We start from the raw sequence: 115,343 nt of genomic DNA, 5'->3' as shown, positions 1-115,343 counted from the left end.
GCTAGATCAGTGCCCATCCCGCCGAAAGTGGTCGATCTATCTGGACCATTTGGGTGATGGACCCAAACGGCTGATGACATCGGCAGGGCCTGACTGTCGAGGTCATGGTGCTGCTGGAGATACTCCGCGGATCACCTATCATGATCTTCCATGACATACGGTCATAAGATGCAGCAACCGCCAAGGCGACCGACACTGCGCACCGTGTTGATCATCGTCGGCGTGGTCGTCGTGCTGTGCTGCGGCGGCCTCGGGGTCGGTAGCTATTTCCTGATCAAGTCGGTAAAGAACGCAACGGAGCCGGCGAGGCAGGCGGCCGAGGCGTTCGTAGTCGACCTGGAGCGCGCAGATGTCGACGGGGCGTACGGGCTGCTTTGCAGCGACACGCAGGGCACGTACACGCGCGAGACATTCGCCGACTGGGTGACCAAACAGCCGAAGATCCGCAACCACGCGGTACGCGGCGTCAACGTGAAGAGTCACAACGGCCAGACCAAGGCCATCGTGAACATGGCCCTCACGCGCGACAGCGGCTCCACCGACCAGCACGCATTCTTGTTGGTCCAGGAGGACGGCGCCTGGAAAATATGCGGCCAGCCCTATTAGGCTGAGACTGGCAAGCACCTATCCGCAGGCAAGATGCAGAGCGGGTACAAGCGCATCGAGCGGCCGTTTTGACGCGCACTCGGGACCTCGGCGGTGTCCCGGCCCTGCGCAGCCGGACCATCGACCGCATCCGGGGTGTCTAAGCACTGCCACCTGTTCAGAGAGTGCCAAGGTCCTCCGTGGAAAGAGCGTTCAGGTATGCCAGCCGCCAGGCGCCGGTCCGCCGGTTGACGTAGAGATGTCGGGCGTAGGCCCATGGCTGGGTGCCGTGCCAGTGTTTCCCGTTCGGGGTGATCTGCACGATCAGTTGATCCACGGTCGCCTGCTGACTCGGCCGAGACAGCAGGTCGGCGGCCATTCGCTCGGCCATCGCCCGGTTGACCGGCCCGTGCGGATGCTCGCGGTATGCGAACAGCCGCTCGATGAAGGCGGCCAACCGGAGGGTCCGAACCTGGGTGCCGCGTGCCGCCTGAGTGCCGGCCGCTCGCAGCGCCGTCAGCGTGTCGTCTCGACCGCTGGCGATGAGCGTGACGGCGTAGTCCTCCACGATGCTGCAGCAGTACTCGGCCTTGGGACAGTCCAGTCGGTCAGCGGCGGCGACCAGCAGAGGTAGCCCGGCGGGCTCATGCAGGAGGAGGTCCTCATCCTGTGAATCCAGCTCAGCGTCGAGGTCCATGGCCCAGTCCCAGAACGCTGCTTCGTCGGCGAACGGCCAGCGTGACCATCCCATGCCATTGATAATGGCTCATCAGATCCCACCGGTCATGGGCGAACAGGCGGCCTTCGGCAGGATCCGTCCGCCCTCGATCGCGCGGGTGGATGGCTGGCGTCCGCACCGCGCCAGCGGCGAGCAACGCCCGGGCGCGGGAGGCTACGGCGCCTCAATCCAGCCTCGCCGATAAGCATGCCCCGCTGCCGGGGATGTGTTGCAGGGCGTGGACAGGCATTCAGCGGACGAACATGCCGTCTGTTCCCGAGATGGTGTCGCGGTCGGCGCTGCGGAGTTTGGTGAACTTGTCGGGTGCGGCGATCAGCACGTCGTTCCAGTTGTGGTGGAAGGCGTCGGTGAACTTGCTCAGCCCGTTGACGAGTTCCTGGTTCTGGGTGTCGAGGGTTTTGGTGAGCAGGTTGATGGCGTTCTGCATGCCGGTGATGATCGGTGGGACGGTGCGGCCACCGATGTCGACCTTCTTCTCCTGTAGCGGTTTGGAGTTGCTCCAGATTGTGGCGAGGCTTTGCCAGCCTTCGACGCTGACGGCGGCGGCCAGCGCGGCCGTGCCGGCGCCGGCGGTCGCGCCGGCGAAGATCACCGCGGCGATCGCTCCGCCGATGGTCAGCAGGGCTGAAGCCTTGGAGGCGTTGCCGCCGGGGCACCAGGCGTCGAGTCCGTCGAGGGCCTTGTAGGTCTTCTGGCCGATCTCCCAGATGTCAGTGTTGACCCGGCGGTTGATCTCGAGCTGCGCTTCCAGGGACAGGGCCAGCGACAGGGTGACCTCGCGTTGCAGGACGGCGGCGCGCGCGTTGACGTCGAGGTAGTGCTCGAAGGAGTTGGCGGCGTTGCCGATCCACTCCTTGAGGTGCAGCTTGGCCGCGTCGACAATGTCGGCGACGTGGGCGGTGCCGGGCAGCGGGGCGACCGCGTCGGGTGCGGCCACTGAGCTGTTGCGCGAGGTCATGGTCAGGTCGACCTTCACGGTCGCTGCGACCGCGTAGAGCGCGTCCAGCATGGGCCGGCAGTCGTCGGGGTTCGGCAGGGCGAACGAGGCGAACATCGCCGGGATGCCCGCGTACGCCTGGGCGACGTAGGCCAGGAGGTTGCCTTCGTCGTCCGGGCGCCCGCCGGCCGGTGTGGTGTAGCCCGGCACCTGGGTGACCTGCCCGGTGTCCGATCGGGTCGCGTCGTTGACGGCGGCCTGCTGGGCGGCCGCGTACGAGGCGGCCTGGTCCATCGTCACGCTGATGGCCTTGTCGCGGATCTTCTCGCCGAGCTGTTGCAGCTGGTCCGGGCCGTGATAGGTGAATGCCATGGTGTCCCCCGGTGCCGGTCGATTCAGTCGTCGGTCTTGAGGACCACGGGTGGTAGCACCTCGCGGGTGAACCTCTCCTCGGCCTCCAGCAGCCCGGGCGTCTGCCCGCCGGCCCACGCGGCCTCCAGGCTGCTCGCCGCGGCGGCGTCGGCCGCGGCGTACGTGTCCACGATGTGCTCGAGGACGACACCGGCGTCGAGCATGTTCGTCGCGGTCCGGCCGAGGATGTTCTGCAGGTCATCCCGCAACGACGACCACAGGCCGTGGGCGGGCGCGACGCCGCCGCCCGGCGCGGCGAAAGCGCCGCCCTCCTGACCGGCGGTGCGGTCCACCGCCTGGTTCATCGACGCGTACGCGTGGCTCAGCGCCGGAAGGTCCACCCGCGAGACGACGCGCAGCTGGGACAACTCGGCGGCGAACTGCCAACCCTCCATGGCTGCCTCCTCCTGGGTCGCGGCGGTCAGGAACCGTCGCAGGCGACGCCCGCGGCCGGTGGCGTCGCGGTCCGCGGCCGCTGCGGCGCGTAGATCGTGGTGTGCGCCAGGTCGGCGCCGGGTACCGGGGGCACGGAGAACGACGGCGTCGGCCTGCTGGCCTCGGAGGTCGTCTCGGCCTGGGTGTAGAGAATCTTGTCGCCGGTGTCCCGCATGATCAGCACGAACTCGGCGATGCACACCGGCACACCCGGCTGCGTCGACCGCAGCAGTCCGGTGATGTCCGTGAACCCCTGCGCGCCGGGCTTGCTCTGGGCCAGACTGACCACCTCCGGCTGCGTCCATCCGGAGAAGTCCCCCGGCGGGTAGGCGCCGTAGCCGGTGACCGTGACCTGAATCCCCGAGACCTTCGCCTTGGTGGGGTTCTGCAGCTCACCCGCGGCCGCCAGCTCACCGCCCGGGAACAACACCCCGCCGGAGGCCGTGCCCTCGGTGACCCCGCCGATCGGGTTGCTGTCGGCGTCCAACGCCGTGACCCGGAACTTCAGCTCACGAACCACCTGATCGCAGCGGCTGCGGTAGACGAACCCGTACGCGACACCGGCCGCGTCGATTCCGGTCGCGGTGACCTGCGGTTCGCAGTCCGCCCGAGGCGGCGTCGACGTGCCGGCCGTCGCGGACGGCGTGTCCCCTGGATCCGCCGCGGTCGGATCGGCATCACCGCGGCGCAGCACCACGAAAGCGGCCACGCCCACGAGCAGGACAACGATGCCGATCAGCAGCCAATGCCCCGGTTGCAGGCGCCGGCCGCCTGCTCCAGCCTCGGTCGTCATGCCACTCCCTGTCGTCCGGCCCGCATCTCTCGCGGCAACCCGATGTCATACACCGCATCCGTCAGCACGATCACCTGCGCGTCATAGTCGGCGAGCAGCGCACCGATCACACTGTCGAGCTCCGCCAAGAACTCCCGCTCGGACAGCGACCCGGCCGGCTCACCGGCGATCGACACCTGCCACCAGACCAGCGCCCGGCTCCTCACCGTCAGCCAGCCCCGCACCGACCTGGCCTCCACCGTCAGTTCGTCCAGCTGGCGCTGAAACCGCCGGTCCTCATCGCTCGGCTCGAGTTCCTCGCCGTGCCCCCGCCCAGTCAGCGACAATGTCCAGATATCGCCTGCGGTACGCGGCCCACAGCAACGTGGCCAACGCCTCCAACTGCCGCGCAAGGGCGTCCGCCTGGTAGCGACGATAGGAGTCGACGGCGAAGGACACCTGCACGTCGTGACGACCCCGGACTGCGGCGCTCAACCCGCCGTCAGGCGAACGCGCCTGCACGCTGAGCAGACTCAACCGCTCAGCCAGCTCGCCCACGACATCCCTCCCGAAGCTCACCGATGCTATCCAGCCAGGCTGAACCCATAGGGGCAGCCCGACCCTGCACTACGAACACGAGCAAGACCCCGACAACGGTTCGACATCGGCCCTGCCACATATCCGACCCACCTGCCCGGCGACGACGTCTGAACCGCACACACGACGCGCGGCGTCTGACGGCTGCGTTTCGGTGTTCCCGTCGACTCAACCGTCGACCGTCCAGGAGAGCGTGAAGATGCTGGTCATCATCGCATCGACATACGCGCGGATGCGCCAGGCCGTAGCGGTGATGATGCCCAACCGGGCTTCCATCACGTCCCGGGAACTGGCGGTCGGGGAATCGACGATCCAGAGGATCACCCGGGCGAACAAGTCACCGATGATGCCGCGGATGATGTCGCGCGTCAGCAGGATCACGTCATTGGCGCACCTCATGACGACCGCCATAGCGACGGCAAGCTCGGCGAACCCCGCCAACGCGTTGACGTTGTGGGCCATCAGCGCCAGATAGGACCGCACGTCCAGCCGGTCCCGTCGAGGTAGGTCCTGGTCGAGACATTCCCGCAACAAGACGCTGATCTGGTGCAGGTCGGCGCCGACGGTTCCCCAGACGGCCACGTGCGCGGCCGCCATGTCCGGTATCCCGGCGAGATCGTCGAGCAGTTGCCGTAGCGGGCCGATGTGGGTCGTCGCGTAGTGCAGTCCACCAGCGCGCAATACCGCGTGCCGCTGGTCGACCGGCGTCGCGAACTCCGCCACTGGTGCGGCGCCGGCCAGCTGAGGCTCGACCCACTCCCTGTCCTGTGCCCTGGCGATCGCACTATCGGTGCATCCGGTCGGCGAGAGCGTGGGCTCGTCGATGAGTGGCGTGCCGTCGAGGGTTTTGGATCGTCCTCGCGGCGGATCAGATCTTTGAGCTCCTGGGTGCCGTCCGCGACACGCAGGAGACCGTCGACCATCAGTTGCAGGCTTTCCTCGACGTAGGCGATCAGGTCTTCCTGCCGGGCGTACCTGTCGCCCAGGCCGGTCAGGCTCCACCCACGGGAGGTCCCGAACGCCGACCACTCGTGACTGATCCGCTGGACGGTGACCCGCACCTCGGCCAGCTGCTCTCTCAGGACATCGAGATTCTTCGCATGCGCGAGGAACTGGCCGGGGTCAACAGGACCCCGAGTAACCTCGGCCGTCACCGCGACAACTGCTCCTGATCGGCCACCACGCAGGGCACCGTAGCGGTCCGAGCACGCCTTCTTCAGTACGCAGTTGCGAACGAATCAGGGATGGCCGGATCCAACGTCCGGCATCGATGACAGACGCCTTGGACGACGTCGTGGCAGGGCGAATGTCCCGGAGGGCAGCCGCCTGGCGTTGGGCTAGACCCACATCGACGGACATCCTGACCGTGAGCCTGGTCGGCTCCATGAGGATGCCCAAGGACTCGCCGTCATGGTCGGGCAGTGCGGGGGATGTTCGCGCGGATCCGGGCGAGCAGGTCAGCGACCCGGGGATCGCCCATGGCGCCGGGGCGGTGGATCGCGTGAAAGGTGACTCGGGGCAGGTCAGTGATGCGGCGGCCCACCAGACCTTCGGGGGGTTGGACGCAGCCGGCAACGACGGCCAGCCCGACACCGAGAGCGGCGAAGTCGAGGGTCATCGGCAGGCCCTCGGCCTCCACGGCGACGGTCCAGCCGACGCCGGCGTCGGTCAGGGCCCGCTCGAGGTTGATCCGGTGCGGGCGAGTCGGGGGACCGACGATCAGTTCGGCGTCGGCCAGGTCGCGCAGGCGCAGACTGCGTTTACGGGCGAGCCGGTGGTCTTCGGGCATGAGCAGCATCTGCGGGAAGGTCGCGATAGGCACGGTTGTCAGGTCGTCGGGCAGCACATGGAGGCTGAAGACGCCGAGGTGGGCACGACCGGTCAACACCGCGGCATGCATCTGCCGGCGGTTGGTGTGCAGAGGACGCAGGCTTCCGGGGCGCTCGGTGAGCATGCCGCGGATGGTGGCACCGAGCAGATACAGGTAGGCGGTATGCCCAGAAGCGATGACCAGAGGCCGGGTGGGCGGGGTGCCGCGGAGCTCGTCGAGGAACTGCGCCAGACGTTCCTCGTGGTCCCGGGCGAACCGTGCCACCCGTTCCCCGTCCGGGGTGAGCCGGAGCCGGTTACCGACCCGCTGGTACAGCGGGCGGCCAAGCTGCCGGGCTAGGGTGGCCAGCTTCGAGTGCAACGACGGCTGGCTGATGTGCAGCTCTTGGGCCGCACGGGTCAGGTTGAGGTGCCCGGCGAAGACCACGAACGCGGCCAGCGCATCGGATGACACCCGCACCTCGGCCATAGAACAACCCTATAACCCGCGGCCTAACGATTAGTTCCCTCGAAGATCCGTAACGTCGATCATCAATATATGACGACAACAGATGCGAACCACGCTCGAGTATCCGCAGCGCAGCTGCGGGTGATGCCACTGCACGCGATCACCGAGGTCTACGGCGAGCCGGGATTACGCCGCCGGCTGACGCTCGAACTCGAGCGACTGCCGGACCCGCACCGCCGCGTCATCGACGACGCCGCCGGCTGGGCGACGGACCTGCACGCCGGGCAGCGCCGCACCCGCGAGCCATACGTGAACCATCCGCTGCGGGTGACCCTGCGGATGCTGTGCCACTACCGGGTCACCGACGCCGATGTGCTGGCCGCCGGCCTGCTCCACGACGTGGTCGAGGACCAGCCGTGGGCGGTCACCGGCATCACCAGACACGGACCTCCACCGACCGCGCAGGCCCTCACAGCGATCGCGGAGCGATACAACCCGCGGGTAGCGCGCCTGGTAGCGGCGCTCACGACACCCCCACGACCGGACAGCGTCGACCGGATCCGCCACTACACCGATCACCTCGCCGCGGCCCTGGACGCGCAGCCGTGGGCCAGAGTGATCAAGCTGTCCGACTTCACCGACAACGGCGCCGGCATCATCCACGCCATCGGACCCAAGCTCGCCCGGTCCGCCCACAAATACGACACTGCCGTTCCGGTGCTCCGCGAACTGCTCGATCGGCCGGACACTCCCTTGAGCGAGGACGTGAAGGACCACATCCACCGGCAGCTCAACCTCGCCCGGCAGCGGTTCGCCGCCATCCTCGCCGCCTAACTTGTACTGCAAAGCCTGCTGCAGCTCGCGGGTCATTGTGTCTTTGGCCGGTTTTCGTCCCGGATCTGTTGTCGGAGACATTCGCGTACGTGGGCGATCTCCTCGCGGTCGATTCGCGGGCGGGAGAGGTGGTCTGCTGGATTGGCAGTCATTTCGTTGCCAGGACGGAGATGCAGTGCGGCCGGCGGGGTCGGGGTCGGCCGGGAGCAAGTCGGCGTTTTGCTAGCACCTCCCAGGTCGTCTTGTTGGCCAGGCCAGCAGTCGAGACCCCGCGCGCACGGACGACACGGCAATCCAGTGGGACGTCGGCGCGGTCCGCGCGAAAGATCCCCGCGCGTGCGGGGACGAGCTGGGCGGCTCGCTTGGTTCAGGGGGTGACGGGGATCCCTGCGCGCGGGGACGACGGGGGTCAGGTCTTACCTGACCCCCGCCGGAGGGGAGATCCCCGCGCGTGCGGGGACGACCTGAGGCACGAGAAAGGCCGGACCCTAGTGCGGGGGAGATCCCCGCGCGTGCAGGGACGACGTCAAGCCAACATGTGCGCAAGGCGGCAGCTCACGGAGATCCCCGCGCGTGCGGGGACGACCACACAGGCACAACACCCGCACGCGCCAGTAGGGGGAGTCCCCGGGCGTGCGGGGACGACAGAGAACGGCGAAGCCGCCGGCGAGATCACCCGGGGAGATCCCGCGAGTGCGGGGACGACCCGGCCGACAGAACGGCGCTGTGATCGAAAAGCGGAGATCCCCGCGCGTGCGGGGACGACCACATCCGGACCATCAACTGCAACGCCGAGCAGGGGAGATCCCCGCGCGTGCGGGGACGACGCGGCGGTCAGGCCCTGACCGACGCCCTGCGGGGGGAGATCGCCGCGCGTGCGGGGACGACGTCTTGGCCTTGATGTCGCGGACGAGGTAGACCGGAAGATCCCCGCGCGTGCGGGGACGACATGCTGTCCGACCTGCGGACCTCGATCGCTGAGGGGGGATCCCCGCGCGTGCGGGGACAACTACGCCTCAGCGAAGTCGAGCCGCGTCGCCCGAGGGAGATCCCCGCGCGTGCGGGGACGACGGTCACCCATACGGTTGGATCGAGGACGCGGCGGGGAGATCCCCGCGCGTGCGGGGACGACAGTACTTACGACCGGAAGGGTTGGCAGGCACAGGGGAGATCCCCGCGCGTGCGGGGACAACTACGCCTCAGCGAAGTCGAGCCGCGTCGCCCGAGGGAGATCCCCGCGCGTGCGGGGACGACCGCGGACGTGAGGATGCCGCCGCCGTTCGGGTCGGGAGATCCCCGCGCGTGCGGGGACGACGGCACCTGGCCGATGTTGCGCTGCAGCCGCTTCGGGAGATCCCCGCGCGTGCGGGGACGACGGGCAATTTCTGGCCCAAAGGCGCGAGACGAACGGGAGATCCCCGCACGTGCGGGGACGACATCCCGATCGTGCTCTTCCTCTACCGCACCGTCGGGAGATCCCCGCGCGTGCGGGGACGACCGCATCATGTGCGGCTCGCTTTCGGCGGACATCGGGAGATCCCCGCGCGTGCGGGGACGACAGCATGTAACAGAGGGCCGGCCCGACGCTAAGCGGGAGATCCCCGCGCGTGCGGGGACGACGAGACCGGCTTCAACCGGTCCACCCTGAACAGAGGGAGATCCCCGCGCGTGCGGGGACGACACCCCGGCACCTCGTGGTCGGGTTCGGCGAGTTGGGAGATCCCCGCGCGTGCGGGGACGACTTCCAGCCGATCAACGGAGTGCAGCTATGACCAGGGAGATCCCCGCGCGTGCGGGGACGACGGAAGTGTGACGCCGGCGAGGCCGAGCGGGACAGGGAGATCCCCGCGCGTGCGGGGACGACCAGGCCCCGGGCTTGCCTTCGGGTTCCCGGGGCGGGAGATCCCCGCGCGTGCGGGGACGACATCACCGAACTGCGCGACCCCGGCCAGCTGCAGGGGAGATCCCCGCGCGTGCGGGGACGACCCGGTGCGCGGGTGCTGGCGGGCGTGGTGGAACGGGAGATCCCCGCGCGTGCGGGGACGACCGCAGCGACTGCGCCGCGTCGACGGTCGCGGAGGGGAGATCCCCGCGCGTGCGGGGACGACTCGATCTCGGCGGTGGTGGTGGCGCCCGTGTCCGGGAGATCCCCGCGCGTGCGGGGACGACGGCTGGTCTTCCCGCTCGGACGCCGACGGGTGAGGGAGATCCCCGCGCGTGCGGGGACGACCGTTTCCCAACGACGCGCACAACAGCCGCGCGGGGGAGATCCCCGCGCGTGCGGGGACGACCGGTGGCGGCTCATCCCGGGTCGCCCCGGTCGCGGGAGATCCCCGCGCGTGCGGGGACGACTTCCGCACCGTTCGGAACATCCGGCGAACCGCCGGGAGATCCCCGCGCGTGCGGGGACGACGCAGCAGGTCGGCGACGTCCACGACGGTGACGTGGGAGATCCCCGCGCGTGCGGGGACGACAGGTGGTCGGAGTGCTGAACCAGGCCGGTGCAGGGGAGATCCCCGCGCGTGCGGGGACGACACTCCCGGCTGGCCGAGGACGAAGATGCCCGGGGGGAGATCCCCGCGCGTGCGGGGACGACGTCCTGCAATCTCTCTCCATCGGCGCAACCCACGGGAGATCCCCGCGCGTGCGGGGACGACGGCGTCAGCGCCGGGTTCACCTACAGCAACATCGGGAGATCCCCGCGCGTGCGGGGACGACGTGACCCACGCCGGCATGGCCTGTAGCCACGTCGGGAGATCCCCGCGCGTGCGGGGACGACATCTCGAAGCTGACGCCGAAACCGGCCTCGTACGGGAGATCCCCGCGCGTGCGGGGACGACGTTGACCTTGCCGCACAGGTGTTCCGGGTCGTCGGGAGATCCCCGCGCGTGCGGGGACGACTGTGCAAGCCGAGCATGAACACCCGGACGATCGGGGAGATCCCCGCGCGTGCGGGGACGACAGCGACGGGTCCGCAGAGATCGAGCTGGCCACCGGGAGATCCCCGCGCGTGCGGGGACGACATCTTGGCCGCCACCAGATCGGCGCGATGAAGGGGGAGATCCCCGCGCGTGCGGGGACGACACCGCCAGCCAGACGACGATCGGCGCGGACACCGGGAGATCCCCGCGCGTGCGGGGACGACGTCACCGTCTGGTAGCAGACCGGCAGGCACGCGGGGAGATCCCCGCGCGTGCGGGGACGACTTGCCGGTGACCCTGATCGCGACGACGACGTCCGGGAGATCCCCGCGCGTGCGGGGACGACGTTGGTCTCGATGGCCAGGGCGTCGGTCTTCTGGGGAGATCCCCGCGCGTGCGGGGACGACACTTGTTGAGCTGCGGTTTTATTGGCGTGGTCGGGCGGAAAGTATCAGTCCGTTCAGGTCCACGGGATGCCAACGTCCTCGGCCGATGGTGCGTGGGACCATCCTTGTTTGTTGAGGGCTGGTTCGGCCGCGACCTGTCCGCGGCCTCTTCGTGTAGTTGGGAGTGTTCAAAGGCGAGTCTCGTACTCGTGTGCTGGTTCGTTGATGAGGTGGCTGTAGGTGGTTCGTTCGATGTCGACGTGGCCTGCGCCGCTGGCGGCGGGCGCTGCCGAGGAATCCTGGTGCCTCGCGTGATTGCCCAAGCCGGCGTCCTTGGATCTTGGTTGCGGCGGCTCTTGAATAGCAGCCAACCTTAACCCGGGTCGAATTGATGCGAAATGCGAAGCCGCATCATTAGGACTATATCTAACCCGTTCGGGTACTTGACCTGATTGTTTTGCAGTGTTTGGCGCATCCATTCCCGGTCGCTAGGCCGAAAGTGTCGGTGGACATCTTTATGGTGTCGGCCATGTATCCGTCGTTGGATCCGGTCGTGGGTGTGTTTTGGGGAAAGTCCAAGGCTGGGCCAGCTGGCTCCTCACGACCGAACCTGTTGATTCAGCATCTGTTGGACACGGCTGCTGTAGCCGAGTTGTTGTGGGACCGGTGGTTCTCGGCCGGCGTACGGACTTGGTGCGACGACTTCACCGGCGGGCAAGGCAGGGCGATATTTTCGCTTTTGTGCGGTTTGCATGATGTCGGCAAGGCCAGCCCGGCCTTTCAAAGCAAGGTGCCCGAGTTGGCGGCGCGGGTTCAGGCCGCGGGTCTGATGTGGGGGGCGCTGGACGGACGGTCGCGAGCGTGGCATCACACGCTGGCTGGTGCGGTGATCGTGGACCGGGTGCTGGACCGGGCAGGTTGGAGCCGCGCGTCCGTGCGGTGGGTGGCACCCTTGATCGCGGGTCATCACGGGGTGGTGCCGGGCAAGGGGAAGTACTCCGGCGGTGCTCCTGGAAGAGGCGACGCGCAGGGGATCGGGCCGCGGTGGATGGCGGCTCAGGATGCCGTGGTTGCTGCCGTGGTGGAGGCGTTGGGCCTGGACTTGGGCGACCTGCGGCCGAGGTCGGTTCCACGTCGTGCTGAGCAGTTGGCGTTCTCTGGGGCGATCATCATGGCGGACTGGATTGCGAGCGGTTCGCAGTTCGCCGGTGTCGACGAGGTCGGGCTGGTGTCGATGGCTGCGGCGCGGGACCGGGCGGAGTCGGCGTGGCGTGACCTTGACCTACACGGGGGTTGGGCCGCCGAGCCTTATGTGCCTGTTTCGGACTTGACGGCGTTGCGGTTCGGGCGGGAGTGCCGCCCGGTGCAGCGTGCTGCGGTGGCGGTGGCGGAGCAGATGCCGACGGCGGGTTTGATGATGATCGAGGCGCCGATGGGGGAGGGCAAGACGGAGGCGGCGTTGGCCGCTGCTGAGGTGTTGGCCCGTCGCTTCGGGGCGAACGGCGTGTTCGTGGGAATGCCGACGCAGGCCACCAGCGATCCGATGTTCAGCCGGGTGCTGGAATGGGCGCAGCGGGTGCAGCCGGGGACGCCGGTCGGTCTGTTGCACGGCAAGCGACAGTTCAACAAGCAGTGGCGCGAGCTGCGTGAGATGCGTTTCCTGAGTGTCGGGGAAGGCGGCACCGATGAGTTCGGCTGCAGCGACGAGTACGGTCTCGGCGGCACCGCCGTGCGGCGGGCGGCCGAGGCTCCGTCGGAGTGGTTCCTTGCCGCGAAGCGGGGACTGTTGATGCCGATGACGGTCGGGACCGTCGACCAGCTGCTGCACGCGGCCACCCGGACGCGGCATGTGATGTTGCGGCATGCGGGTCTGGCCGGCCGTGTGGTGATCCTGGACGAGGTTCACGCGTACGACGTCTACATGGAGCAGTTCCTGTGTGAGGTGTTGCGGTGGCTCGCCGATGCCGGAGTGCCGGTGATCTTGTTGTCGGCGACGCTGCCGCCGCCGCTGCGTGAACGCCTGGCCGTCGCCTACCTTCAGGGCTCGAGCGGGCGCCGCGACATCGAGGCTCCGGCAGCGTTGGTCGCCGACGGCGGCTATCCGGTCGTGCGGTCGGGTTGGCTGGACGCGGATGGGCCCGGCCTGCATGTGGTTGCCGCGCCGGCGTGGCGTGACTCCGTGCCGGTCCGCGTCGAGGTACTGCCCGAAGGGCAACCCGACGGCCCCGACGCGATGGTCGCGATGCTGCAGGAAGACCTGGCGGACGGCGGCTGCGCACTGATCGTCCGCAACACCGTGGGCCGCGCCCAGCACGCCTATCGAGCGGTGAGGGCGGCCTTCGGCGACGATGAGGTGGTGCTGCTCCACTCGCGGCTGACCGTGGGCGAGCGGGCCGACCGCAGTGCGCGGATCTTGGATCTGCTCGGGCCACCGGGCCGGCCGGCCGGGGCAGACCGGCCACGACGGTTGATCGTGGTAGCCACCCAGCTGGCCGAGCAGTCCTTCGACATCGACGTCGACCTCCTGGTCACAGACGTGGCGCCGATCGATCTGCTGCTGCAGCGTGCAGGACGCCTGCATCGGCACGCTCGCCGCCCCGGTGATCGACCCTCGCGGGTGTCGGCGCCACGTGTGGTGGTCACGGGCATGCGCCCACGTCCCGGTCAGGCCCCAATATTCGTGCCGGGCAGTACCACGGTGTACGGCGATTACCTGTTGCTGCACGCGGCGCACCTGGTCCTCGAGGCCGCGAACGGTCCAGGCTGGCATATCCCGCGTGACGTTCCGGCGCTGGTCCGCCGTGGGTACGCCGACTCCCAGACCGTCCCCGACGGCTGGTCGGACGCTGTCGCCGATGCCAAGGCGCGGTGGCAGATTTGCCAGCAGAAGCGAGCCTCGAAAGCTGGCGCCTTCCTGCTGGCCGGCGAGGACGCGCTGGGTCTGAAAGATCTCGCCGGGCTGCACGAGATCGCGACTGCGGACCTGGGCGACGACGATGCTGTGGCCGCCGTCGTGCGCGACGGACCCGAATCCGTCGAGGTCATCCTCGTGCGACACGACGAGCGCGGGTTCCAGACCCTTCAGGGCAGGGCGCTCGGGACCACCGGTGCGGCGCTATACGATCAGGAACTTGTCGAAGCGGTGCTGAACACCGCCGTTCGCATGCCCCCTTACGACCGGCTCACCGTTGCGGCGAAGGCCGAGCTGCGCCCGTTGCCCGAGTGCGGCGACGACCCTTGGCTACGCCGCACGCGTGCACTAATCCTCGATGGGCAGCGCTCCGCTGTCCTGGGCGGGTACCCGGTCGTCTACGACGACGAGCTCGGCTTGCTCGTCGAGCCGGCACCCGCCCAGATGAGATAGCCCCAGCTCTTGCTGGGACAACACTCCGACCTGGCACAACATGAAATACCCGGCGCATGCCCCGGACGGCCCCGGCGCACCGACCCCGATCTCCAGATCCGTCCTGACATGACACAACAGTTGGAGCATCGATCTTGAACGCTACCGTTCGTGCCAGACCAAGCAGAGCTTCCACTGGTCGTTCGAGTGACGATCGAGTTCGCTCAGCCGCGTCCGACTCCCGCAGAGGAACGAGGGGCGAACGTCCCGTCGGGCCGGATCCAGCCGATGCCGCTGGCGCAGCTTCGGCACTGGGTTCTAACGCACCGTCCCGCGCTGATCGAGGTCCGGCTGGTGATCGTCGGCTTCGGGCTTCCGCTCGTGGTGACGTGGTTGCAGCAGGGCTGGTGAGCGCATGTCGACGGTGACGTCTGCGCCGGCGTTCGATGTGGCGCTCGGACCGTGGATTCCGGTGCTGGTCGACGGTTCGAGGCGCCTTCTGTCGTTGCGGGAGTGCCTGGTCGAATCGCATCGCATCGATGGCCTGGCTGTTGACACCCCGTTGGAGACCGTCGCGGTGTTCCGGCAGGTGCTGCTGCCGGCGTACCTGGATGCGATGTTCGGCGGGCCGCAAGGGCTGCCTCCTCCGGCCGACGAGGACGAGTGGCATCTGCTGTGGAACAAGGGCCGCCTCGACGCCGCTCGGATCGGCGACTACCTCGAGCGCTACGCCGACCGCTTCCAGCTGTTTGGCCCGCGCCCGTTTGCCCAGGTCGCTGGGCTTGCGACGGCCGGAGGTGACACCAAGCCTGTGTCGCTGCTGATCGCCGCGGCAGCGTCGGGTAACAACGTGCCGTTGTTCTCCGCGCGTACCGAAGCGGATCCGCCGTCGCTCACACCGGCCGAAGCGTTACGGGCGTTGCTGGCGACGCAGTGTTTCGACACGGCGGGCATCAAGTCAGGGGCAGTCGGTGACCCGGCGGTGAAGGCGGGCAAGACGACCGGCAACGTGACCGGGCCGCTGGGGTCGCTCGGCGTGGTCGTGCCATGGGGCCAGACCCTGTTCGAGACGTTGATGCTGCACACCCCGATCCAGCCACAGCCGTTCCGGGCCACGGACCGGCCACAGTGGCGGACATCGGAGCATGACAGCGACGACCCGGCCGGGCCGGCGTGGCGATCACGGCCCGCCCAGGGATTGCTGGATCTGCTGACCTGGCAGGCCCGCCGGATCCGGCTGCTCCCCGAACGTGACGGCGACAGGGTGGTTATCCGGCGTGTGGTGGTCGCCGCAGGTGATCGGCTGTCGCCGTTCCCGCAGGATGTCGAGCCGCACACGGCCTGGAAGCCCTCGACGACCTCGGCCGGTCAGGTGCCCGTCCGGCACGTCGCCGGGCGGGCCGCATGGCGCGGCCTGCAGGCACTCCTCGCGGTCGGGGACGACCCCGGATCGTCGGTGACCGCCGCGCGGGTGCTGCGCCAGATCGCCGACCTGCGTGCCGAGCGCTGCCTCCCGGCCGATCTGCCCGTGCAGGTCATGACCGTGGGCGTCCAGTACGGCACCCAATCCGCAGTCGTCGAAGAGGTCATCGTCGACCATCTGCCGCTGCCGCTGGCCGCGCTCGACCCTCACGGGCCGGTGGCCGCACTGCTGGGCCAGGTGGTGGCGCACGCCGACGACCTGCGTGTCGCGGCGAACCGGTTCGGTGACGAACTGCGTGAAGCCGCCGGCGGCGACAAACTCGCCTGGAACCAGGGGCAGCGCATCGGTGACACCCTCGTGCACCGGTTCACCCCGGTCGTGCACCGGCTGCTGACCGGACTGCAGCACCAACCACAACGAGCGGCAGAGGCCGAGGCGGCCTGGCGGACCACCGCCCGCCGGTACGCCCTCGAAGTCATCGACCCGGCCGTCAGCAGCGCCCCGCCGACAGCATTCCTCGGCCGCGACGCCAACGGCCATCCCCGGCGCACCAGCACCGCGGAGGCCCGCTATCGCTCCGCCATCAACACCATCATCGGGACGGTCTCGAGTACGCCGATACCGGCGGGAGGGTGAACATGACCGACTACACCCCATCTGGTGGGCTGTTCTGGCAGCGATACAGCGACGGCGAAGGCCGATGGCGGTCCACCGAACCCAGCGGAGCGCATCTGGCCGCTCTGCGTCGCGGGCTGGGCCGGCAGGCAGGCGACGTTCCCGAAATGTGGCCCTTCTACAGCCAGCTGCGCCCCGACGGTTCACTGAGCTACGCCCTCAACGCTGAGCACGTGACGCTCAGCCTGTTCGCCCTGCACCAGCAGGGCAAGGCACGTCCGATGCACGCCAACGGCATCGGCCTGGGAACCGCGATGCTGCGCGCCCGGGACAGTGGCCTGTACAGCAGCGACGGCATCGACCGGAGGTTCAGCGCTGCCGCGACCGCCAGCGGCCTGACCGAACTCACCGGACATCTACGCGGACTGATCACCCAACTGCGCAACGTCGAGGCGGCCGGCAAGCGCGGGCAACCCCTGGACTACACCCAGCTGTACCGCGACCTACGCAACTGGCAATACCCCGACCGGGTCACCGACGTCCGCCGCCGCTGGGGCAGCCAATACTTCGCCACCCGGCAATCCACACCTGCCGAAGACCCGCCGCCCCCGGCAACCGCCTGACACTCGCTGCAAACTCGCCCACCGACGTCCCAAGGAGCATCATGAGCCCGCGCACATATGTCGACGTCCACATCCTGCAGACCGTGCCACCGTCGAACCTCAACCGCGACGACGCCGGCACCCCGAAGCAGGCCGTCTACGGCGGTGTCCGCCGCGCCCGAGTCTCGTCACAAGCATGGAAACGCGCCACCCGCACCGCGTTCGCCGACCAGTTGCACCTGCCCGCACACGAGCGCGGTGTACGCACCAAGCGCATCTCAGCCCTGCTCGCCGACCGTTTGGGCGTCCGTACCGGCCTCGACACGGCCCAGTCGGCCCGGCTGAGCACCTACCTGCTCAAGGACCTCGGTATCACCCCCGCGAAACCGAGGACCAGTAAGGCGAAATCCACCAAGCCCGCCGACGACACCAGCACCACCCAGACGGCCGCTGAGACTTCCTACCTGCTGTTCTTCGGTAACCAGCAGATCGACACCATCGTCGACCTGGTCGCCGCCGATGCCACCACCCTGGCCGCCCTGACCGACGATGCCCTCCAAGCCGCGGTCGACCGGCTCCCCGTGCGCGAACAGCTGCAGAAGGGCCACCCGATCGACGTAGCCCTGTTCGGTCGGATGGTCGCCGATCTGTCCATGCTCAACGTCGACGCCGCCGCCCAGGTCGCGCACGCTCTGTCGACGCACGCCGTCGACGTGGAGTTCGACTACTTCACCGCCGTCGACGACGCCAAGTCCCGCGACGAGGACGCCGGCGCCGCGATGATCGGCACCGTCGAGTTCACCTCCGCAACCCTTTACAGGTACGCCACCGTCGGCGTCAAGTCGAACCCCGCCTCGATTAGGTACGCCACGAAGGAGTGCCGCAGATCGTGAAACCGCGGCCGCTGATGAAGCCGTGTCGGACAACCACACGTCGAAACCGCCAGCGACTTGACCTGATCCAACTCCGACCCGTTGCCGACCTTCCGAGTGATCGGCGGGTGCTCCGCGCACCGCTGGGCTCGCGCCACGACATACCGCCACTCCCGGTTGCGGAAGTTGTTCGCGTCCCACGGCCTTCCGGACGGCGACGTGAAGACGAAGTCGTTGGCGTTCTTGCCGGCCACCAGCCGCCGCAACACCTCGACCACACGAGGAGCCAACGGAATCGGGCGCCGAGATTTGCGCGACTTCGGAGCAGTCAGCCCGCCGGTGCGGCTGAGCGTCTTCACGACGAAGACCGCTGGGTTCTTGCCGCTCAGCGACACCGCCTTGACCCGAAGACCCAGCAACTCGCTCAACCGCATGCCTGTACCCAGGGCCACGATGACGTGATCCCTGATGGCTGGCGGACACGCCGCCAGCAGAATCTCTGATTCCTTCACCGTGAGGAAGTACGCGTCGTAGTGCTCGATGGTCGGCAGCCCGTTGGTGCGCTGGCCCGCCGGACGATCGAACGGATTGTCCAGCCGGAAACGGGGCGTGGCGGACCGCGCCACCATGCTCATGACCGCCCAGTGCTTGCGCACACCCGCCGGCATCAACGTCTCCGACATGCCAGCCTTCCAAGGATCCAGATGCGCAGCCCGGCCAAGATCACTGATCCGCATCTTCGTCAGCGCAGGCGCATCACCCACCGGCTGCGTGACCCACCTCCCGTGCAGGATGCGCGCGTACTCCCTCTTGGTGCTCTTGGCGACGTCGACCTTGGCTTCGAGCCACTCCTCGATGAGGTCACCGATCAACGGCGTCGGCGTCTCCTCGTCTCCCTCTGCCTGGTCTGTGTCTAGGGCCAAGACGATCGCATAGACCTCAGTGTCAGAAATGTTGTGCTTGTGCGCGTTCGCCAGGTTCTCGGCTTCCTGCGCCTGTTTTTCGTCGTCAAACGTGCACGTCTGCCACTTTCCAGACCGGCCGACTCGCCAGCGGACGATCCAGGAGTTCCCCCGTGGGTTCATCTTTGCCATGCAGCCGAAGGTAGCGAAATCCGTGATCGCATGCGAACACGGAACGTGCACTTCGGTGCTTGCTGAGCGCTGCAGACGACGCTTCAAAACCTGCTCACCTGCGTTTATAGATAAACGTGCAGGTCACGCTGGGTGTATGAAGCGCACTGGCAGTGTGGGGGTCGGCAAGCGTTGAAGGTCGCTATGCCGCTGATTCAACGGAGCCCGGCGGTTGCTGTTTTGCCTTTCCATTCTGAATAGAGGGGAGGGTGGAATGCAAACACTTGACTGCATCCGTTAACCCAGGTTCCTATGATGCTCAATGATATGTGCCACGTACCGTATTTGCGGGGATAGCCACCGGGGGCAAGACTTGGGCAGTGGACGGTGTTTCGGCCACGGCTCGCCGCATTGGTATGCCGCGGGTGGTCGCTGATCGAGGGTGCGGAGAGCGGTCTGGTCGCCGTGGGGAGGCGGTGGCCGTAGATGTCGAAGGTGGTCTTTATCCAGGCGGGGCCCAGCCTGAGCTGGATGGGGTGAGCAGTTTCGCGGCAATCGCCTTCTGCCAGGACAACCTCTGATTGCCGCCGTGGTGCTGCAGGTGAGAGATGCGTAACACGCTAAACCGGCGCCTCACCCGGCCGATAGAGCACACAAGGCCCGTCGGGCCGGGAGAGGTCGGGCTGATGCACTCCGTCCACGCACCGGCTTCACCGGTCACCGACGCCACGATCGGCGCGATCCTGGCCGGGCGACTCGTGCGACCGTTGTTCCAGCCGATCGTGGACCTGTCCACCCGTACGGTGATGGGGTTGGAAGCGCTCGCGCGCGGCCCGGTCGGCAGTGCTCTGGAGTTCCCGGACCGGTTGTTCGCCGCGGCCAGCGTCGCGGGCCGGCTCCGCGAGTTGGACATTCTCTGCTCCGAACGGGCTCTGGAATGTGCGCTGGCGGTACCTGTGCCGCCGCCGCTGTTGTTCCTCAACGCCGAGCCGGCGGTGATGGATCAGCCGCCGTCGCCGCGACTGGTTGAGCTGGTCAGCAACGGACCGCCGTTCCGGGCGATCCTCGAATACACCGAACGTGCGCTGCCGGCCGTGCCCGGGAGCATGCTGCGGGTGGCCGGGCGGGCCCAGCAGCGGGGCCTCGGTATCGCCTTCGATGACGTGGGCGTGGATCCGATGTCGCTGGCCTTCCTCCCGATCCTCGAACCCGAGGTCATCAAGCTCGACATGAGCCTGATCCGCAACCCGCACACCGCACACACCCGCACGGTATGTGCCCTGGTACGCGCGGAGGCGCAACGCACCGGCGCCGTGGTGATCGCCGAGGGCATCGAGACCGAGGCCGACCTGCACGTCGCCCGTGAGCTCGGGGCGACCTGGGGGCAGGGCTGGCTGTTCGGCCGCCCGGCACCGATCGACCAGACCGGCCACCGCTACGACCCGGACGCAGCGAGCCTTCTGCGGATGCCGCGGCCGGGCTTCCACCAACCCACCGGCACGCCGTTCGAGGTCGCCGTTCGACACCTGCCGGCCGAACCCGTCCCGGCCGAGGCCGTCGCGGCGGCGCTGGCCCGGATACGTGACACCGCCGCAACCGACGATGCCTCGATCGTCGTGGCGTCCTGCCCCGAGGCCGGCCTGCCCGGGATCACCATCTCGTTGCAGGAACTTGCCGGCGGGGCCCGGTCGGTCATCCTGCTCGACCGTCCCGTACCGGACGAGTTCGCCGCGGCGGTGATCGGGCCCGAATTCGGGTACGCGGTGTGTGTTCGTGCGGGACATACCGTCGAACTGGTGACCCTCGATCACCTGCCCACGGTGGCGGCCGTCATCCGTGTTCTGCTGAACCGGCAGGGATAGTTGTTCGCCCGGGAGACCCATGAGGCCCGCGCGCATCCGGAGGGGAGCTCGACCAATACCTCTGGGGCATTCGGCCGCAGCACCAGGACTGCGACGCGGATTCAGCAAGCTCCGCGGCTTCCCGGTCGGTAGCGTGGGACCCTGAGGCAGACCGGACCTGTTACGCGCTGGGAGCCGCGACCAGACCGGCGGCGCCGAGTCTTTTCGACCTCGGCCCGGACGCGAGGTCACCGCTGGGACCAACGGTACGCGAGAGGCTGACGGGATTCTCTCTCGTCACTGCGCCGCCGCGCCGTATCCGGGGTTGGACCGGGTGTGCCGCGGGAGCAGACACCCAGCGTTAGGCAGCTGGTCCAGGGGGCTGCGATGAGGAAATGGCTGTGGCGGCGCGACCGTGGTTCGCACACATTCGGGTGGCGGCGCGCCTGGGTTGTGGTGGCCTCGGTGCTATTGGTCATCGCCTGCGGTGTCGCGGACCTCGCAACACCGCCGCAGTTGATGCTGTTCGGGGTGGTCGTGGTCGGGCCGATGCTGGCGGCGGCGTCGGCACGCCCCTGGTCGGTGGCCGCCATCGGTGCCTTCGCCCTGGTGGTGGCGTGGGCCACGTCGTCGTGGCAGGGGTTGTCGGGAACCACCGACCAGGTGTTGCGGCTGTGGGTGATCGCCGGGTTGAGTGTGCTCAGCGTGGCCGTCGCCCGCAATCAGCAGGTCTTGGAACGCCGCGCCTTCCAGACGGCCGAGAACAAGTCGACGCTCGCCGCGATCGTGGACTGGTCGGAGGACGCGATCATCACCAGCACCCTGGACGGCACGATCACCACCTGGAACGACAGCGCGACGCGCCTCTACGGCTGGACCGCACAGGAGGCGGTCGGACGGAGCGTCACCATGCTGATGCCGCCGGAGAAGGCGGCGAAGGTGCCGGGCATCCTGGCCGGGCTCGTCGAGGGTCAGGGCGTCGGTCTGCTGGAGACTCAGCGGATCTGCAGGGACGGCACCGTCATCGATATCTCGTCGAGCGTCTCACCGGTGCGCGATGAGCACGGCACCGTGGTCGGTGTGGCCGGGATCGATCGCGACATCACCGCCCGCAGACGCGCCGAGGAGCAGCGCCGGCAGATCCTCGAACGCTCGGCCCGCGCGGAGCGGTTGGAGAGTCTCGGCCAGCTCGCCGGGGGTATCGCGCACGACTTCAACAACCTGCTCGCGATCAACCTCAACTATCTCGACTTCGCCCTCGAGCAGATCACCGACCCGGACGTGCGCGACGATCTCCTGCGTGTCCGCGGCAGCGCCGAACGCGCCCGGGACCTGACGCGGCAGCTGCTGCTGTTCGCCCGCCAGGAACCCGCCAACGCTGAACTCATCGACCTCAATACGGTGATCGCCGAGACCCGTACCCTGCTCGGGCGCAGCATCGGCACGCACATCGAACTGGTCGCGCACCTGGCCGAGGAGCCCGTCACCGTCAAGGCCGACCGCAGCCGCATCGAACAGATCCTGCTCAACCTCGTCATCAACGCCCGCGACGCGATGCCCGACGGCGGCGTCATCGCCATGGAGGCCAACCCGGTCGACGTCCCCGACGACCCGACCCGCCAGCCTCCGCTGCCCGCCGGGGCCTACGTGCGGCTCCGGGTCACCGACACCGGCACCGGCATCCCCCCGGAGGTCGCCGAACACATCTTCGAACCGTTCTTCACCACCAAGGCCGAACAACACGGCACCGGACTCGGGCTGGCCACCGTGTACGGCATCGTCACCGACGCGGGCGGCACCATCACCGTGAGCTCCGAACCCGGCGCCGGCACCACCTTCCAGATCCTGCTGCCCCTGGCCATCGCGGACGAGCCCTCGCAGCCCTGGACCCCTGCGCCGGCGCCCCGCGGCGACGGCCGGCGCGTCCTGGTGGTGGAGGACGACAGCGAGGTAGGCGAGATCGCCGGCCGCATCCTCGAACGCCACGGCTACCAGGTCGTGATCGTCGGACACGGCCGCGAGGCTCTCGATCAACTCCACCTCAGGGCGTTCGACCTACTGCTCACCGACGTCATCATGCCCGGCATGTCCGGCCCGCAGCTCATCGACGTGGTCCGCCGGGAGTACCCGACGATGCCGGTACTGCTGATCTCCGGCTACACCGAGGACATCGCCAACGTGCACCGGCTACGCGCCGCCGGCATCCCGATGATCCACAAGCCGTTCACGGCCGAGGAACTGCTGCATGCTGTCTACCGGGCGGCCACCGACGCCGAACCCATCCGCCCCACCACCGAGTGGGAAGGGCGAGCGAATGCTCGTCCAGCTGGTTCGGCTAGGCAGGCTCCGGGGTGTAGGGCCCCGTAGCGGCGGTCCTCGGCGCAGCTGTGATCGCCGTGTAACTCGACCTGCTGTACCCGGGCTCGGGTAGTAGACCCTTAAAGCCGTCGTTGTCGCCGTACAGCGTGCCGTTGAGGGCGGTGACCACTGCCTCTGCAGCGCCGGGTACCGGCGGGGCGTCTCACGCAGGACCGCGGGCAGCAGGCTGTACAACGCCGAACCGACGAAACCGACCCGCACTGTGGCCAGCTCGCCCCGGGCTACCCGCACCGTCGTCGACCGCCCGGTGCGCCTCACCCAGCAGCCGCCGGGCACCGGCCAACAGCACCTCCCCCGCCGGGGTCAGCCGCACCCCACGCCGGTTGCGTGCCAGCACCTGGTACCCGAGGGCGTTCACGAGGGCCTTGACCCGGTAGCTCAGCCCCGGCTGGCTTAGGTGCAGCCGGATCGCCGCACGGCCGAAGTGCAGCTCTTCCGCCACCACGACGAACAGCCGCAGGTCGCCCAGATCAACCGCTGGGGCGCCGGCGCCGGTCATCGGCAGCGCCATCCGACACTCCTTTCTCCGCCATCGTCGCGGCGATGCGACGGCGCCACAGTAGCCGCCGACGATGTGAAGAACAGATGCGAGCACTGCGTGGCCGGTGTCAAGGTTCCGGCCGCTATTTAGAGGTGCTCGAGGCCGGAGGTCGCCAGCAGTTTGCTGATCCGCTCGCGAGACTCGGCGGGCACGGCGGCGGGCAGCGCCCGCAATAGCTGTCCGGCGTCGTGCAGGCCGGCCACCCGTTCGTTGACCTGGTCGAGGTCGGCGAATTCCAGCCGGGTTCGCTCGATCCGGCCGTGCCGCAGGGCGGCGTCGACCCGGCGCGGGCACCGGCAGGCCGCGCTTTCGGTGACCAGGCCGCAGTGCGCGCTCAGATGGTCGCGGACGCGCTGCCGAGCACGGGACAGCCGTTTGCGGTAGGTGGCTGCCGGCACGTCGCAGATATAGGCGCCGTCGTCGGAGTTGACGCCGAGGATCTCCCCGAGGATGTATGCGATGCGGTGTTCGCGGTCCAGGCAGGTCAGCAGGGCGTGAGTGCAGGCGAGTTGGACCTCCCGTTCGAGCAGGGCGGCGTCCGGGGCGGCGCTGGGCCCAGCCGACAGCCCGTCGAGCAGGTCGGCGGCGAACCGGTCGAAGGTCATCTCCATCCGTTCGACGCAGCTTTTGGAGCGGTCCATCAGGTAGTTGACCGCGACGCGGTGCACCCAGGTGGTGAACGCCGCGTCGCCGCGGTAGGTGGACAGCCGGGTGATGACGCGGATCAGGATCTCCTGGGTGGCGTCCTGCGCGTCCGGCGGCCGTGCGGTCATGCGCAGCGCGAGCCGGTAGACCCGGTCGTGGACGGCGCGGACGAGCCGCTCCAGCGCCCGGCTGTCACCGTGGTTCGCGGCGGCGGCGAGCAGCTCGAGCGACTCGTCCTCGTCGTGCTGGTCGACCGGTCTCATGTGGTGGTGACGGTACCGCGAGGCTGGTCGATCAGGATCAGCCACGACCCGTCATCCTGGCGGCGCAGCACGTCGGCGCTCACCCCACCATCGCGGTGGCTGCCGCCGTCCGGCAGGGGCGCGGCCATGGTCCACGTGTTCGACACCAGGGCGATGTCATCGACGATGACGCAGCCGCCCGCGCCGATGTATTCGATCCTGGGCCGCATCGCGGCGAACCCGTCGAGCGCGGCACGGATCTGTTCCGGGCCCCGCAGCGAGGTGCCTGGTTGCGGCTCGAACACGGCGTCCGGTTCGTACAGGGCCAGCAGCCCGTCGACGTCGCCGGCGGCGGCCCGTTCGGCGAACAGCGACATCAGGTGCTGCGGGCTTGACGCGGTGGTGGTCATGGTGGCCTCTCCCGTCAGGTTGTCCTCACCTGGGTTGGACGACCGGCTTGCATGATTGTGACCGCCGGACCACGCCGACTTTCCGTCTCCGCGTCACGGGCTGCGTCACCGCGTCGCGAACAGCACCGCGATCGTCGACACGACGGCCGCGGCCGTGAGTGCGAGGATCACGGCGGCGGCGGGTCCGCGGCGGTCGACCGGGAGCCGGCCGAACAGCCGGGACATCCGGCCGAGCACCGCGAGGGGTGGCGCGGCGAGCCACACGTCGCGTTCGACTCGGCGGCCGGCGAACCGCACGATGCCGGGTAGGTGCCCGACAGCGCGCATCAGCGGCCCGACCATGGCGCGGCTGCGTCCACGCGCCGGGACACGACCGGCGGTCAGGTCGGTCAGCGCGGTGCGCAGGGAGTGCTCGTCGTTGGCCCAGTGGGCCCGGTGCCGGATGACGCCGGACGGGTCGATGAGGTAGGCCGAGTTGGGTTTCGGGCTCATCGCCCGGTGCAGCCGCCCGTCGATGTCGTCCACGGCAATCTCAAAATCGATGCCGTGGTGGTCGCGCAACTCCGCGGCGTGGACGCGTTTCTCGGCGAACGTCTGCGGCTGGCCGAAGACGTCGCCGGGGTGCGCCTCGCGGGTGTTGACGAGCACGAACCGGACCCGGGCGCCGAACAGCGCGTGCAGCCGGCGCAGAACCGGGCCGGCGCTCTCGGTGACCGGGCAGGTGCGGGAGCCGAACACCATCAGCACCGGCAGCGGGCCGAGTTCGGTGTCACGGTACCGGCCGCCGTCGAGGGTGACGAGGTCGAACGCCGGCACCCGGTCACCAGGGCCCGGAGCGTCCCGGTCGAACGTCAGGTCGTCGAGGAGCAGCGCCGAGCCGAAGCGCGTGAACCGGTAGGCGTCAGCGGCGCGGGCGTCCGCGCGAACGGTTGGTGCGATCATGGAAGATCCTTCCGAGTTGACTGATCGGTCAAATGTTGGGCCATGAGAAGGGCCGTCGACACGGCCCGCGGGTTCAGCGGGGAGCGGCGAGCAGCTGCCGGAAGTCCTTCTTGGCTTGCAGGACGAGGCGCGGGTCGTCGTAGGCCTTGGCCAGCAGGGCCAGCCCTTGCAAATGGGCGAGCAGGCGCGTCGCGGCGGGACCCGTCTCGACCGCCGGGTCGACGTCGCCACGGCCTTTCGCCTCGCTGATGGCGTCGGTGAAGTACTGGGTCCAGGCGTGCAGGATTCGGGCCGCGTGGGTGCGGGGCTCGTCGCCGTGGCCGGCGAGCTCTCCGACGAGACCGCCGAGCGGGCAGCCGGGGGTGACCCCGCCCATCGCGTCGCGCATCAAGCTCAGCCGCTCCGCGAAGCTGTCGACGAACCGGTCGATCCGCGCCAGCGGCGGCACGTCGTCGACGAACGCCTCGTCCAGCACCGCGCTCATCAATGCCCAGTTCCGCTCCAGCACGGCCATGCCGAGCGCCTCCTTGGAGGGGAAGAAGTGATACAGGCTCCCCTTGTGCACCCCGGCCGCGCGGCAGACGTCCTCGGTGCTGACCTGCGCCAGGGACGCACCGTGCACTAGATCGCGCGCGGTCGCGACGATGCGTTCACGGGTGTCTTTCGCCATCACCACCTCCGTTGTTGACCGTGCAGTCAAAATTAGCCGCACTTGACCGTTCAGTCAACAATGGTTCGGCGACCTCCTACCGCGCGGGCCGGGCAATGAAGGTTTGCCGGCGAGGTGTTGCTGCGGACTTCCGCCGGTGGAGTGGAGCGGTACCGGCTGGCCGTGGTGGCGGGTGAAGGGCGCAGGAGAAGGCGAACGCCGAGCGGTATCCGACCGCGCTGCTCGGTGTCCGACCCGAATGGGAAGGCGTCGCGGAAGAACCCGGAGATGTCGACCCCGGCTTGGAGCCGACGATGCGGCGCACGTAGTTTCGGTCCTCGGGCTCGTGCACGCGCTGAACGGCGGCTTCGTGCCCCGCAGCGGCGAGCCGGACGGGCCGGCGGGCCCTCGAACTTGGCGAACTGGCCCCTGGCACGGCGGCGCTGCTACCGGCCATGCTCACCAGCATCGCCATCGGCATCAACGTCGCGGCCCGGGCCGGCGCCACCGCCACTGAACTCGACACGATCGTCGTCGGCGGGGACCGAGTCCTCAACCTCGCCCACGAACCCGACCGCATAGCCAAGGCCATTTCCGAAGTCGATCCCCGTTCGGCGAACCCGTCCTGCGGGCTAATACCTCAGCCGGTGGACCGGGAATCAGGAGCCGGTCGCGTGCCAGGAGGTGTCGGTGTCGGACCAGCGCACCACAGCGGCTCAGTGTTGATCCGCTCGTTGGTCACCGGTCTGCTGCGCGGCACCGGCGGTTCGGCTGGCCCGGCCGGCGCGGACGGCGCCCGCAACTACGGTGCCGAGCAGGAGCAGGCCGAAGAGCACCGCGATCCACACCGCACCGGACCCTTCGACCACCTGCACCAGTGAGCGTTGCAGGCTCTGCGCGGCGGCGATGATGGGGTCGTCGACGTTGCCGCGCAGTTCGTACCAGCCGTAGTAGGCGACGTAGCCGCCGGCGAGTAGCAGCACCACCCCGGCGAGGCGGGACATCGCCGGGCCGAACCTGCGCAGCCGGGTGACGGCCGCCGGGCGGGCCAGCGCCACGGCGAGCGCGGCCGCACCGACGAGAAGTCCCATGCCAGCGGCGTAGGCGACGAACAGCGAGGCACCGGCTACCACTGATCCGGCGCGGAAGCTGGAGACGACGATCGCCAGGAACGGCGCGATCGTGCACGACAACGACGCCAGCGCGTACCCGGCGCCGAACAGCACCATCGACCCGGTCGACCGGCGGACCTTCGGTCCGCGCGCCGGGCGCAGCCCGAAAGACGGCAGCGTCCGGCCGGCGATCAGCCATCCGGCGAGGAGCACCAGCAGGAGCCCGAACCCGACGGTGAACCACGGCAGATACCGGTACAGCAGATTCGCGACCGGTGAGATGACGAGCCCCACGGTGCCGAACACGGCGACGAACCCGGCCGTCATCGCGGCGGTTGCGCCGAGCGCCCGCCGCACCGCGAGGCTCCGGCTCGGGCGGTCGTCACTGACGATCAGTAGCGACAAGTACACCGGTAGCAACGCGAACCCGCACGGATTGATCGCCGCGACAAGCCCGGCCGCGAGAGCGAGCCCGAGGTCGCCCATCAGGTCAGCGCACTGGCGCGGCCGAGCAGATCGTCGCCGTTGAGGACACCCTTGTGCACCACCGCTCCGCGGCTGTCCAGCAGCACAAACGTGCTCTGCGACGTCACCGCAAACTTCCTCCAGACCGCACCTGCCTCGTCCGACAGGTGCGGTACCCCGTCGAGCTTCCACTCGCCGATGAACCGCCGCATCGCCGACTCGTCGTCCAGACCCCCGACACCCACCACGTTGACCTTCCCGGCCAACTGCTCGGCGGTGGCCTTGACGCCCTTGGCCTGACCGGCGCACGTCGGGCACCACGGCGCCCAGAACCACAACACCGTCGGCCGCCCCGCAAGGGTGGCACCGTCGAACTCCGCACCGGACACGGTCCTCGCGGTGAACGCCAGCGTGGACGGCACGGCCCCGGTCGCGGAGGGTGCGGTGCCCGTCGCGGCCGGGCCGGTGGTGGACGACCTCGCAGCATCAACCGTCGCGGGCGGCGCGGCGGGCGGCGCGGGATCGTCGACGCACCCGGCCAGCAGCGCTACTGCGGCAGACACGGCGACGAGCGGCAGAACGAGACGGCGGATGACCACCACCAGACCCTACAAGCGGCCACGGCCGTCAAATCTTACGAACCGGTGTCGTTGCCGACGCGGCGATGCTCGACCTGTCCAGCCGGTCAAAAGCGGGCAGCCCTGCTGCAGGGCCCGCCAGACATCGTCCGGTGCTCGATAGTGCGGCTCGGATCGGTATGCCTCAGCGATTGCGGTGGCCAGATCCAGTTAGCGGGCGGCCGAGGCCAGGGTGCCGGCCGGGATCGGCGGGTCGGGCGCCTGGCAAGGTGCTGATGACGGGCCGGCGTGTGTCTACTTCCGCCACCGGACCTTCCTGGTGACGGTCTGCCGCGTTCACCCAGCTCGAGGCGGCCGTTGCCGCGCCGTCGACACGAGCCGGTGGCCGACGGTCCGTGGATAGTGGATACCAGTCGACGGTGGTCGCCGCGGCCGGTCCAGGCGTCGCTCCCGCGCCTACGGCACGTACTGGGCGCGGCTGGTCGAATGGTGGGCGAGTGCGGGGCGGACGGCATCCGGCCAGCGATATCGAGGCGCGTAGCTCGGCTGTGCGGTCCGTCTCGTTGTTGGGAGCGCCACTACCGTGGCGGCGGTGTGGCGGTGAGAACGCCAACTCCGCGTCCCGGGTCTTCTCTCACGCTGTCCGCAAGGACCTCGGGGGTTCCTCAGAAATCCCGCAGCCCGTGCCCACGACTTCCTCAAGCATCGAGTACGTGAAGGTCTCGATACTCGACCCAACGCCGCGAACGGGGGACCCGCTCGGGTGTGACCACCAGGAAGCAACCACTGACGAATGGACTCTGCAATGCTGAAGATCATCGACCGTAGGCGTATGTCCCGCGGTCTCGCGCTGGTCGCCGCCACCGGAATCACGGCCAGCTCCCTGCTCATGGGGGCGGCCCCCGCCAACGCCGCGAGTCTGCAGAGGGCGACGTTCGCGGACCGTGTCGAGTTCCTCGGCAACGAGAACAACAGCGACGTCTCGGGCCAGGTGAAGTTCACGGTCCGGCCTAACGGCGACTGGAACATCTACTCGGACACTCGCAACGGCCGTCCTGCCCTTCGCAACGTCCAATGGACGTGCGACCTCCGCGTGGGCTCCGCCACGATCCGTACCCAGACCAACACTGTCAAGATCAAGAGGAAGAGTAACCACACGTTCGACACGACGGGCAACGACGTCACCGTGGCCGCCCTGTACGACACCATCGCTACCTCTGGTGCGACCGACTGCGACATCCACTTCGGTCAGTGAGTTTGAGGTAGCACACAAGGGGTCGCCTGCGGCGCGGGCGGCCCCTTGTGCCGCATCAGCGCACCACCGGACGGGTGGCCGCCGTCCGCAAGGGCGTCATCGACGGTGGTGAGGAACTCCGGCCGGCGCCGTTGTCCGGTACGTACCGGACAACGGCGTGTTCCGTATACCCTCCAGGTCTTGCGTCGCCTCGCGACGTAGTGCGTCGGCTCGCCGGGATGGCTCCCGTCCGTAATTTCAGCCACAAAGCCTCTGTATGGCGTTCAGTGCGCGTTTTTCCTCCGCGTCTCGCCGCAGGATGATGGCCTCATGACCAACGTCCGTCCCATTCGTCAGCTGGTTATCGCCGACGGCGAACCGGCGTCACGACCGCGAGTCGGCCGCCTACTCGCGCTGCTCTTCCCGGCTACGGCGGCCATGTACGCGCTGTTCAACGGCATCTCGTTGGTCATCCTCCCGGCCCAGGTGGAGGAGGTGGACCCGGCGTCGAAGGTCGGCAACCTCGCCCTGCTCACCACACTTGCGGCCGTCGCGTCGATGGTCGCCATCCCCGCCGGGGGCGCGATCTCCGACCGTACCCGCTCCCGCTACGGGCGCCGGACGCCGTGGATCGCCGCGGCCGCGGTGGTCTCGGCCGTCGCCTGCATCCTCATGGGGTTGGCCAACAACCTGCCAGGACTGATCGCGACCACCGTGGTGCTGTGGTTCGCGGCGAACTTCTACTCGGGCGCGATCACGGCGATCCTGCCCGACCGCATTCCGCAGAACCGTCGTGGCCTGGCGTCGGCGGTCATCGGGATGGGCACCCCGGTCGGCGTCGTCTTCGGAGTCCAGGTGGCAAGCCGGGTGGGCCAACTGGCCGCCTACGCCGTGATCGCCGCGGTTCTGCTGGTCACCACCGCGCTGCTGCTGGTCGGTGCCCGGGAGGGCTCGGCGCGCGACCTGCCGGCCGCTGTGCGGAGTCGGGGAAGGCTGGGGGAGTCGTTCCGGTCCTTCTTCGCCGCGTTCGCCACCCGGGACTTCCGGTTGGCCTTCGTCAGCCGGTTCATGCTCTTCGCGTCGTACTTCGTGGTCAGCGGCTACGCCTACTACACGCTGCAGGACTACATCGGCGCCGGCAATGTGCCCGACGGCGACGTCGCGGCGGCGGTGAGCACCATGCTGACGCTGAGCATTGTGGTCTGGGTGGTCGTTGCCACTCTCGCGGGCTGGATCGCCGACAGGGTGGACCGTCGCAAGCTGTTCGTCGGGGTGAGCGCCCTCGGCGTCGCCGCGTCGATGACGATCCCGCTCGTCATGCCGACCTGGACCGGGATGCTGATCTACTCCGCGTGCCTGGGGGCCTCGATCGGCACCTACTTCGCCATCGACCTGGCGGTCATGTCCCTGGTGCTGCCCGACGCCGACAGCGAGGGCCGCGACCTGGGCATCCTGCAGGTGGCCACCGGCCTGCCCCAGCTGCTCGCCGGCGCGGTGGCCGGCGCGGTGATCACCTGGGGCGGCGGCTACCCCACGCTGTTCGTCTTCGGCGCCCTCTGCGCGGCGGCATCGGGCGTGCTGATGCTCCGCATCCGCAGCATCCGGTGACCCGTTACCCGCCCCGCCGAACATCCCCGCGCCCGGATGCAGGTCATGACCGCACTGCGGCTTCCCTGAACGCATCCTGACCACCGCGGACAGGATCTCCGTGGCCGACGCCATGCAGGCGACCCGGTGCTCCGCCGGTCCTGCTCGTACAGGGACGGACGCCAAGCCGGTCGGCCGGCAGCCGGGGTTCTATTGGCGGCTCGCCGACGCTGGCTTGCGCGTCATGCGGTTCGACAACCGGGACAGCGGCCGCTCCGAGCGCTTCCCCGGGCGGCCACACCCTCACTGAGATGGCCGACGATCTCGAATTGGCTCAACCAGCCTCCTTCTCGCGCAGCGCTCGACGGTCTCCGTTGGCACCGTCGGCGTCGTCGACCGCACTGCGGCCTTTGACGAGCTTGAGTGGTAGCGTCCGCATCGTGGGTGGAGCTCCGTACCGTTTCGACGGATTCGAGCTTGATACCTCCTGCTACGAACTCCGACTCGCGGGCGACCGCATCCCGCTCGAGCCTCGGGCGTTCGATGTCCTCCATTACCTGATCTCGCATCGCGACCGGGTCGTGTCCAAGGAGGAGCTTCTCGACACGGTGTGGGGCGATCGCTTCGTGAGCGAGGCGGCGGTCACCACGGTGCTCCGGACCATCCGCCTGGCGATCGGTGATGCCGGCAAGGAACAGCGACTGATCCGCACCGTCTATCGCCGCGGCTACCAGTTCATCGGGACGGTCATACAGACGACGGCCGGGGCCGGGCCGGAGTCAGAACGTGACATCGCCCTACCTGCTCGGCTGGCGGCGTCCTCGGGTCTGGGGTTCTCCGGCCGAGAGCGCGAGCGCGCGGTGCTCGCGGACGTGTGGAAGGAGGTCATCGCCTCGGGACAGCGCCGGACGGTATTGGTGAACGGAGAGGCCGGGATCGGCAAAACGACGCTGTGTTCGGTGTTCGCGGCTACGGCGCAGCGCCAGGCGGTGGTGCTGTACGGGCGTTGTGATGAGGAGTTGTCGATTCCGTATCAGCCCTGGCGGGAGGTGCTGACCAGTCTCGACCACGTCGTCCCCGACGTCCTCGCCGGTCGCCACGAGGCACTCGCACCGCTGCTGGGTGGTGCGGGCGCGGTGGACCTGGAATCGGACTCGGCCCGTTTCGCGCTCTACAGCTCGGTCATCGACGTATTCGACGCCGTAGCGGTACGTGGAAAGCCGGCACTCGTCGTGCTCGACGATCTGCATTGGGCGGACGTGCAGACGCTCGCACTCTTACGCCACCTTGTCGCGCAGGCCCTGGCGACACCGGTGCTGGTGATCGCGACGTTCCGGGATTCCGATATCGACGCCTCGCATCCGCTGACCGCGTTGTTGGCCGCGACCCATCGCGAACCGGGCACCACCCGGTTGGCCTTGCGTGGCCTCGACGACAGCGAGGTGCTCGGCCTCCTGGAAACAGTCGCGGGCCACGAGATGGACCACGACGGCCTCGCGCTCCGGGACGTGTTGCGGGCCGAGACGGAAGGCAATCCGTTCTTCGTCACCGAGATCCTCCGGCATCTCACCGAGACCGGAGCCATCAGCCAACAAGACAACGGCCGCTGGGCGGCTCCGGCCCACCTGCAGACCCGAGGGCTGCCCGTCAGCGTCCGCGAAGTCGTGGGCCGCCGCGTCCAGCGCCTCGGACCCGAAACTCGTAGGGCACTCGACACCGCATCGGTCATCGGTCGGGATTTCGAGCTCGGCCTGCTCGCCGAGCTGCTCGGCGAAGACCCCGCCCGAACGTTCGAGCGCCTCGCGCCGGCCGTGGACAATGCGCTCGTCACCGACACCGTCGGGCAGTTCGCCTTCACCCACGCCATCGTCGCCCACACCCTGTACGCGGAGCTGAAACCCACCGCGCGGGCGTTCGGCCACCAGGCGGTCGCGGTAGCGCTGGAGCGACGTTGCGGCCACGACGCGGGCGAACGGGCCGGCGAGATCGCCCACCACTGGCTCCACGCCATCGCCCCCCAAAACCGCGTCAAGGCCGCCGAGTACGCCCAGCGAGCGGGCGACTACGCGCTGGCCCACCTCGCACCCGACGAAGCGCTCACCTGGTATCGCCAAACCCTCGGCCTCCTCCCGGCCGGCCCCACGACGCAGCACTGCGAAACCCTCGTCGGCCTCGGAACCGCCCAACGCCAAACCGGCGACCCCGCACACCGCGACACGCTCCTGCAGGCCGGCCGCCTCGCCATCGACCTGCACCACGACGACCTCCTCGTCCGTGCCGCGCTCGCCAACAACCGCGGCGAGGTCAGCCGGTTCGGGACGATCGACGACGAACGGATCCAGATCCTGCAACGCGCGATCACAGTGCGGCCCAGCGGGCCCGACGGCGCGCACCTCCAGGCGATTCTCGCCATCGAGATCCACGGCGTGTCCGACGAACAAGCCGAAACGGCTGCCTCGCGCGCGCTGACGCTCGCCCGCGAGGCCGCCGACGACCGCACCATCGCACACGTCACGCGCCTCGCCGAAAGCGCGCTGCGTACCCCGGACGCCCTCGAACGCCGCGAGCAGCTGCTACACGAAGGCATCGCCGCCGCGGAACGCACCGGCGACCCGCAGCTGCGCGGCATGCTCTCGATGTCCCACCACGAAATCGCACTCGAACGCGGCGACCGGGACGCCATGAACCGGGAGAAACACATCCGGGACGCGTTCGCCAGGCGCAGCCCGGAACCATACGTCCGCTGGACCAACCTGCAAACACAGTCGATGCACCAGTTCCTGGACGGCGACCTGAACGCAGCCGAAGCCACCGCCCATGCGGCATTCGAGCTCGGCGTCGCCACCGGACAACCCGAGGCGTTCTTCGGCTACGCCGGCCAGATCTTCCAGATCCGCCGCGCCCAGGACCGCCTCGCCGACGTGGCCGAGGCCCTCGAGCAGGTCCTCGAAGAGAACCCCACGCTGCAGGTCTTCCGAGCCGGTCTCGCCTACACGTGGTACGAGCTCGGCCGCGAACCCGATGCCCGAACACTCACCGACTCCCTCGACGTCACGGCCGGCAGCGCACCCCAGTTCTGGTCGACGACCCTGATGCTGTGGGCCGAGCTCTGCCACAGGCTCGCCCTCCCCGCACCCGCATCCCAACTCGTGCCGATCCTCAATGGCTGGCGAAACCAGATCGCCAGCACCGGCGCCACCACCGAGGGTTCCATCGCCCACGGACTCGGTCTTACGCTCGCCACCCTCGGCCGCACCGATGAAGCAGCCGCCGCCTACGACCTCGCCCTCACCGTCAACCGCCGCCTGCGAGCACCCCTGTTCGTCGCCCGTACCCAACTCGCCTATGCCGAACTGCTCGCCGGGGCCGAACCCGACCGGGCACGCACTCTCGCCACCGACGCGAGGGCGATCACCGACCAATTCGGCTTCGCCCGCATCAACCGACACACCGAGCAACTCCTCGAACGCCTCCCCTGACACAAGAGACTCGATAGGAAGTACCGGTGGCGAACCTCGGGGCGGGAACCGAGGGCACCTCATGTTCGACCTTCCGTGGGTCCGTACGTCCGTTGAGCAGGTGTCGCCGAGATCCTGCTCGGCGGCCCACCGAACCGGACCTGCCCGATTTCCGTGGCATCTGGTTTCAATCGGGAGGCGGTTGCGGGGCTACGCCGAGTGGCGACCCCGATGCCGTGATGGTGACATCGAGTACGTTCGATCATCGGGGAGCGTATGCCCACTGCGGATGGATCAGCGGCGCGGTCACCGCATCCGCCTGCGGTGGAACAGGCCCGCGCTGGTGTCCGCGCCTGGGTTCGTGAGGCCCGCCGGCGCACCGGCGCCGGGATCCGTACCGCCACGCCGTACGGAATTCTGGCGTTTCTCACCGCTTCGGCGGTGGTTCCGGTGGTCGGTGCCGGTCGGGGTTCGTCCGAGGCGGTCGGGGCCGCGCTCAACCAGCTGGGCGGCATGGGTGGCAACTTCCTGTCCGACACGCTGAGCGGGGTGGCGAACCGGCTCCGGGAGCGCGATACCCCGCCCTCGCCGGGTGAGGGGCGAGACGCCGTGGCGCAGGCGCTGCTGGCCGCCGATGGGAACGGGCCGAGGGGTTGTGCGCGGACGTGGGCCGGCTGCTGCGCGAGGTGGACGCGGTCCAGATCGCGCTGTTGGCCTCCGTTGAGGCCTGCAGGACGCGCTGGCCGGGGCGTTCCAGGCCCTCGGCTCCGGCGCGGTATCAAGGCCACGATCTCCGAGCCCGTGGACCAGGCGGGGCATCGGCTACGCCGCGCTGTGGCGGGTGGCCGGCCACCCGCTTTCGATCGCGAGATCTACAAGCAGAGGTCCGCGGCAGAGTGCGGTATCACCCACCTGAAGCGACCCCGTGCCATGGCTACCCGCTCCAACAGGCTAGCGGTGCGCAATCTCGCGACCGTCCGTGTCGCTGCGATCGGCGAGTGGCTCCGCTGACTTTCCAAACACCCTAGCCGTCAATTGACGCTCGGCTCGGGCCGGCGCCACACCTGGTAGAGATCGGCGCCGGTGCCGGTGCCGAAGACCCGCAGGACCCGGTCGGCCCGGACGTAGCTCGAGATCTCGGCGGTGACGTCCTGCAGGACGGCCGCTGCGGTGACGACCACCGGCAGGCGGCCGGCGTCGAGGAACAGATCGAGGGCGGCCTGCCAGTGGCTCGCCGCGCCGCGGTGCCGGACGTGCATCGCGACCACGTCGTGCCGGGGCAGCCGGCCGCGCAATCCCGTGATCATGTGGTGTTGCGCCGGGTAGGCGCCGGCGGCCACGCCGAAGACCACCAGCAGTTCGTCGGCGACGGCGAGCCGGGCCAGGCTGGCCAGCACCGAATCGTCGGCGGCGTCGCGGTCCTCCAGCACCGCGACGGTCGTCGTCGCGCCGCCGGAGGCCCAGCCGTCGAGGTCGGCCTGCACCCGCCACCACGCCGCCTCGGGTTCGCGTACGACCATCGGCGCCGTGCGCGTCGCCTGCACCTGGCATTCCTTGCGGCTCCCCGGGATCCGCCGGGTGGCCGGCCTGCCGTCGCCGCGAGATACCGCCGGCGACCGGCGCTGAGAGATTCGTTGCCAGATCACGATGCCACCTTTGTGTAGTCACCACGGCGCGTTCTACGCACGGTGACCAAGCCTGCACGTTGGATTCCATTGCCGCCAGACCCAAGCTTGTCCGCACACATGTGGCGTCGTTGCACCCGGCACCGATCGTGGATGACCTGGACAGAGGCCCTTTCGGACATTTGTGTCCGGCCTCTGCCCGGGGTCTTGTACACCCCTGAGGTGACGGGGCCACGCCGGACGGTCCCACGGGCGTGCAGGCGCCTCATGACGGATCGACCGGGTGGGGCGGCTCCATGTACGCATTGTGCCAGCGGGGACAACAGCGAGCGCAGTCAACCCGGATAACCTCGGACAGCTCTGTACAAAGATGGCGGGCGCGCCCCGGAGGCCGCAGCAGACCAGGGTGAGCAACGTACGGTCGGTCGCGACGGCGGCGATGACACGGCCGCGGCGTCAGCGATCCGGGCCCGGTTGGACACCAGCCAGCCGTGGCTGGGATCTTCTGCGCGGCTTCGATCATCAGGGCAGAGCCCCTGCGTCGTCTCCTGGCGTGTTGCCCGGCTCCCGCTGCGCTCGGTTCCTGGATTGGGTCGGTCCAAGCTGTGGTCTGCGCTCGGCGACGCCGCAGCGCGGAAGTGGAGGATTCACGCCGCGAGCCTCAACGGCGTGGCCGGGTCGGGTCCGTACGCTTGGCGGGGCGGCTGCTGGGCCGCATCGCGCGATCCGCAATGCGGGATACTCGGTGGGCCGTGTGCCCGGCGCCATCGGCCGCGGCCATCCACCAACCATGTGAGACGGCCATCGGCACCCGCCGCTCGTCCAGCAGCCGCCACAACTTGACGCCGCAATCTGCGCACCGGCCGTGCTGGACAAGAACACCGCACGGGTGAGTCGACTCGCTGACCACGACCACCGGGCCGCCGCACCACACACATACGACACCTCGAGCCGCGTCCACCAGCCGACCGTAGGCGTTGTCTGCTCGTCCGGCGGGGTGTCGTGACCGTGACGTCGGGGAACCCGCCTAGCGCGGCATCGAACGCGGCGGCGTCGAGGGCGGCGATGACGTGCCGGCGGGCTCCGTCGGTCAGGGCCTTGACCCCAGCCCAGATTGGAGCCGTTGCGGATGGGTGGATTCGGGCAGGCTCGTACCGCTGGGCCGGCGAAGGGGCTGGCCCGCTACCGGATCTCGTACTGTTGGATCTCGATCTGCCTGACTCGGATGGGCGTGCCGTCCTGCGGTATCTGAGTGACCATCCGTCGTTCGCCGGCATACCTGTCGTCGTTCTCGCCCGCGGGTCTGATGAGGAAGCTCGGTTGCGGGCGCAGCGGCGCGGGGTCATGCGGGGTATGAGTTCGCACCCGGCCACTGGCCTTCGCCTCCGTGCTGAATGCTCTTGTGGAGGCGGCGGGAGAGGCGTCTGATGCGGAGTGGCAGCGGCGGTGGGAGCAACTGTGTGTCGCCGACGGCGATGAACCGCGACCGGCTTGAAAGCGGTTGCAGGCCGCCCCAGATGCCTCATCGGGTGTAGATGTGCATCTTTTCGACGCGTGACTGAATGTCCGGCCGGGCCCCGGCTCGTGGCCCGTAGCGCGGGAGGCGGGCACCGCCGTCGCCGCCGCTGTTGCGGTAAGAAGCGTGGCTGGCGGTGCCCGCCCACCCTTCGATCGGATCAAACCCGGACGCTGTCCGGGATCGCGGCCGTGGGCGGGCAGACATGCCGGCCTGCGTGGTTCAGCGCATTGCCGCGAGCAGGTCCCGGCACGTCGGCATAGTGGTCAGGTCATCGATGGCCTCCGGGAAGGCATCGGTCGACGTCGTGGTTACCCGCGACCGGCGCGGCTATACCGTCGGCGCCCGATTGCCACGGAACTGTCGTACCCGGAAAGGGCGTCATCGCGGGTCGCGGCCAGGTACGCCTCGAAGTACACCGCCGATACCGGGCCGGTGCCGCTGTAGGTGTCGGGCAGACCCAGCAGCACACTCAGCGCTTCGTCCGTGCTGCCCGCGCTGGCCAGCACGGGGCTTAACTCGTCCACCACAGACCGCACCGTTCCCAGACAGCCTCGATCAGCAGGGCTCGGACCGACGCGAAGCGGCTCGAGTCACCGCCCGCGCCGAGTGGCGGTTGCCGCGAGGGCTCCCATGACAAGTACCACGACCAGCAACGCCATCCCGACGAGGCGGGGCAGCCTCTGCGCCACGGCGGCTCCAGCGGTCCGGTGCCGTCGGATGCACGGCCGGCCCGTCCAAGGACTCGGCCACCGCGATCGTCGTCTCGCCGCAGGGGTGTCGATCGGCCGGTGATCAGCTGGCACGGTATGCCCCGGCAGCCTGCCGGCGTATCGTCTGCGAGGCGACCGCCAGATCCGAGAAGGTGCGGAACGCCGTTTCCAACCGCATGGTGTGCAGGACCGTTAGCACGAACCGCGAGGGCGCGACCAGGTCGAACGTCGCTTCGCGCTGCCTGGCCCGCTGTCTCGCCCGCACCAACAGACCCAGACCGGATGAGTCGATGAACCGGACGGCGTGCAGATCCACCACGATGTGCGGGTATGACGCTGCGGCCTCCATGAGGTCGCCGCGCAGGCGCTCGCTCAGGTCGGCGTCGAGGTCGGTCAGCGGTGTGATTACCAGGACGCCGGCGTCGGCGCCGGTCCGGATGTCGTACGACGCGCTGTGCACTCGTTCCTCCCGCGTCGGCGCCGGCGGCTGGGCTGGTGTGCTCAGGCTGCATGGCGGGCAAAGGTGCGTTCCCGTGGCGAACGGCGATCCGGTCCATCCCCGCTCGGCGACGAGCGGCCACACCAGGTCGCTGTCGTGCAGAGCCTCGCCGGCGGCGTCCTCATGTCCGCACTGGTCGCAGATGAGGATCTCGGCGCTCGAACCGTCCACGACGACCGTCATCGAGCACCGCCCACGTCGTGCCGGCCCTCCGATGGGCGTGGTTCGGCTGTCGTCACGACCAGGGTCACCGCGGCCCCGGCGAAGACGACCTGCAGGATCACCTCCATGGGGCTGACGCCGGAGGCGTCGATGCCGGCCAGGCGGCCGATCACGGTGCCGAGGACGGCGGCGCCGACGGCCAGGGCCAGCGGCACCCAGAAGGGGATACGCCGGCCTGTAGGGAGGGTCCATCGGCCGATGAGGCCCAGGAGGGTGCCGACGGCCACGGCGGTGGCGAGGCTGCTGACGGTCATGAGCGGTGTCCTTACGGCGCGTGTCGTCCGAGCTTCCTCCGAGCGTGCCCAGTCGATGCGGCGGGACCTGCCCGGACATATGACAGTCGGGTGACAAAGTTGCCGGCGGTGGCGGGTGGCGTGTCCCCGGGGCGGAGCCGGGGCATCATGCGGGGTATGAGTTCGGTACTGCTGATCGAGGACGACGACCGGATCCGGCTGTCGCTGACCATGGCGCTCGAGGACGAGGGGTACACGACGCGAGCTGTGGCGACGGCCGAGGAAGGTCTGGCTTTGCAGCGCAGCAAGCCGGCGGACACCGTGCTGGTCGACCTGATGCTGCCGGGCATGGACGGTTTCGAGTGCATCCGGGAGCTGCGCCGTGACGACGACGTGCCGGTGATCGTGGTCAGTGCCCGCGACGACACCCACGACATCGTCGCCGGGCTGGAGGCGGGCGCCGACGATTACATCGTCAAGCCGGTCGCGGTCAAGGAACTGGCCGCCCGCTTGCGGGCGTTGCGGCGCCGGGCTCGTCCCGCGGCGGCAGCGCTGACGGTGGTGGCCTTCGGTGATCTGGAGATTCTGCCGGATGCCGGCGAGGTCCGCCTGCACGGCGACCCCGTGGCGGTGACCCGGACGGAGTTCCGCCTGCTGTGCGAGCTTGCGGAGCATCCCGGCCAGCTGTTGTCGCGGCAACAGCTGCTGCAGCGGGTGTGGGGGTACGAGATCGGCGACGAACGCCTCGTGGACGTGCACGTCGGCCGGCTCCGGCACAAGATCGAGGACAGTCCGGGCACGCCGCGGCACCTGGTCACCGTGCGGGGCCTCGGTTACAAGCTGCAGCGATGAGGGTAGGGCTGCGGACGCGGGTCAGCGCGGCCTTCGCCATCGGTGCGCTGCTGCTGTCCGCGTGCGCGTCGATGGTCTCCTATGAGCTCGCCCGCAGCACCCTGATCCGGGAGCGCGAGCGGACCGCCGTACGCGCGACGTACTTCGACGCGGCTGTGGTCCACGCGGGCCTGCCACAGAACTCGTCCGACATCGGGGAGACTCTGCGCTCGCTGGACACCGGCGCTGACCGGTACGTGCTGCTGCATCGTGACGGGCAGTGGTATTCCCGCGGTGCGGACCCCTCGGCGGGATCCGCCGTACCCGCGGCCCTGCAGGAGATGACCGCGCGGGGCGACGCCGGCGCCCAACGCATCCGCCTCGACGGGCACGCTGCGCTGGTCGTAGGGATCCCGCTGTCCTCCGGCGTCTTCTACGAGGTGGTCGCGCTGTCGGAACTGGAACGCACCCTCCAGTTGCTTGCTCTCGTGCTGACCTCCGTGGCGGTCATGGTGGCGGGCGGCGGCGCGGCGGTCGGGTGGTACGTCACCCGCTACGCGCTGCGCCCGCTCACCGCCGTCGCGGACGCCGCCCGCAAGATCGCCGACGGGGATCTCAAGACTCACCTCGACCCCGACACCGAGCCGGACCTGGCAACGTTGTCCGTCTCGTTCAACCACATGGCGGACCAGCTCGCCCGCCGCGTCGAACGCGACCGCCGGTTCGCCGCGGACGTCAGTCACGAACTGCGCTCGCCGCTACAGACGCTGTCGGCGGCGGTCAGCGTCCTCGACCGGCGCCGCGACGGCCTCGACCCGAAGGCCGCCGCGGCGATCGGCCTGATCAGCGACGAAGTCGGCCGCTTCCAGGACCTGGTCAACGACCTGCTGGAGCTGGCCCGCAGCGACCGCCCGGCGCACCGCGAACCGACCGAGATGCGCGAACTCGTCGCGCGGGCCTGCCACGCCCGGGGCCTGCCGGAGGACCTGCTGGAGTTGGCGCCGGCCACACCGACGGTCTGGCCGGTGGACCGCCGACGGGTGGAGCAGGCTCTGGGCAATCTCCTCGACAACGCCGTGCGCTACGGCGGGGGACCGGTCACGGTGCGCCTCGCCCGTACCGATGACCGGTATGTCATCGAGGTGGACGACGAAGGCCCGGGCGTCGCCGAGGAGAACCGCGCGTCGATCTTCGACCGATTCGTACGCGGCCCTGCCGCGAACGCCCGCGGCGATGGCGACGGCACCGGACTCGGCCTGTCGATCGTGGCCCGGCACACCGCCGCCCACGGCGGCACGGTCAGCGTCGCCGACCGCCCCGGCGGCGGCGCCCGGTTCCGGATGGAGTTCCCATGACATCGCTGACCCGGCTCGTCGGCCGCTTCACCACCGGACTGGTGACCGCGACGCTGATCACGTCCTGCGGCCTACCGGCCGACAGCGAGCCGCACCAGGTGGATCTGCCCCGGCGCGCGCTGACCAGCGCCGCTGCCGGGGCCGCGGCCACGGATCCACCTGGCGAGGCAGCGGAGGTACTCTGCCTGGTCCGCGACACCCAGCTCGTGCAGACGGTACGCCGGGTGAACGTGCCACCCACCGCCCAGCGTCAGGCGGAGCATCTCGTCGCCGGGCCCACCGAGGCCGAGCGCGGCAACGGGCTGACCACCGCGCTCGCCACGACGGCGATCCGGGTGGCCGTTCCCGCCGGCAGCACGCAGGCCCAGGTGGAAATCGCCGAGACGGACGAAGGAAACGCCCGCAGCGATGAGACGATCGCGTACGGCCAGATCGTCTGCACCTTGACGGCCCGGGCGGACGTCGACTCCGTCGTCTTCACCCGCGAGGGCGAGGTGCTGCAGGTGCCCCGAGCGGACGGGTCATTGTCGCGCGGGCCGCTGCGCGCCGGTGACTACGCGAGTCTCGTCGCACCGTCATGATCCGGCACCACGACGTGGTCATCACATTGTCATCCCGCCGCGCACGACCTGCCACACGGACAGGCCACCGTGGGGATTGACGCGGCTCACCCAAGGCGGGAGTTGGCATGATTTTCTGGTGGTACACCGACTGGTTCAACGGCCCAGCGTACGCGGGGCAGCGGCGGACGGGTCACGCCCGCCACGACCTGAACCCGCCGGGCCCGGTGCAGACGTCGCCGGGGCTGAGCCGTGACCAGGGGCTCCTGATCGCCGTCGCCGAAGCGCTGCTCGATGACCCGGCATTGACCGGCGGCTACATCGACCTCAGCGTGCAGAACGGCGTGGTGATCCTCGACGGCGAGGTCGACACGCAAGCGACCCACACGGCGGCCGTGGCGCAGGCCTGGTCGGTTGCCGGCGTGGCAGACGTGTGCGACGCCCTGGCGTTGCGAACAGGCGAGGGACGACAGTCACGGAACTGAGACATGTCTGTGCGGTTTCCGCCGTGGCGGCGACCTACGGTCGCGCCATGAGGCGGCGGATCACGTGGATGGCCTATTTCGCGGCTGCGGCGGCGCTGACCCTGGTCCTGCTGGTCGGCTGTGCCGGGCGCCTGGACCCGGTGGAACCCGGCGATGGGGACGTGAGCGGACCGGAATGGCAAGTGACTCCACGCCGAGGTGTGGGTGCTGCCGATACCACCCATCTCGCGCGGCTGACCAGCGTCACGGTCGAAGATCACGACGGGTTCGACCGCCTGACGGCCACGTACGCGGGTCAGCGACCCGGCTACTTCGTGGCTAACAGCGGATCCGAGGCGGACGAGGACAGCCGGACGACGCTGCGCATCGTTCTGGACCATGTCACCGGCCACACAGGCCGCGAACTCGGTCCCGACCTGAAGACCATCCAGGAGGTCCACCAACATCCAGCCGTTGGGCAGGTGATCGAGACGACGGTCCGCGTCGCCGGTGCCGGACCCGGCATGGCTCTGCCCTTCCGAGTCGGGCTGTCCACCGGGGGCTTCTACGTGGATGTTGCCCATGCGGACCGGCTGACCGTGCCGGTCCGGCAGACCGAGAGCTGACCCGGTCACTGGCGGACAGACGGGTGCCGGTGGGTCGATGCGCCGAAGCCCTCGCGCAACGACATTGGCATGCTGTCGGAGCGTGCGACCCGGAGCGCGGCGACCGAGCAGGACGAAGCTCACGTGTCAGAGATCTCGGGAATGCTTGAACGAGCCCAGGTCCACACTTGCGGGCGTGGCATGTGGTCAGGCGTTTCGGCAGACTTGCCCCATGAAACCCAGCCGCCGCGATGTCACGGCGCTGGGTGCGGCCGCTGTCGTCGTCGCCGCGACGGTGTGGTTCATCAGCCGTATTCATGCCGTTTCGGACAAGCAGGATCGGGCGCTGATCGCCGGCATCGTTCAGGGCGAGTTGGCCCCGGTGGCCGTCGCCCTGGTGCTGTTGCCGTTGCTGGCGACCTGGTGGGTCCGGGGACGTCCGTCCCTGGACGCCGAGGACGGGCCGGCCCGCCATCGTTCGCTGCGATTCGCCGCCCGCCATCGTGCGTTTGTCCAGGCGGCGACCCGCAACATCGACCTGCGCGGGCTGGTGAGCCCTCCGGAGGTCCCGGTCGAGATGGACGCGGTGTTCATCGACGTCGGGGTGGCGCCCCGACCGGTCCGCGACGTGGCGCCCGGGGTGCTGTACGCCGAGGCCGCGCAGGAGCCGAATCGCCGGTCCGTCTGGGAGTTCATCGAGCAACCCAGGCCGGCGGTGCTGGCGCTGGTGGGCGGGCCGGGCACGGGCAAGAGCACCCTGTTGCGGCACATCGCCCGCACCCTGGCCGGCTCGCGGCGGCGCCGCCATCGCCGCCGGATTCCCGTGCTGCTGGAACTGCGCCGCTACGCGCAGGACATCGTGGCCGATCGCCGGGCACCGCTATGGCGGATCTGGCGGCTAGGCCTGGGAGACCTGGCCCAGCAGGAGCCGCAGAGCTGGTTACGCCGCCGCCTGGAGCGCGGCGACTGCGTCGTCCTGCTCGACGGTCTGGACGAGGTGCCGTCCCCGACCGACGACGAGCTGATCCGGGACTGGATCATCGATCAGATCACGCAGTACCCGGACAACGACTACCTCATCACGTCCCGGCCGCATGACTACGCGACGAGGCCGATCCGGTCGGCGACCACGCTGGAGGCGCGAAACCTCACCGACACTCAGGTCCAGGACTTCGTCTCGGCCATGTATCAGGCGCTGCCGCCCGGTGCGGGCACGGCCCAGGCCGCGGCCGGGGATCTGCTCGCCCGCCTGCGCACCCGGCCGGAACTGGCCGAGTTCACCGCCAACCCGTTGCTGCTGACGATGATCGTGCTGGCCCATCGGGCAGGCGGATCGCTGCCGGACAGCCGGGCGATGCTGTACGCCGACGTGTGCTCCGGCGTGCTCACCCGGCGGTCGAACTCGCACCGCTGGGGCACCGACCTGCCAGCAGAGACGAAGCAGCGGGTGCTGGCGGCACTGGCGTACGCCATGATGCAGGCCCGCACCAACGAGCAACCGGCCGCTCAGATCGTGCCGGTGATCCGGTCGGCCCTGGGCGGCGCCGACCAGAGCACCGCGCAGCGATTCGTCACCGACGTCAGCGCCAACGGGCTGCTGGTGGAGACCCGTCGCGGCCATTACGCCTTCGCGCACCGCAGCTTCCAGGAGTACCTGGCAGCCCGCCACATCGCCGAGCATGACCTGCGGCCGGTCCTGGCCGGCACGATCGGCGACGGCTGGTGGCGCGAAACCCAGGTGCTGTACGCGTCGAGCGCCGAAGCCGACACGGTGGTGCGTGCCTGCCTCGACGACGGCGGCACGGACGCGCTGAGCCTGGCCATGGAATGCGTGTCCGGCAGCACCGGTCTGGACCCCGTACTGCGCCGGCGACTGGCCGACGCCATGGCGGGGGCACTGCAGCGCGACGCCGACCCCCACCACCGTGGTGCGATCATCAGGATGCTGCTCCAGCAAGGCGTCGGGCCGCTGCTGCCGACCGCCGACGGCCACCGGGTCGGCGCACGTCCGGTCCCACAACGGATCTACCGGCTGTTCGTCGAGGACACCGGCCGGCCACCGCCGGACGGCGGATGGGACGCACCCGACTCCGCGTCGACGGCCACCGGGATCTGGCCGGACGACGCCGTCGCGTTCGTGACCTGGCTCAACGGCCTCGGCGGTTCGACCGGCATTCGGTACGAGCTGAGCACCGCCGCGGACGTGCAGGCGCTGCACGCGGGTTTCGGCGGTGCGGCACTCGCCCACCACAGCGGCGAACACCGCTTCTGGGGAACGGCCACAGCCGACGACACCGAACTACAGCGCTGGACCATCGGCGGAGAGCCGGAACCGTTGCGGATCTCGACCGAGCAGATGCGCACCCGGCTCACAGACGACGGCGAATTGCTCAACCAGCTGTTGAGCGAGCTGACCCGGTTACACGCACGCGGACTGTGCCGGGCGATCGCCGGCCTAGACCTGCCGGGGGAGGACGACGACCGGCCGAATTACAGCGAGGAGTACCTGGTTCCTCGTGGCGCTGCCCGGGCGTACGCGCGCTGCCTCACCCGGACCCTGAAGGCACACACTGCGGTGAGCCGCGACCCGGACGCCGAGCGGATCCAGGAAGCGCTCCGACGGTTCCAGGGCAGCCTCACTGCTGCCGATCTGGCCTTGTTGGAGGCCACGCTGGGCTCGCGGCCGACTACCCGTACCGCCTTCGCCGATCTGCATGACTGCCTCGACGACCGGCTCGACTTCGAGACCGCCTCGGTCGTCAAGCGGGCGCGCGATGCGTTCCGTAGTATGCGCAAGGCCGAGGGCGCCGCGATCCGGCGGGCACACGCACACGGTCGCAGCCCAGGCCCGCGGATCGGTACCGACGAGCAGATCCTGGATCGCTTCATCGATAGCGGAGTCTTCGCCGGTCAATGGGGTTCGAGCCGGCACATCGGCGGGTGGGGCATCGAGCGTGACTGCCACCGGTCGGTCAGCTCGGTGCTGGGCGATGCGGCGTCGGCCGTGCTTGCCGCGGCCCTGGCGATCACGGTGAATTCGGCGTTCGAGGTCTTCTCGCCGGTGGAAGCCTTCGTGGCGGCCGCGCTGCCGCTGTCGCGCAAACCTGCGGCGCTCGACCTGCGATCATTGGCCGAGGCCCTGGGCACCGTCCGGGATCAACTGGAATGTGGCGATGCTCCGGCGTTGCGGTTGCTGGGTCTGTTGTTGGCACGGACAGCGGAACCGATCGTCACGCGCAGCCAGCGGCCCACCCGGACCAGCGCCGGGCTCGCTCGGCTGTGTGCCCTGACCGTCGCGGTCGAGGCCGAGAGCCGGCAGATGCCCCAGGTCGCGGAGGCATGCCGAACGATCGCCGAAGGCGTCACGGTCCTGTGGACGCGGACCACCGGTGCCGCGAAGAGCGACGTGCTACTGATCACCGCGGGGTGAGATCGGCCCGTGCATAGACCACCGCTCGTCGCGCAGGGTACGGCCGGGACTTGCCCTACGGTCAGCGTACTTCTGTCGATGTTGCTGGTGGTTGTTCAGTGGGAAGGCGGATGTGGAAGGTGGTGCCCAGGCCTGGGCGGTCGGCGAGGGTGATGTGGCCGTGGTGGCGTTCGATGATGGTGCGGGTGATGGCGAGGCCGAGTCCGGTGCCGGGGATGTTGCTGGCTCGGGCGGCGGGGGCGCGGTAGAAGCGTTGGAAAAGCTGTGGGCGTTCGGAGGCTGGGATACCGATGCCGGTATCGGTGACACATCCAGTCGATGTTGTCGGTGTCGGCGCTCGCCGACACGGTGACGGCGCCTCCTGCGGGGGTGTACTTCACCGCATTGGAGAGCAGGTTGTCGACGACCTGGTGGAGCCGGTGTTCGTCGCCGTTGAGGGACACCCGGCGGGGCTGATCGACGGTGAGGGCCCAGGTTTCGTGTCGGCCGTGGGCGGATGTCGGCGACGGCGTCGTCCTTGGTACGGGCCAGTTCCACCTTGAGTTCCTCGGCCCGGCGACGCTGCAGCGCATTCTCCGTACCTCCAGGAAGCCGCTTTCGCCGCCCTCGCCGGCGTCAGCCCATCCCGCCAGTTCCGGGCGCACCACATGGATGTTCCCCCACCCAGTGAGTCCGTTTAGCCCTATTGTCCCGTGTTCATCCTGCTCGCCGCCGCAGTTGAGGCGGGCGGCACAAGTGTTCATGCCGAAAGGCTCGATCGGTCCTGTTTGGCAAAACAGTGCAGTGTGCAATAATCGTAGTGAGCAATTACTTACCGAGCTGGCTGTCATGACGGCTGGCCCGCGCCTCGGGGAGGCAAATCGTGGTCAGCTACGGACCAGGCATTCCGCACGTCGACGAGTCTGTGCCGCCGGCGAAGCTGCATGCTCGCTGCGAGCAGGTGGCGATCCCGAACTTCGACTGGATCAACCGGTCGCTCATCGCGGTGGTCGACGGCCTCACGCACCGCGCCGAGCACTCCGCGCCGGGCCGCCCGCGTCGCAATCCCAGGACCACGCGCTGGCTGCGGTGGTTCTTCCGCATCCCGGCGCTCGCCTACCGGGCCCGGCTCGGCTGGCTGTTCGGCGACCGCCTGGTGCTCGTGGAACACCTCGGCCGGCGATCCGGCGCCCGGTACCGGGTCGTCCTCGAGGTGGTCGAGCGGGACCGGAGCACGGGTGCGGTCACGGTCGCGTCGGGCTTCGGGCCTGGAGCGGACTGGTACCGCAATCTGCTCACGCGGCCGGATACCCACATGGTGCTGGGCCTGCACCGCACACCGGTCCGCGTCGAACAGATCCCCGGGAGTGCCGGGTCCGAGATCATGACTGCCTACGCCGCACGTCATCCCCGCACCGCACGCCGCCTCGTCCGGATGCTCGCCCCCGGGCCGGGCCCTTCCGATCCCGACTACGCCGCCGTCGGGCGAACCCTGCCGTTCCTGCGCCTCGTGCCCACCGGCAGCGGTCGCGCGGGCACCGGGCCGGCGTGACCGGCGATGTTCGTCGTCATCTGCGGTTGCGGGATCGCGGGCCTCGCCCTGGCCCAGCGCCTGGACCGCCTCGGTTGCCAGGTGCTGCTGGTGGAAAAGGCGATGGGGCCTCGCGAAGAGGGATTCATGATGGACTTCTTCGGGCCCGGCTACGACGCGGCCGAGGCGATGGGGCTGCGCGAGCGCATCCACGAGCTCGGCTACCTCATCAGCGCGGTGTCCTACCGCGACGACCGGGGCCGGCAGCGGGCCACCCTCAGGTACGACACACTCGCCCGCGCCCTGCACGGCCGACTCGTCAGCATCATGCGCCCCGATCTGGAACAGGCGCTGCGCGAGACCGTTACCGGACGCGTCGAGGTGCGATACGGAACCAGCATCGCCGCCGTCCATCAGGAACCGGACGTCGTCCGCTGCGCCCTCACCGACGGCACCACCGTCGCCGCCGACCTGCTCGTCGGTGCCGACGGCATCCACTCGGTGGTCCGCAAGTTCACCTTCGGGCCCGACAGCGAGTTCCTGCGCTTCCTCGGCTACCACACCGCCGCGTACACGTTCACCGACGACGCCCTCGCAGGCGTGCTCGGCGACCAGTTCTGCCTCACCGACAGTGTGCACCGGCAACTCGGCATGTACCGGCTCCGCGACGGGCGGGTCGCGACGTTCGCCGCGCACCGGGCACCGCACCTGGAGCTACCGGCCGACCCACCGGCGGCGCTGCGCCGCCAGTACGCCACCCTCGGCTGGGTCGTGCCACGTGCCCTGGATTCCTGCCCGCCGGCGCACCGGCTGTACTACGACCAGGTCGCCCAGGTCGTGATGCCGGGGTGGCATCGCGGCCGGGTGGTCCTGCTCGGCGACGCCGCCTGCGCGGTCTCCCTGCTCGCCGGCCAGGGGGCCTCCATGGCGATCGCGGGAGCGTACGTTCTCGCCCGGAGCATCACCGACGGGCAACCGCTCGCCGACGGGCTGCGCCGCTACGAGGCGGCCGTCCGCCCGCTCGCCGAACAGAGACAACGAGCTGGACGCGACGCCGCCCGCTGGTTCGTCCCGGCCTCGGCACGGCAGCGGGCCGTCCGCCGGACCGCGCTCCGCCTCGCCCGCCTGCCGCTGGTAGACCGGATGATCATCCGGTCCGTCGCCGGGAAGCCGAGCCACATCATCGCCGGTTGACCGCGCCGTGACACTGGCATTGAACGGTACGTTCGCCTCGACGCAGGTCAGGCACGCGTGAAGTACGAGTCACACGCCGCGAAAGGTCGATTAGTGCACGTGAATGCGGACGGCATGCGGGAAGCCTCAGACTCGCCGGAGTCCTGGATGGCCGCACGCAACGATGTGCCTATGCCAACGGGCGCCGCGGACGACCCGCGCCGCACTGTCGCCGCCCTGATGGCGGCGAGTCGTGCCTTCGTCGGAATCACCGCGCGATCGCTCGCGGCCGTAGACGTCGAGGTAACACTCCCGCAGTTCCGGGCCCTGGTCGTGCTGGCGACGCGGGGCCCGCAGCGGCCCGCCGACATCTCAGCCGAACTGAAGGTGACCCCCTCGACCGGCACGCGCATGTGTGAGCGACTGGTCCGCAAGGGTCTAGCCCGCCGGACGCGCACGCCCACCGACCGCCGGGTCGTGCGGCTCGCTCTGACACCAGCCGGCCGATCCCTGGTCGACGAGGTGACCGGCCGGCGCCGGGACGAACTCGTCGCCATCGTGGCGGCGACCGCCGAACACTGGCCACCGGCCGTCACTGCGGCGCTGCATGCATTTGCCGAGGCCGCCGGCGAGGCCGCTGAGCAGGACTGGTGGCTCGGCTTCGCCGACAACGACGACGACTCTGCAATCTGATCGCCGGCGTGGAGGGCAGTGTCAGCCATCCTCCCTCCTATGACCCGACAACGCTCCGCAGCACCAGTGGCCTGACGCCGCGTCCCAGTCGCGTGCTCTTCGCGAACCGCGAAGAGCGCCATGTCGACACAGGTGTCGGCGCTCCGGTCGCCATGATGGTCCAAGCCCGCGCGGCTGAGTTCCTCGGCGTACCGAGGTCATGGCGCTGGGCGGGATGAACCGCATCAGTTGCGGCGCAACAGGGACGACTTTCCGGTGCGGTTCCGCAACAGCCGCAACACGTCGCAGACGTCGCGGACCCCGTCCGGTGGTCCGGGCCAGGCGAAGTGCGGAGTCGGCGACGGCGCGGGGGCCACGGTGCCGGTCAGCAGCGCGACGTGGTCTGGACATCGAACCGGAGGTGGTGGCAGCGAGGGTCCGGATCGGCGCGGAACTATTGGCCCACATGTTGGGCCGGGAGGTCGTCGAAACTCGCCGTTCTGGAATTTCGGGGCTGTCGTTGGTTACGAGGCCCTTCGCCGGGGAACGGCATCATCCTGGCGGCACCGCTAGGAATAGCAGCGGCCGGGCTTCGTCATCAATCTGTCACCGCTTCGTGCCGGCATCGCCATCACGGCGCAGCAGCTTTTTGGAAGCAGTACCGTTATGGAAGGGAGTGAATCATGCGCCATTTTCTTGCGGTTCTGGCCCTCGTCGGATTGATCGTCACGGCCGTGGGGCTTGCCAACGCGGAAGTCTGGATGACTCTCGGCGGGACGGCGATGCTGGTCGTCGCTATCGTCATGAGCGCGCAAGGCCCCTCTTACACCCGCGGCCGGTAACAGGTCGGGAAAGACGGCACGACCACGGGCCGACCCCTGTCATCGCCCACCGCGCCCACACCATCCACCTGCACCTACCCGAACGCTGGCCCTGGCAGCCGGGCGTTCGACATCCTCTTCACCGCCGTCCAGACCACCCCCGGCTGACCAGGCCCACGCCGAGGTTTTCTCGCCGGCGTGGTCGTCGCCCCGCGCTGATCCCCGACGCGATCTCGTCTCGATCTTGGCCGGCGTCGACCCGGCCTGTCCGACTCCGCCACCATCGACTTCACTGGTGGTCGCCCCGCCTTGATCAGTGCCACGACCGGCGCCATCGCACTGGTCCTCGCCCTCAGCCCAACAACACGGCCTCGACGCGGGATGCTGCCGCGCGTCGGGCCACGGTCGATTTCGAGTCAGTCTCACGTCGGTAGCGCCGCATTGCGTCCAGGACGGCAGGGCTCGCATGATGCTGGGGGTCATCGATCGGTGTGGCAGAAGTTTGCCGGATGGCATGAAAGTTGGATGACGACATCGTCGATCGGGCGCGGTGCCGTGCCGATGCGGCAGCACGGCGACCAGAGACCCCGCTACGATCCGAGCCGGGAGCGTTCGCCCTCGCCGCCCCCACCGAAAGCACGCCCTGCTCGACGCTGCCAAGAGGCCAAACGCCGGCGCCCGCAACGAGATTCGACCGGGCCAGGCCGGACAACACGCCGTCGTCACGGCCGTGACCAGCACAGCGGCCCGCCATTCTGGGCGATGGTCGGAGTTCGAGGCTGAGGCGTCGGGCGTGGTGGGCTCGTCCGACCCCGGTGCCGCCCGGCGAACTGCACACGGCGGCCACGCTGGTGATCACCCCAGGCCCCCGGCGGGCCTGACCATCGAGCCGTGTCGACCTGATCGTGGTGATCCCTGCTGATGATGGATCCGGTGGTCATGCTGCAGGGCGTCCGGTGGGCGCACGGTCTTGATCTGCCGCGGCAACTGCACGATGCGCGTGCTCGGCGACATCGCAGGTGCGGGACGGGGCGCGTCCGTGTGGGGGTAGCCGGCAGCGGACAACCCCCACACGGACGCAAGGAGGGTTCAGCTCGCCGCTCAGTGTCATGCCGGCAGGTGACGATCCTCGCTCGAATCCATGTCGATCGCGTGACACTCGTCTGTGATCGCGGGCCGGACTGAACGGCAGGCGGGTACGGCAGCCTGGTCGGTGCATCGATCCGGTACGGTGACGGCCAGGTGCGCCGGGAAGTCTGGTCGGCAATAAGTTCGCTGTGCCCACCTACCGGAGATCTCGTTGCTGCTGCTGGCCTTCGCCTGTGTCCTCATGCTGGCGGTCCTCGTGTCCGCTCTAGCCGGACGTACGATCCTGTCCACCGCGGTCCTGTTCCTCGCCGCCGGTTTCCTGCTCGGCCCCGACGTGACCGGTGTGCTGGAGGTCGACGCCGACTCGCGGATCGTCGGGACTCTGGCGGAGCTGGCGCTGTTCACCGTGCTGTTCACCGACGGCATGCGGGTCGGGTGGGCCGACCTGCGCTCGGCGTGGCGGCTACCAGGGCGGGCGCTCGGGTGGGGCCTGCCGCTGACTCTGCTGGTGACCGCGGTCGCCGCGCACTACGTGGCCGGGCTGGGCTGGGCGGAGTCGCTGCTGATCGGGGCGATCCTGGCGCCGACCGACCCGGTGTTCGCCTCCGCGCTGGTCGGCAACGACAAGGTGCCGGCGCGGCTGCGGCATCTGCTCAACGTGGAGTCCGGCGTCAACGACGGGCTGGCGTTGCCGTTCGTCATCGTCTTCCTGGCCGTGGCGGCCGGCTCCGACGACCTGCACCTGGGCGAACTCGCCCTGGAGGTGTCGCTGGGCCTGGCGATCGGCGTGCTCATCCCCGTGGCGGCGATCCTGCTGGAACGCAGCCGGTTCTTCTCCGCGTCACCGGCATACGAGCCGCTCAACGGGTTCGCGATCGGTCTGCTGGTGCTGGCGGTCGGGTACGCCACACACGCGAACCTGTTTCTGGCGGCGTTCGCCGCCGGCATCACGGTGGCGACCTTCGGGCCCCGGCAGCGTGCCGCCTTCGAACATTTCGGGGAGAACATCGCCGAGCTGTTCAAGCTGGCCGCGCTGCTGGTGTTCGGCGCGCTGATCTCCCCGGCGTTCCTCGGCGAGATCTCCTGGGCCGGGTGGGTGTTCGCGATCCTCGCGATCTTCGTGGCACGTCCGGTCGCGCTCTGGGTGTCGTTCTGGGGCTCGGGTCTCGGCATGCGCGAGCAGGCGGCGGCGATGTGGTTCGGCCCGAAGGGCTTCGCCTCCGTCGTGTACGGGCTACTCGTGCTGGAATCCGGGATCATCGCCGCGGGTGACATCTTCCACCTGGTCGCGGTGACCATCGTCTTGTCGATCCTGCTGCACTCGTCGACCGACGTGGTGGTCGCCCGGGCCTTCGACGAGCAGGCCGACGTCCCCGGCTGGTACGGCGTCGTCCGCCGGACGGTGGGCGCCAGCCGTCGCGGTGGACGGGTAGCCGAAGGCCAGGACGACGACGCCTGACCCGGTGTCGTCGCGCCGTCGCTAACTGCCGTCGGTCGAGGGCCGGGCCAACAGAGCCAGCAGCCCCGCAAAGGCCACACACGGCACGATGATGAGCAATGCGGCGCCGCCGAATCGTGGCAGCAGCAGGATCCACAGCAACGCCGCGGCGAGCAGGAACAGTGATGCGGCCGCGCCCAGCAGCCGGGTCTTGAGGCACCGGCCGTACCGCGGCGGCAGGTGTTCCTGGCTGTCGTCCCACTGCGCGACCAGTTCATCGAAGGGGTCCGGCCGCAGATCTTCCATCGCGGTCGTGATGTCGGCGGAGCGGGCGAGTTCGAGCCGGTTGCAGATGTCGGCCACACCCGGCGTGGAGCGGGCCAGTTCCGCCGCGGCGATCCGGGCGTCGAGGGAGCCTACGGTGCCGATCAGGCTCACGACCCCGTATTGCACCTCGACGGTGATGCACGCACCATCGAGCCGGGGATCGTCGAGGATCCGTTCGATGACCAGGTAGGTGAGCCGCACGTCGGGACTGCCGGCCGGCCGTGCCCGCCGGCTGATCCACGACCCGTCGTTGGGGGGCAGAGGCCACACGATGTCACTCCGTAACTCGCTGAACGCACATCCGTCGGTCGCGTTCAGCGTCGCCGCGGTTCGTGGAAGTTGTCCCGCGGCCGCATGACGCTTTCATGACGATCCCGGCAGCAGGGTGCGTCGCGGAACGGCGCAAGCTGACCGCACCCCAGGTGGCGGCGCTCGAACCGGTACACCACCACCTGGTGCGGATACACGACCTCACTCATGGGTCTCGGAGAGAGTGTGGTCCGCCGGAGTGGCGGTTCGACCCCCGTTCAATGTCAATGCCATGACAGTTCGCCGCTTCCATCCGGACGTGCTGGTCACCGGTGTGACGGTTGCCGCACGAGCCCGTGACGGTCGGCCGACGCTCGCCGTGACCGGAACTCGCGGCACCGTCCCGCCGGTGACGAATGGACGGCGGATGAGCCGGTCTGGGGAGACGGTGCGTCCGCATCGACCCACGGGCTCGGGCGAACACGGAAGCGGATGATCATGGGCTGCCCGGCGGTGTTCCAGCTGATGGGCGAAGGGGTCGCCGACCTGGGCGCCCGGGCTCAAGAGCTGCGGGTGCCTCACGTTCCCCGCAACGATGACACCACGCTGCGGCGGCTCAGCAGGCCGTGCTGCCGGCCGTCTTCAGCCTGCATCATGTGCCGTCGGTGCTTGGGCGCCGCCAAGAACTGACCGCACAGCGAAGATCGGCACACGCCACAGCCCGGTGTCGGCGTGCCCGGCGCGGTTCCCCACGCGTACCAGCGATTGCACTATGAGTGCAATATTCTCTACCGTGGCGATCGACCGAGCCGGAACGTCCATACCGATGCCGAGAAGGGGAAACTCATGGCCATCGAACCCGACGGTGATTTCCTCACCGCGTTCCTCGCCGATGAGCCGGACAGCCCGGTGGTGATGCTCAACCTGCTCCGGTTCGCCGAGGGCGGCCGCGCTCTCTACCGGCAGTACGCCAAGGAATTCAACGACACGGTCGCCCCGCGCTACGGGGTTGAGGTGATCTATGCGGGTGACGGCGCGAGCGCGCTCGTCGCCGAACTGGGCCAGCAGTGGGACGCCGTGCTGCTGGTGCGGTATCCGAGCCGGTACGCGTTCGGCCAGATGGTCACCGATCCGCGATACCAGCAGATCGCCCACCTGCGCCGGAGCGCCCTGAGCGAGGCGGTACTCCAGCCGACGCGTCCATGGGGTCGCCGTCCCTGACCCGGTCGAATCGCTCGAGGCTGACATCAGTGCGCGAGCGCGTGTTTCGGTGCCGCCTGGTCGGCACCTCCACAAATCCGTCTTGTGTTGATCCAAGGCGGGCCGCGCCCCGTATCCCTGTCCACCAGGGACCGTACAAGATCATGGCTGGAGGTTGACGTGCTCGGCGTCGATCGAAGGTTGCGGTGGCGTCGCCGCATATCGGGTGGGGCGCTTCTCGCCGTGGCCCTGATCCTGCTCGACCCGCAGGCGGCACGCGCCGAACCCGGCGTACCGGTGCCACCGAGCGGGCTGTTGACCGACCGCGGGAAGGGCACCATCTCCGAGGCGGACCGCGATTTCGCGGTGAAGGTCCGCCTCGCCGGACTGTGGGAGATTCCCGCGGGTGAGATGGCCCAGGAGAAGTCGGACGATCCCCGGGTCCAGTCCATCGGGCGCGACATCGCCGATCAGCACGTCGCGCTCGACAAGCTCGTCCGTGACGCGGCGAAGAAGCTGGACGTCACCCTGCCGAACAAGCCCAACGCAGACCAGCAGGCCTGGCTCGCCGAGATGCGCGAGGCGCAGGGTGCCGACTTCGACCGGGTGTACATCGCCCGGCTGCGGGCGGCACACGGCAAGATCTTCCCGGCCATCGCCACGATCCGCGCCAGCACCCGCAACGACACGGTGCGCAAACTCGCCCAGCGCACCAACCAGTTCGTCATGACGCACATGACCCTGCTGGAGAGCAGCGGCATCGTCGACTTCGCCGCGCTGCCGACCGCGCCACCGCCGGCAGCCGCCACGAGCGGCGCACAGGTCAAGTCGGCGGCGAGCTCCGCCACGTCGTTGTCGGTGGGCGGCGCACCGGTGCTCACCATCGTCGTGGTCGCGCTCGCGAGCGTGGCCGCAACGGTCTTCGCCTGCCGGAGCCTCATGCAGGGTTCCCGGCGGCCGCACCGGCGACAACGAGGCCGCTACTACGAGCCCTGATCTAGGCCGTACTGCCGTCGCCTGCTTGCGCCTGGCCGTGAAGCGCAACCTGATCTTCAGAGTGGGTCGGCGTGGCTGTTGTGTCACCCGTGAAGTCACGGCGCCGACGAATCGGGATACCCGTCGAGGCTGCTCCCTGAGCTGCGGGAACGCGACACGAGTCATGCCATCTCCGGTCCGGTGCCCGCCCGCGACGGTGATCCGAACGCGGGCGCGACGTTGGTCCGGTCACGTTCGGCCTCGCACGGTGGGTAACCCAGGCCGCCGCCGGTAGAGTCTGCTGCAGGTGCGCCGGGAAGTCTGGTCGGCAACGTCCGACCCGACCCCGGAAACTGGAGCACATATGACGGTGTCACCGCCGCGCGGCCCGCAACTGTTCGGCCGTGGTTCCTGGCCCGAGGCCCGGCGGATCGGCGACATCCTCCGTAAAGAGACCATCGGCGGGATTCTGCTACTCGCCGGCGCCGTAGTCGCCCTGGTCTGGGCGAACTCGCCGTGGACGGACGGGTACGAGGCGCTTCGCGGGTTCACGTTCGGCCCGGAATCGCTGCACCTGAACCTCCCCGTGGAGAAATGGGCGGCCGACGGCCTGCTGGCGATCTTCTTCTTCGTCGCCGGCCTGGAACTGAAACGCGAGTTCGTCGCCGGCGACCTGCGTGATCCGCGCCGCGCGGCGGTGCCGATCGCCGCGGCGATCGGTGGAGTCATGATCCCCGCGGTGATCTACGCCGTGATCAACCTCGGCTCCGGTCAGGGCAGGGGGTGGGCGATCCCGACCGCCACCGACATCGCGTTCGCCCTGGCCGTGCTGGCGGTGATAGGCCGCCACCTGCCGCACGCCATGCGCACGTTCCTGTTGACACTCGCGGTGGTCGACGACCTGCTGGCGATCGTCATCATCGCCGTCTTCTACACCGCGGATCTGTCCGTCCTGCCGCTGCTGGGCGCGCTGCTCGCACTGGCCGTGTTCACGGTCCTGGTGCAGCGGCGGGTGCGTTCCTGGTGGCTCCTGCTGCCCCTGGCCTTCGCGACCTGGGCCCTGATGCACGCCTCCGGCGTCCACGCCACCGTCGCGGGTGTGCTGCTCGGTTTCGCCGTACCGGTGCTCCGCAGCCGTGCGGCCGGTGGCCCGGAGGCCGGCCCCGGCCTGGCCGAGCATTTCGAGCATCGCTTCCGGCCGATCTCTGCCGGCGTCGCCGTGCCGGTCTTCGCGTTGATGTCGGCCGGCGTGGCCGTCGGTGGAATCAGTGGGCTGGGTGCCGCGTTCACCGATCCCGTCGCGGTCGGCATCATGGCGGGCCTGATCCTCGGCAAGCCGATCGGTATCGTCGGCGCGACCTGGCTGGTCACCCGGTTCACCCGGGCGAAGATGGACTCCGGGTTCGCCTGGATCGATCTGGTCGGCCTTGCCGTGCTCGCCGGCATCGGGTTCACGGTGTCGCTGCTGATCGGGGAGCTGGCCTTCGGCCTCGGCAGCGACCGCGACGGCCACGCCAAAATCGCCGTGCTCGCCGGATCCCTGACCGCCACCCTGCTCGCCGCGATCATCCTGCGGCTGCGGAACCGCACCTATCGCCACATCCACGACGCCGAGAACACCGACGCCAACCGCGACGACATCCCAGACGTCTACCAGTATCACACCGACACCCGCACCGAAGCCGCCTCGCCTCGCCAGTTTGTCGATGCCGACCCAGCCGCCGGAACCGGCGAACCCGACGGGTGGCGTGGCCGGCTTCGATGCGGCCCGTCCTCGCTCGGCCCGCGCCGACTGTCCGCCGTAAGGAGTTCGTAAGCGCTCTTGCCTGGCGTGCGTGGCAGTCCTCGAGTTGACTCGAAGCCGTGATCCGCAGATTGCTCGCCAAGCCCGCCACCTGGATCGCCATAGCCCTACTCGGCCTCGGCAGCGCCGGGGCCCTCTACTGGTTCCAGCCCTGGCGGCTGGTCACCGACACGACCGTGACGGACTCGCTGTCCAGCGTCGCGTCCGCGGCTCCGCACGCATCGGCTCCCTCGCCGCAGCAGCACCTGCCGGCCGCGGTGGTGGTCGCGGAGGGGGCCTTCGTGACCCACGAGCACGCCACCACCGGTACCGCCCGGGTGGTGCGCAATGCGGACGGCAGCCATCAGCTGGAGCTGGTCGGCTTGGACACCAGCGACGGACCCGACCTGAGGGTATGGCTGTCCGACCAGCCGGTGCGTCCCGGCGCCGACGGCTGGCGGGTCTTCGACGACGGCGAACACGCCGAACTGGGACGACTCAAGGGCAACCATGGTGACCAGGTGTACCGGCTCCATGCCGGCATCGACCCGAGCGACTTTCGCAGCGTCAGCATCTGGTGCAAACGCTTCTCCGTGTCCTTCGGCGCAGCCGCCCTGGGCCGAACGTGATCGACCGCGACGGCAACTCAAGACGACGGACACGCCCTCAGAATGCATCGGCGACCGGCTCGTGCCCCTGTGCCAGGACACGCGCAAGCAGGGAAAGCAACCTGCCATGACCAGCCGCCGCGGCGTCGCCCGTACCCCCGACTGGCCGTCTGCGCCGCCGAAGGCTTCGGGCATCTCGCAGCCGCTGAGAGCGACCGGGAAGAACGCCGCGGCGGCCAGCCGCAGGCTGAGGTCGGACGTTGGCCGCCGCAGACCTCGACGCTGTCTTCCTCACATACTGCGACCACCGCGAGGCGCTGCAGACTGGTCGTTCGAACCGCACGTCCTCGTACGCTGCCGGCAAGCGAGGCCTGCGAATTTGAGCGCCTGACCCCCCGAGCCGCGCCACGACGCTCTGGACCCTGATGGACTGGACTTCATACCGGCCGCCCGACCACGCGGTTGCCGTTGCGCAAGAGTTGCGGACACGGCGAGCCGAGTAGCGTATAACCGCATGACGCACGGTTCTCGGCTCGGCGAGGGCGACCCGACGAGGCCTGGCCCGGCGGGCGCGGGTCAGGGCGTGCTGCTACATCAGCGGTTCGCGGAGGCGAGCGTCACCTCGCTGCGGGGTGCAGTGAGCGCTGCGGTGAGCACGGCCGGGCTGTCCGATGGGCTCGCTGAAGACTTCGTCCTTGCGGTGCACGAGCTGGTCACCAACGCGGTGCGTCACGGCGGCGGCAAGGGCACGCTCGACCTGCGCCTGCTGGCCGATGTCCTGACGTGCGAGATCGTCGATTGCGGCGGCCCGGCCGGTGGGCTGCCGGTGCGGTTGTCACCGACCGACCGGCCCGGCGGGCGTGGCCTGTGGCTGGCGCACCAACTCACCGGATCTCTCATGCTGACCCAACGCCCCGACGGCGTCACCGCATCGGTCAGCGTCTGCGTGACGGCGTCGCCGGCCGTGTCGTCGTCCCCGGCGTCGACCGATGCCGTCGCCGGCCCGTCCCCGAGCGAGGGCACATGAATCCGGATCTGGCCTGGCACTACGAGACCGGCGCACACGACGGCCACACGATCATCACACTGATCGGCGAGATCGACATGAGGGGGGCCGGGACACTGCACGACATCCTGCAGAAGGCGTTGCACACCGCCGAGGCCGTCACCGTGGACATCGCCGGGGTCGGGTTCATCGACTCCACCGTCATCAGCGCCTTTGTCGCCGCCCGCAACAGCGCTCAGAGCACCGATCGCACATTCGCGGTGATCAACCCGGGCGCGCAGGTACGCCGCGTCCTGCAGATCACCGGCGTTCTCGACACCCTCACCGATCCGCATTCGGTGCAGCCCTGACAGCGGCATCGTTTCGGGGCTCTGATGCGTTGGTTTAGCCGAGGCTCCGGGCCGCTGCGCACGAATGGTGCGAGGGAAAGCTGTCCGTGACTGACCCGCCACCGTGTGGCACCCGTTTTGCTACCAGAGGTTCCGCGACCGGTCCGAACAGGCGGGTGGACCCGACCCAGCTCGGTCGAGTCCGCTGATCTTCGGACCCAGGGGGAACCGGTTGACCACGCGTGCATCGCTAGCCCGTACAGCGGCCTTCGCCGCCTTGTACGCAGCCGCGATCATCGCGGGCCGGATGACCGTGATGGACGATACCCGGATGGCGCTGGTGTGGCCCGCGTCGGGTGTGGCCGTGGTGTGGTTCTGCGCCCAGCGGGGCTCCCGAGCGCGGTGGGTAGACGTGGCCGCGTTGATCACGATCGCGTGGGCCGGCAACGCGGTCACCGGCAGCGGGCTGGCCCTGGGCGGGATGCTGGCCGGAGCGAACCTGGTGATGGCCGTGGTGTTCGTGGGCCTGCTGAGCCGGTTCCGCCCGGCGCTGTGGGGCGCTGGCGGCACCCGGCGGTTGTCGAACCCCTGGGAGCTGGGCAGCCTGCTGGGCATCGCGGTCGTTGCCGCGGCCGCGGGCGCGGTCATCGGGCTGACCGGCCTGTGGCTGATCACCGGGCACGTGCCGGCGGTCGTGTACGCGGACTGGATGGCCCGGCACGTCACCGGCATGTTCGTGATCGGCACCGCCGGGCTGTGGCTCGGCGCCACGGCCGCCTCGTTCCCGGCTCGGCCCCACTCGTGGCGCGGCTGGTGGCACACGATCGACCGTGCGCTGCGCGCGATGCCGGCCCGGCGGGTCGGCGAGTACCTGGCGGTCGTGCTGCTCTCGGCCGGCGCCTACCTGATCGGGTTCGTCTACGACGGCGGCCTGCCCCTGGGGCTTCCGCTGATCGTGGTCACGGTGTGGGCGGCGCTGCGGCTGAGCACCACCTTCGTAGTGCTGCAGAACCTGGCCCTGGGCAGCGCGGCCGTGTGGTTCACCCTGAACGGCGAGGGCCCGCTGGCCGCGATCGCCGACCCCCTGCTGCGCGCGCTGGTCGCCCAGCTGTTCGTCGTCCTGATCGCCACCGTCGGCCTGCTGCTGGCACTGGGCCGCGACGAGCGGGCGACGCTGCTCGCCGAGCTGGCCACGCAGAAGGAACAGGCCGCGCAGCACGGCGCGCTGATGAACGCCATCGTCGACTCGATGGCCGACGGGCTGTCGGTCATCGACGCCGACGGGCGGATCACGCTGCTCAACCCCGCCGGCGTACGCATGCTCGGCCCCGCCACGACGGTCGGCGACGTGCAACCCCGGCTGTGCCACCTCGACGGCACCCCGATCGCCGCCGTAGACCTGCCGTCGGCCCGGGCCGGACGCGGCGAGTCGACGGACCCGGTGGACCTGCTGGTGCGCGACGCGGACGGACACGACACGCGCGTCTTCCGGGTCACCGCCACGCCGCTGACGGACGGGCACGGCGCCCGCGGCGCCATCGTGCTCTACCACGACGTCACCGCCGAACGCCGCCACCGCGACCAGCTCGCCGACTTCGCCGGCGTCGTCGCGCACGACCTGCAGAGCCCGCTGACCGTCGTCGAGGGCTGGACCGAGGTCGCGGCCGAGTCCCTCGACGCCGCGCCGGCGCACCCCGCGATCGACCGGTCCCGGGACGGCCTCACCCGGGTCACCCACGCCGCCACCCGCATGCGCGGGCTCATCAACGACCTGCTCGCCTACACCTCCACCCGCGACGCCGACCTCGCACCCGCCCCGGTCGACCTGACCGAGCTGGTCCGCGACCTCACCGCCGCGCGCACCGACGCCGCCGTCACCGCCGGCCAGCCGGTGCCGCAGGTCGTCCTCGACCCGCTCGACCCGGTGCACGCCGACGCCGGCGCCGTCCGGCAGCTGCTGGACAACCTGATCGGCAACGCCGTCAAGTACACCGCCCCGGGCGTCACCCCGTGCCTCACCGTCACCAGCACCCGCCAGGACGGCGACGTGCGGGTCACCATCGCCGACAACGGCATCGGCATCCCGGCCGGGCAGCACGAGGCCATCTTCGACAACTTCCACCGCGCCCACCCCACCACCGGGTACGCGGGCACCGGGCTCGGCCTGGCCATCTGCCACCGCATCGTCGCCCGCCACGGCGGCACCATCACCGCCGACGACAACCCCGGCGGCGGCTCCCGCTTCACCTTCACCCTGCCCGCCACCGAGCAGCCCGCCGCACGGGCTGAGATCACACCACCGCTGGCCCTGCCCAAAACAGCGGCACCGGCCGGTAGCATCCGCCGATTCCCCCGCCCTGCCCGAACTGCCGCCATGTCGCCATCCACCCGAGCCGAGGCGCGATCGCTCGCTGCCTGAACCCGCCGGAGAAGACGTGCAATCACTGCTTGAGTACACCGCACCCGCTTCGAAAGACCCTTACAGAGCGGGGGCAGCGCTCGATCGGGCGCTGCCGGGATCGATCTACCGTCGCGCCAGGCTCGGAGCGCCTTGATCGGCCGACCGCCAGGGGGTCCCGATTGCCGATGTGCCGTCGCGAGGCGTGATCCATCGCGCGGCCGAACAGAGTCGCGCCGGTGATGGGTTAGGGTGATCTTTGGAGCGCCGGGAAGTCTGGTCGGCAACGCCCTTGCCGACCGCAGAAACGGACCCGACCTCATGCGCGCTCGCGACCTGATGGTGGACTATCCCACCGTCGCACTCACCGACCTGGCCCTCGACGCCGCCCGGCTGCTCGCCGGATCGGACCTGCCCGGCCTGATCGTGGTCAACGACCACCAGGTGCCGTTCGCGGTGCTTCCCGGCACGCAGGTACTGCGCCTGGCCGTGCCGGTCTACTGCCAGGACGACCCCGCCCTGGCGCGGGTGATCGACGAAGCCGCCGCCGACGTGTTCCTCACCGAACTCGACGGCCGCACCGTCCGCGACTGCCTACCACCGCAGCCGCACGAACTGCCCGTCGTCGGCCCGGACGCGACCGTCCTGCAGGTCGCCGCTCTGATGGCCCGCACCCGCAGCCCCCTCGTCGCGGTCGTCGACGACGGCGTCCTACGTGGTGCGATAACCCTGGACCGGCTCCTCGACCAGGTCCTCGCCCGTTGACCACCCTCGCCTGGATCACCGTGGCGATCTTCACCATCGTGTACGTCCTGATCGCCACCGAATGGGTACACCGCGTCGCCGCCGCCCTCGCCGGGGCGATGCTGATGCTGCTCATCGGCGCCACCGACGCCGAACACGCCTTCTTCTCACCCGAGTCCGGCGTCGACTGGAACGTCATCGTCCTGCTCATCGGAATGATGATCATCGTCGCGGTGCTGCGCCGCACCGGCCTGTTCGAATACCTGGCGATCTGGGCGGTCAAACGCGCCCGCGGCCGGCCCTACCCGGTGATGGTGATCCTCGTCGTCATCACCGCCGTCGCATCCAGTGGCCTCGACAACGTCACCACCGTCCTGCTCGTCGCACCCGTGACCCTGCTGGTCTGCGACCGGCTCGGGCTGCCCGCGGCACCGTTCCTGATCGCCGAGGTGATGGCCTCCAACATCGGCGGGACCGCCACCCTGATCGGCGACCCACCCAACATCATCATCGCGTCGAAATCCGGGCTGACGTTCAACGACTTCCTCAACGTCCTCGCCCCGATCGTGCTCATCCTGCTCGTCGTCTTCCTCGGCCTGTGCCGGTGGCTGTTCCGTGACGCGTTCCGCCATGACCCGGCCAAGGTCGCCCGGGTCATGGCGATGCGCGAACGCGACGCCATCAGCGACCCCCGCCTGCTCACCGTCAGCCTCATCGTGCTGGGCCTGGTCCTGACCGCATTCACCCTGCACACGGTCCTGCACCTGGAACCGGCCGTGATCGCGATCGTCGGCGGGCTGCTACTGCTCGCGCTGTCGCGGCTGGACCCCGACGAGGTCACCGCCGACATCGAATGGCACACCCTGGTCTTCTTCGCCGCACTGTTCGTCATGGTCGGCGCCCTGGTCAACACCGGCGTCATCGCCGCACTCTCCCAAGCCGCGACCGAAGCGACCGAAGGCCGCCTGTGGGGCACCACCGTCCTGCTGCTCGGCGCATCCGCCATGCTGTCCGCGATCATCGACAACATCCCGTACGTCGCCACGATGAGCCCGATCGTCGCCGACCTCGTCCACGCCGACGGCACCCCTCAAGGCAACGTCCTGTGGTGGGCGCTGGCGCTCGGCGCCGACCTAGGCGGCAACGCCACCGCCATCGGCGCCTCCGCCAACGTTGTCGTGCTCGGCATCGCCGAACGCGCCGGAAAGAAGATCACCTTCTGGGAGTTCACCAAGTACGGGCTCATCGTCACCGTCATCACCGTCGCCATCTGCATCCCTTACCTGTACCTGCGCTTTTTCCAGGGATAAAGCGGCGAGCCGCAGGCGGTGCGTCAGCTGTCGCTGGAGGAGAACCACACGGCCCAGCGGCGTCGGACAGTGAGGCTCCCCGGGCAACGTAACGTCAGCCTCTGCCCCTGGAATATCGGCCGCATCGATGCGCATGAACTGGAGGTACCCACCGGGCTGCGACCGAATCACGTCACGACCGCGCCGCCCTGGGCCGCCGCCGGCGCCGCGATCGTCCGCCGTCCGCCGGCCGTTGCCGGCGCGTAGGGTCCGCTCATGGACCTGAAATCCGAGCGGTTGTGGCTCGATGTGCTCAGCGACCTGCTGAGCCGGTCGCACTTGTTCCAGCCCGATGAGCTGGCCGACGAGGTCGGCGCGGCGTTGTCGCGTCTGGGCGTCCAGACCACGATCTACCTTGTCGATGACGAGCAACGCGCCCTGCACGCGATCCCACAGCGCGACCGGACTGCGCCGGAACCGATCGGCTTGGACGGCTCCGTACCCGGTCGGGTCTTCTGTCTGATTCAAACCATGCCTGCCGGCAACAGCGGCGGGTGGTGGGTGCCGGTGATCAACGGCACCGACCGGCTCGGGGTCATCAACTTCACCTTCACCGACGGCGTCGACGCCCACGACGATGTCACCCGGCAGCGCTGCGAGACATTGGCCGGGCTGGTGGGGCACCTGATCACCGTGACGGCACCGAAAGGCGACTCCCTGTTCCAAGTACGCCGGTCGCGGCCGATGAGTACCGAGGCGGAACTGTTGTCGCAAACGCTGCCACCGCTGACCGCCAGCTGTGAACGCCTGGCGCTCAGCGCCATCCTGGAACCGTGCTACGACATCGGCGGTGACGGCTTCGATTACGCCATCGACGGCCCGATGGCACGCATGCTCGTTCTCGACGCCGTCGGTCACGGCCTCAAAGCCGGAACCATCTGCACGGTCGCCATGGCCGCGATCCGTGCCGCCCGCCGCGCAGGGCACAGCCTGTGCGTGCAGGCAGGCGCCGCCAGCGCCGCAATTCGCGACCAATTCACCAGCGGCTCGTTCGCTACCGCCGTCCTGACCGAGCTGAACATGGACACCGGTTTACTGCGCTATGTCAACGCCGGACATCCCGCACCGCTGCTGCTCCGCAGTGGCCATGTCGTCCGCGAGCTGACCGCCGGCCGCCGCCCGCCCCTCGGCATTGACGACGCCTCGATCGAAGTCGGCGAAGAAACCATTGAACCGGGCGACCGGCTCCTGCTCTACACCGACGGCATCACCGAAGCCCGCAACCCCACCGGAGAGATGTTCGGCCTTCAACGCCTCATCGACCACACCGAACGCCACGCTGGCGCCGGCCTGCCCATAGCCGAAACCCTCCGTCGGCTGGCGCACGCCGTCGCCGCTCACCACGACGGTCCTGCCGCCGATGACGCCACCCTGCTCCTCGCCGCATGGTCACCAGCCGCCGCCCAACGCACCACGCCCTGACCCGCGGACGGCGTGGCCGCCGCTCCGATTCCTTCTCGGAGGGCAGATCACGATCGCCGCGTCGACGGCCACCGACCAGCCCGGGAACCTGCTGACCGGCCACTGTCCCCTGCGGAAACGCCACGCGGGTCACGGCGTGCCAGGCCCAGGCGACTTGCCGGGCTGCGGTCATTACCGGGGAGGATGCCCGCGGGAGCAAGGATCTCATCGACGATGCAGCAGGCAGAATTCGTTGCCTTCGGGATCGGCCAGCACGGTGAAACCCTCGTCGCCCTTCTGTCCCACGTCCGCGCGCGTCGCGCCCAGCGCGAGTAGCCGCGCCACCTCTGCCTTGACGTCCCCGTCGGCGGCGACCAGATCGGGATGGTTGCGGTTCTTGCCGGCCTTGGATGCGTCGGTACGCTGCAGCCAGACGCTGAGCCCTCCATCCGGCGGGTAGAGGTGGGCGTTGCCGTCTTCGCCCCACTCGGTGCGATACCCGAGCACCGCCGACCAGAACGCGGCCATGCGTTCCACGTCGCGAACATCCAGGGTCCACTGCGTAGATCGAGCCACCATGACGTAGCGGATGACCACTGGGCCGCAGATCAAACATCCAAGGCTCCGGTATCCGTCGTAGAAGTCGCCCGGGGTTGGGCCGGATGCGCCGACTTTCCGCATCGGATGCCCGGCTCGAACACCGGCTCACGCCGCGTTCGCCGTGTCAGAACCGGTGGTTCGGGTATCTGTCCATCCATGTTCGACGGCTTCGTAGATGAGCGGATCGATGTCGGCGAGGTGGACCTGCGGGTGCGGCATGCGGGCGTTGGGCCTGCCGTGCTGCTGATTCACGGCCATCCTCGTACCGGTTCGACCTGGCATCGGGTGGCTCCGCGGCTGGTCGAGCGGGGTTTCGCCGTCGTGTGCCCGGACATGCGCGGCTACGGCCGATCCGGTAAGGCGGCGTTGCGGGCCGATCACGCGCAGCAGTCCAAGCGCGCGGTCGCGCGGGACCTGGCGGTGCTGATGCGCGAACTCGGCCATGCGACGTTCATGGTGGTCGGACACGACCGTGGCTGCTATGTGGCCCTGCGGCTGGCGCTGGACCACCCGGAGCTGGTCGATCGGCTGGTGGTGATGGACGGCGTGCCGATCAGCGAGGCGCTGGCGCGGTGCGACGCGGCATTCGCCCGTGACTGGTACCACTGGTTCTTCTTCGCCCAACCCGACAAGCCGGAACGAGCGATTCTCGCCGATCCGGACGCGTGGTATGGCGGACGCCCGGAGGTCATGGGCGCCGACAACTACGACGAGTTCCGCACCGCCATCCACGATCCGGCGACCGTCACGGCGATGCTGGAGGACTATCGGGCTGGCCTGGGAGTGGACCGCGACCACGAGGAGGCCGACCGCCGCGCCGGTCGGCTGGTGACGTGCCCGACGCTGTTCGTCTGGTCGACCGACGACGACATGGAGAAGCTGTACTCCGATCCACTGAACATTTGGCGCTCCTGGGCGCCCGATCTGCGCGGTGCACCGCTCAAGTCCGGCCACCATGTCGCCGAGGAGAACCCTGCTGGCCTTTCGTCCATTCTCATCGACTTTCTGACGCCGGCGGCCGACCGACGGCGATAGTGCGGCGGCGTCGAATGGATCGGGCCGAGCAACTGCCGAGCCCGCCTGTGACGGCCGCAAGAACCCGCTGGACGCATCGACGGAGAACGCAGGAGATCCGGGCACCCAGAAGGCGAAGGGGGTCGCGGTGCCGGGCCGGCATCCGATCGTCGATTGCTGAGCCGCGTGGCCGAGGTTGTTCGGGGGCCTGATTGCGTGCCGTCAGCTCTCGACGCCGGTGACGTCGTGGGCCGTGCCGACCGGTTTCGACTCCGGTGAACCACGCTGGCGGAGGTAGATCGACAGGATGGCCATGGAAGCCACGGCCAGTAGCTCCGACTGCCAGTTCTGCAGGGTCCGGTTCCAGAAGTCCGGCTCGAGCAGGTACGCCGCCCACGACACCGGGTCCTGCAGTTGGCTGAGCTGTTGCTCGTTGTAGGCCGCGACCCCCGCCACCGACTGGGCGAGCCAGGCCAGCAGGAAGATCGTTCCCATGACGATGCCGAGCGAGTTGGAGTAGACGCCGAGTCGCCAGCCGGACGCCTTCGCCCAGGCGGGGGAGTCGTCCCGGGCGTACCGCCCGACGTGTTGTTCCTGGTCGGACTCGCCGCCGGCCTTGTCCAGTGGCTTCGACTCCGGTGACCCCTTCTGCACCAGCCACACCGTCACCATGATGAACAGGAAGAACTGCAGATACTCGGACTGCCAGTTCTCGGCGACGTCGACGGCGAAGCTGGCCGAGGTCAGATATCGGCCCAACGAGACGGGCGGCAACCCTTCGGTGAGCTGCCGGGCGTTGAAGTCTGCGTGCCCCGCGAACGCCTGACCGACCAGTGCCAGCAGGAACAACAGTCCGAAGACCAGACCGAGAGAATGGTCGCGCAGTCGTCGCATCATCGACCGCCTCACCGGTGCAACGCGCCGACGACGAGGAAGTACGCCAGGCCCACCGCGATGACCACCAGGCAGAGCACGAACAGGGTACGCATAGTCAGCCCGCCTGTACGCGGCAGTCGTACGGGCGTTCGCCCCTGGATCGGCAGCCGGCCGCGACCACCTTCCAGCCGGCGCCGAAGGCCGCCAGGAACACGGTGTCATGTTCGGTGACGACGCGCGCCCACTGCCCGTACACATCGACGGCTCGTATGGCGCCTGGCGGCGTCAGACCCTGGTCGCTGATCGCCTCGGGGCAGCTGGTGCCGGTGGACTCAGCGACGGCGAGTCGGGTGTCGGGGGCGAGGATCGCGCAAACGGCGGCGCCGTCACCGGCGGTCAACGCGGTGGACAGGTGTTTCACGGCGGTAGCGGCGCCGTCGCTCTGCCCGACGCATCCGGAGCACGCCGCCATGGCGGCGGCCGCCAGCATCACGGCTGCGAGACTCCGGTGGAAGACGGGCATGAGTCCCTGATTCCCCGTTTCGATCTTCTGTAACGCATGGATCCGGTGGCGAATCGGCACATGACGTCGGACGACTGGCGCCAAGGCTGACCACGACGCCTCGTCGGTCTCGGCCGGCCTCGTCGGGCCAGCCCGGCTTCTGGTCAACCTGTTGGGTCTCGCCGGCGGCCGCAGGTCGCTCGGCATGCGCGGATCGGGCAGCGATCCCCGCCGGGCCGGATTGTCCGCCATCTGCGGGCCGCCGTCGGCGACACAGCTGGCAGCGCGCTCCGGACGCGTCAGGGCGGTTTCCGGCGCGGTGGTCGGGGTATCGGTGTGGCCGGCGCGGGTTCGCGCGCATGGGTAGAGAAGGAGGCGATGATGTCGAACACCGACAAGCTGGCCAATAAGGCCGAAGAGGCCAAGGGCAAGGTGAAGGAGTGGGTCGGCGACGCGACGGACAACGAGTCGCTGCAGGCCGAAGGTGTCGCCGAGCAGGCCGCCGCCAACGTCAAGCAGGCCGGTGAGCACGCCAAGGACGCCGGACGCGACGCTGTGGATGCCCTGGACGACAAGACCCGCTGACGCTCAGCGCCACGAGTGTGCCCGCCGCCCCGTTTTAGCGGGTGCGGCGGGTCGTTCATGTCGGTGCCCCTGCAGGCCGGCGGCCTACGTCACCAAGCCGATGGACTTCAACGGCTTCGGGATCGTCATCACGCAGATCCGGAAGTTCTTCGGCGAGACCGTCAGGCGCGCTCCCGCACCGAACTGACCGGTTCGACTCACGACAACCGACGTTTCAACGCCGCTGTTTCGGGCATTCTTCCCCTCGACTGGCCTGTCCACGGCGGCCATAAGGGACCACTCGCACGGGGCCCGGTTCCCGTCCTGTTCTGTGGAGTACGCCATGACTGAATCCGAACCGCAGCAGCGACCACCCGGCACCATCGCCGCTATGCACCGCAAGCCCGACCACGGCGAGACCAGCTACCGGGGGTCCGGGCGCCTGGACGGCAAGGTCGCCGTTATCACCGGCGGCGACAGCGGTATCGGTCGCGCCGTCGCGATCGCCTTCGCCCGCGAAGGCGCCGACGTGCTCATCTCGTACCTGTCCGAACATGACGACGCCGCCGACACGGCCAAACTCGTCGAAGACGCCGGCCGGCGGGCCGTGCTGATCTCCGGCGATCTGGCCGAGCGGACGCACTGCCAGGCGGTGATCGACCTGGCGGTCGAGGAGTTCGGGCGCATCGATGTGCTGGTCAACAACGCCGCATACCAGATGAGCCACGACACCGTCGAAGAGATCACCGACACCGAGTGGCAGCACACCTTCGACGTCAACATCACCGCCATGTTCCGCCTCGTGCAGGCCGCGCTGCCGCACCTGCGCGAAGGCGGATCGATCATCAACACCAGCTCGATCAACTCCGACATGCCCCGACCCACGCTGCTGCCCTACGCCACCACCAAGGGCGCCATCGCGAACTTCACCGCCGGCCTCGCACAGATGCTCGGCGACCGTGGCATCCGGGTCAACAGCGTCGCACCCGGACCGATCTGGACCCCGCTGATCCCGTCCACCATGCCGCCGGAGCAGGTCGAGGCGTTCGGCAAGGACACACCGTTGGGTCGGCCCGGTGAACCCGCCGAGGTCGCGCCGGCGTACGTGCTGCTCGCCTCCGACGAGGCCAGCTTCATCTCCGGCGCGCTGATCCCCGTCACCGGCGGCAAACCCATCCTCTGATCATCACCACCACCGCACTCCGCCTCTCGGAAGGAGAACGCCATGCCCGCAGGATCGAGCCCGAAGAGGGAACGCCAGTATCAACACATCAAGGCCAGCGCGAAGAAGCGCGGCGAGTCCACCGACCGCGCCGAGGAGATCGCCGCCCGCACGGTGAACAAGGAACGCGCCCGCTCCGGCGAGGCGAAGACCGCCAGCCGCTCCTCGATCAAGGACGTCTCGTCCGGGCACCGCGGCGGCAAACGCTCCCACACCGGCGCGCAGGGCCCCACCAAGGAACAGCTCTACAACGATGCCAAGAAGCGCAACATCCAAGGCCGCTCCACCATGAGCAAAGCCGAACTCTCCAAGGCCTTGTCGCACTGAACCAACCGCTAGGGCCCGGATGCCCGTGGCACGGCAGCGTGGTTCGGCTGACCGACGGCGCCGTGCGCGGTCCGGCGGCCAGCGACCAACCCTGCGGACCCGGGTACGCAGCTGCATGGTCGATGTGTGCCAGCCGTGACCGGCCGGGTACGGCTGGGCCGCGGACAAGAGTCGTCGCCGTCGGAGGGAGCAGTCATGCCGGTGCGTCTGGACGAGCGGCGCAAGGTCGCGGCGCTGTTGGAGCGGTACGGCCGGACCTTCGCCGAGGAGGCCGGGATCAAGCTGGCCGACAAGCCCGGCCCGCTCTATCAGCTGCTGGTGCTCGCGACGTTGCTCAGCGCCCGCATCTCCAGCGGCGTGGCCGTCGCAGCCGCGCGGGAACTGTTCGCTGCCGGATACCGCTCGCCGCGCGCGATGCTCACGGCGAGTTGGCAGGACCGGGTCGACGCGCTGGGCCGCGGCCACTACCGCCGCTACGACGAGTCGACCGCCACCAGGCTCGGCGACGGCGCCCAATTGACGTTGGATCGCTGGAGTGGTGACCTGCGCCGGCTGCACGCGGAGGCCGCCGGCGACGTGGGCCGTTTGCGCGGTCTGCTCACCGAGTTCGCCGGGATCGGCCCTGTTGGCGCCGACATCTTCCTGCGCGAGGTGCAGGCGGTGTGGCCGGACATCGCCCCTTCGCCGACGGCAAGGTCACCGAAGGTGCGAAACGGCTGGATCTACCGTCGGTCCCCGACGACCTTGCGGAACTCGCCGAAACACAGGATCTGCCGCGTTTGATGGCGGCGCTCGTGCGTATCGTCAGAGCCAGTCGGGGCGCCGGCGACAAGATCCTCGAAGAGTTTTCGTAGGGCTGACACGACAAGCTGTACCCGTATCGCGGTCTGCCTCCGGGTTCCCGGCGAGCGTCGCCGGGGCCTGTTTACAGGCTGCGCAGGGCAGGCAGCAGATCCTTCTCGGCGAAGTCGAGGAACGCGTGCTGGCCGTCCGCGCCGATCTGGATCAACGCGACGTGGGTGCACCCGGCCTCGAGATATTCGCGTACGGCGTGCACGTGGCGGTCCAGGTCAGGGCCGCAGGTGACCGCCCGTGCCACGTCGTCCTCGGTGACTGCGGCGCTGGCGGCAGCGAACGAGGTGTGGTCGGGCAGTTCGGCGTTGACCGGCCAGCCGAGGCCGCTCCACCGGAACTGCTCGTGTGCGATCTTGCGGCACTGCGCCTCGTCCGGGCCGTAGCAGAGCGGAATCTGCCCGTACCGGGGTTTGCCCCGCCCGCCGGCGTTGTCGAACTGTTCGAACAGCTCCGGCTTGGGCTCGGTGACGATGGCGGCGTCTGCGTACCGTCCGGCGAGTTTGCACGACGACGGTCCGGAGACGGCGAGGGCCACGGGTACGCCATCCTGGGGCCTGTCCCACAGCCGCGCCTCGGGCACCTGGAAGTGCTCGCCGAGGTGATGCACGGTTTCGCCGTGCAGCAGGGGCTTGATGATCTCCAGCGCCTCGGCGAACATGGCCTGGCGCTGCCTTCTATGCGGCCAGGCGCCGACGACGTGTTCGTTGAGGTTCTCGCCGGAGCCGAGGCCGAGGGTGAACCGGCCGTCCGCCAGCAGCGCGACGGTGGCCGCCTGCTGCGCCACCACGGCCGGGTGGTAGCGGCGGATCGGGCAGGTCACGAACGACAGCAGACCGATCCGCGACGTCGCGTACGCGGCCGCGCCGAGGACCGCCCACGCGTTCGGGCGTGGCCCTGCTCGGCGAGCCACGGATAGTAGTGATCGGAGCAGACGGCGAAGTCGAAGCCGGCGGCCTCCGCGCGTACCGCGTTGTCGACCAGCGGGGTCGGCGCGCTCTGCTCGCCCATCATCGTGTATCCGAAGTCGGCCACGGCCAGTCCCTTTCTCGTCGGGTCCCACCCGCTTCCTACCCGCGGACCGGCTGGTCATGCGCCGATGTCAGGCGTCAGACGTTTCCGCACCCGGCACCGCGCCCGCCGCGGTCATCGACGCCGTCCTCGAGGTACGGGGACCGGTGCCCGCGAGCTTGCGGCCGCCTGCCGCCATCGGGGTAGCCCGTTACGACCGGCCCGGGCCGGGTACCAGGGGAAATGAGCCGTGGATGACACGTGCCGCGGACTTCGGACAAGGTTTGGAGGAGAGATGGGTACGACCACCGCGCAGCGGGACCTCATCGAGATTCTGGTCCACGACCACCGCGAGGTCGAGGAGTTGTTTGACAAGTTCGAGGCCACCGCTGATCCGGAACGCCGGCAGGACATCAGCGAAGCGGCGATCACCGAACTGGTGCGCCATTCGGTGGCCGAGGAGCAGTACCTGTACCCGGCCGCCCGCAAGGCCCTCCCGGACGGCGACGAGATCGCCGAACACGAGATCGCCGAACACGCCGAGCCGAACGGGACATGAAGGCCATCGAGGCGCTGGATCCGACCGACCCCGAGTTCGACCGGCTGTTCCGGAAACTGGCCGCCGAGATCCGCCACCATCTCCGGGACGAGGAGACCAACCTGTTCCCCCGCCTGCGTTCGGTCTGCACCGCGCAGGAGCTGGCCGAGCTGGGGCGTAAGGTCGCGATGGTCAAGAAGATCAACCCGACCCGGCCGCATCCCTCGGCACCCGACCGGCCACCGGCGAACAAGGTACTCGGCCCGCTGACCGGCCTGGTCGACCGGATCCGAGACGCCTGCAGCGACCGCAAGACCGAACCGGACGAGGTCTGACCGGTAGACACATGTCGGCGGGTCACCCCGGGTCCGAAGACCCGCCGACACCTTGCCCGACCCCCATGTCCTCAACCCTTCAATTGCTGGATCTTGTCCTTGAACAGGGTGGAGGCGATCGACGCCTTGCGCGGCTGACCGTGCAGCCACGCTTCGGCGAACTTCTTCGCCTGGTCGTAGCTGACCTTGCCGGGCAGCGGCGGCTCGTCCGGGTTGACCGCGACGTCGACCAGCGCGGGGCCGGGATGGGCAAAGGCTTCGGACAGCGCGCCCGGCAGATCGCCGGGCTTGTCCACGTGTACGCCGAAGCCGCCGCAGCCGCGGGCCCAGGCGGCGTAGTCGGGCAGCGGCTCACCGAACCGCACCCCATGCTCCGGGAAGCCCAGCACCATCTGCTCCCACAGGATCTGACCGAGCGAATTGTTGTTGTTGATCACGACCTTGACCGGCAGTCGGTACCGCGTCGCGGTGTGGAACTCGGCCATCAGCATCGCGAATCCGCCGTCGCCGACATACGCGATGACCTGCCGTCCCGGGTAGGCGTGCTGGATCGCCAGCGCGTAGGGCAGCCCGGGCGCCATCGTGGCGAGGGTTCCCGACAGGTAGAACTCCCGGTTGCCGCGGATCTGCCAGTGCCGCGCCGCCCAGGTCGCGATCGTGCCGGAGTCGCAGGTCAGCACGGCATCGTCGGCGGCGAGCGCGTCGATTTCGTGGGCCAGGTACTGCGGGGCGATCGGGTTGCGGTCGGGTGACTCGAGCGCGGTCATCGCCGATCGCCAGTCGCGGGTCTTCGCCTGGTACTTCTCCAGTAACGCGTGGTCCTTGCGCTCGAGCAGGGGCATCAGCGCCTCGAGGGTGGCGGCCACGTCGCCGACCAGCGGTACGTCGGTGGGGATCCGGGTCCCGGCGCGGGCAGGGTCGATCTCCACCTGGACCACGGTGGCCTTGCCGGGCTCGGGCAGGAACTTCGTGTACGGGAAGTTCGTGCCCAGCAGCAGCAGCGTGTCGGCCTCCTCCATCAGCTCCTCGCTGGGTTTGGTGCCCAGCAGGCCGAGCCCGCCGGTGGCGTACGGGGAGTCGTCCGGGATCACCATCTTGCCGAGCAGCGACTTGACCACCGGCGCGCCGAGCATGTCGGCCACCTGCTCGACCAGCTGCCCGGCGCCGCGCGCCCCGATCCCGGCGAGGATGGCCACCTTGCCACCCGCGTTGAGCACCTCGGCCGCACGGCGCAGGTCGGTGTCGCGCGGCCGGACCGCCGGCGCCAGGTAGACCGGGGCGGTCGCGGGCGGCCGTACCGGGGCCACCGACTGGTACGGCTCCTTGCCGGCGGGCGCGATCTGCACGTCGTTCGGGAAGCTGAGATGGGCGACGCCGCGTCGCGCGTACGCGGTGCGGACCGCGATGTCGACCAGCGACGGCAGCTGCGCCGGGTTCATCACCACCTGGTTGTATTCGGTCACGTCCTCGAAGAGCCGGTCCAGGGCGACCTCCTGCTGGTATGCGGTGCCCAGCACGCTGGTCTCCTGCAGGCCGGTGATCGCCAGCACCGGGGCGTGGTCGAGTTTCGCGTCGTAGAGGCCGTTGGCCAGGTGGATTCCGCCCGGTCCGGACGTCGCCAGGCACACCCCGATCTTCCCGGTCGCCTTCGCGTACGCGGTGGCCATGAACGCCGCCGCCTCCTCGTGGTGCACCAGGACGAACCGGACCCGGTCGGCGTGCCGCCGCAGGCCCTCCATGATCCCGTTGATGCCGTCGCCGGGCAGGCCGAACACCGTGTCGACGCCCCACTCGGCCAGCCGCTCGATCAGCACCTCGGAAGTCATCTCAGCCATCCACGGGGCTTTACCCGTTATCCGGTCGCCCAACCGGACGTGGGGTTTGATGCGATCGGAGCCGGTCATGGAAGGGTGTTCAGGCGGTCCCAGTACCGCAGTTGCCCGCACCGGTCGAGGAAGTCGGTCGCCGAGTGCCTGCCGGGGTCGCCGAGGCGCACGAAGCCGTCGTCTTGCTGGTCGCCAGGCCGGCGGCGGTGAACAGGGGTGCGGCGTCGTCGACGTGACCGATGAACTTGCCGTGTGCGTAGGCGTCGGTGACCAAGTCGCGGGTCACCGGCAGGCGTGCCAGTTGGGCGGCGCCGTCCTTACTGAGCAGCAGAGCCACGGCGTCGTAGAGGACGGACGGGGCCCCGTCGAGCTTCTGATCGGCGGCCACGCGGTTGCCGTCGCCCCCGTCGATGCCGCCGACCGTGGCAGCGATGATCTCCACGGTGGCGTGGTTCTGCTCCGCCGCCGCGCGCAGGTCGGCCAGCAGGGCGGTGTCGGCGCCGTCGGTGAGCAGGACGCCGAGTTTGCGGCCGGCGAAGCTTCGCGTGCCGTTGGCGAGGATCGACAGCGCCGGCGACGGTGCGAGACCGCGCGTGGTGGGGCGTGCCGCGGGCAGCGGTTCCGGTAGACCGGACAGACCGAGTCCGGAGGCGATCCGGGCGGCGAGGTCGTCGTCGACGTTGCGCAGGCCGGCGACCATCCGGCTGCGGATATCTGAACGGTCGACCTTGCTGAGTTCGAACACGAACGCGTCGGCGATGTGGCCCCGCTCGACCTGGCTCTGATTCAGGTAGAACTGCCGGGCCTGGCTGTAGTGGTCGGCGAAGCTGTCCGGGCGGATCCGCCGCTTCGGGCCACTCGCGGTCTCCGGGTAGGCGGTGACGCCGTTCGCAGGGTCCTCGCGTGGCCCACCGATGTCAGCGGGCCAGGAGTTGGGTTCGTAGTTGGCGCGGCCCTTCGGGTTGGTGAGGGCCATGTGCCCGTCCTGCTGGAAGTGGGCCACCGGGCAGCGCGGAGCGTTGACCGGCAGCTGGGTGAAGTTGGGGCCGCCGAGGCGCTTGAGCTGGGTGTCCAGGTAGGAGAAGTTGCGGCCCTGCAGCAGTGGATCGTTGGTGAAGTCGATGGGTGGACGGCTTGCTGATCTCGCTCAGGAACGCGAGTGCGTTCTTGGCGTTCTTGGCTTTGGTCGCTGCGACGAAGAGGTCGACGACGGCGAGGAAGCTGTCGTCGGTGTTGGGGAATGGCACCGACGTGAACTCCTTGCCGTCGCGGGCGCCGCCGGCGATGAGTTCGCCGTAGGCGGAGTCGTTCATGGACTCGAACGCGCAGCCGCCTGCCGCCAGCTTTTTCGTGGCTGCGTCCTAGGTGAGGTTGCCGGCTTCGGGGTCGGCGTAGGATTCAAGCGACCGCAGGCACGGCCAAGGGAAAGACGCTCGGCGGAATTGCCCGCACGGCGATAAAACCCGGATAGAAATCGGCGGGAGCAATCCTCGTCGAACAGTAATTGGCCGAGCAAGGCCGGCGTCCGAGTCAAGAGGTAGCGCCGATGTCGGTTAGCACGCCGTTCGTCGGCCCGATCCGGCTTGGCCGGGCGTCGACAAGACACTGGTAAACGTCTGGGAGAACCCTCTTGGGGGAATCGATGCTGCAAAACCGCTGGTAGGAGCGCTAGGTTGGGTTCGCGAGGAGGTGTTGGTAGCGACACCTTTACTCGGCCGAGTATACTTTCCCGTGACCTGGTAAAACGTTCGTGAGCACGTCGCTGGGCCTTCTAAATCCTGGGGGTCAAGGGGTCGCAGGTTCAAATCCTGTCAGCCCGACGATCAAGAAGGCCGTTTACCGGAGTGTTGTCCCTGGTAAATGGCCTTCTTCGTATTCTGCTTGATCCTCAAATTCCTACTTGCTGGTGGGTCTTTGGGGACCGTTTAGGGGCCAGACGACACATCCATGGACTCCTTGACTCCCGTTAGCCCAGTTCAGACAGCATGTAGCCGGTGGCCTCGGGAGAACGCGGGGCACGCAGGTGGGCGCTGAGCGCGTCTCCGGCCTCGCTGATCGATCGCTGATCCGGGTGCAAGTATTGCTGCGTTGTGGACAGCGAACCGTGCCCCGCGATCTTCCGTAGGACGTGCGGCTTGACTCCCGCGTCGGCCAGCCACGTCAACCCGGTGTGTCGCGGATGCTCGTTACCCAGCTCGGTGACCACCTCATCCCAGTGCGTGGCGTCCCGCAGCACCGCGGTGCTGATCCGGCCGCCCCGCGGGCCGGTGAACAGCCGGGCGTCCGGTCCGGCCGCCGAGTCGAGCCGCTCGATCACCATCGGCCGGACCTCTTCGATGATCGGCACCTTCCGGGCGTGCTTACCCTTGGTGCCCTTGTCAATCAGCCCGCCCAGTCCCGGCGTGGTCTGCCGCCGCACAGTCCACGTCCACGTTGCTCGGTCGATGTCGCCGGCTCGGACGCCGGACACCTCGCCGATACGGGCCGTGGTGCACGCTGCGAAGTGGCTGTCGGTTCGGTGCCTGCGCCCGTTGCGGCCGGCGGCGATCAAGGTGCGTCTTCGGCGGTTGGGGGAGGCGGCGGGGGTAGATCATGTCCGTGCCCATCGGTGGCGGCACACGGGCTAGTGATCACCATTCGATCCGGCTTCCCACCTGGATCGGCGCCCTGTGTGGTGCCTCCGACACGATGGGCGGACCTGTCCGCCTCGATTCCCTCGGCGTAGAACCGAACCCGTGCCAGCTCACTGTCAGTGGCTTTCACCGCCTGCGCGATCCGCACGGCCACGACCCCCGCCCGCTGCAACGCCGCCGTCCGGGCCCACCACGCCGTGCGCCGCGCTCAGGACATCACCCCACGCCGTCATTGTGCCCTCGGCCGCGGATGATCGCGGAGGTCAGCGGGGCACGGCCCACAGCTCGATGCCCTCGGGCACCCTGCAGGCCAGCAGGGCCGGGGCCGCGTGGCACTGCACCGTCATGTCCGGCCACCTTCCGAGCGGCTGCACCGCCACGTCGTCCTGCCGCAGCAGCCCGAAAGCCGTGCCGCGGCCGCGCTCCAGGCGGCTTAGCACGTACGCTCCGCCGCCCTCGACCGGGAAGTACGACTGCCACCGGGACAGGTCCGTCCGCGGCCGCCCGGCGCCGGCGTCGGCCGTGCGCAGCGGGTGGCCCGGCGCCTGCACCTCCAGCACGGCGCCGGGGCCGAACGCCACCACGTCGGTGCCGGCGATCCGCCAGCGCTCCGCGCCGGTGCGCGGGTCCAGCACGATGAGCTCGTCGCTGGTCCGCGTACAGAGGAGCCCCGGGCAGCGGGCCGAGTTGCCCTCCGGGTCGGGCTGGTTCTGCCGCCAGCGCTCGGCCAGGCTGTCCAGGGCGTACGCGGTGACCGGCCCGCCCGTGCCGTAATACACCAGGACCGAGTCGCCCACGACCTCGCCCGCCGTGGCCCGCTCGCCGTCGAGCGCCGGCATCGGCCGTTCCCGCAGCACCGTGCCGGTCGCCGGCGACAGGACGGTCAGCTTGTCCGGGGTGAGCACCACGACGACGTTCTCCGGCGCGCCCGTCCAGGTGGTGAAGACGGAGCCGGGCAGGCTCAGTGACCACTGCGTCTCGCCGGTGGCCAGCTTGACGCCGCGCAGTTCGGTGCGCTGCGCCGGTTCGGTGTGCGGCGCTCCGGTGTTGGTGCCGTAGAGCTGGCCCGGATTACCGGACTCGGGGTCGTACTCGGTGCCGGGCCGGAAGATCTCCTCCTCGACCAGCGCGAGCCGGTCGTCCACCGGCTGCACGCCACCCGACGACGTCCACCGGACCACCCCGGTCCGGGTGTCGAGCACGGTGACGCCGCGGCCCTCGCGCAGCACGGTGAAGCCGTCGGTGGCCGCGTCTACATAGAACGGATCCCTGGCCGTGTTCACGTAGAGCGGGTCCTCGGCCGTGCTGCCGGTGTGGCTCCACAACCGCCGCATCGGCGCGGGCCGCCAGGCCGTCAGCACGCGCCGGCCGGCGGCCGCTTCCATCGTGTAGAGAACGCCGCCGACCAGCTGGAAGTCGCCGTTGGCCGGCAGTGGCACCGAGCCGGCGCGCCTGAAGAGCACCGATCGGGCAGGTGCGGCCCCGCCGAGTGCGAGCAGCAGCAGGGCGGTCAGCACGAGGCCGGCCCGCCGGTAGTAGGCGGCAGGCGGCGTGGCTGCTGCGGGCGGAGCCGGGGTCTCGGTACTCAGCTCGATCAGCGCCACGCTCAGTCCTTTCGCCGGTACGCCCAGACCGCCGGCTCACCGGTCGACTCGCGGCAGGCGAGCCGGTCGGGCACGGACCGCGACGGCGACCATGGTACGGCTCGAGGACTCGTCCGGCCGGGTCAAGACCCCGCCCACGAGTACCGTCGCGCCGCCTAACGGTCCGCGAGCTGAAGATCGCGGAGCCCCCACGAACTGGCACCCTTCAGGTCAGGATCTTGTGGCGGCGCCGGGGCCGGGCAGCAGGTCGATGTCCGCCGCGTGCATGGGTTGTTCGCATTCCGAGCACCGTAGTTCCACATGGCTGGTCTTGCCGCAGGCGTGGTGGCGGTATAGCACCGGCGGGCCGGCCTCGCCTGCCGTCCACCGGTCGCCCCACCGCACCATGACGAGGAGCAGATCGCACAGCTCCGTGCCCTTGTCGGTGAGTAGGTACTCGTGTCGCGCCGGTCGGGCGGAGTACTCGCGCCGGGTCAGCACACCTTGTGTTACCAGCCAGGTCAGCCGCTCGGCGAGCACTTTGCGGGACATGCCGAGGCTCCGCTGGAGTTGCTCGAATCGGTTCGTGCCGGCGTAGACGTCGCGCAGGATCAGCGGCGACCACGGCTCACCGATGACGTCGAGGGTACGGGCGATCGAGCACGCCATGGCGCCGAACTGCGTTCGCTGCATGGCGCAACGATACGCAAGATGGTTCCTTCAAGGAACGGACTCTGTTAACGTCAACCTCGTTAGTTCCCTTAAGGAACGGACTGACCGCCACACCCATGCCGGACGAGCCGAGAAGAGGCCGTATGAGCCATCCACCGATCGTGACGAGCGACGACTGGCAAGCCGCGCTGGACACCCTGCGCACCCGCGAAAAGGCGCTCACCCGTCAGCTGGACGCGGTTGCCGCGGCGCGTCGCCGGCTGCCGATGACCCCGGTCGAGCAGGACTACGTGTTCGAGGGCCCGGACGGGCCGGCCAGTCTGGCCGACCTGTTCCAGGGCCGCCGTCAGCTAATCGTGTACACCTTCATGTGGCACGGCGCCGAGCATGTCTGCCCCGGCTGCTCGTTGTTCACCGACAATGTCGGACACCTTGCCCACCTCAACGCCCGCGATGTCACCCTGGCGTTGACGTCTCGTGGCCCATTGGACGACCTGCTTGCGTTGCGGCGACGAATGGGCTGGGACCTGCCCTGGTACTCGTCGCTGAACAACAGCTTCAACGCCGACATGGGAGCCGGCGACGGGTTCGCGCTGAACGTCTTCTTCCGCGCCGACGAACGGGTCTTCCGCACCTACTCCACCACCGCCCGCGGCGTGGAACGGCTCGGCAGCCACTGGACCTTCCTCGACCTGACGCCGTACGGCCGGCAGGAGACCTGGGAGGACTCGCCACAGGGTTGGCCGCAGACCCAGCCCTACCAGTGGTGGCGGCTGCACGACGAGTACGACACGTCGAAGGATCCGTCATGACGGTCGGTACACCGATCGCGGAGCTGCTCTTCGGGCAGGAGGACGCCACACCGTTCAACACCGACGTGGCGACCCTCAAACCCTGGAGTCAGGCATTGGCGTGCTTGCAGTCGGCGCACAAGTGCTGGCTGTCGACGGTGCGGCCGGACGGCCGCCCGCATGCCGCACCGGTGATGCCGGTACTGGTGGACGGGGCGCCGTGCGTTGCGAGTCGCCCGATCTCCCGTAAGAGCCGAAACCTGGCCCGCAACCCGCACAGCGTCATCACCGTGAGCAGCGAAGAGCTCGACCTGGTGATCAACGGCGAAGCTCACCAAGTTGCCGGTGACACCGCGCTGCGCCGGGTCGCCGCCGCCTTCGCAACGAAGTACGGCTGGACGTTCGGCATCCGGGACGGCCGAGTCCACGACGAGAGCCTGCCTGGTTCGCCCCAGTACGCCTTCTACGAGATCTCCCCGGTCCAGGCCTTCGGCTACGGCACGGACGGGCTGACCGCGACCCGGTGGCGGTTCAACCGCACCTGACGAACCGGCGGTAGAGACCGTCCATGGCCACCAGCGGCAATGGCGGCCCAGCCGCGCCCCTATGAGCCGTGCGGGTTGTGGCCTTAGTCTGTTAGTGAACTTGCGGTGGTGCGGCACCGAAGCCGGCGGTCTATGGCGGCTGGTGGAGGCGGTATTGGAGTCAGGGGCGCCCAACCCGGTATCGGAGCTACGGACCAGCCCACTGCTGACAAGCGGTGACCAGAGGCGCCCCACAACGGATGCTGGATGGGCGGCACCACGATGTAGGCGCTGTGCCGGGCGCGGCCGCTGCGACGTCGTCCCACGGCAGGCCTCCGGCCAACGATTGCACGTTGCGGCGAAGGCGAGGGGTTGCCCCGGCCCAAGTCTCCAGGCCGCGGGCTGCTCCCAGCCCGGCGTAGGAGCCACTGATGATCTCGACGATCGCGGCGTAGTCGACGGAGGTCACGGCGCCGGCCGTAGATGCCGCCGAGGCGCTCGGTGAGTTTGTCCGAGGCGAGCTGACCAATGGCCTTGGTGTAGCGGTCGGTGAACTGCCCGCGCCGGGTCAGGAAGTAGAGCGGGGGAAGGAAGGGATTCAGACCGGGCGGTCGCGGTAGGCGCGGACGAGTGGTTCCGGCGCAGTTCCGGCGACGACGCGGTTGCGTCCTTCGCGCTTGGCTGCGTAGAGATTGCGGTCGGCGGCGGACAGGACGGCGGCCAGGCTGGGCGGCGAGATCTCGCTCACGTCGGCCACGCCGATGCTCAGGGTTAGGGGCAGGCCGCCGGTGAGGCCGCGCCAGTCGTGTTCGCTGACGGCCTGCCGGATGCCGTCGAGTCTCGCGGTCGCGAGTGCAACAGGGGTGGCGGGTAAAATCAGCAGGAATTCCTCCCCGCCGAGGCGGGCGACGAATCCCTGCGGGGCGACGGCGGCCAGGCCGGTCTCGAGCAGGTCGGCCACGTGTACGAGCACCTTGTCCCCGGTGTCGTGGGACAGCTCGTCGTTGATTCGCTTGAAGTGGTCGATGTCGGTGATCGCCACTGCCAGAGCAGGGTCTGCGGCGATCAGGGACGGCAGGTTTTCGTCGACGTAGCGGCGATTTCGCAGGCCGGTCAGGGGATCGCGGCGGGCTTCCTCACGGAAACGTTCAGCCTCCTGGAGGGCCTCGGCGGTTTCGAACATCGCATACCGGTTCTGCGCCTGGGCCTGCGCCTGCCGTGAGCGGAGGCTTTCCTGGGCGGAGAAGCATTCCTTCTGCGCGGCGAACGCCTGCGCGTAGTCACCGCGCGCAGCGTGCAACTCGGCCTGCTCCTCGTGTACCCGGACCATGATCTGGTGCAGGTCGCGCTGTAGGCAGAGCGCGCGCGACGCGTCCAGGCTGGCTTGGGCGCGGCCGGTAGCGCCCTGGCCGCGCTGTGCGCCGGCCAGAGTGAGCAGAAATTCGGCCATGTCGTCGGCGTCGTCGCTGAATCCGGCCTCGTGCCGGGCGATGCACAACTGCATCGTCTGCTCGGCTTGGGCGTACTCGCCGTTCGCGATCTGGATCGAGCCGATCGTGTCCAGGTCCGTCGGGTCGAGCTCGACGCCGTGTGCATCGGCGTGCTCCATCAGCCGGCGGGCCACGTCCTGAGCGCGTGGGAAGTCGCCGGCGGTGTACTCGGCGTACGCCCAGTTGTTGAGCACGATACCCAGCCGGTCCCACTGCTGTGTTTCCCCGGCCAGCACCTCGACCTGGCGGAAACGCAGCCGGGCCGCGTCGATCGCGCCGTTGCGAGCGAGCGCGTCGGCGAGCTTGGTCTGGTGTCGGATCTGCACGTACGGGCTGGCGGTTTCATCGAGCAGCTCGACTGCGCTCAGCGAGTGCTCCAGGCTCTTGGCATCATCACCGGACAGCCGGGCGATGTTCGCGCAGGCGAGGTGGGTCCGGGCCTGCAGGATGCGGTCGCCGTGCCGGGCGGCCCATGCGTGGATGCCGTAAATCTCCCGGGCACCCCCAGCGATGTCACCGCCGCGCAGGAGCAAGTTGGCTCGGCAGAGTCGAGCACGCGCTACGAGCGTCTCGTCGCCGAGTGTCATGGCCTGCTGTTCGAGATCGGCTGCGGTGCGGGAGCCGGCCTCGGCGTCCCAGATGACTTCGTCTTCGATCGCCAGCAGGGCAGCCGAGACTTCCGCTGCGCTCATCGCACTGCCGTCCACCGTCGCACCTCCAGCCGTCTCATCGGCCGAAGTGGCGCCACGCTGAAGTAATCCGGCGGCCGATGAATGCGGCCGCCGGCTATGCAAATGATCTTCGCGGGTGCCTCGCCAGCCCTCCGCGAGAGGCGTGGGCCGCGTCCATTCGCTGATCCATGACCGACGGGAAGTAGCCGCGGCCCCTGCGGGGGCGGGCTTTGCGTCCGCGGTTGCGGTAGCCGTCGAGCGCTTCGTGAATTGCGGTGGATCGGCGGAGAGGCCGACTGCTTAGAAGCGGCCTATAACGACCGATGGTCACCGCACGTTGCGCTGCCCCAAACGCACCGAGGCCCGGCCCTAGAGGAGGCGGATAGCGCCTGCGAACGTGCAGGTGCCGCATCCGTACAGGGGCGGGCTCGGCTTAAGCTCATCGCGGTAATCCATCAACCACCCCGTCTCACTCCGGCTGACCCCTTGATGGGGTCGTCCTTCACTGTCATCATCGGCCGCAAGCGGCAGGTTCTGAGGAAAACACTTCCGTCTTTCGCTCCCTCGCCATGGCACCCGACGCTTGATGCGTCCGGCGCACGGACAAGCTTCGACCAGGTGCTCGGGCTGTTCGGCGGCCCGGGCCCGACCCCTACCCGGTGACCAGACTCGGCTACGTCGAGCGCAGCGACACCCCAGCGGTCACCGAAGGCGACCTGGTGGCGATGACCTACGGCCACTGCACCGGCTGGACCGGTGACCCGCTGCGCAACCGGTGGTGCAGCTGCCGGCCGGCTTCGACCCGGTCCTGGCATCTATGTCGCGCACATGGGCCCGATCTGAGCCGACGGTCTGCTGCACGCCGCCGCCGACCTGCACGGCGCAGGCGTGCGACGGCTCGGCGACGGCGTGGACGGCCGCCGGGTCGCTGTCGTCGGTGCCGGTGTGGTGGGGCTGCTCACCGCGCTGTTCGCCCGCGCGCATCCGACCTGGTGCGACGTCGGCCAGTGGACCGGTCCGACCGCACTAGGGTCAGCCTGCGGTCACCGGACCCGTCGGCGCGTCGCCCGGCGATCCGGCCCGCCGGTGCGGGTCGCCGTCGTCTCACAGGACGGCCGCCGAGCGACCATCCACCGGCGGGGCGGTACGTCCATGCCGATACTGCTGCCGGACGACGCACCGATGCAGAACGCCTGGGAGCGCTGCGGGATCGTTCTCCGTACCGCCGCGGCGGCTTTGCACGTCCGCACCGACGGGACCCCGGCCGTCCTGGGCGAACAGGTCACGCCGAACGTGCTCCGCAGCGCCGACGGCCGCCACCTGGCCATCACGGAGAGGCACGCGGGGCGGGACGGTTACATGCGACTGCGGCTGGTCGACCTCGTGGGCGCAATCGAGCACACCATGCCGGCAGCCGTGATGCCCGCGGTCTCCAGGTTGAGTTCGATGAAGCCGGGACCCTGTCTTCCATTCGGCAGGTACCGCAGGGTGAGGTCCGTCCAGAGTCCGCTGAGCCGGCTTGCGGCCTGATCGATCTTCGCCGCCGCTGCGGCCAGGAAGCCAGCCGCTGCGGCTCCCGACACCACACCGCTTATGGCAAGAGCCCGCCGCGAGCCGGGCCGGGCGGCGAAATGAGCGGCCAGGCCTAGGGCCGCCGCCAGTAGCGCGGCGACGACGAAAGCGGGGCCCCATGGATGTACCGAAAACGCCTCAGTCGTCTGCTTCTGGGACTCTGCGACGGGCTGGCCGAGCTTTGTGAAGAGCCAGACACCGATCCCCGACTCGAATCAGGGCGTCAGGACTCCACCGATGACCAGGCTAACGCCGACGAGCCAGCCGGCCAAGGCGCCTATCCGGTTCCGCAATAGCCGCGAGCGGACCGGCTCGGGAACGGCGGCGGGCATTGCCGACTGCAACGGTGGAAACTGATTCACGCCCGCACTATGTCCCACCGCTTCTTCCGGCCGCAACTCACCCACGGTTTACACGAATCCGCGTCCTCAGATACGGTGTCGTCTCGTGCGACGGCCTTGTGTAGCGATCCTTCTCCTGGCAATGCTGACGGGTTGTAGCGCGGCATCCGAGCCGGACCTCCCGTCGTTCAGTGCACCGGTAAGCGGGCAGAGCGCCGACGCCGGACAGGACCCGGCGATGATTCTGGTCCGCAACGTCAGCGCCGCGCATTCGGCCTGCGGTGGCTGCGGAGGAAACTCAACGTCGATGATGCCACCAAGGAGCGGCTCATCGGCGCGAGGTGAAAACCTTCTCCGGCTCGCCGAAGCAGTTCGACACCACCTTCTCGAGGTACGCGAAGAAGGTCCAGTACCGCGGTGAGCTGCTGATTCAGGTACCTGCCGGGACCGACCCGAAGGCGCTGATGGATGCTTTCTGGGCGGCGCGCGGGAACAACAGTCTGCTCGTTAAGTACGCGGACCTGTATGGGGCGTTCCGCGACCCGGACGGGAAACCGCTCGGCTTGTGGATGTTCGGCGCACGGAACATGGGTGTACCAGGCGCGTAGCCGCCGGGAAAGGGGCGATGTGGGGTCTATCGAGGTCTTTCTGGTCTGTCTCCGGGGCGACGTGATCATGGACTTGGGGATCGCGGTGTGGTCCGCTTCGGCCCGGGAGAGAATGAGTCACTTCCGGGGCGGCGCGGGCGTATCGCGTTCATCGCAGGACCCCGTGGACTCTGCGGTGTTGTGGCGTCTGCTCGCCCTGCACGCCGGGCACCGGATCGCCGCCCTCTATGAGGACACCAAGCGTTTGAACCAGGTTTTCGAGGACGGTGACCCGGCGATGATCGGCGGGGACGCGGACGGCGACATCCCGGTCGACGTCTTCTTGGAGGGCTGGCGGGAAGCGGACCCGGACGTCCCCCGCCTGAACGCTCACGGCCTGCTGCGCTGCACCGTGGACGACGGCCGGTTGTGGCTCGGCGCAGCCCACGGTCGGAGTCCGGCGGAGGTGTCGTTCTTCCGCGCCGGTGTTGCGGGCGCACCGGGCAACTCCACCTACGACAGGGTGAACCGGTCACTGTGGCGCTTCTTGGCCGACCACGTGATGCACGAACTCACCGTCGACGTCGTCACCGAGCTGCCGGCCACCGCGATCGGCGCCGTCGGTGGAGAGTCGTTCGGCGACTACGTCGCCGGCTGGCCCGGCTGACCCCGCGGTCCAGACAGTTCAGCTCACATCGGGTCTCGTCCCCGTCTGACCGGAGCCACCAACATCGCTAAGACAGTCGAAATCTGCACCGATCCCTGCAAATACTCGGAATCGCCTAGAAGCGGACGAGAGTCGATCTCGCAGAAGCCCTCGGGTCAGGGTTTGTGCTGGCGTTGTTAATGCCTTCTTGTCAATTAAAATGGAGGCTCTGCTCGGTCTCGCCGTTCTATTGTCTAGGCAATCCGGGCAGCTTCAAAGCACTTGACTGATCAGAGTGTCGACGTAGATTCCTAGGATGCTTTGGGGTGCATGGCATACGCAACGCATCCGGATGCACGCGCAATTGTCCGGCGGACGTTCGCGGCAATAGCGATGACGCGTGGCACCGAGCAGCGGGCCGCCGTTGGGGTTTCATGCATGCAGCTCAATCATTGGCAGACAAGGCGATCGCGGCCTACGCGACCTGCGAGATCTAAACGCGGTCTTCCAGGCGCGCGAGCGTGGCTGGCCGCGTCTGCGCAGACTCCTGCGCCACGCCGGCATGCCCACCGGGCAGCCGCTGATCGAGAGCGCGGAGAGCGGTCTGGTCGCCATGGGGTAGACGGTGGCCGTAGATGTCGAAGGTGGTCTTGATCGAGGCGTGGCCCTGCCGGAGCTGGATGGCATGAAAGTCCCAGCCCGCGTCGATCAGGTATCCCACGCGCGTGCGTCGCAGGTCTTGAAACCGCAGTGTCTGGTGGAGCCGGTCGGCGCAGCGGCACGCTGTGTCAGGCAGCGGTATGGCCTGCCTGCTGGCCTCGCTGCCGGCTGGCACGTTGAGGCGATGCGGGCAGGCGGCGGCGATCGCGGGCGGCCAGCAGCGGCGCCGGAAATTGTTGGAGTTCCACGGCAGACCGGTGGGTGTGGTGAAGACCAACTCATCCGGCCGTAGGCCCGGGATCAGTTGGCGAAACAGAGCGACCATGCTGGGCGACAGCAAGACCGCGCGGTCGCGAGGACTCGGACTTCAGCTCCCGATCGTGCCGTCGCGCAGCAGCGTCGTCTCGACGTAGACCGCCGGCGTGTCGCCATCGAGGACGACCGTGCCGGCGGGCAGACCGAGCAACTCGCCGAGCCGGATGCCGGTACCGAGCGCCGCCTGGACGACGCCACGGCACTCGGGTGAGCAGTGCCGGACCAGGATGTCCGCCTCGTCCGGTGCGAGGAACCGGGCCCGATATTTCGCCAGCCGCGGTAGCCCGTTGCCGAGATGCCCGGGCGGACGCGCGAGATGGTTATCCGGCCGGTATCGGGGGACCGCATCACGCATCACCTGATGCAGTACGGTCCAGTGCTTGCGCACCGTGGCCGGCTTCAGGTGATGCGCCCGACAGTGTGTTTTCGCATTTCAGAAGGCTGGTCCGGAGCTTGGGCCGCGCACGACGCCCCACCCACCACAGCTCATGTGCCGCTGTCACCGTCCACTCGCGAACCGGTTAGGCCGCCGCGCGCTCGACGACCTCTTCGCTCGTCAGCGGGCTCTTCGGGTGGTGGGAGAGGCAGAAAGGTGCCTGCATCCGTACGAACGGTGATCCTTCCACCGCGGCGAAGAACTCGCCCCGGCCGAGCCGTCCGACGTCCGTGATGCTGCTGCCCTTGGCCCGGGCGATCTCCTGCGCCGCGTCGATCTGCGCCATGCTGGTGAGTAGGCCGAAGAACTGTGTGGCGGCGTTGCCCGGGATGCGGTTGTGGAGGCCCTTCGGCGCTTGGGTGGCGAAGACCAGCCCGAGGCCATACTTGCGGGCCTGGGAGGCGAGTACCAGCGTGCTGTGGGTGCACGCGGTCATCGCGCCGGACGGGGCGAACGTCTGCGCCTCGTCCATCACGAACAGCCCGCCGAGGGGACGATCGCCGGCCGGGTGCCGCCTGATCCAGGCGAAAAGAGCCAGCTGAAGCTGATTGACGAAGGTCTGGCGCTGCGTTTCTTCCGGCAGGCCGACAAAGCTGATCACCGAGATCCGGGCGCGCCTCCCAGCTGTAGGCGTCAACAGGTCGCCGGGATCGACTGGCGCGCCGACGCCGGCGAACAACGGGTCGTTGATCATTGCGGCTGTCAGTAGTTGCGCCATCTTCCCGGCGAGCTTCACGCCGTCCTCGCCGAGCGCGGTCATGTCCTCGGACAGGTCGCTGAGCAGGTCGATGAAACGCGGCAGGTCGCTGGATCCGCTGCGGGCGAATCGGGTCAGCGCCTCCCGCAGCACGGCCTTGCTGAGCCGGGCGCGTTCGGTCTGGCTGTCGGCCCGCGCGTGCGGCGCCAGCGCGGCTACGCCGGCGTCGATGCCAGCAGTGAACACGTCCGGGTCGTCGCCGATGCCGGCGAAATCTGGTAAGGGCTGAAAGCTCAGTGGCCGCCCGCTCTGACGCCGTGGCGTCCAGACCACCACCTCGGTGTTCGCGTGGTACTCCTCGGCCAGCTCCGCGTCGCCGGGCCACCACGACTCCGGAGGCTCCGGGGGGCGGTCGCCGAGCCGGGCTAGGTCGTTGTTCGGGTCAAGGACGATCGCCGAGACGCCCCGCAGCGCGCACTCCTCGACGAGGCGCCGGATGAGCACGGTCTTGCCTGAGCCCGAGCCTGCGAAGATGGCGGTATGCCGGCGAAGCGCCTCCAGCCCGACCGTCACCCGGCTTCCGTCGGCGGCAGCGCCGAGCGGCACCGCGTCGTCTGATCCGCCGGCCGCCGGCTTCTCCACCTCGGTCGCTGCCGCGACCGCCTGGGCGGGTACGGGCCGCTCAGCCGTGCCTTCGGGTAGGGCCTCGCGTAGCACCGCGATCGTGGCGGTGCGCCCACGCTTCTCGAACCAGGGCCGCAGCGTCTCCTCACCGTGCCGCCGGATGAGTTCCCGCAGAGCGATGAGTTGCTTGATGTCGTCCTCGTCGAAAGGCAGGCTCCGGCCGCCTGCCTGCCGGAAGCCCTCCAGCACTTCGCCGGTGCGCCGCCCGCCGGACCAATCGGGTGTGCGCAGCAGGAAGAGCTTCCGCTTGGTCACCCCTTCGGTCAGTCCGGCGCCGGTGACGGCGTTGCGGATGCGGTTGAGCGCGGCGATGGGCTGCCTCGCACTGATCGCCCGGAACGACCAGTGTTCCTCGTCCTCGTCGGTCTCGCCGCCGACAGCCTGGCGGAGCCGTGCGTGCAGCACCGGTTTGCCACCCGTCGGCGGGTCGATGCTGTAGGCCTGCCCGGCCGGGCCGCGTTCGGCGATCCAGGCGGTGAGGCCGGCCCGCAGCAGGTCGGGCACAACGAGGTCCTCGGTCTCCTGGGCGAGCGCGTCCGCTGGGTCGGCCACCTCGACGAGCGCTTCGAAGTCGCGATCGTAGCCGGCCCAGGCGGCGGTGGGCGGCGCCGGCAACACGGCCGGCGGGAGCTCCAGCCCTGTGCCGTCTGGCACGGGCACGAGCCGCTGGAGTTCTTCGATCACGTCGTCGGCCAGGCACTTCCGGACGTGTTTGTCGATCGTTCGCAGTAGCTCACGTGGTGTCAACTGCATGTCGTCGGTGAAGGCCGCCGGATCGACGGGCCACGTCGGGTGCGGCGGTGTGAAGTCAGCGTCGGCGAACTTGCGATCGAAGCGTCGCTCGACCAGCTTGCGCCCCAGCTCGGCGGTCGGGATCTCCTTCAGCCAGACCGCCTCGCGGAACCGGTCCTGCACTGTGTCCGTGGCCTGGAGTTTGATCTCCTGCCAGGTCCGGGGGAGGCATGAGACGACGGAGAGGGTGCGGCGGGTGTTCTCCCTGAGGGTCATGAGCCCGCCGGCGATCTGTTCCAGCAGCAGGGAGGTCTGCCAGTCGGTGCGATCGTCAGCTGCGGTGGACTTGACCGACTGCCGGATCAGCAGGTCGATCTGGTCGACGGCGATGACGGTCGGCCCGGTCAGGGCAAGCAGGCGGGAGACGTCCCGCACGATCTCCTGGGCCGAGCGCTTGCCGCGGCGCATGCCCCACGCGGCCCGGCTGCCCGCCTCCTCCTCGTCGTTGCACCGCAGGAAACAGTCGCCCACGTCCTGCGCGCGCAGCGAGCTCGACGCCTGTAGCACCAGGGCGCGGGCGGTGTCCTGGCATTCGATGCCGACCTGGCGGTGATGTTTGCGCAACAGATCGACGAACGCGTCCAGCGCCGGGCGGGTGATCTCGTACGCCCCGATCACGGCACGGCGTACCGGCCGGGGGATCTCCAACTCCTCGGCCAGTTGCTTGAGGAAGAACATCAGCTGGGTTTCCCCGTCGGCCCGGGGTCGCGCGAAGCCCTCGACCATGTGCTGGGCGGTGCTGCGCCAGAACGCCTTCGACTCGAACAGCTCGACCAGGAAGAAGTAGCCGCCGTCGGCCTGTACCCGCTCGCGTACCGTGCCGAGTAGGTGGGTCTTGCCGGTGCCCCGTTGACCCTGGAGAGCGATCCCGATCGGGTTCTCCTCGCCTTTCGCCTCGGCCACACCGTCGAGGACGAGGTCGACGACGTCTCGGTGGAGGCCCTCGACGTGGTACGGCGGCTGCCGCCAGACGTCGTCCGGGGTCGGCGCCCAGCTCAGCCGGAGCGCGGTGAGAGCGCGCCGTTCGTCGGGGTTCATCGGCCGCGGCCCGTCACGAGACGATGGCGATTAGGTGACGTTCCTGGTTGCCGATGCTGACGGCACCCGATCGCTCGCGCGGTGTCAACGCCTTCTGGTTGGACTCGGGTGTGATGTGGACTTCGGGGGACCGGTTCATCCGTACGAGAGTCGCGTCGAGCTCGGCCCACCCCACACCGGGGAGGGCGTCCCGCACATCGGCCAGCATGACGTGACCGCCGGGCCGCCCGGCCAACCCGGCATAGGCCTTGCGGACCTGCTCCTCGACAGTGTGCGAGGCCTCCGCTGGAACAACCCGGTCGAGGTCTCGGAGCTGGAACAGGGCCCGAGGTTCTATCCGGGACCGCTCGATAAGCCGGTGCAGGAAGTCGAGAGCGGTGTAGAGGGTGAAGCCGATGGCTCCCGTCCTCTCCGGTTGCGACGCGGTCAGCTCCCGCAAAGCGAGATCCTGCCCATTCTGCGTTAATTCCAGCTGCATCGGCTTGCCGGAAACCTCGATCAAGCCACGTTTGACGAGATCATTTCTCTTGTCCGCCTTGAGGCTGTTGCTGACAGCGGTATTTGGCAGCGACTCCGCCCTGATCATCAAGGTCAGGAGAACGAAGCGTTGCACGGGAGTGAGATCGTTTTCCGGCATTCGTCGCTCCTCAGGGGCAAGGCGAATCGATCACCGCCACGGGCGGGAGCGGCCGATCGCGCACCGGCACGATTTTGCCGATCCCCCGTGTGCAGCGCAAGCTACGCGGGGACTGGTTGCCACTTTCCGACAGCCGGCCGTTCAGCGACGTCGATGTAGCCAGTTCAGGGCATTGATCAAATAATCTTGCCAGGGCCGCCCGAAAGGATCATGAAATGCCGGTTGCGAATAGCGCGACAGTCTGGGCAGCATAGCGACGACGTGAATCCGAGCCTGGCGTCGCCTTGCCGGTACGGCTCATTTCCAGGGGGTGCCGGTGTCGTCGGAGATCGTGACGTATGAGGTGGACGGTACGACGTTCGCGCAATTCGAGATCGATCCAGTGGACGGCTTCCGCCCCGCCGGGGTGGGCGACGTGGCGGGGCGCGTCCGGACAGCGGCAGCGCCGGCCATCCAGGCCGCCCGGGAGATCCTCGCCCAAGCCCGTGCGCTCGCGCCGGACGGCGTGGAGGTCAAGTTCGGCGTCAAGGTGACCGGGACGGCGAACTGGCTGGTGGCCCGCGCGGCGACGGAAGGGAACTTCGAGGTGACTCTGTCCTGGCGGCCGGACACCGCGCCGACCGGCCGCCCCTGATCGGACCTCGTCGTGAACCCTGCACCCACCGACGCCTCGTGGACGGTGGCGATCCACACCGGCGAGCGCTCGAGCACCGCGATCGGTACCGGTGTCGTGTTGGGTCCGACACTGGTGCTGACCTGCGCACACGTCGCCTGCCCGGGCGGGGAACTCCGGGCCGATCTGTGGGTCTCGTTCCCGAAGTCGGGTGAGGGCTTCTGGGCGCGGCGACGGGTGGCGCGATGCCGGGACGACGGATTGCCGAGACACGAGATCGACCTCGCCCTACTGGAGCTCGACGAGCCCGTGCCGGCCCGGGTCCGGCCGGCTCGGTTGCGATGTCTGCCGGAGCACGCCTTGCTGCAACGGTCGTGGTGGGCGTTCGGCTTTCCAAATGGGTCAGGTGACGGCAGCACCGCGCACGGCCGGGTCACCGAGGGGCTCTCCTGGGGGAAGGTCCACCTGACGAACGACTCCGATGCCGGCCTGGCCAAGGGGTTCAGCGGTGCGGCGCTGTGGTCGCCGGACTATGAGGCCGTGGTCGGCATCGTCGAGCAACACAACGATAAGGGCCACGGCCGCGCGCAGACCTTCCGATACGCCGACGAGCATCTGCCCGCGATGGGGCTGGCATCGATGGCGGCCTGGCGTGCCGGGGACGCCGGCGACGCGGCGCTGGCCGCCTGGGGGTGGACCCTCACCACCGACGCCGAGGCCGGCCAGCATTGGCTGCCGCGAGCCCGGGGTGTGGCGGTGCGTTCCGAGCGAGGGTTCCGGTTCCGCGGCCGCGAGGCCGCCCTGCTCGGGCTCAAGAAGTGGCTGGACCACCCGGTCGCCGCCGGTCGCCCGCTGGTTCTCACCGGCTCCCCCGGCGTCGGCAAGTCAGCCGTGCTGGGCCGCATCGTCACGACCGCCGACCCGGAGATCGGCGCGGGGCTCCCCGCCGACGACACCGCGGTGCGCGCGACGACCGGATCGGTGTCCTGCGCGATCCACGCCAAGGGCAAGAGCGCCTTGGACGTCGCGGTCGAGATCGCCAAGGCGACAGGGGCCCGGTTGCCGCAGGCGCCGGACGAGTTGCCGTCCGCACTCCGTGACCATCTGGCCGGGCGTGCCGTCAGGTTCAACCTGATCGTGGACGCGCTCGACGAGGCCGCGACTCCCCAGCAGGCCCGGCTGCTCCTGTCCGCGGTGCTGTTGCCACTGGCCCGCATGTGTGCCGGAGTCGGAGTCCAAGTCGCGGTGGGCACGCGGCGGAGTGACGACCTGGGCAACCTTCTGGACCTGTTCGGCACGGCCCCGGGCCGGGACGTGATCGATCTCGACGAGCCCGCCTTCTTCGCCGAGTCCGACCTGGTCGAGTACGCGCGCGTGACCCTGCAACTCGTGGGCGACGAGCGGCCCGGCAACCCGTACGCGGAAGTCTCTGTGGCCCTGCCCGTCGCCCGCCGCATCGCGGCGCTGGCCCGGGCCAACTTCCTGGTCGCGGGTCTTCTGGCCCAAACGCGAGCGCGCAACGACACGGTGGCGCTCGACCCGTCGCAAGTGCAGTTCGCCGGCGGGGTCGGCGCGGCCATGGATACCTATGTGGACACGTTGTCCCCGGCGGGTTCGGCGTCGGCACGATGCGCCCTCACGGTGCTGGCCTACGCGGAGACGCCGGGACTGCCGCTGTCACTGTGGCGGGCGGGCGTGCGGGCCCTGGGCGCCGAGGTCTCCGAGACCGAGTTGGCGGCGTTCGCCCGTACCTCGGCGGCGAACTTCCTGGTCGAGACTAGTGGCGGCCGCGAGATCAACTACCGGCTGTTCCACCAGGCGCTGAACGACGAGCTGCGCGCCGCCCGGGAAGACACCCGCCGCGACGAGAGCCACCTGGTCGACGCGTGGATCGGGACGGGCTGCGCGACCGGCTGGACGCAGGCCCCCGACTATCTTCTGACCAGCCTGGCCGAGCACGCCGCGCGCACGGGCCGACTCGACCGGCTGCTGTGCGACGACGGTTATCTGCTGCACGCCCGGCTGGACCGGGTGGTGCGGGTCGCCGGGGGCGCGGACGGTCCACGGGCTCGCGCGCGCACCCAATTGCTCCAGCTGGCGCCGGCCGCGATCGGCGCTGCGCCCGCCGAACGCGCCGCCCTGTTCTCGGTCGCCGACACGATGGACGAGCTCGGCTGCGACCTCGATGTGGGCGCCACCGGCGACGTGCCGTACTGGGCGTTGTGGGCGCATACGCACCCCCGCCAGGAGCGCACCCTTCTGGAGGGCCACGCCGAGGCCGTGTTCGACGTCTGCCCGGTGACGGTGGATGGGCGCACGCTGCTGGCGTCGGGCGACGACAACGGCACGGTCCGCCTCTGGGATCCGCGGACGAACCAGTCCGAGCAGGACTGGCAGTGTCACAAAGACGGCGTTCGCGGCATCTGCTCGTTCCGTGCCGGCGATTCCGAGCTGCTCGCGACGGCGAGCCTGGACGGCACCATCCGGCTGTGGGACCCGCTCAGCCGAGGGCTCGTCGGTGAGTTACGCGAGCACGGGGAATGGGTGCGCAACATCTGCACGATACCCCTGCCCGACGGCGATCTGCTGGCCTCGGCCGGCGACGACGGCACGGTAAGGATCTGGGTACCGGCGACGGGCACGCTGCTACACACGCTCGACGACCATGCAGGCTGGGTCACCGCTGTCACCCATGTCCCCACCGGTGGCCGCGATCTGCTGGCGTCCGCGGGCTACGACGGCACGGTACGGCTGTGGGATCCGCTGACCGGCGCGCCACTGGCCAAGATGACAGGACATGACGGCTGGGTGACGACCCTGCACGCACTCCGGCAGTCCCCGGGCCGGGCGCTGATCGCGTCGGCTGGTTACGACGGCACGGTACGGCTGTGGGATCCGGAGACCGACGAGGAGGTGCGTCGCTTCGACACTCCCGGACCGCTGACCGATCTCTGCACTCTTGACACTGCGGGCGGCCGTCTCCTCGCCGCCACCGGGGAGGACGGAATCATCCGGCTGTGGGATAGCGCCGACTGGTCCGAGCGCGAGCCATTGACCGGCCATTCGAGCTGGATCCGCGCCGTATGCGAGCTTCCGACCGACGACGGCCCGGTGCTGGCTACCGCGGGCGGCGATGGCACAGTCCGCCTCTGGGACGCCGACGCGCCGCGCCGCGGCCCGATCGCGGACGCGCGGCAGCTGAAGGCGGTCACCTCGCTTTGCGTGGTTCCCGGCGACGACGGCCCGCTGGTCGCGTCCGCCGGCGGCGACGACGGGATCCGGCTGTGGGACCCGCTCACCGGCGAGCAGAGGTTCGAACTGCGTGCCGAGTCCGGCACCGTCGCCAGCGTGTGCGTGGCCGACGACGAGGGCACCGTGGTTGTCGCGGCCGGCAACAGCAGCGGTGCCGTCGAACTCTGGGACGACTGGTCGGCGCCGCCGGGCGAGCCGATGCGTGAGCACTACGACGCGGTGAACGCGGTCTGCGTCGTGCGGGAGCACGGCCAGGAACTGATTGCTTCGGCCGGCGAGGACATGACGGTACGGCTGTGGACCGTTCACGACCGCGTCGTGCGTGGCCGCCTCGCGAGTCACAGCGAGTGGGTCACGGCGTTGACAGTGGTGTCCCGGGAGGGCCGCGTGGCACTGGCGTCGGCCGACAAGACCGGCACCGTGCGGCTGTGGGACTCCAGCGGCACCCTGCACTGGGCATCACCGGGCCACCACCTCATGGCGGTGAACGCCCTGTGCTCGATCACCGTGGAAAAGCGAGAGCTTCTGGTCTCGGGCGGCTCCGATCGGGCGATCACGCTTTGGGATCCGGAGTCCGGCCGTCCCGAGGCGATCCTGCTCGGCCACGAGCGCGAGGTCACCGGCGTCTGCCGCATGGCCTACAACGACCGTGACGTCCTGGTTTCCTCCAGCCTGGACCGCACGGTGCGCCTGTGGGATCCCGCCACCGGCCGCCTGATCCGGGCGATCCAGGTGTACCACCCGGCGCTGAGCTGCCTGGTGGCCGGCGACACGCTGACCGTGGGCCTGGACCACGGCCTGCTCGCCCTGCGGATCACGCAACCCGGCAACGGTTAGAGCGTCCGGCACGCCGTAAAGCGGGTAACACCCCCGCATGCATCGTGTGTATCGCCGGCGTCGGCACCGCGAGTGGGACCCGGCTGATGCCGGGACCCCGACCACCGTGGACCGGCGCGGACGAGTCTGGTCCGTCACGGCGGCTCGCTCACGATGCGTTTCGGCACCGGCGGCCGCGGCTTGAGCGGCTGTCTGCTGCGCGCGGTGCCACCGTCTCCACGACGTGCGAGCGGACGAGCACATTGGACATGGGCCGGGTCAAGGCGCGGATCTGAGACTCGCACCAGACACGACGAAGCCCCGGCCGCCACCCGTACATGGGAATAGCCAGGGCTTCTGCCTTATAGCGTTAGAGCTGTACTACAACGTCTGACCTGTTCCGGCTCGTTGCGAAGCGGTGGTCGCTCCCCAGGCTCTGTGCCGGTCGGCCGCCGCTGCCCCTACCGCGGGCCTTGATCCGACAGGGTGCCACAGGAAAGATGGTCTTCAATGTCGTCTTCTATTCGGGGGTAAGAATGAGACGCGTTCGATCCACCATGGCAGCGTCCTTGGTCGGCCTTGTGACCGTGGTGCTGAGTCCGGGCATCGCTCGGGCTGCCGCCCCGTCCACCGGCAGGTGGTACATCCTGGGCAACACGGCCACCTTCTACTACGCCGCCGTCGCCGGCGGCAGCCACGCAAACGGGGCCAAGGTCATCCAGTGGTCCGGTCCCTACATTCCGGGCGGTGACGGCTACCGCACCGAGCAGCAATGGCAGGTTTACGACCCGGACGGGGACGAATGGTTCTTCCTGATCAACGCCGAAAGCCAGAAGGTCATGGGAGTCAGCGGCGGCGCGACTGCCAACAGCTCGAAGATCATCCAGTGGGATCGTAACAACAGCAACACCGACCAGCAGTGGACGTTCGTCAACCCGGGCACGACCGGGCACTCCAACGTCCCGGTCTCTAACTACAACTACCTGTTGAATCGCAAGAGCGGCAGATGCCTGGCGGTCGCCGGCGGCACCGATGGCACGGACGTAGAGGGCCAGCAACTGATCATCTTTGACTGTCATAACCGCGACATCCCCGTCGACGACCGGATTTGGTACACCTTCCGCACGGTCTGAGATCGGGCGCCGGCAGTCTGAGCCGCACAGTCGGGCCTATCGGCTCCGGCGGCCTTGCCGGGGGCGGCGGCCTACGGCCCGTCCTCTCAGCCGCGCCTCCGGCGGGCGCTCGAGGAAGAGCCTTCCCGCCACGCGCCTGAGGCGATCAGACCAAACCGGTGGCGGCAAGCGGTGGAGAGTGCTTGCCGCCACCGGCCCGGCCGATCGGGCTGCGCCCGCGCGACGGGAGGTCCCAAGTCCTCACGTGACTTCAATTTCGTGACGGGTGCGGCACTAGGCCGAGCACCATCAGGTCGGCCGTCAGATCGATCAGGCGCTCCTCGGTGACACCCGGGGGCGGCTGGAGGGCGATCCGCAGGCACGCGTTGAGGGCCACGCCCATTGCCAGATGGATGCGGGCCTCGGCCTCGGCAGGCTCGAGGTCCGGCGCGTGCACCGCGACGAAGATGCGGGTCACCTGGGCAAGCTGCCGTTCGACCTCAGGCAGGATGTTGCCGTGCGCGCCCAGCGGCGCCTCGTCGATCATCGCGGCGGTGACGGCCCGATGCCGCTTCAGCGCCCGCACCAGCACCGCCAACACGTGCCGCACCCCGTCCCGGGCGGGCATCGCCACCGCGGCGGTCAGTGCCTGGGTCAGGTCCCCGAGCACGTCGGCCGAGCTCCGGGCCCGCAACTCCTCGATCAGCTCGTTCTTGTCGACGAAGTAGCGATACAGCGATCCGACACTGACCCCGGCCCGCTCCGCGACCCGATTGGTGCTCAGACCCGCGTACCCCCGCTCCTCCAAGACCTGAGCAGCAGCGACAAGCAAACGGTCGATCATGTCCCGGGAGCGCCGCTGTTGTGGCGTCTTCCTGCTTTTCTGCGCCGTCATTGAAGAGCGTCCAAACAGGAGTAGAAGCCGAGCTTTGACTCACTTTATCGTCGAGACATGACCACCCGCGCGGATCTGCGAGTGCCGACCCGCTTCGCCGCCGACAAGCAGTGGAGTGAGAAGGCCGCCCGCCCTCTGCGGATCCTCGCGGGCCGGGGCGCTCAGCCGAGCGAGGACGAGATCGCCGCGCTGCGGGCCGGGTTGATCCGCCGCGACGAGCCCGCAGCCGCGCTGGTCAACGCCGTACGCGAAACGCCGGGCTTTACCATTCGCGACCTGCACCGAGCCCTCGCCGCCGGACCTACCGCCGACGCGGCCCCCGAGCCGATCCGCGCCTTCTTCGACGTCGTGACTTCCAGGCCCGCATGGGTGGACGACCGCCTCCTGGCCCGCGGTGCGGTGGCCTGCCGCGCCTTCGGCATGGACGCCGGCCTGGTTCTGGCCTATGGCTCGCTGCTCGGTGGCTACCGCACCGCCGCCGCCCTGGAGCCGCTGGTCCGAACCGGCCGCCTGACCGGCGGCGAGACCCTGCGCCGGATAAAGGAGACGTCGATCTGGTGGCGTGCGGTGACCGCCCCCGGCGGCCTGGCCGTCGATGGTGAGGGCTTCCGCCTGTCGATCCACGTGCGTGTCATGCACGCCCTGGTCAACGCCCGACTGGAGGCCGACCCCACCTGGGACTTCTCCGAGCGCGGCGTCCCGATCAACCAGTACGACCAGGCCAGCACCCTGGGAGTGTTCAGCACCAGCTTCCTGATGCACCTGCGCCTGCTCGGCGTACGCGTGTCCTGCAAGGACGCCGCGGCGGTGATGCACCTGTGGTCATACGCCGGCTGGTTGATGGGCGTCGACGACGCCTGGCTTCCTCACACCGAGCGTGCGGGACGTCGCCTGCTGTACCACTTCCTCTCGAACGACCCCCCGCCCGACGCCAACACGCTCGCCCTGGCCAAATCCTTGATCCAGATGACCGACGAGGTCGTGGAGGGCCGCTGGCGCCGCACCTACGAGCGGGAGCGAGCACTCTCGGTCAGCACCTGGCTGCTGGGCCGGGCCGCCATGCGCGACCTGGGCCTGCCCTATCGCTTCCCCTGGTACGGCCTCACCCGGGTGGCCGCCAATTTGGTGGTCAGCCAGGGCGTAGGTCGTGTCCCGGGAGGCCGCAAGGTGCTGCTCGCCCGGAGTCAGCGCCAGGCCCGGACTCAGTTCGCGCGATGGGGCGAAACCTTGCCGGCCTGACTCGCCCGCCGCGAACCGGTTCACTGAGGTGGCTCGCTGGTTGCCGGCATCGGAACTGCAGGTCGCGCGGCTAATCAGAGACGGTGTGCACGGTGGTGCCGGCGTCGGTGAGTGCGCGGATGTCGTCGGGGGCGGCTTCGTCGGTGGTGATGACCATGCTGATGGCGGAGACCGGGGCGACGAACGCGAGGGCGGTGCGGGTGAACTTGGCCGGTTCGGCGAGGGCGATGACGCGGTGCGCGGAGGCGATGATGGCGCGTTTGATGGTTGCTTCGGCGAGGTCGTAGGCGGTCAGGCCGGCAGTGGCGGTCAGGCCGCAGCAGCCGATGATGGCGGTGTCGAAGCGCAGCGCGGCCAGCGACGCTTCGGCGAGAGGACCGGTGAGGGCGAGCTCGTCGGGCCGCGGTTCGCCGCCGGGGAGCAGGAGTTTCAGCTGCGGGCTGCCGACCAGTGTGTTGGCGGCGTGCAGCGACATGGGCATCACGGTCAGCCGCCGGGGCGCCAGCAGGCGGGCGACTTCGAGACAGGTGGTGCCGCTGTCGAGGACGACGGCTTCGCCGTCGGCGATCATCTCGGTGACCGCGGCGGCGATCCGGCGTTTGGTGTCCTGGCCTTCGTGGGCGCGCAGCGAGAACGGTGGTTCCTCGCCGCGCAACATGAGGCTGCGGGCACCGCCGCGGTAGCGCTCGAGGACTCCCTGGGCGGCGAGCTGGTCCAGGTCGCGCCGCACGGTCATCTCGGAGGTTCCGGTCAGCTCGGCCAGCCGGGTCACGGTCAACTGGCCGGCCTGTTGAAGCGCGTCGACGATGTGCCGGTGCCGGTCGACGGTGGTCATCCGAGTATTGAACATCACAGCACGCTCCAGCGCAAGCTTATGAACATCGTTTGTGTTTGCTATGTTCGAAAGCATGTTTGGAACACTGCGGGCGGCTCGTGCGGCGACGTTCGCCTACTTCGCGCTCAACGGGTTCGTGCTCGGCGTGTGGGTCGTGCACATCCCGGTCATCGAAGAACGGGCGGGCATCAGCCACACCACCCTCGGCTGGTTGCTCCTGCTGCTGGGCGGCGGCGCGTTCGCCGGGATGCAACTGGCCGGGCCGTTGACCGACCGGTTCGGCGCTCGGCGCGTCGTACCGGTGAGCGCGGCCATGCTGAGCCTGGCGCTCGTGCTGCCTGGCGTGTCGACCAGCGGGTGGGCGCTGGGTGCCGGGCTGCTCGTGCTGGGATTCGGCAACGGCTGCCTGGACGTGAGCATGAACGCGCACGCCGTACAGGTCGAAGCCGGCTACCAACGGCCGGTGATGTCGGCGTTCCACGCCTTGTTCTCCATCGGCGGGGTACTCGCCGCGCTGCTGGCCGCCCGGACACTGAGCTGGGGTTGGCAGCCGGTCACCACACTTGGCATGGTCAGCCTCGTCGGCCTGATCATGGCGGTGGTCTGCAGGCCCGGTCTACTGGCCGCGCCGGCCGCAGGCAGCGGCGCGTCTGCCGTCAAGCCCGGCCGGCGGTCCACGCCGCTGCGGATCTGGATCCTGGCCGCTCTCGCGTTGATGCTGATGCTCAGCGAGGGCGTGGCCGCCGACTGGAGCGCGCTGGCGATGCAGGACGTGCTCGGCGCCGCGCCGGCCACGGCGGCGTTCGCGTACGGGGCCTTCGCGACCGCCATGACCGCCGGGCGGCTGCTGATCGACCGGGTCGCCGCCCGGGTCGGTGCGGTCGCCGTGCTGCGCTGGGGATCCGCGCTCGCCGCCGCCGCGATGGTGCTGGTCGTCTGGTCGCCGTCGGTTCCCGTGGCGATCGCCGGCTGGGCACTGTTCGGCGCCGGCCTTGCCGGGACGATTCCGCAGTTGTTCAGCGCCGCCGGGCACAGCGATCCCGCGGCAGCCGCGACCAACGTCTCGCGGGTCGCCGGCCTGGGCTATCTGGGCATGCTCGCCGGGCCCGCCGTGATCGGGCCCTTGACCCGGGTCGTGCCGCTGAACCACACCTTCGTGCTTCCGCTGGCCTTCTGCCTCATCGCCGCCGTGGCCGCGCCGATGCTGCGGACCGGGCGACCACACGCTGCCACCACACAGCCGCCCGCCGACGTGCCCGAACACGTCTGAACCTCGCGGCGGAAGTGGCACCTCACCCCCTGCGGCGCAAGAGCCTGCGCCGATGCCAGTCGTCCTACGCAGACGGAGGCGGCAGCACCGATGTGCTGCCGCCTCCACTGTTCGGTCTCAGCGGTTCCAGCGTGCCGCGGCCAGGGTGTCGCGGAGGCTGTAGTACGCGGGCTTGCGCTCGAAGTTGTCCCCCATGATCGTCGCGGCGCCCTCGGCGGGGAAGAACACCGGCACCCACGAGTACTTGTCGGTGAAGCCCCAGATGGTGAAGGAGTTGCAGTCGTCGACGGCGAGGCAGGCGTCCAGGACGGTCTTGTAGTACGTGGCCTGCGTCTGCAGCTGCTCGGCGGTCGGCACGCCGCCTTCGGGCAGATCCATGCGTACGTCGAGCTCGGTGATCGCGGTGTACAGACCGAGGTCGTCGAAGCGCTGGAGGACGGCGCGGAGCTGGTCCGGAGCGCCGTACCGCATGCTCAGGTGGGCCTGGGACGCGAAGCCGTGCAGCGGCACCCGGTCGGCAAGCAGTTCCTTGGCCAGCGCCTCGTACGCGTCGACCTTGGTGCCGGGCCAGTCCACGCCGTAGTCGTTGAGGAACAGCTGGGCCTTGGGGTCGGCCCGGTGCGCCCAGCGGAAGGCGTCGGCCACGATGCCCGGGCCGAGCTCACGGATGAAGATGTTCTCCTGGCGGTACTCGCCGTTCTCGTTGAAGATCTCGTTGGCGACGTCCCACTGCTGGATCTTGCCGCGGTAGCGGCCGACGACCGTGAAGATGTGGTCCTTGAGGATCGCGCGCAGCTCCGCCTTGCTGAACTCGCCCTGTTCCAGCCACGCCGAGTTCTGGCTGTGCCAGAGCAGTGTGTGCCCGCGGACGACCTGGCCGTGCTGCCGCGCGAACTTGACGATCGCGTCGGCCGGGCCGAAGTTGTACTTACGGCGCTCGGGGTGGATGAACTCCCACTTCATCTGGTTTTCCGGGGAAACCGAGTTGAATTCGTGCGCCAGCACCCGGCGGTACGGCTGGTCGTAGGTGAACGGGTCCGGGTAATCCTGCTCGAGGTGGTGTCCGCCGCCCGCCGCCGCGGTTCCGATGCGCAGGTCACGCGGCGCCGCCCAGCGCAGCGGCAGATTCCGCTTGCCGGGGTGGTGGTCCACGACGGCCGAGCCGCCGGTTGCCTTCGTGCCGGCCTGCGCCGGCTGGATGCCAGGGCCGAGGAGTGTCGAGGTGGCGAGGACGGCCACGGCGACACGGTATGCCTTTCTCAAGATCACTCCTTTGAGAACGTCGAACGCGCCGCACTTATCGTGCCGACGCCGAAAGTTCCGGACTGGAATCGTCGGAAGGTCCTTGTACGCTAGGCGGCCAGAACAGCCTCCGTCAATGTTTCGGCTGCGTGAACGCCCGAACTTCATGCGCATTAACCAGGGCATCACTACGCGGATCCGACGAGTCAGGCAGACCGAGAGGCGGCCGAATGGGTACCGAAAGTTTCGGCATTCATACAAATGCGAACTACAGGCATCGAGCAAAGTGTCGTCGCCCTCGACGTATCCGTCATGGACATGTGAGCGGGGTTCGAGGCAAGGAGCAGCGCGGCAGCCCGTTACGAACGGCGACGCTGCGGGGCAGCACCGCAGTGTCAGCCCTGCATCGCCGCCACGAGCCGCCGGAGGCCGGCGCGTTCCCGGCGGTTCTCGTTGGTGATCCACTCCTTGCCCTCGGCCGCGATGCCCTCCAGCACGTGCAGGGTGCGCTCGAGGCCCGAGGCGTCGAGCGAGACCTGGGACGCAATGCGGTCGTCGTCGCCGAGCTCCGGCATGCCGGGCCACTCACCGGTGATCGTCACCTCGTCCCGGGGATTGTTCGTCAGGGTCAGGGAGAGCTTCTTCTCGCCGCTGCGGGCATCGACGACGTGCGCTGCCACGACCGAGTTGTACTGGTAGGTGAGGCGCTGCTGATCGCCGAAGTCCATGGTCTCGAAGTCGAGGGTGACCGTGACCTGACGTACGCCGTCCTTGGTGAGTAGGAAGAGGAGAAGTTTGTATCGCGAATAGCGCCAGGGTCCCTTGCTGACCCGGGCCCGCTTGCACCGGGGCACGGGCGCCTCGATGAATGCGTGCGCGATCACGTCCTGCGCGGACACGCGGTAGTGCCGCAGCGTGTCCTCAACCAGGATCTTGCGATCGCAGTCGAGCCAGTGCGCCATCTCCGCGTCGGTCGGCTTCGACTCCAGCTTGCGCACCCACCTGTCGTACGCGGCGCGCCGGTCCTCATAGTCGCGCCGGACCCGGATGAGATCGTCCCGGTGGCGGTGGCCCTCGAGAAGGATCGCGAGCCAGCCTCGGATGGCGAGCCGAGCACCGGCCACGACGCCGGCCGTCGCGATCACCGTCGTGAACGGCGCCTCGACGAGGGCCTGCCACAAGAGGAGCGGCCCGGCCACCACCAGGGCGAACACGGCCACGCTGAAGGCGGTCCGCGTCGAGGGCGGCACTCGGGAGTCTTCGGGATCCGCCGTCAGCTCACCGCTGAGCCAGAGCCGCTTGACGTCGCTGGCGAGGAATCTCACCAGCCAGGCGACACGCTTGGCGTCGACCGCTTGGTCCCGGTACAGCTCGACCAGCTCGTTGCGGAGGGTCTGCCGGATGCCCACCGTCTCCGCCAGCCACGTCTCCCGGGTCATGCCTTGCGGCAGGTAACGTCCGAAGTAGCGGTCGAACAGGGAGTCCATCGCCGAAACGAATCGGTCGGACTGTGTGGGAGCACGCTGGGGTGTGAGGGTGAGACGCTGGCGGGCTACCTGGCGTCGATGCCGAGCCAGCCTGATCGTGAATCCTGCCCGGACCGTCACGACGACGGCTCCAAGAGCCACTATCAGATAGCCGGCCGAGCGAAGCCACGAGTGGGCCCAGGCGTAATGGACCACCGAGAGGCCCGCGAACAGGAGCAAGACCGAGCCGCCGAGGGCGCGCAGATAGTCCACCGCGTCGGTGCGTATCGGGTGCGGCGGAACCTGTCTGGGAGGGATCGGCTTGGGCTGGAAGAACTTCCAAACCCGCTCCGCCCGGTCGTTGCCCGTCCTGTCGCGCCGGGCGGCCGCGAACGTCTTCTGCCAGGTCCAGTCCTGGTGCGGGCCGGCCAGGAAGACCTCGAGGTGGTTGAGGATGCTTTCCTGCAGGGGCGGGGTGAGCGATTCGAACTCCTTGACCACCAGACCGATCGCGGCCGGGTCGGGAGTCTCCGCCGTGGTCTGCGGCAGCGAGTCCAGCAGCGAGCCGATGGCGTTGATGCCCCGGGCCCAGGGATCTTCGGAGCGCTGCGCCGCCCAGCGGCGGACGTGTGCCAGCTGCGCGAGTTCCTGGTCCGTCAGGCTCTGCACGGTGCGGCCGCTCAGCAGTGCGAGCGCGAGATAGAAGTAGGCGCGGGAGTTCTTGTAGCCCCGGGCGACCGCCTTCATGATCAGCTCTTTCGCCTCGGGCGGGGCGCTGATCCCCAGGTAGCGGAGGCCGACCTCGAACTGCCGCTCAGGCGGGTCGTCGTCGCTGACGTGGTATCCGCCCTCGATGTGGACCTCCTGGGCCTGGAAACCCACGTAGGCGTGGCCGTCCGCGACGTTGGTGAACGTCCTCTCCTGCGGTCCGGCGCTCATGACAGATCCCGCAGAGCCGCCATGAGCCCCGCGACCCGCGTGGCGAGGTCCGTCCAATCCAGCAGCAGGCCGCGCAGCTTTCGCAGGGCCGTGGTCGCGCGGCTCCGTGCCTCGTCGTCGGCCGGGGGCACATCTGCGGCGGCGGCGTCCATCTCCTGCTCTGCCGCGCGGTAGGTGCCCGCGTCTATGTCACCCGCCTCATGGCTCTTACGGAGCGAGGCGCGCAAGTGCGCGAGCTGGTCGTGGAATGTCTCCAGGCCGGGACCGCCTGGCGCACCGTAGACGGTCGCGTGGTGAACGGTGTGTGCCTGGAATCCGACGTGAGCGTTGCCCTTGGCGACGTTTCTGACGGAGCCGGACATCGACGCATCACCTGCTTCTTTCCGAGGAGGGCGAGGGGAGGAGCCGTTCTGCACCCCGAGCTCCTGGGCGAGCGCGAGGGCGAAGGCCGCGGCGTTGGCGGCGGCCCGCGGCTGCCAGTCCTCGCCGTCAGTTTGGACTTTGGTCCCGTCGGCACGGTCGCTGATGCCGCGGACGACGACGGCCGGCAGAGAGCGGTTCAGGTGGGCGGCCTGGGCGACCCCGGCCGATTCCATCTCCACCGCCAACGCGTCGTTGTAGTGATCACGGATGCGCGCCGCCTCGGGCGAGGACGCCGAGTCGAGGACGACCTCGCCGGCGGCGATCGGGCCGAACCGCACCCGGGGCACTCCTCCGGCGAGGCTCCGCGCCCAGCCTTGCTCCCGCTCCAGATGCCGGGCGAGCTGATCACAGGCATGGGGGATCTCCCACACGCGGGGCCGGGTGCGGAACGTGTCGCTCTCGCTAGTGCCGCCGTGATAGGCGTACACGTGGGTGGCCACGACGACGTCACCGAGGCCGACGGAGGGCCAGAGCGCCCCGGCCACGCCGGCAAAGATGACCGCTTCCGGATCGAACTCGGTCATGGCGCGTTCGGCGATGACGGCGGAAGGGTGGTTGCCCTTGCCGACGAGGCCGAGGACGATCTCACAGGAGCCTCCGGTCACGGTGCCGCGCTCGAAGCGCGTGCCCATCGGATGCACGTGCGGTTCGACTCCCGTGAGACGTTCGCGGACTGCGTTGTACTCGAGGTCCAGTGCGGTGAGCACGACCACGGGTCGGGTCATCTCTCGTCTCCTCCGGTTGCGGTCGGAACCGTGCGGATCATGGGTGGGTATAGGTCCCGGCGCGGACCGGCGCGGTAGACGCGGGCCGGGCGGCCGGTGCCCGTGGCGCGGGGTGGGCCGGCGGGTACCACGAAGCCCTTCGTGCCCTGGACCTTGCGGTAGAAGTTGCGGGGATCGAGCGGCGTGCCCCAGACAGCCTCGTAGACCTGCTGCAGCTCCGTGAGGGTGAAGACCTCGGGGCAGAAAGCGGTCGCGAGTCCTGTGCGCTCCAGCTTGGATCGGGCACGCTCGACCCCGTCGACGACGATGCGCAGGTGATCGAAGGCGAGCGGCACCCGCGCGGCGAGTACGTCATCGACCGGCGTCCACTCGGCGGCCACGGCGTCGGTTCCGGCGACGGGCTCGGGAAGGCGCGGCACGACGGCGAGGTGGGCGACGGAGACTACGCGTCCACGAGGGTCACGGCCGGGGTCGCCGTAGGCGCCGAGCTGCTCCAAATGCGGTATGTCGGTGAGCCCTGCCTCCTCCCGCAGCTCCCGGCGGGCGGCGCTGAGGATGTCCTCGCGCTCATCGGCGAGGAACCCGCCAGGCAGCGCCGCCCGCCCGGCGAACGGCTCGATGCCGCGCCGCACGAGAAGCAGGTGCAGACGGCCACCGCGCAGGGTGAGGATCACGAGGTCGACGGCGAGCAGGATCCGGGGTGGTTCCCAGATGTCATCGGGCACCACTCGACCATAGCTTTTTGTCGATTCGACAAGAATGGATTGAAGCTGTCGTATCGCCGACACTCTAGGTAGCGCTTAGATCACCAAGAGGTGATCACGAGCGCGGCGGGTTCACGGCCTGTCGCTCGGCTGCCTCATCGATTCGGCGGAACGCGGCTTCGGCGTCAGCCGGGCCACCCACGCACGGCCGGTTCACCGAGTGGGCCGCCAGCGGCCTGTGGGTACGCCTGCACCAGCAACCGCTGAAGCAGCTCGGCGAGGCCGAACTGACCGACCCAACCCCGTCGGGTCGTGTCTGTCCTCGATATCGCCTGCGCCCTGATCAGCGACCGCAGGCTCCAGGAGATCACCAAATGAGGCGCGTCCTGAGGGCTCGGAACCCGCGCGCAACGGCGCCGAGCGGCCTGTGGGCGTACGCGAAAAGGCCGGCGCCCTGCGGCACCGGCCCTTTCGGGAGGGTCTGACCTAGAGGGTGAGGCTCCAGCTGCTGATGTAGCCGGTGTCGCCCGAGTACACGTCCTGCGCCTTCAGCTTCCAGGTGCCGTTCGCGGTCTCGCTAGACAGGTCGCCGCTGTCGGTGAGGATGATGTTGTCCGCGCTGTCCGACGACGACGTGGTCTTGATGTTGTAGACGGTGCCGTCCGGTGCCACCAGGTCGACCTTCACGTCACCGCGGTAGGTGTGAACGATGTTCACCGACACCGACGAGTTGGTCGACGGGGCCCGGGTGCAGCCGCTGATGGTGATGCTGCTGGTGACCGCAGCGCCGGCGTCGGGGATGGTGACGCGGGTGGCGTTGCTGCCGGTGCAACCGGCCGGGCCGCTGGTCGGGCTGGTCGTCGGGGTCGGCGAGGCGGTCGGGCTGGTGGTCGGGCTGGTCGTCGGAGGCGTGGTGGTGCCGCTGCAGGTCGGGTCGGCCGTCTGGGCCGGGACGCTGACCGCGGTCCAGGCGGCCTTGACCGTGTTGAAGTTGGTGCAGTTGCCCGGGGTGAGGTTCTTCGCCGCGGTCAACGTCCAGGTGCGGTACTTCAGGTACGACGAGCTGGAGGTCTTCAGCAGCATCGCGTTGTACATGATCTTCATCGCGTTCTGGATGCCCACGCCGGTGATCGTGGTGTTGTTGCAGGTGCTGCTGGCGGGCTGGCCGTTGCCGCTGGTGCCCTGCGCGAGCAGGTAGAACCAGTGGTTGCCGGGACCGGCCGCCGCGTGCACCTCGCCGCCGGGGGTGCTGCTCGAGTAGCAGTTCGAGTCGCCCACGGCCGACGGGTTGTACATGTTGCGGATCGCGCCGCTGCCGACCAGGTTGACCTCTTCGCCGACCAGGTAGTCCGGCGGGTCGTTCGGGTTGTTCGCGTACCACTCCGTGGCCGCGCCGATGGTGTCGGCGACGAACTCCTGGGTGCCCTGGCCGGAGATGCCACCCGGGGTGGTGTCGTCGATGCCGTGGCCCAGCTCGTGGCCGAGCACGTCGGCCGAGGAGATCCACTGGCCCGCGGTGTTCTTGCCGATCTGGATCTGGCTGCCGTCGTAGTACGCGTTCTGGTCGTTCAGGCCGACCCGGACCGGCCACGCGCCGCCGCTGCCGTTGGCGCCGTTGCGGCCGAGCCACGCGGACAGCATCGCGGTCTGCTTCTGTGCGACGTAGAGCCCGTCGACGCAGCCGGTCTCCTTGCTGGTGCCAGTGCCGTTGCCCCATACGTTGTCAGAGCCGCTGAACGTGGTGTTGGTGGCGGCGTCCTGGCAGCTCAGGTTCGTGACCGTCGGGTCCTTGAGGCTGTACGTGGACCCGGACTGGGTGGTGTTCAGCGAGACCGAGCCGTTGATCCAGCCGGTGCCGGTGCCGGCCACGTCCATGACGTGCTCGTAGGTGCGCAGCACCTTGCCGGTGAGGGCGTCGACGTCGACGGTGAGCCGGCTCGGGCCCTCGGCGCTGGTGCCGCGGATCGTCGACTGCCAGGCCAGCGCCGCCGGCTTGCCCTCGACGGCGGAGACGATCAGATTGGTGGCCTCCACGCTCGACACCGTCTTGAGCTCGCCCTTGGCGATCTTCAGCGCGGCGGCCTCGGTCAGCTTCGGAGTGGTCGCGATCTCGCCGATGGGGCTGCTCTGCGCCACCGAGGTCGCCACGGTGTTGCCGGCCGAGTCGGTCGAGACGACGAAGTCGCCGCCCTGCACCGGCAGGCCCTTGTAGGACCGCTGGTAGGGGACGTAGTTGAGGCCGCTCGAGGAGATGACCGCGCCCTTGTGGAAGGTCTCGTTCGCGGTTGCCTGCAGGATTGCGGGGCGGCTGGCGACCAGTGCGTCAGCCTTGTCGCCGGCGAGCTTGGCGATCGCGGCCGGGTCGGCGGGCTGGGCGCTGGCCTGTCCGGCCACCGCAACCATGGCCGATGCGGCGACGGTCCCGGCCGCCAGCGCCATGATCAAGGGGTTTCGACGGTTCACTCGGTGCTCCTCTCCTGCCTGGGGTTAGGGCAGGCTCAAGGTTCGGTGGACGGGTGGTCGCACCTGAACTACTTGATCGAGAACGATAAGCATGGATGGCCAATACAGATATAGGGAAAACCCTCGACGCCGGCCCGAGAACGTTCTCCTGGCCATACTGATTTGGTCCTACCGTCAATATCGGCTGCGCCGAATCCCTAGTGGAGCAGCCGTCGCGGCTGACGCCTGGGTGGGCGTCACCGCGGGAGCCCGGCGACTCGCGTCCGACGAAGCGAATCGGGGTCGTCCAGCGTGACGGCGCTGCGTCGATCGTCGTGGCCGCCAATGACGACGGCCCAGCAGCGAGCCATCTCATCGTCAGGGTGTCACGGTCTGCTGTGGACAGCAGTCGACCAAGGGTCGCTGTGCTGTCTTACCCTGCCCTGGCCCTGGTCGCCGTGCTCGTCCAGGTGGCGGCAGCTCCGGCCGGGCGTCAGGTGACGGTGGGGGCGGTCTGGCCCGGTGCGGGTTCGGCGGCTGTGGGCAGGTGCCGCAGCCGCCGGGCGGCGATGCGCGCCAACATCGCGCCGGTGACCACCAGTGCCGCGCACTGGACGGCGCCGATCGTGACGGTCAGGGCGATGTCGGTGGTCCCGGTGAGGCGGAGGTCGTGCACCAGCGTGATCACCCGCAGGAGGAGCACCGGCGGGACGAGCAGCGCCAGCGCCAGCGGCCATACCGGTATCCGGCGAGGCCGGCGGTGCTCGATGATCAGGTGCACCACGGCGGCGCCGGTCAGTCCCGCGCACCAGAGGCCGGCTTTGTCGGTGAGGGCCGTGAGCGCGAGCAGTTCACCCTGGTCGGCCTCGGACTGGGCGGCCAGGCCGAAGGCGGAGGTGGCCGCCACGACGGCCACGACGCCGACCGGCAGCGCGATCAGCCACGGCCGGGCGCTGACGCACGGTGAGTCCGGCCCGAAGGCGGCCATGGCCAGTATGGGCAGGGCGCCGAAGAGCAGCCCGTACACCGTCGTCAGGGAGAACCCGCTCGGGCCGCCGGTCATGCTCATGACGCTGTTGACCATCATGGGGAGGAAGGCGATGACGGCCAGGATGCGGGCCGCGCGATGATGGCCGTGCACCGCTGACAGGTACGCCGGGATCCACAGCAGGCCGGCGAGCCTCCACAGTGCCTCCCAGAGGGTGGCGAACATCGGCCGGCCATCGGTCAGTGGAATGACGCCGCCCAGTTGCTCGAACGCCCAGATCAGGTACACGACGCCGACCAGCGCGCCGATCGCGTGGGCGAGCAGGCCGATCAGTGCGATGCGCCGCACCGCCTCACCCCAGACGAACGAGCGGGGGGCGGCGCCGGTCCCACCCAGGCGCACCCGCACTGCCAGGACCGCGATGCTGGCCGTCTCGGCGAGGCTCGGCCTGCTGATCTCCACACCCTCGGCGTCGTCGGGTGCGGCTGCGTAGGCGGCCTGCATGAACGAGGCGACCATGTCCTCCTCCCACGCCTGCCGGTAGTCGGATGGCAGCATCCGTAGAACCAGCCGATACCGGTCCTCCAACAGACTGCTCATCACAGACCTCCGGTTGTGGCGGGGCGATGTGCCGCCAACCGCCGGGTGGCGGCCTCGGCGTTTGCGGCCTGCCGGGTCGCCTCGGTGGTCAGCACGTCGAGGCCGCGATCGGTGAGCCGGTAGTAGCGGCGCAGCCGGCCCTGGTGCGGCTCTTCGCGGTCCAGCTCGACCAGGCCGTCAGTGACCAGCCTGTCGAGGACCCCGTACAGCGTGCCGATCTTCAGATGGACCCGGCCGGCGGACAGGTCGGCGACCTCGCCGACGATGCCGTAGCCGTGCCGGGGAGCGTCGATCAGCGCGGTGAGGATGAAGAACGCCGGTTCCGTCATCGCCCTGGCTGCCATGACCACAATATACTGCATGACAAGATATCCGGTACCCGGCCAGAACGCCGACGATCGACGAGGGCCACCGCGCACCGCGGTCTGCGGTGGGGCGAGCAGGCCATCGATTGCGGCATGAAAGTGTGCGAGCGGGGTTAACGGCGATGCCGCAGTCCGCAGCTCAATGTCAACCTCAGCTCCGGCCTGCGGTCAACGCCCAAGGCCGTCGCGCGTGATCCGGCTCGGCCTGGAGTTCTGGTATCAGGCCGTGCGGACGATTTCCTCGGCGACTCGTCGTAGTTCGTCGAGGTCGGGCTCGAAGCCCGCGGCGATGTCCGGGTGCAACGCGGCGCGGGTCCGCTCCAGCAACATCGCGGTCACCGCGTCCACCGTCTCGCCGGCGTACCCGGCGGTGACCTCGTCGATCGCGGCGCGCAGAGCCGAGGTCAGCTGGTCTTCGAGCGGCAGGCGGAGCTTCTCCTCGACCGGGTTCAGCGATGTCGGGTCCAGAATGACCTGCGGCTCCTGCATGGGGCGCTCCTTCACGACGACGACGGCACGGCGCGTCTTACCCATGCGCGCCACAGCACCAAACGCCTTCAGGTGCGGGCTGCCGCGCGACGCCGCAGCTCCAGCGTGCCGAAGCGGGCCGCAACCCGATCCAGCCCCCGGAAGGTCAGAAAGCCGCGCCGCCCCAGCTCCCGCCGGGCAGCCGGACCAGACACCCCCCAGCGGTGCAGGAAGAGCAGCCCCGCGAGGTCCTCCCTAGCCTGGACGCCGTCGCCGTTGCGAGCCGCGTCCGCCTCATGCACCAGGTCCCGCCACGCGGACCACGACGGATGCTCCCGCAGCCGTTCCAGCACCGCCGGCCGCCAGTCGCGGCAGATGTTCGCCGGCCACACCCGCAACACCACCTCGAGGGCCTGGGCGCCGACCGGCTGCCGCTGCTCGGCGCCGGACAGGAAGCGGGTGAGCCGCTCCGGCATCGTCGTGGCGCCGGGCCGCACCCCGAGCAACCCCATCGCGTACGCCTCCAGGGTGGCGTCGCCGGCCGCCTCGGTCAGCATCTCGATCAGGATCTGCCGGTGCACCTCGGGATACCCGGGGTCGTAGAGCCGGGCGGCCTCCAGCACGTCCACCGCGGACACCCAGTCGCCCGATTCGCCGAGCGTCACGTCGTCCCAGTAGGTGATCCAGTCGCGTAGATAGCTGGTGCGCCACGGCGGCGACCCGGCAGCGGGATTCGGGCGGGAGGTCGGCCCCGCGCGCAGCCGGACCGCGAGTTCGAGCGCCTCTGCCGCGTCCTGCGCCTTGAGGTCGCTCGCCCGAAGTTCGTCGAGCAGCGCGAGGATCCCCGCACGCTCGTCGCCGGGTAGTGCCGAGGCCAGGCGGGGTGGGGTCCGCTCGTCGAAGACCAGGTCCCGGGCGCCGGCCACCAGCGCCTCCGCCGTCGCGGCGCTGACCCGGCCCTGCTGCACCGCCAGCCCGCAGCCGTGGCGCAGGTTGACCAGCGCGATCGAGTCGGCGCGGTAGCCGCGGATAGCCGGGCCGTGGCGGACGGCCACCTCGTCGTCGCCGTTGATCTCGCCGTCGCGGTACATCCGGTAGACGCGGCCGACGCCGATCATTCCGTGCCGGTCGAGTTCGGCGGCGCGCATCGCGCCCATGCTGGCGGCCCCGATCACCGTCACGCCGAGGTCCATCACGTGCAGGATCTCCTTGTGCCGGACCGCCGGCCGGTCCCGGTAGCAGCCGTCGATGATGACGGCGACGTCGCCCGCGCCGAGATGGTCGCGTTCGAGCATGCCGCCCTCCACCGGCGGCTGGATCTCGGCGTCGGGCACGATCTCGCGGATGCGTTCGGCGCTCAGGGTCGGGCCGGCATAGACGACCATGCGGTTCATGCGACTCCCTCGTCGAGCGCGCAGCCGGGCACGATGACGCGGACCACGTCGGCTCCGATCTCCGGGTGGGCCAGGTCGAGCAGCAGCGGCGGGTTGCCGAACGCGAGTGTGCAGCGCCTGCTCAGCTCGGCCAGGTCGTCCAGCAGGCTGCGGTTGGCGAGCGAGTTCACCAGCTGTCCGGGTGGTCCGGCGGTCTCGGCGCCGGCCGGCGGGGTCTCCATCATCCGGTAGACCGGTCGGAACGCCCGCAGTGACAGGTCGTCCCGCCCGCCCGAGATCAGGGTGAGTCGCGACTGGGCGGCCTCGGTCAGCGCCCGGGTTGTCGCGATCTCGGTGGAGAGGTGGCAGCCGTAGCCGCCGGCGACGATCTGGTAGTCCGGCGACACGATCCGGACCGCGACGACCGGCAGTCCGGTCGGGCTGGGCATCCAGCGGGCGTCCACCGAGACCTTGGCGGCCTCGAATCGGTCGAGCAGGTCGTGGACCGGGCCCGGCGGCAGCGCCCGCGGTGCGAAGCTGGTGCCGAGGCTCCCGGCCCGGTGCGCGCGGGCGATCGCGTCGCGCTCGATCACCTCGTACAGGGCGTGCAGTGCGGCCTCCACGAAGGTGTTGCCGCTGGCCAGGCCGTTCGAGCTCTCCTGGAAGAGCCGGGGCCGCCAGCCGGCCGGCGTCCGGAAGTCCAGGTTGACCAGCCGATACGGCACCGGCACCGGGCGGCCGTCGGGCAGGCTGGTGGCGATCATCCACTCCAGCGGCAGGTCGTCGTGCAGCAGGCAGTCGACCTCCAGCGGCAGGTCGGAGTACGGGTCGTAGGTCAGCGCCGGCCCCAGTCCCGCGATGGTGTCGACCAAGACCTCGCCGGTGACGTTCTCGGCGTGCCACAGCTCGGTCGACTCCATCAGCGCGGAGACGCTCGCCAGGGTGTCGGTGAGCCCCTTGCCCTGGGACACGGTCAGCGTCGTGGCGGACGGGCGGATCGCCTGGAACGTGGGGATGCCGATGGTGTCCAGGCGGGTGACGTCCGCCAGCCGGGTCACGCCGACCAGCCGGGCGCAGCGCAGCGCGTTCGTCAGGCTCGCCTCGGCGGG

General features: G+C 69.2%; 93 protein-coding genes, 6 pseudogenes and 1 CRISPR repeat array (1 of these 100 cut by a window edge). Of the genes and pseudogenes, 51 read left to right on the top strand and 48 right to left on the bottom strand.

All coding sequences use genetic code 11. The annotated features are described in order from the left end of the window. Window positions 1-204: 204 nt before the first annotated feature. Complete coding sequence (locus ACIBSW_RS12610) at window positions 205-606, top strand: hypothetical protein (protein ID WP_354729814.1); 402 nt, start codon at window positions 205-207, stop codon at window positions 604-606. Window positions 607-763: 157 nt separating this feature from the next. Here the strand turns inward: ACIBSW_RS12610 and ACIBSW_RS12605 are convergent, their stop codons facing one another. From ACIBSW_RS12605 to ACIBSW_RS12580, 6 genes are all read right to left on the bottom strand, one after another. After that, window positions 764-1,336, bottom strand: coding sequence for a hypothetical protein (locus ACIBSW_RS12605; RefSeq protein WP_354729812.1), 573 nt, complete (start codon window positions 1,334-1,336; stop codon window positions 764-766). A gap of 217 nt (window positions 1,337-1,553) precedes the next feature. Then, on the bottom strand, window positions 1,554-2,633 hold the full coding sequence (locus ACIBSW_RS12600; protein ID WP_354729811.1) for a hypothetical protein: 1,080 nt from the start codon (window positions 2,631-2,633) through the stop codon (window positions 1,554-1,556). A 23-nt stretch (window positions 2,634-2,656) separates the two neighbouring features. Then, on the bottom strand, window positions 2,657-3,067 hold the full coding sequence (locus ACIBSW_RS12595) for a hypothetical protein (protein WP_354729809.1): 411 nt from the start codon (window positions 3,065-3,067) through the stop codon (window positions 2,657-2,659). Window positions 3,068-3,093: 26 nt separating this feature from the next. After that, complete coding sequence (locus tag ACIBSW_RS12590; protein WP_354729807.1) at window positions 3,094-3,900, bottom strand: hypothetical protein; 807 nt, start codon at window positions 3,898-3,900, stop codon at window positions 3,094-3,096. After that, window positions 3,897-4,226, bottom strand: a complete 330-nt coding sequence (locus tag ACIBSW_RS12585) for a hypothetical protein (protein WP_354729805.1) — start codon at window positions 4,224-4,226, stop codon at window positions 3,897-3,899. The genes ACIBSW_RS12590 and ACIBSW_RS12585 overlap by 4 nt, the downstream gene beginning before the upstream one ends. Before the next feature lie 418 nt (window positions 4,227-4,644). Continuing rightward, entirely contained in the window at window positions 4,645-5,199 is a 555-nt protein-coding gene (locus ACIBSW_RS12580; protein ID WP_354729803.1) for a hypothetical protein, read from the bottom strand. A gap of 104 nt (window positions 5,200-5,303) precedes the next feature. Between ACIBSW_RS12580 and ACIBSW_RS12575 the strand changes: the two genes are divergently transcribed. Continuing rightward, window positions 5,304-5,648: a hypothetical protein gene (locus ACIBSW_RS12575; RefSeq protein ID WP_354729801.1), complete on the top strand. Its 345-nt coding sequence runs from the start codon at window positions 5,304-5,306 to the stop codon at window positions 5,646-5,648. A 236-nt stretch (window positions 5,649-5,884) separates the two neighbouring features. Here the strand turns inward: ACIBSW_RS12575 and ACIBSW_RS12570 are convergent, their stop codons facing one another. After that, complete coding sequence (locus ACIBSW_RS12570; protein ID WP_354729799.1) at window positions 5,885-6,775, bottom strand: LysR family transcriptional regulator; 891 nt, start codon at window positions 6,773-6,775, stop codon at window positions 5,885-5,887. A 69-nt stretch (window positions 6,776-6,844) separates the two neighbouring features. Between ACIBSW_RS12570 and ACIBSW_RS12565 the strand changes: the two genes are divergently transcribed. The 6 genes and pseudogenes from ACIBSW_RS12565 to cas7e all read left to right on the top strand — a co-directional run. Then, window positions 6,845-7,588, top strand: a complete 744-nt coding sequence (locus ACIBSW_RS12565) for an HD domain-containing protein (RefSeq protein ID WP_354729797.1) — start codon at window positions 6,845-6,847, stop codon at window positions 7,586-7,588. A gap of 321 nt (window positions 7,589-7,909) precedes the next feature. Next, window positions 7,910-10,916: a CRISPR direct-repeat array (repeat unit 28 nt; unit sequence GGGAGATCCCCGCGCGTGCGGGGACGAC). A 508-nt stretch (window positions 10,917-11,424) separates the two neighbouring features. Then, window positions 11,425-14,259: a CRISPR-associated helicase Cas3' gene (gene cas3, locus ACIBSW_RS12560; protein ID WP_354729031.1), complete on the top strand. Its 2,835-nt coding sequence runs from the start codon at window positions 11,425-11,427 to the stop codon at window positions 14,257-14,259. A gap of 186 nt (window positions 14,260-14,445) precedes the next feature. After that, entirely contained in the window at window positions 14,446-14,649 is a 204-nt protein-coding gene (locus ACIBSW_RS12555) for a hypothetical protein (protein WP_354729033.1), read from the top strand. A gap of 4 nt (window positions 14,650-14,653) precedes the next feature. Then, the gene (casA, locus tag ACIBSW_RS12550; RefSeq protein ID WP_354729035.1) at window positions 14,654-16,297 is read left to right on the top strand and encodes a type I-E CRISPR-associated protein Cse1/CasA; all 1,644 of its coding nucleotides are present in this window, start codon (window positions 14,654-14,656) and stop codon (window positions 16,295-16,297) included. 2 nt (window positions 16,298-16,299) lie between these two features. Continuing rightward, window positions 16,300-16,899: a type I-E CRISPR-associated protein Cse2/CasB gene (gene casB, locus ACIBSW_RS12545; RefSeq protein ID WP_354729037.1), complete on the top strand. Its 600-nt coding sequence runs from the start codon at window positions 16,300-16,302 to the stop codon at window positions 16,897-16,899. Between the two features lie 41 nt (window positions 16,900-16,940). Continuing rightward, window positions 16,941-17,717, top strand: a pseudogene (gene cas7e / locus ACIBSW_RS12540) (type I-E CRISPR-associated protein Cas7/Cse4/CasC); the annotation flags it as partial. Here the strand turns inward: cas7e and ACIBSW_RS12535 are convergent. Beyond that, window positions 17,693-18,379: a tyrosine-type recombinase/integrase gene (locus tag ACIBSW_RS12535; RefSeq protein ID WP_404799321.1), complete on the bottom strand. Its 687-nt coding sequence runs from the start codon at window positions 18,377-18,379 to the stop codon at window positions 17,693-17,695. The pseudogene cas7e and the gene ACIBSW_RS12535 sit on opposite strands and share 25 nt — an antisense overlap. A gap of 1,130 nt (window positions 18,380-19,509) precedes the next feature. Between ACIBSW_RS12535 and ACIBSW_RS12530 the strand changes: the two genes are divergently transcribed. Both ACIBSW_RS12530 and ACIBSW_RS12525 read left to right on the top strand, forming a co-directional pair. Then, a complete protein-coding gene (locus ACIBSW_RS12530; protein ID WP_354729043.1) occupies window positions 19,510-20,685 on the top strand; it encodes an EAL domain-containing protein in 1,176 nt (391 codons plus the stop codon). Window positions 20,686-21,129: 444 nt separating this feature from the next. Then, entirely contained in the window at window positions 21,130-23,031 is a 1,902-nt protein-coding gene (locus ACIBSW_RS12525; protein ID WP_354729045.1) for an ATP-binding protein, read from the top strand. A 154-nt stretch (window positions 23,032-23,185) separates the two neighbouring features. On the opposite strand, the gene ACIBSW_RS12520 is transcribed toward ACIBSW_RS12525, so the two are convergent. The 7 genes from ACIBSW_RS12520 to ACIBSW_RS12490 form a co-directional block, all read right to left on the bottom strand. Then, the gene (locus ACIBSW_RS12520; protein WP_354729047.1) at window positions 23,186-23,554 is read right to left on the bottom strand and encodes a LysR family transcriptional regulator; all 369 of its coding nucleotides are present in this window, start codon (window positions 23,552-23,554) and stop codon (window positions 23,186-23,188) included. Window positions 23,555-23,670: 116 nt separating this feature from the next. Further along, window positions 23,671-24,492, bottom strand: coding sequence for a sigma-70 family RNA polymerase sigma factor (locus ACIBSW_RS12515; protein WP_354729049.1), 822 nt, complete (start codon window positions 24,490-24,492; stop codon window positions 23,671-23,673). Next, the gene (locus tag ACIBSW_RS12510; protein WP_354729051.1) at window positions 24,489-24,881 is read right to left on the bottom strand and encodes an SgcJ/EcaC family oxidoreductase; all 393 of its coding nucleotides are present in this window, start codon (window positions 24,879-24,881) and stop codon (window positions 24,489-24,491) included. Before ACIBSW_RS12510 ends, ACIBSW_RS12515 begins: the two co-directional genes overlap by 4 nt. A 105-nt stretch (window positions 24,882-24,986) precedes the next feature. Then, window positions 24,987-25,823 carry a hypothetical protein gene (locus ACIBSW_RS12505; RefSeq protein ID WP_354729052.1) on the bottom strand — a complete coding sequence of 279 codons (837 nt, stop codon included), beginning with the start codon at window positions 25,821-25,823 and terminating at the stop codon, window positions 24,987-24,989. A 73-nt stretch (window positions 25,824-25,896) separates the two neighbouring features. After that, window positions 25,897-26,493: a TetR/AcrR family transcriptional regulator gene (locus ACIBSW_RS12500; protein ID WP_354729054.1), complete on the bottom strand. Its 597-nt coding sequence runs from the start codon at window positions 26,491-26,493 to the stop codon at window positions 25,897-25,899. A 695-nt stretch (window positions 26,494-27,188) separates the two neighbouring features. Beyond that, window positions 27,189-28,070, bottom strand: a complete 882-nt coding sequence (locus tag ACIBSW_RS12495; RefSeq protein ID WP_354729056.1) for a cytochrome c biogenesis protein CcdA — start codon at window positions 28,068-28,070, stop codon at window positions 27,189-27,191. Then, window positions 28,070-28,612, bottom strand: a complete 543-nt coding sequence (locus ACIBSW_RS12490; protein ID WP_354729058.1) for a redoxin family protein — start codon at window positions 28,610-28,612, stop codon at window positions 28,070-28,072. Before ACIBSW_RS12490 ends, ACIBSW_RS12495 begins: the two co-directional genes overlap by 1 nt. An 820-nt stretch (window positions 28,613-29,432) precedes the next feature. Between ACIBSW_RS12490 and ACIBSW_RS12485 the strand changes: the two genes are divergently transcribed. The 3 genes from ACIBSW_RS12485 to ACIBSW_RS12475 all read left to right on the top strand — a co-directional run bounded on the left by ACIBSW_RS12485 (window position 29,433) and on the right by ACIBSW_RS12475 (window position 34,927). After that, on the top strand, window positions 29,433-29,882 hold the full coding sequence (locus tag ACIBSW_RS12485) for a hypothetical protein (protein WP_354729060.1): 450 nt from the start codon (window positions 29,433-29,435) through the stop codon (window positions 29,880-29,882). A 309-nt stretch (window positions 29,883-30,191) separates the two neighbouring features. Next, a complete protein-coding gene (locus ACIBSW_RS12480) occupies window positions 30,192-31,469 on the top strand; it encodes an MFS transporter (RefSeq protein ID WP_354717615.1) in 1,278 nt (425 codons plus the stop codon). A gap of 290 nt (window positions 31,470-31,759) precedes the next feature. Next, the gene (locus tag ACIBSW_RS12475; RefSeq protein WP_354717617.1) at window positions 31,760-34,927 is read left to right on the top strand and encodes an AAA family ATPase; all 3,168 of its coding nucleotides are present in this window, start codon (window positions 31,760-31,762) and stop codon (window positions 34,925-34,927) included. 1,010 nt (window positions 34,928-35,937) lie between these two features. Here ACIBSW_RS12475 and ACIBSW_RS12470 read toward each other — a convergent pair. The 4 genes from ACIBSW_RS12470 to ACIBSW_RS12455 all read right to left on the bottom strand — a co-directional run bounded on the left by ACIBSW_RS12470 (window position 35,938) and on the right by ACIBSW_RS12455 (window position 39,735). Next, window positions 35,938-36,450 carry a hypothetical protein gene (locus tag ACIBSW_RS12470; RefSeq protein WP_354717619.1) on the bottom strand — a complete coding sequence of 171 codons (513 nt, stop codon included), beginning with the start codon at window positions 36,448-36,450 and terminating at the stop codon, window positions 35,938-35,940. Window positions 36,451-38,358: 1,908 nt separating this feature from the next. Further along, window positions 38,359-38,577 (bottom strand): hypothetical protein, encoded by a 219-nt coding sequence (locus ACIBSW_RS12465; RefSeq protein ID WP_354717621.1) that lies wholly within the window; start codon window positions 38,575-38,577, stop codon window positions 38,359-38,361. A 265-nt stretch (window positions 38,578-38,842) separates the two neighbouring features. After that, a complete protein-coding gene (locus ACIBSW_RS12460) occupies window positions 38,843-39,442 on the bottom strand; it encodes an STAS domain-containing protein (RefSeq protein ID WP_354717623.1) in 600 nt (199 codons plus the stop codon). Further along, window positions 39,439-39,735: a hypothetical protein gene (locus ACIBSW_RS12455; RefSeq protein ID WP_354717625.1), complete on the bottom strand. Its 297-nt coding sequence runs from the start codon at window positions 39,733-39,735 to the stop codon at window positions 39,439-39,441. Before ACIBSW_RS12455 ends, ACIBSW_RS12460 begins: the two co-directional genes overlap by 4 nt. Window positions 39,736-39,891: 156 nt before the next feature. Between ACIBSW_RS12455 and ACIBSW_RS12450 the strand changes: the two genes are divergently transcribed. The 6 genes from ACIBSW_RS12450 to ACIBSW_RS12425 all read left to right on the top strand — a co-directional run bounded on the left by ACIBSW_RS12450 (window position 39,892) and on the right by ACIBSW_RS12425 (window position 46,959). Then, window positions 39,892-40,566: a response regulator transcription factor gene (locus tag ACIBSW_RS12450; RefSeq protein WP_354717626.1), complete on the top strand. Its 675-nt coding sequence runs from the start codon at window positions 39,892-39,894 to the stop codon at window positions 40,564-40,566. After that, window positions 40,563-41,900 carry a HAMP domain-containing sensor histidine kinase gene (locus ACIBSW_RS12445; protein ID WP_354717628.1) on the top strand — a complete coding sequence of 446 codons (1,338 nt, stop codon included), beginning with the start codon at window positions 40,563-40,565 and terminating at the stop codon, window positions 41,898-41,900. Before ACIBSW_RS12450 ends, ACIBSW_RS12445 begins: the two co-directional genes overlap by 4 nt. After that, window positions 41,897-42,481 carry a GerMN domain-containing protein gene (locus ACIBSW_RS12440; RefSeq protein WP_354717630.1) on the top strand — a complete coding sequence of 195 codons (585 nt, stop codon included), beginning with the start codon at window positions 41,897-41,899 and terminating at the stop codon, window positions 42,479-42,481. The genes ACIBSW_RS12445 and ACIBSW_RS12440 overlap by 4 nt, the downstream gene beginning before the upstream one ends. A 107-nt stretch (window positions 42,482-42,588) precedes the next feature. Then, window positions 42,589-42,945: a BON domain-containing protein gene (locus ACIBSW_RS12435; protein WP_354717632.1), complete on the top strand. Its 357-nt coding sequence runs from the start codon at window positions 42,589-42,591 to the stop codon at window positions 42,943-42,945. A gap of 47 nt (window positions 42,946-42,992) precedes the next feature. Next, window positions 42,993-43,550, top strand: a complete 558-nt coding sequence (locus ACIBSW_RS12430) for a hypothetical protein (protein ID WP_354717634.1) — start codon at window positions 42,993-42,995, stop codon at window positions 43,548-43,550. A 145-nt stretch (window positions 43,551-43,695) separates the two neighbouring features. Beyond that, complete coding sequence (locus ACIBSW_RS12425) at window positions 43,696-46,959, top strand: NACHT domain-containing protein (protein ID WP_354717636.1); 3,264 nt, start codon at window positions 43,696-43,698, stop codon at window positions 46,957-46,959. A gap of 61 nt (window positions 46,960-47,020) precedes the next feature. On the opposite strand, the pseudogene ACIBSW_RS12420 reads toward ACIBSW_RS12425, so the two are convergent. Both ACIBSW_RS12420 and ACIBSW_RS12415 read right to left on the bottom strand, forming a co-directional pair. Further along, a pseudogene (locus ACIBSW_RS12420) lies at window positions 47,021-47,254 on the bottom strand (ATP-binding protein); the annotation flags it as partial. A gap of 40 nt (window positions 47,255-47,294) precedes the next feature. Continuing rightward, a pseudogene (locus tag ACIBSW_RS12415) lies at window positions 47,295-47,531 on the bottom strand (ATP-binding protein); the annotation flags it as partial. Between the two features lie 290 nt (window positions 47,532-47,821). Here ACIBSW_RS12415 and ACIBSW_RS12410 point away from each other — a divergent pair. From ACIBSW_RS12410 to ACIBSW_RS12390, 5 genes are all read left to right on the top strand, one after another. Continuing rightward, window positions 47,822-48,490, top strand: a complete 669-nt coding sequence (locus tag ACIBSW_RS12410; RefSeq protein WP_354717638.1) for a nitroreductase family deazaflavin-dependent oxidoreductase — start codon at window positions 47,822-47,824, stop codon at window positions 48,488-48,490. A gap of 6 nt (window positions 48,491-48,496) precedes the next feature. After that, window positions 48,497-49,663: an FAD-dependent monooxygenase gene (locus ACIBSW_RS12405; RefSeq protein WP_354717640.1), complete on the top strand. Its 1,167-nt coding sequence runs from the start codon at window positions 48,497-48,499 to the stop codon at window positions 49,661-49,663. Between the two features lie 147 nt (window positions 49,664-49,810). Beyond that, window positions 49,811-50,335, top strand: a complete 525-nt coding sequence (locus ACIBSW_RS12400; protein WP_354717642.1) for a MarR family winged helix-turn-helix transcriptional regulator — start codon at window positions 49,811-49,813, stop codon at window positions 50,333-50,335. A gap of 662 nt (window positions 50,336-50,997) precedes the next feature. Further along, window positions 50,998-51,156, top strand: a complete 159-nt coding sequence (locus tag ACIBSW_RS12395; RefSeq protein WP_354717644.1) for a hypothetical protein — start codon at window positions 50,998-51,000, stop codon at window positions 51,154-51,156. 1,309 nt (window positions 51,157-52,465) lie between these two features. Then, window positions 52,466-53,683: a cation:proton antiporter gene (locus ACIBSW_RS12390; protein ID WP_354717906.1), complete on the top strand. Its 1,218-nt coding sequence runs from the start codon at window positions 52,466-52,468 to the stop codon at window positions 53,681-53,683. A 21-nt stretch (window positions 53,684-53,704) separates the two neighbouring features. On the opposite strand, the gene ACIBSW_RS12385 is transcribed toward ACIBSW_RS12390, so the two are convergent. Then, the gene (locus ACIBSW_RS12385; protein ID WP_354717646.1) at window positions 53,705-54,190 is read right to left on the bottom strand and encodes a BON domain-containing protein; all 486 of its coding nucleotides are present in this window, start codon (window positions 54,188-54,190) and stop codon (window positions 53,705-53,707) included. Window positions 54,191-55,084: 894 nt separating this feature from the next. Here ACIBSW_RS12385 and ACIBSW_RS12380 point away from each other — a divergent pair. From ACIBSW_RS12380 to ACIBSW_RS12335, 10 genes are all read left to right on the top strand, one after another. Continuing rightward, window positions 55,085-55,459 (top strand): DUF1330 domain-containing protein, encoded by a 375-nt coding sequence (locus ACIBSW_RS12380; RefSeq protein WP_354717647.1) that lies wholly within the window; start codon window positions 55,085-55,087, stop codon window positions 55,457-55,459. A gap of 222 nt (window positions 55,460-55,681) precedes the next feature. Then, window positions 55,682-56,434, top strand: coding sequence for a DUF4142 domain-containing protein (locus ACIBSW_RS12375; protein ID WP_354717649.1), 753 nt, complete (start codon window positions 55,682-55,684; stop codon window positions 56,432-56,434). 343 nt (window positions 56,435-56,777) lie between these two features. Continuing rightward, entirely contained in the window at window positions 56,778-58,229 is a 1,452-nt protein-coding gene (gene nhaA, locus ACIBSW_RS12370; protein ID WP_404799308.1) for a Na+/H+ antiporter NhaA, read from the top strand. A gap of 47 nt (window positions 58,230-58,276) precedes the next feature. After that, window positions 58,277-58,825 (top strand): DM13 domain-containing protein, encoded by a 549-nt coding sequence (locus ACIBSW_RS12365; protein WP_354717651.1) that lies wholly within the window; start codon window positions 58,277-58,279, stop codon window positions 58,823-58,825. Between the two features lie 493 nt (window positions 58,826-59,318). Continuing rightward, on the top strand, window positions 59,319-59,831 hold the full coding sequence (locus tag ACIBSW_RS12360; protein ID WP_354717652.1) for an ATP-binding protein: 513 nt from the start codon (window positions 59,319-59,321) through the stop codon (window positions 59,829-59,831). Continuing rightward, complete coding sequence (locus ACIBSW_RS12355) at window positions 59,828-60,160, top strand: STAS domain-containing protein (RefSeq protein ID WP_354717654.1); 333 nt, start codon at window positions 59,828-59,830, stop codon at window positions 60,158-60,160. The genes ACIBSW_RS12360 and ACIBSW_RS12355 overlap by 4 nt, the downstream gene beginning before the upstream one ends. A gap of 211 nt (window positions 60,161-60,371) precedes the next feature. Continuing rightward, window positions 60,372-62,558 carry an ATP-binding protein gene (locus ACIBSW_RS12350; protein ID WP_404799307.1) on the top strand — a complete coding sequence of 729 codons (2,187 nt, stop codon included), beginning with the start codon at window positions 60,372-60,374 and terminating at the stop codon, window positions 62,556-62,558. A gap of 300 nt (window positions 62,559-62,858) precedes the next feature. Beyond that, window positions 62,859-63,302: a CBS domain-containing protein gene (locus ACIBSW_RS12345; protein ID WP_354717657.1), complete on the top strand. Its 444-nt coding sequence runs from the start codon at window positions 62,859-62,861 to the stop codon at window positions 63,300-63,302. Then, window positions 63,299-64,591, top strand: a complete 1,293-nt coding sequence (locus ACIBSW_RS12340; RefSeq protein WP_354717659.1) for an ArsB/NhaD family transporter — start codon at window positions 63,299-63,301, stop codon at window positions 64,589-64,591. Before ACIBSW_RS12345 ends, ACIBSW_RS12340 begins: the two co-directional genes overlap by 4 nt. Window positions 64,592-64,846: 255 nt before the next feature. Continuing rightward, complete coding sequence (locus tag ACIBSW_RS12335; protein WP_354717661.1) at window positions 64,847-66,052, top strand: PP2C family protein-serine/threonine phosphatase; 1,206 nt, start codon at window positions 64,847-64,849, stop codon at window positions 66,050-66,052. Between the two features lie 204 nt (window positions 66,053-66,256). Here the strand turns inward: ACIBSW_RS12335 and ACIBSW_RS12330 are convergent, their stop codons facing one another. After that, entirely contained in the window at window positions 66,257-66,610 is a 354-nt protein-coding gene (locus ACIBSW_RS12330) for a VOC family protein (RefSeq protein WP_354717908.1), read from the bottom strand. Between the two features lie 177 nt (window positions 66,611-66,787). On the opposite strand from ACIBSW_RS12330, the gene ACIBSW_RS12325 reads away from it, so the two are divergent. Continuing rightward, the gene (locus ACIBSW_RS12325; protein ID WP_354717663.1) at window positions 66,788-67,666 is read left to right on the top strand and encodes an alpha/beta hydrolase; all 879 of its coding nucleotides are present in this window, start codon (window positions 66,788-66,790) and stop codon (window positions 67,664-67,666) included. A 201-nt stretch (window positions 67,667-67,867) separates the two neighbouring features. On the opposite strand, the gene ACIBSW_RS12320 is transcribed toward ACIBSW_RS12325, so the two are convergent. Next, window positions 67,868-68,542, bottom strand: a complete 675-nt coding sequence (locus ACIBSW_RS12320; protein ID WP_354717665.1) for a DUF6766 family protein — start codon at window positions 68,540-68,542, stop codon at window positions 67,868-67,870. A 94-nt stretch (window positions 68,543-68,636) separates the two neighbouring features. Further along, entirely contained in the window at window positions 68,637-69,011 is a 375-nt protein-coding gene (locus tag ACIBSW_RS12315; RefSeq protein WP_404799320.1) for a hypothetical protein, read from the bottom strand. A gap of 393 nt (window positions 69,012-69,404) precedes the next feature. Between ACIBSW_RS12315 and ACIBSW_RS12310 the strand changes: the two genes are divergently transcribed. From ACIBSW_RS12310 to ACIBSW_RS12295, 4 genes and pseudogenes are all read left to right on the top strand, one after another. After that, window positions 69,405-69,608 (top strand): CsbD family protein, encoded by a 204-nt coding sequence (locus tag ACIBSW_RS12310; protein WP_354717669.1) that lies wholly within the window; start codon window positions 69,405-69,407, stop codon window positions 69,606-69,608. Window positions 69,609-69,930: 322 nt separating this feature from the next. Beyond that, window positions 69,931-70,770 carry a glucose 1-dehydrogenase gene (locus ACIBSW_RS12305; protein WP_354717671.1) on the top strand — a complete coding sequence of 280 codons (840 nt, stop codon included), beginning with the start codon at window positions 69,931-69,933 and terminating at the stop codon, window positions 70,768-70,770. A gap of 42 nt (window positions 70,771-70,812) precedes the next feature. Beyond that, complete coding sequence (locus tag ACIBSW_RS12300; RefSeq protein ID WP_354717673.1) at window positions 70,813-71,136, top strand: plasmid stabilization protein; 324 nt, start codon at window positions 70,813-70,815, stop codon at window positions 71,134-71,136. 195 nt (window positions 71,137-71,331) lie between these two features. Then, window positions 71,332-71,990 (top strand): annotated as a pseudogene (locus ACIBSW_RS12295) (hypothetical protein). A 71-nt stretch (window positions 71,991-72,061) separates the two neighbouring features. Here the strand turns inward: ACIBSW_RS12295 and ACIBSW_RS12290 are convergent. Next, window positions 72,062-73,023, bottom strand: a pseudogene (locus tag ACIBSW_RS12290) (TIGR03557 family F420-dependent LLM class oxidoreductase). A 271-nt stretch (window positions 73,024-73,294) separates the two neighbouring features. Between ACIBSW_RS12290 and ACIBSW_RS12285 the strand changes: the two are divergent. Further along, a complete protein-coding gene (locus ACIBSW_RS12285; protein WP_354717675.1) occupies window positions 73,295-73,558 on the top strand; it encodes a hemerythrin domain-containing protein in 264 nt (87 codons plus the stop codon). Continuing rightward, window positions 73,555-73,872, top strand: coding sequence for a hypothetical protein (locus tag ACIBSW_RS12280; RefSeq protein WP_354717677.1), 318 nt, complete (start codon window positions 73,555-73,557; stop codon window positions 73,870-73,872). The genes ACIBSW_RS12285 and ACIBSW_RS12280 overlap by 4 nt, the downstream gene beginning before the upstream one ends. A gap of 71 nt (window positions 73,873-73,943) precedes the next feature. Here the strand turns inward: ACIBSW_RS12280 and ACIBSW_RS12275 are convergent, their stop codons facing one another. The 5 genes and pseudogenes from ACIBSW_RS12275 to ACIBSW_RS12255 form a co-directional block, all read right to left on the bottom strand. Further along, on the bottom strand, window positions 73,944-75,707 hold the full coding sequence (locus ACIBSW_RS12275; protein ID WP_354717679.1) for a thiamine pyrophosphate-dependent enzyme: 1,764 nt from the start codon (window positions 75,705-75,707) through the stop codon (window positions 73,944-73,946). Window positions 75,708-75,786: 79 nt separating this feature from the next. After that, window positions 75,787-76,821 (bottom strand): catalase-related domain-containing protein, encoded by a 1,035-nt coding sequence (locus ACIBSW_RS12270; RefSeq protein WP_354717910.1) that lies wholly within the window; start codon window positions 76,819-76,821, stop codon window positions 75,787-75,789. 843 nt (window positions 76,822-77,664) lie between these two features. Next, window positions 77,665-78,201, bottom strand: a pseudogene (locus ACIBSW_RS12265) (tyrosine-type recombinase/integrase); the annotation flags it as partial. A 393-nt stretch (window positions 78,202-78,594) separates the two neighbouring features. Then, the gene (locus ACIBSW_RS12260; protein WP_354717681.1) at window positions 78,595-79,935 is read right to left on the bottom strand and encodes a PQQ-binding-like beta-propeller repeat protein; all 1,341 of its coding nucleotides are present in this window, start codon (window positions 79,933-79,935) and stop codon (window positions 78,595-78,597) included. A 210-nt stretch (window positions 79,936-80,145) separates the two neighbouring features. Continuing rightward, window positions 80,146-80,607 carry a helix-turn-helix domain-containing protein gene (locus ACIBSW_RS12255; protein WP_354717683.1) on the bottom strand — a complete coding sequence of 154 codons (462 nt, stop codon included), beginning with the start codon at window positions 80,605-80,607 and terminating at the stop codon, window positions 80,146-80,148. Between the two features lie 122 nt (window positions 80,608-80,729). On the opposite strand from ACIBSW_RS12255, the gene ACIBSW_RS12250 reads away from it, so the two are divergent. Together ACIBSW_RS12250 and ACIBSW_RS12245 are read left to right on the top strand one after the other, a co-directional pair. Then, entirely contained in the window at window positions 80,730-81,398 is a 669-nt protein-coding gene (locus ACIBSW_RS12250; RefSeq protein ID WP_354717685.1) for a DUF899 domain-containing protein, read from the top strand. Beyond that, entirely contained in the window at window positions 81,395-81,922 is a 528-nt protein-coding gene (locus tag ACIBSW_RS12245) for a pyridoxamine 5'-phosphate oxidase family protein (RefSeq protein ID WP_354717687.1), read from the top strand. The genes ACIBSW_RS12250 and ACIBSW_RS12245 overlap by 4 nt, the downstream gene beginning before the upstream one ends. Before the next feature lie 577 nt (window positions 81,923-82,499). On the opposite strand, the gene ACIBSW_RS12240 is transcribed toward ACIBSW_RS12245, so the two are convergent. Further along, window positions 82,500-84,098 (bottom strand): GGDEF domain-containing protein, encoded by a 1,599-nt coding sequence (locus ACIBSW_RS12240; RefSeq protein ID WP_354717689.1) that lies wholly within the window; start codon window positions 84,096-84,098, stop codon window positions 82,500-82,502. A gap of 1,116 nt (window positions 84,099-85,214) precedes the next feature. Between ACIBSW_RS12240 and ACIBSW_RS12235 the strand changes: the two genes are divergently transcribed. From ACIBSW_RS12235 to ACIBSW_RS12225, 3 genes are all read left to right on the top strand, one after another. Then, on the top strand, window positions 85,215-85,592 hold the full coding sequence (locus ACIBSW_RS12235; RefSeq protein ID WP_354717691.1) for a hypothetical protein: 378 nt from the start codon (window positions 85,215-85,217) through the stop codon (window positions 85,590-85,592). A gap of 724 nt (window positions 85,593-86,316) precedes the next feature. Next, the gene (locus ACIBSW_RS12230; RefSeq protein WP_354717693.1) at window positions 86,317-86,583 is read left to right on the top strand and encodes a hypothetical protein; all 267 of its coding nucleotides are present in this window, start codon (window positions 86,317-86,319) and stop codon (window positions 86,581-86,583) included. 175 nt (window positions 86,584-86,758) lie between these two features. Continuing rightward, entirely contained in the window at window positions 86,759-87,229 is a 471-nt protein-coding gene (locus ACIBSW_RS12225; protein ID WP_404799306.1) for a hypothetical protein, read from the top strand. A gap of 472 nt (window positions 87,230-87,701) precedes the next feature. Here the strand turns inward: ACIBSW_RS12225 and ACIBSW_RS12220 are convergent, their stop codons facing one another. The 4 genes from ACIBSW_RS12220 to ACIBSW_RS12205 form a co-directional block, all read right to left on the bottom strand. Beyond that, the gene (locus ACIBSW_RS12220; RefSeq protein ID WP_354717697.1) at window positions 87,702-88,193 is read right to left on the bottom strand and encodes a hypothetical protein; all 492 of its coding nucleotides are present in this window, start codon (window positions 88,191-88,193) and stop codon (window positions 87,702-87,704) included. 42 nt (window positions 88,194-88,235) lie between these two features. Next, window positions 88,236-88,571: a hypothetical protein gene (locus ACIBSW_RS12215; protein ID WP_354717699.1), complete on the bottom strand. Its 336-nt coding sequence runs from the start codon at window positions 88,569-88,571 to the stop codon at window positions 88,236-88,238. Between the two features lie 133 nt (window positions 88,572-88,704). Continuing rightward, complete coding sequence (locus ACIBSW_RS12210) at window positions 88,705-91,830, bottom strand: ATP-binding protein (protein ID WP_354717701.1); 3,126 nt, start codon at window positions 91,828-91,830, stop codon at window positions 88,705-88,707. A gap of 13 nt (window positions 91,831-91,843) precedes the next feature. Next, window positions 91,844-92,467, bottom strand: coding sequence for a hypothetical protein (locus tag ACIBSW_RS12205; protein ID WP_354717703.1), 624 nt, complete (start codon window positions 92,465-92,467; stop codon window positions 91,844-91,846). A gap of 316 nt (window positions 92,468-92,783) precedes the next feature. Here ACIBSW_RS12205 and ACIBSW_RS12200 point away from each other — a divergent pair, with 316 nt between their 5' ends. From ACIBSW_RS12200 to ACIBSW_RS12190, 3 genes are all read left to right on the top strand, one after another. After that, the gene (locus ACIBSW_RS12200) at window positions 92,784-93,101 is read left to right on the top strand and encodes a CU044_2847 family protein (RefSeq protein WP_354717705.1); all 318 of its coding nucleotides are present in this window, start codon (window positions 92,784-92,786) and stop codon (window positions 93,099-93,101) included. 12 nt (window positions 93,102-93,113) lie between these two features. Then, window positions 93,114-97,169, top strand: a complete 4,056-nt coding sequence (locus ACIBSW_RS12195; protein WP_354717707.1) for a trypsin-like peptidase domain-containing protein — start codon at window positions 93,114-93,116, stop codon at window positions 97,167-97,169. Window positions 97,170-97,729: 560 nt separating this feature from the next. After that, window positions 97,730-98,281 carry an RICIN domain-containing protein gene (locus ACIBSW_RS12190; RefSeq protein ID WP_354717709.1) on the top strand — a complete coding sequence of 184 codons (552 nt, stop codon included), beginning with the start codon at window positions 97,730-97,732 and terminating at the stop codon, window positions 98,279-98,281. 250 nt (window positions 98,282-98,531) lie between these two features. On the opposite strand, the gene ACIBSW_RS12185 is transcribed toward ACIBSW_RS12190, so the two are convergent. After that, complete coding sequence (locus tag ACIBSW_RS12185; protein ID WP_354717711.1) at window positions 98,532-99,155, bottom strand: TetR/AcrR family transcriptional regulator; 624 nt, start codon at window positions 99,153-99,155, stop codon at window positions 98,532-98,534. Between the two features lie 57 nt (window positions 99,156-99,212). Between ACIBSW_RS12185 and ACIBSW_RS12180 the strand changes: the two genes are divergently transcribed. Continuing rightward, window positions 99,213-100,394, top strand: a complete 1,182-nt coding sequence (locus tag ACIBSW_RS12180; protein ID WP_354717713.1) for an oxygenase MpaB family protein — start codon at window positions 99,213-99,215, stop codon at window positions 100,392-100,394. Window positions 100,395-100,464: 70 nt separating this feature from the next. On the opposite strand, the gene ACIBSW_RS12175 is transcribed toward ACIBSW_RS12180, so the two are convergent. After that, window positions 100,465-101,229: a DeoR/GlpR family DNA-binding transcription regulator gene (locus ACIBSW_RS12175; protein WP_354717715.1), complete on the bottom strand. Its 765-nt coding sequence runs from the start codon at window positions 101,227-101,229 to the stop codon at window positions 100,465-100,467. A 61-nt stretch (window positions 101,230-101,290) separates the two neighbouring features. On the opposite strand from ACIBSW_RS12175, the gene ACIBSW_RS12170 reads away from it, so the two are divergent. After that, on the top strand, window positions 101,291-102,499 hold the full coding sequence (locus tag ACIBSW_RS12170; RefSeq protein ID WP_354717717.1) for an MFS transporter: 1,209 nt from the start codon (window positions 101,291-101,293) through the stop codon (window positions 102,497-102,499). Between the two features lie 117 nt (window positions 102,500-102,616). Here the strand turns inward: ACIBSW_RS12170 and ACIBSW_RS12165 are convergent, their stop codons facing one another. The 10 genes from ACIBSW_RS12165 to ACIBSW_RS12120 all read right to left on the bottom strand — a co-directional run. Next, entirely contained in the window at window positions 102,617-103,768 is a 1,152-nt protein-coding gene (locus ACIBSW_RS12165) for an endo-1,4-beta-xylanase (RefSeq protein WP_354717719.1), read from the bottom strand. Window positions 103,769-104,136: 368 nt separating this feature from the next. Then, a complete protein-coding gene (locus ACIBSW_RS12160; RefSeq protein ID WP_354717721.1) occupies window positions 104,137-106,146 on the bottom strand; it encodes a hypothetical protein in 2,010 nt (669 codons plus the stop codon). After that, window positions 106,143-107,294, bottom strand: coding sequence for a 5'-methylthioadenosine/S-adenosylhomocysteine nucleosidase (locus tag ACIBSW_RS12155; RefSeq protein ID WP_354717723.1), 1,152 nt, complete (start codon window positions 107,292-107,294; stop codon window positions 106,143-106,145). Before ACIBSW_RS12155 ends, ACIBSW_RS12160 begins: the two co-directional genes overlap by 4 nt. Then, window positions 107,291-108,019, bottom strand: a complete 729-nt coding sequence (locus tag ACIBSW_RS12150) for an NUDIX domain-containing protein (protein ID WP_354717725.1) — start codon at window positions 108,017-108,019, stop codon at window positions 107,291-107,293. The genes ACIBSW_RS12155 and ACIBSW_RS12150 overlap by 4 nt, the downstream gene beginning before the upstream one ends. A gap of 465 nt (window positions 108,020-108,484) precedes the next feature. Beyond that, window positions 108,485-110,437, bottom strand: coding sequence for a M4 family metallopeptidase (locus ACIBSW_RS12145; protein ID WP_354717912.1), 1,953 nt, complete (start codon window positions 110,435-110,437; stop codon window positions 108,485-108,487). Window positions 110,438-110,933: 496 nt separating this feature from the next. Continuing rightward, window positions 110,934-112,028 carry a hypothetical protein gene (locus tag ACIBSW_RS12140; protein WP_354717727.1) on the bottom strand — a complete coding sequence of 365 codons (1,095 nt, stop codon included), beginning with the start codon at window positions 112,026-112,028 and terminating at the stop codon, window positions 110,934-110,936. Further along, window positions 112,028-112,372 (bottom strand): PadR family transcriptional regulator, encoded by a 345-nt coding sequence (locus ACIBSW_RS12135; RefSeq protein WP_354717729.1) that lies wholly within the window; start codon window positions 112,370-112,372, stop codon window positions 112,028-112,030. The genes ACIBSW_RS12140 and ACIBSW_RS12135 overlap by 1 nt, the downstream gene beginning before the upstream one ends. Window positions 112,373-112,612: 240 nt before the next feature. Further along, window positions 112,613-112,882 carry a hypothetical protein gene (locus ACIBSW_RS12130; protein ID WP_354717731.1) on the bottom strand — a complete coding sequence of 90 codons (270 nt, stop codon included), beginning with the start codon at window positions 112,880-112,882 and terminating at the stop codon, window positions 112,613-112,615. A 68-nt stretch (window positions 112,883-112,950) separates the two neighbouring features. After that, complete coding sequence (locus ACIBSW_RS12125) at window positions 112,951-114,255, bottom strand: TfuA-like protein (protein WP_354717733.1); 1,305 nt, start codon at window positions 114,253-114,255, stop codon at window positions 112,951-112,953. Continuing rightward, window positions 114,252-115,343, bottom strand: partial view of a YcaO-like family protein gene (locus ACIBSW_RS12120; RefSeq protein ID WP_354717735.1) — the 3' portion only. Its footprint extends 117 nt past the window's final position; 1,092 of the gene's 1,209 nt are visible here — the last part of the coding sequence; the start codon falls outside the window, past its right edge — the gene reads right to left on this strand; the stop codon is at window positions 114,252-114,254. The genes ACIBSW_RS12125 and ACIBSW_RS12120 overlap by 4 nt, the downstream gene beginning before the upstream one ends.

Origin of the sequence: Actinoplanes sp. NPDC049668 (assembly GCF_044465445.1) — a bacterium.
Classification (GTDB): Bacteria; Actinomycetota; Actinomycetes; order Mycobacteriales; family Micromonosporaceae; genus Actinoplanes.
The sequence above is the reverse complement of the archived record's forward strand: the minus strand, read 5'-3'. Positions and strand labels throughout refer to the sequence as shown.

Bases quoted from the DNA above. Each gene is read 5' to 3' on its own strand.
- ACIBSW_RS12605 (WP_354729812.1), bottom strand. From the start codon at position 1,336: ATGGGATGGTCACGCTGGCCGTTCGCCGACGAAGCAGCGTTCTGGGAC.
- ACIBSW_RS12600 (WP_354729811.1), bottom strand. From the start codon at position 2,633: ATGGCATTCACCTATCACGGCCCGGACCAGCTGCAACAGCTCGGCGAG.
- ACIBSW_RS12595 (WP_354729809.1), bottom strand. From the start codon at position 3,067: ATGGAGGGTTGGCAGTTCGCCGCCGAGTTGTCCCAGCTGCGCGTCGTC.
- ACIBSW_RS12590 (WP_354729807.1), bottom strand. From the start codon at position 3,900: ATGACGACCGAGGCTGGAGCAGGCGGCCGGCGCCTGCAACCGGGGCAT.
- ACIBSW_RS12570 (WP_354729799.1), bottom strand. From the start codon at position 6,775: ATGGCCGAGGTGCGGGTGTCATCCGATGCGCTGGCCGCGTTCGTGGTC.
- ACIBSW_RS12565 (WP_354729797.1), top strand. From the start codon at position 6,845: ATGACGACAACAGATGCGAACCACGCTCGAGTATCCGCAGCGCAGCTG.
- cas3 (WP_354729031.1), top strand. From the start codon at position 11,425: ATGTATCCGTCGTTGGATCCGGTCGTGGGTGTGTTTTGGGGAAAGTCC.
- casA (WP_354729035.1), top strand. From the start codon at position 14,654: ATGTCGACGGTGACGTCTGCGCCGGCGTTCGATGTGGCGCTCGGACCG.
- casB (WP_354729037.1), top strand. From the start codon at position 16,300: ATGACCGACTACACCCCATCTGGTGGGCTGTTCTGGCAGCGATACAGC.
- ACIBSW_RS12535 (WP_404799321.1), bottom strand. From the start codon at position 18,379: ATGGTGGCGCGGTCCGCCACGCCCCGTTTCCGGCTGGACAATCCGTTC.
- ACIBSW_RS12530 (WP_354729043.1), top strand. From the start codon at position 19,510: ATGCACTCCGTCCACGCACCGGCTTCACCGGTCACCGACGCCACGATC.
- ACIBSW_RS12520 (WP_354729047.1), bottom strand. From the start codon at position 23,554: ATGGCGCTGCCGATGACCGGCGCCGGCGCCCCAGCGGTTGATCTGGGC.
- ACIBSW_RS12515 (WP_354729049.1), bottom strand. From the start codon at position 24,492: ATGAGACCGGTCGACCAGCACGACGAGGACGAGTCGCTCGAGCTGCTC.
- ACIBSW_RS12510 (WP_354729051.1), bottom strand. From the start codon at position 24,881: ATGACCACCACCGCGTCAAGCCCGCAGCACCTGATGTCGCTGTTCGCC.
- ACIBSW_RS12505 (WP_354729052.1), bottom strand. From the start codon at position 25,823: ATGATCGCACCAACCGTTCGCGCGGACGCCCGCGCCGCTGACGCCTAC.
- ACIBSW_RS12500 (WP_354729054.1), bottom strand. From the start codon at position 26,493: ATGGCGAAAGACACCCGTGAACGCATCGTCGCGACCGCGCGCGATCTA.
- ACIBSW_RS12495 (WP_354729056.1), bottom strand. From the start codon at position 28,070: ATGGGCGACCTCGGGCTCGCTCTCGCGGCCGGGCTTGTCGCGGCGATC.
- ACIBSW_RS12485 (WP_354729060.1), top strand. From the start codon at position 29,433: ATGCTGAAGATCATCGACCGTAGGCGTATGTCCCGCGGTCTCGCGCTG.
- ACIBSW_RS12480 (WP_354717615.1), top strand. From the start codon at position 30,192: ATGACCAACGTCCGTCCCATTCGTCAGCTGGTTATCGCCGACGGCGAA.
- ACIBSW_RS12475 (WP_354717617.1), top strand. From the start codon at position 31,760: ATGGCCGACGATCTCGAATTGGCTCAACCAGCCTCCTTCTCGCGCAGC.
- ACIBSW_RS12460 (WP_354717623.1), bottom strand. From the start codon at position 39,442: ATGACGGTCGTCGTGGACGGTTCGAGCGCCGAGATCCTCATCTGCGAC.
- ACIBSW_RS12455 (WP_354717625.1), bottom strand. From the start codon at position 39,735: ATGACCGTCAGCAGCCTCGCCACCGCCGTGGCCGTCGGCACCCTCCTG.
- ACIBSW_RS12450 (WP_354717626.1), top strand. From the start codon at position 39,892: ATGAGTTCGGTACTGCTGATCGAGGACGACGACCGGATCCGGCTGTCG.
- ACIBSW_RS12445 (WP_354717628.1), top strand. From the start codon at position 40,563: ATGAGGGTAGGGCTGCGGACGCGGGTCAGCGCGGCCTTCGCCATCGGT.
- ACIBSW_RS12440 (WP_354717630.1), top strand. From the start codon at position 41,897: ATGACATCGCTGACCCGGCTCGTCGGCCGCTTCACCACCGGACTGGTG.
- ACIBSW_RS12435 (WP_354717632.1), top strand. From the start codon at position 42,589: ATGATTTTCTGGTGGTACACCGACTGGTTCAACGGCCCAGCGTACGCG.
- ACIBSW_RS12430 (WP_354717634.1), top strand. From the start codon at position 42,993: ATGAGGCGGCGGATCACGTGGATGGCCTATTTCGCGGCTGCGGCGGCG.
- ACIBSW_RS12405 (WP_354717640.1), top strand. From the start codon at position 48,497: ATGTTCGTCGTCATCTGCGGTTGCGGGATCGCGGGCCTCGCCCTGGCC.
- ACIBSW_RS12400 (WP_354717642.1), top strand. From the start codon at position 49,811: ATGGCCGCACGCAACGATGTGCCTATGCCAACGGGCGCCGCGGACGAC.
- ACIBSW_RS12395 (WP_354717644.1), top strand. From the start codon at position 50,998: ATGCGCCATTTTCTTGCGGTTCTGGCCCTCGTCGGATTGATCGTCACG.
- ACIBSW_RS12390 (WP_354717906.1), top strand. From the start codon at position 52,466: ATGCTGGCGGTCCTCGTGTCCGCTCTAGCCGGACGTACGATCCTGTCC.
- ACIBSW_RS12380 (WP_354717647.1), top strand. From the start codon at position 55,085: ATGGCCATCGAACCCGACGGTGATTTCCTCACCGCGTTCCTCGCCGAT.
- nhaA (WP_404799308.1), top strand. From the start codon at position 56,778: ATGACGGTGTCACCGCCGCGCGGCCCGCAACTGTTCGGCCGTGGTTCC.
- ACIBSW_RS12360 (WP_354717652.1), top strand. From the start codon at position 59,319: ATGACGCACGGTTCTCGGCTCGGCGAGGGCGACCCGACGAGGCCTGGC.
- ACIBSW_RS12355 (WP_354717654.1), top strand. From the start codon at position 59,828: ATGAATCCGGATCTGGCCTGGCACTACGAGACCGGCGCACACGACGGC.
- ACIBSW_RS12345 (WP_354717657.1), top strand. From the start codon at position 62,859: ATGCGCGCTCGCGACCTGATGGTGGACTATCCCACCGTCGCACTCACC.
- ACIBSW_RS12335 (WP_354717661.1), top strand. From the start codon at position 64,847: ATGGACCTGAAATCCGAGCGGTTGTGGCTCGATGTGCTCAGCGACCTG.
- ACIBSW_RS12330 (WP_354717908.1), bottom strand. From the start codon at position 66,610: ATGGTGGCTCGATCTACGCAGTGGACCCTGGATGTTCGCGACGTGGAA.
- ACIBSW_RS12325 (WP_354717663.1), top strand. From the start codon at position 66,788: ATGTTCGACGGCTTCGTAGATGAGCGGATCGATGTCGGCGAGGTGGAC.
- ACIBSW_RS12320 (WP_354717665.1), bottom strand. From the start codon at position 68,542: ATGATGCGACGACTGCGCGACCATTCTCTCGGTCTGGTCTTCGGACTG.
- ACIBSW_RS12315 (WP_404799320.1), bottom strand. From the start codon at position 69,011: ATGCTGGCGGCCGCCGCCATGGCGGCGTGCTCCGGATGCGTCGGGCAG.
- ACIBSW_RS12310 (WP_354717669.1), top strand. From the start codon at position 69,405: ATGTCGAACACCGACAAGCTGGCCAATAAGGCCGAAGAGGCCAAGGGC.
- ACIBSW_RS12305 (WP_354717671.1), top strand. From the start codon at position 69,931: ATGACTGAATCCGAACCGCAGCAGCGACCACCCGGCACCATCGCCGCT.
- ACIBSW_RS12300 (WP_354717673.1), top strand. From the start codon at position 70,813: ATGCCCGCAGGATCGAGCCCGAAGAGGGAACGCCAGTATCAACACATC.
- ACIBSW_RS12285 (WP_354717675.1), top strand. From the start codon at position 73,295: ATGGGTACGACCACCGCGCAGCGGGACCTCATCGAGATTCTGGTCCAC.
- ACIBSW_RS12280 (WP_354717677.1), top strand. From the start codon at position 73,555: ATGAAGGCCATCGAGGCGCTGGATCCGACCGACCCCGAGTTCGACCGG.
- ACIBSW_RS12275 (WP_354717679.1), bottom strand. From the start codon at position 75,707: ATGGCTGAGATGACTTCCGAGGTGCTGATCGAGCGGCTGGCCGAGTGG.
- ACIBSW_RS12255 (WP_354717683.1), bottom strand. From the start codon at position 80,607: ATGCAGCGAACGCAGTTCGGCGCCATGGCGTGCTCGATCGCCCGTACC.
- ACIBSW_RS12250 (WP_354717685.1), top strand. From the start codon at position 80,730: ATGAGCCATCCACCGATCGTGACGAGCGACGACTGGCAAGCCGCGCTG.
- ACIBSW_RS12245 (WP_354717687.1), top strand. From the start codon at position 81,395: ATGACGGTCGGTACACCGATCGCGGAGCTGCTCTTCGGGCAGGAGGAC.
- ACIBSW_RS12235 (WP_354717691.1), top strand. From the start codon at position 85,215: ATGCCGATACTGCTGCCGGACGACGCACCGATGCAGAACGCCTGGGAG.
- ACIBSW_RS12220 (WP_354717697.1), bottom strand. From the start codon at position 88,193: ATGGTCGCTCTGTTTCGCCAACTGATCCCGGGCCTACGGCCGGATGAG.
- ACIBSW_RS12210 (WP_354717701.1), bottom strand. From the start codon at position 91,830: ATGAACCCCGACGAACGGCGCGCTCTCACCGCGCTCCGGCTGAGCTGG.
- ACIBSW_RS12205 (WP_354717703.1), bottom strand. From the start codon at position 92,467: ATGCCGGAAAACGATCTCACTCCCGTGCAACGCTTCGTTCTCCTGACC.
- ACIBSW_RS12185 (WP_354717711.1), bottom strand. From the start codon at position 99,155: ATGACGGCGCAGAAAAGCAGGAAGACGCCACAACAGCGGCGCTCCCGG.
- ACIBSW_RS12180 (WP_354717713.1), top strand. From the start codon at position 99,213: ATGACCACCCGCGCGGATCTGCGAGTGCCGACCCGCTTCGCCGCCGAC.
- ACIBSW_RS12175 (WP_354717715.1), bottom strand. From the start codon at position 101,229: ATGACCACCGTCGACCGGCACCGGCACATCGTCGACGCGCTTCAACAG.
- ACIBSW_RS12170 (WP_354717717.1), top strand. From the start codon at position 101,291: ATGTTCGAAAGCATGTTTGGAACACTGCGGGCGGCTCGTGCGGCGACG.
- ACIBSW_RS12160 (WP_354717721.1), bottom strand. From the start codon at position 106,146: ATGAGCGCCGGACCGCAGGAGAGGACGTTCACCAACGTCGCGGACGGC.
- ACIBSW_RS12155 (WP_354717723.1), bottom strand. From the start codon at position 107,294: ATGACCCGACCCGTGGTCGTGCTCACCGCACTGGACCTCGAGTACAAC.
- ACIBSW_RS12145 (WP_354717912.1), bottom strand. From the start codon at position 110,437: ATGGCGCTGGCGGCCGGGACCGTCGCCGCATCGGCCATGGTTGCGGTG.
- ACIBSW_RS12140 (WP_354717727.1), bottom strand. From the start codon at position 112,028: ATGAGCAGTCTGTTGGAGGACCGGTATCGGCTGGTTCTACGGATGCTG.
- ACIBSW_RS12135 (WP_354717729.1), bottom strand. From the start codon at position 112,372: ATGGCAGCCAGGGCGATGACGGAACCGGCGTTCTTCATCCTCACCGCG.
- ACIBSW_RS12130 (WP_354717731.1), bottom strand. From the start codon at position 112,882: ATGCAGGAGCCGCAGGTCATTCTGGACCCGACATCGCTGAACCCGGTC.
- ACIBSW_RS12125 (WP_354717733.1), bottom strand. From the start codon at position 114,255: ATGAACCGCATGGTCGTCTATGCCGGCCCGACCCTGAGCGCCGAACGC.